Here is a 107,876-nt window from a genome sequence, read left to right as displayed (position 1 = left end):
GGGGGCATCCACAGGATCGCGGCGGCACCCGCCTCGGGCATCGGGCCGAAGGGACCGGGGAAGACAGCACTGCTCATCGACCGAGCGTACCGAGTGGGATCACCGCGGCGCGTGGGACTCCAGGAACTCGTACACGTCGGTGGTGTCCACGCCCGGGAAGGCTCCCGTGGGCAGAGTCGCCAGCAGCGTGCGCGGGGTCTTCACGTTGGGCCAGGAGTTCTCGCGCCACCGCTCCTCCAGCTCGGCGGGAGCCCGACGACAGCACACCTCGACCGAGTGCTTCGAGACGCCGCGGTGCGGGGTGTCCCTGCCGACGAACCACCTCGTGTCGTCGAACCGTACCCCCACGCTCACCGAGTGCAGGCCCTCGCTCGACGCCTCCACGCGGGCGGTGCACCAGTAGGTGCCGTTGCCGGTGTCGGTGTACTGGTAGTACGGGTTGAAGCGGTCATCCTCGTCGAAGACCACCCGCGAGGTCCACCGGCGACAGCACATCTGCCCCTCGATGGCGCCGAGGCGGTCGGTCGGGAAGTTCACGTCGTCGTTCTCGTACGCCTTGGTGATCGTGCCCGACTCGTGCACCTTGAGGAAGTGGACGGGGATGTCGAGGTGCCGTGTGGCGAGGTTCGTGAACCGGTGCGCCGCCGTCTCGTACGACACCGAGTACGCATCCCGGAGGTCTTCGATGGAGATCGCGCGCCGCTGCTTCGCGTCCTTCAGGGCGGGGACGACGTCGGCCTCCGGCATCAGCAGGGCGCCGGTGAGGTAGTTCGTCTCGACGCGCTGCCGGAGGAACTCGGCGTAGCTGCGCGGCTCGGCGTGCCCCAGGATGCGGCTCGACAGCGCCTGCAGCACCGCGGTGCGCGCATCGCCCTTCGCCGGCACGCTGCTCGACAGGTACAGCCGGCCGTTGGCGAGGTCGGCGACGCTGCGGGTGGTCTGCGGCAGATCGGGCGCGTAGTGGAGGGTGAAGCCGAGGTGCGCCGCGATCTCGGACGCGGTGCGCTGGGTCAGCGGTCCGCCGGGATGGCCGACGGCCGCGAGGATCTCGGCCGCCTTCGCCTCGAGGTCGGCGAAGTGGTTGTCCTGGCGGCGCATCAAATGTCGGAGCTCCACGTTGGCACGCCGGGCCTCCTCGGGCGTCGCGGCGCGCTCGTCCTTCAGCCGGTCGATCTCACCCTGCAGGGCGAGCAGCGCCTTCAGCGCCTCCGTCGGCACGCTCTTGGCGATGCGGAACGGCGCGATGCCCAGCGCCTGGAACGTCTGCCCCTTCATCGCGCGCTCCAGGGCGATCTCGATCGCGCTGCGCTCGTCGAGCGGCTCCCCGGAAAGCAGCGCGTCGATGGTCACCCCGAGCGCGCGGGCGATGGCCTGCAACTGCGTGAGCTTCGGCTCGCGCTTGCCCGTCTCGATCATCGACAGCTGGCTCGGCGCCCGATCGACCGCGGCGGCGAGCTCCTCGAGCGTCAGGCCCCGTGCTGTGCGCAGCTGGCGGATGCGTCGGCCGACGGTGAGGGCGTCGGTGTCTTCCGCGGTGTCGTCCATGTCGGCTCCTCTCAGCCCGCCGTCCGCGTCGGTGCGGGATCGGGAACGCTCCGCGCGAGGCCTTGCCGGGATCCTTTTTGATCTCGCCAGGCCGGGCGAGCGGGGCGTGAGCGCTGAGTCTGTCACGAAAACAGAAAATCGCGCAAACTTCTCCTGGATTCGGCGAGGGAGAGCGGGAAACTTCACACAGAGTGGAGGCACGCCATCGGCACCGACGCCGATTCCCATCCGAGGAGACACCATGACGAACACCGTAGCGACCCCCACCCCGCGCCCCGCCGGCCTGCGCGCCGGAGACCAGGTCCAGACGGCCGCGGAGCTTCAGGAGATCTGGGACACCGACCCGCGGTGGGACGGCGTCGAGCGCACCTACTCCGCGGAGGACGTCATCCGCATCCGCGGCTCGGTCCGCGAGGACGCCACCCTCGCCCACCGCGGGGCGGAGAACCTCTGGAACCTCCTGCACACGGAGGACTACATCCGGGCTCTCGGCGCCTACACCGGAGGCCAGGCCGTGCAGCAGGTGCGCGCCGGGCTGAAGGCCATCTACCTCTCCGGCTGGCAGGTCGCCGCGGACGGCAACCTCGCCGGACAGACCTACCCCGATCAGTCGCTCTACCCCGCGAACTCGGTCCCGGCGGTCGTGCGCCGCATCAACAACGCCCTGCTCCGGCAGGACCAGCTCGAGCACGCCGAGGGTGAGATCACGCAGGACTGGCTCGCGCCCATCGTCGCCGACGCCGAGGCCGGATTCGGCGGACCGCTGAACGCCTACGAGCTCGCGCAGTCCCTCATCCAGGCCGGCGCCGCGGCCATCCACTGGGAGGACCAGCTGGCGAGCGAGAAGAAGTGCGGCCACCTCGGCGGGAAGGTGCTCGTGCCCACGCAGCAGCACATCCGCACGCTGAACGCGGCCCGTCTCGCGGCGGACGTCGCCGGCGTGCCGACCGTCATCATCGCCCGCACCGACGCCCTCGCCGCCGATCTGCTCACGAGCGACGTCGACGAGCGCGACCGGGAGTTCACCACCGGCGAGCGCACGTCCGAGGGCTTCTACCGGATCCGCCCGGGCATCGAGTCGGTCATCAGCCGCGGCCTCGCGTTCGCCCCCTACGCCGACCTGCTCTGGGTCGAGACCGGGGAGCCCGACATCGCGCTGGCCCGGGAGTTCGCCGCGGCGATCCACGCACAGTTCCCCGGTAAGCTCCTGGCCTACAACTGCTCGCCGAGCTTCAACTGGAAGCGCCACCTGTCGGACGCCGAGATCGCGACGTTCCAGCAGGAGCTGGCAGACCTGGGCTACAAGTTCCAGTTCATCACCCTGGCCGGGTTCCATGCCCTGAACCACTCCATGTTCGACCTCGCCCGCGGTTACGCCGAGCGCGCCATGAGCGCTTACGTCGAGCTGCAGGAAGCCGAGTTCGCCGCCGAGGCCGGCGGCTACACCGCCACCAAGCACCAGCGCGAGGCGGGCACCGGTTACTTTGACGTCATCTCCACCGCGCTCAACCCCGACAGCGCGACCCTCGCCCTGGCCGGCTCCACCGAGACCGCCCAGTTCCACTGATTCTCCGCCGAGACCCCCAGTTCTCGTCGAGACCCCGCCCCGCACACGCCGGGAGCCCGGGGTCTCGACGACAACCCGGGGGCTCGGCACAAGGCAAAGGACACGATCATGACCACCGCACCGATGCAGACGACCCGACAGGGACCCGCGATCGAGATCGCCGGGCCCATGCGCGACCGTTACGACGAGATCCTCACCCCGGAGGCGCTCGCCTTCCTCACCGAGCTCCACCACCGATTCGCCTCCCGCCGCCATGACCGGCTGGCCGACCGGATGCGTCGCCGCTTCGAGATCGGCAACGGGCACGACCCCCAGTTCCGCGAGGACACCGCGCACATCCGTCAGGACTCCACGTGGCGGGTCGCCGGCGCCGGCCCCGGACTCGAAGACCGCCGCGTCGAGATCACCGGACCTACCGACCCGAAGATGACGATCAACGCCCTCAACTCCGGGGCTCGCGTCTGGCTCGCCGACCAGGAGGACGCCACGAGCCCCACCTGGAAGAACGTCATCGAGGGGCAGCTGTCTCTGCGCGACGCGATCCGCGGCGAGCTCGCCTTCACCTCCCCCGAGGGCAAGGAGTACCGCGTCACCGCCGAGCGCACCCCCACCATCGTGATGCGCCCGCGCGGGTGGCACCTGCCGGAGAAGCACCTCTCCTTCATCGACCGCGCCGGCCGCCGCACCTCGGCTTCCGGATCGCTGGTCGACTTCGGCCTCTACTTCCTGCACAACGCGCAGGCGCTGATCGAGGGCGGACGCGGACCGTACTTCTACATCGCGAAGCTCGAGTCCAGCGAAGAGGCGAAGCTGTGGGACGACGTGTTCTCCTTCAGCGAGGAGTACATCGGCATCCCGCACGGCACCATCCGCGCGACCGTGCTCATCGAGACCCTGCCCGCCGCGTTCGAGATGGACGAGATCCTGTACGAGCTGCGCGACCACTGCGCGGGCCTCAACGCCGGGCGCTGGGACTACATCTTCTCCATCATCAAGAACTACCGCGGCCGCGGCGCCCGCTTCGTGCTCCCCGACCGCAGCGAGGTCACGATGACGGTGCCGTTCATGCGGGCGTACACCGAGCTGCTCGTGCAGACGTGCCACAAGCGCGGCGCCTTCGCGATCGGCGGCATGAGCGCGTTCATCCCGAACCGCCGCGACCCCGAGGTGACGGCACGCGCGGTCGAGAAGGTGTCGGCCGACAAGAAGCGCGAGGCCGGCGACGGCTTCGACGGCACCTGGGTCGCCCATCCGGACCTGATCCCGACGGCGCAGGCCGAGTTCGACGCCGTGCTCGGAGACCGCCCGAACCAGATCGACCGTCAGCGTGACGACGTGCACGTGGAGGCGCGCGACCTGCTCGACCTGCACATCGGTCGGCCGATCACGGCGCAGGGCGTGCGGGACAACGTCTCGGTGGCCATCCGCTACCTGGAGGCCTGGCTGCGCGGGCTCGGCGCCGTGGCGATCGACAACCTCATGGAGGATGCCGCGACCGCGGAGATCAGCCGCTCGCAGGTGTGGCAGTGGATCCACCAGGACCGCACCACGCAGGACGGCACGCCCATCACGGTCGAGTACGTCGAGGGGCTGATCGGCGAGGTGCTGGACGAGGTCGAGCGACGCGAAGGCGACCGCTTCGACGACGCCGCCGAGATCTTCCGCGAGGTCGCCCTCCGCGAGGAGTTCCCGACGTTCCTCACCCTGGGCGCCTACAGCCGGTTCCTGGTCGACGAGGACTGACGATGCCGGGATGCCGCGGGCCGCGAGGTCCGCGGCATCCTCTCGTCCCACCCGGCCCGCACGCTCCCTGCCGGGCGTAGCCTGGAGCCATGAGCGCCGTATGGGACAGCATCGCCGAGGAGTTCCTGCACCTGTACCCGCGGGGGCGACGGCTGGTCGCGGTCGCCGGGGCCGACGCCGAGCGTTCGCGCGCGGCCGCGGATGGCCTGGCCGCCGCTCTCACCGCTGCCGGCCAGACCGTCGAGCGCGCACACACCGCCGACGGGGAGGAAGCCGCTCTCCGCACCGACGTGGTCGGGCCGTTCCGCGCCACCGACAGCGACGCCGTGCTCCTCGTGTCCGGACCGGGCGCGATCGTGTCGCCGAGCGCACGCGGGATGTGGAACTACGTCCTCTGGCAGCTCGCCGGAGACGAGCCCCCGCACACCGCGGCGAACGCCCTCGTCGACGTGACCGATCCGGCCCATCCCACCCGACGCTTCGCCGACTACTGCGCCGTCCCCTCCTCGTTCGAGACCTGAGTCGCCGCGCGCCGACTCAGTGGAACGATGCGGCGACCGAGTTGCGGTGGTAGTCGAACACGATGCTCGTGCGGGTCGATGCCACGCTGCTCTGCGCGGACAGGTGCTCGAGCACGAACTCGCGCATCTCCGATGAGTCGGCGACCGCGATGTGCAGGAGGAAGTCGTCGTCCCCGCCGAGGAAGAACACCTGGATCACCTGCGGCAGGGCACGCACGCGGTCCGCGAACTCCACGATGCTCTCCCGCCGGGCGGCCGGGCGCAGGCTGACGCCGATGATCGCCTGGAGTCCGGCGCCGAGCTCGCGTTCGTCGACGCTCGCGTGGAACCCGGTGATGACCCCGCGCTCGATCAGCCCGCGCAGGCGTGCGTGTGCCGTCGACGGGGCGACTCCCAGTCGTCCGGCCAGCTCGGCGTTCGTCATCCTGCCGTCGGCGGTGAGGAGCTGCACGATCCGCGCGTCGGTGGGGTCGAGCGCGGGAGCCCGAACGCTGTTCGGCTCGGATGACGCGGCGGCGGTGGTCATACGAAGCATTATTCAGGATTCGAGCCTTCACCGAAGAGTCTTCATCGAATCTGTCGATGTCTCGACGTTTCTGCGATCCTTGTCTGCACCCTGCGCCCCGACACCTGGAGGATCGATGAAGATCGGCGTCCCGACCGAAGTCAAGAACAACGAGAACCGCGTCGCCCTCACCCCGGCCGGCGCCGATCGGCTCGTGCGGGAAGGGCACCGCGTGCTCGTGCAGTCGGGAGCCGGCGTCGGGTCGAGCATCGATGACGACGCGTACCGCGCGGCCGGTGCCGAGATCGTCGCGACCGCCGCCGACGCGTGGGGCGAGGCCGACCTCCTCATCAAGGTCAAGGAGCCCGTGGCCGAGGAGTACGGCTTCCTCCGTCCCGACCTCACGCTCTTCACCTACCTCCACCTCGCGGCCGATCGCCCGCTGACCGAGGCGCTCGTCGCGGCCGGCACGACCGCCGTCGCCTACGAGACCGTGCAGCTGCCGGATCGCACCCTGCCGCTGCTCGTGCCGATGAGCGAGATCGCCGGCCGCCTCTCCGTCATCATGGGGTCCCACTCGCTGCTGCGCTCGCAGGGCGGCCGCGGCATGCTGCTGGGTGGCATCGCCGGCACCCCGCGGGCGAAGACCGTCGTGATCGGCGGCGGCGTCGCGGGCGAGCACGCCGCCGCGAACGCGCTCGGACTCGGCTCCAAGGTCACCGTCGTCGACGTGGCGCTCCCCCGCCTGCGCGAGCTCGAGCACCGCTACGGCGGTGCTCTGGAGACGCGCGCCTCCAGCCGGTACGACATCGCCGAGGAGCTGACGACGGCGGACCTCGTGATCGGCTCGGTCCTCATCCCCGGCGCCGCGGCCCCCAAGCTGGTGACCGACGACATGGTCGCGGCCATGAAGCCGGGGTCCGTGCTCGTCGACATCGCGATCGACCAGGGCGGCTGCTTCGAGGGCTCCCGTCCGACCACGCACGACGACCCGACCTTCGCGGTGCACGACTCGATCTACTACTGCGTCGCGAACATGCCGGGCGCCGTTCCGACGACCGCGACCCGGGCGCTGACGAACGCCACCCTCCCCTACGTCTCGGCGATCGCGGCCAAGGGCTGGGAGCGGGCGGCCTCCGACGACGCTGCCCTCGCGAAGGGGCTCAACGTGCAGGGGGGACGCATCACCCTGGACGCCGTCGCCCAGGCGCACGGCCTCACGACCGACTGACCTGCCGAACCCGAAAGAACCTCGGATCTTGGCGTCATCCCACACCTCCCCCGCCGTATCGACCCGAGTACGCTCGTAACCGTGACCGAACGCGCTCCTCTCTCCCGCAAGCTGTCCGCCATCGCCGAGTCCGCGACCCTCAAGGTCGACGCCAAGGCCAAGGCCCTCAAGGCCGAGGGCAAGCTCGTCATCTCGTATGCCGCGGGCGAGCCCGACTTCGCCACGCCGCAGTTCATCGTGGATGCGGCGGCCGAGGCACTGGCCGACCCCGCGAGCTACCGGTACACCCCCGCTCCCGGGCTGCCGGCGCTGCGCGAGGCGATCGCCGCCAAGACGCTCCGCGACTCCGGGCTCGAGGTCTCCCCCGGCCAGATCATCGTCACCAACGGCGGCAAGCAGTCGGTGTACCAGGCGTTCCAGGCCGTCGTGAACCCCGGCGACGAGGTGCTGCTGCCGGCCCCGTACTGGACGACCTACCCGGAGGCGATCCGTCTCGCCGACGGCACGCCCGTCGAGGTCTTCGCCGGCGCCGACCAGGAGTACAAGGTGACCGTCGAGCAGCTCGAGGCCGCCCGGACCGACCGCACGACGGTCCTCGTGTTCGTGTCGCCGTCGAACCCCACCGGCTCGGTGTACACGGCCGAGGAGACGAAGGCCATCGGCGAGTGGGCGGTGGAGCACGGCATCTGGATCATCAGCGACGAGATCTACCAGAACCTCACCTACGAGGGCGTCAAGGCGACCTCGATCGTGGAGGCCGTGCCGGAGGCCGCGAACCAGACGATCCTCGTCAACGGGGTCGCCAAGACCTACGCGATGACCGGCTGGCGCGTGGGCTGGATGGTGGGTCCGGCCGACGCCATCAAGATCGCCGGCAACCTGCAGTCGCACCTCACGAGCAACGTGAACAACGTCGCGCAGAAGGCGGCGATCGCGGCGCTCAACGGCCCGCAGGACGAGGCCGAGAAGATGCGCGAGGCCTTCGACCGCCGCCGCCAGCTCATCGTGTCGGAGCTGTCGAAGATCGACGGACTCGTGGTCCCGAACCCGCTCGGCGCGTTCTACGTCTACCCCGACGTGCAGGGCCTGCTCGGTCGCACCTGGGGTGGCGTGACCCCGACCACCTCGCTGGAGCTCGCCGACCTCATCCTCGACCAGGCCGAGGTCGCGGTCGTCCCCGGCGAGGCGTTCGGTCCGTCGGGCTACATCCGCATGTCGTACGCGCTCGGTGACGACCAGCTCCTCGAGGGCGTGCAGCGCCTCCAGCGTCTGTTCTCCTCCTGACCCGAGACCCCGCTTTACCGCCGAGACCCCCTCGTACCTGCGCAGGTTCGAGGGGGTCTCGGCGTGAACGCGGGGTTTCGGCGAGGGAGGCGGTCAGTCCTCGGGGTGGAAGCCGATCAGCCAGCGGATGCCGTAGCGGTCCACCAGCGTGCCGTCGAAATCTCCCCACGGGCGCTGTTGCAGCGGGTCGATGACGCGGCCGCCGGCGGAAAGCTCGTCGTACCAGCGGGTCAGCGTTCCGGGGGCGGCGGTGCCGAGGAGCGAGAGGAACATCCCGCTCATCTGGACCGCGTCGTCATCGGCTCCCGCGTCGGCCCCGGCGAGTTCGACCAGCCCGCTGAGCTGTCCGTGCGCGACGGCATCGCCCGGACCGTCGTGACGACCCGCGCTCGCGTAGTCCATCAGCTGGAGCTCGCCGCCGAAGACGTCGCGGTAGTGGCCGAGCGCTTCGGCGGCGTTGCCGGGGAACAGCAGGTACGGGATCAGTCCGCTCATCCCGCGAGCGTAGTCCGCGGCAGCCCCCGGCGGCCACCCGCCGGGGACGACGAACGGCCGCCACCCGGAGGCGACGGCCGTTCATAGGAGCGCGGTCAGGAGACCGGGATCACCGCGTACAGGATCCAGGTCAGCGCGAAGCCGGCCACGCCCAGCACCGTCGTGAGCGGCGTCCACGTGCGCAGACCGTCCTTGACCGAGAGGCCCAGGTATCGCGTGACCACCCAGAATCCGGAGTCGTTCACGTGGCTGAGACCGAGGCCGCCGTAGCCGATGGCGACCGCGAGCAGCGCGGTGTGCACGGTATCGAGCCCCATCGCGGAGACCGACGGCAGCAGGAGCCCCGCGGTGGTGGCGATCGCGACGGTGGCGGACCCCTGGGCGGCACGCATGATGAGGGAGATGAGGAAGGCCGCGAGGAGCAGGGGCATGCCGCTGGACGCGAGCACCTCGGCGACCGCTCCACCGATCCCGGTCTCCGTGAGGATGCGGCCGAAGGCACCACCGGCACCCGTGACGAGGATGATGACGGCGGCGGCCGGCAGCGCCGACTCCATGACCTCGCCGAGATGGGAGGCCGACCAGCCGCGGCGCACGCCGAGCAGGTACATCGCGGCGGCGATCGCGACCATGAGGGCGAAGATCGGCTGACCGACCATGCTGAGGAATCCGTTCCAAAACGTGCCCGCCTCGAACAGCGGCGCGACCGCGGTGCCGAGCATGATGAGCACGAGCGGCAGGAGGATGAGGCCGAGGACGGTGCCTGCGCCCGGCGCCTTCTCGCCCTCGCCGAGTCCGCCGGTGAGCGTCGACTTCTCCGTCCCGAAGTTGTCGTACATCTCCTTCGTGGCCGCGAGCATCGCGAACTCGCGGGTGTTGATCCACTTCGCCACCAGGTAGGACAGCACGCCGAGCGGCACGGAGATCGCGAGGGAGAAGATCGTGACCCAGCCGATGTCGGCACCGAGGATCGCCGAACCGCCGACGATGCCCGGGTGCGGAGGCACCGCGACGTGCACGGCGAGCATGATGCCCGCGACCGGCAGGCCGAACTTGATCGGGTTGAGACCGGCCACCTTCGAGAAGGCGAACACGATGGGGATGAGGATGATGAAGCCGGCGTCGAAGAACACCGGGATCGCCAGGATGCCGGCGGCGATGACGAGCGCGATGCCGACGCGCTTCGGGCCCAGCCAGCTGGTGAAGCGTCCGGCGAGCGACTCGGCGCCGCCGGACAGCTCGATGATCTTGCCGAGCATCGAGCCGAGGGCGACGAGCACGGCCACCGAGCCGAGGGTGCCGCCGACACCGGCGATGATCGCCTGGATGACGCCGAGCTGCTCGGGGGTGTCGCCGTCGGCGGGGATCGTGGTCAGCGGCAGGCCTGCCGCGATGCCGACGATGATCGACACGAGGATGAGGGCGTAGAACGCCTGCATCTTGAACCGGATGATGAGCAGGAGCAGCAGGCCGAGGCCTGCCAGGCCGATCAGGATGAGGATCGGAAGAGGAAGCATCTCTGGATCTCTTCTTTCAGTGAGGGCGCGACGTCGCGCTCAGGACAGTCGTTCGGGTGCGACGACGCGGATGACGGCGGAGTCGTCCAGGGCGCCGAGGCCCTGCGCTTCGCCGAGGAGGAACAGCTGCTCGGCCGCGGCGGCGACCGGCGTGGACAGGTGCGCCCGGCGGGCGGCGTCGCCGACGATGCCGAGGTCCTTGACGAAGATGTCGAGGCGGCTGAGCACCTCGGCGCCTTCCTCGTCGTAGGCCTGCAGGGCGCGCGGACCGCGGTTGCCGAGCATGAAGGAGTTCGCGGCACCGGCCGTCAGCGCGTCCAGCGTGCGGGCGCGGTCCAGTCCGAGGGCGTCGGCGAGCGCGAGCGCCTCCGCGGCCGCGGCGATGTGCACGCCGCAGAGGAGCTGGTTGACGGTCTTCAGCGCCTGGCCGTCCCCGGGCTTGTCGCCGACGATGGACAGCGTCGAGGCGAGCTGGTCGAGCACGGGCCGCGCGGTCTCCAGAGCGGTCGGGGTGGCGCCGACGACGATGAGGAGGTCGCCCTCCCCGGCACGGACCGGCCCTCCGGACAGCGGAGCGTCGACGAGCTGCGCACCGTGCGCGGCGAGCTGGGCGGCGATCGCATCGATGCCGTCCGTGCCCACCGTGCTGGTGAGGATCACGACCGCGCCGTCGGCGAGGTGCGGGGCGAGCCCGTCCTCACCGAAGAGCAGCGCCTCGAGCTGCGCGCCGGTGCGGACGGCGACGAGCACCGCGTCGGCACCGTCGACGGCGTCGGCCGCGGACGCCGCCGGCGTGACACCCGCCTCTGCGGCGAGGGCGATGCGCTCGGCGGCGATGTCGAAGCCGCGCACCGCGAAGCGCTCGGCGAGGCGGGTGGCCATCGGCAGCCCCATGGCGCCGAGTCCGATGACAGCGACGGTGGATGTCATGAGTGTTCTTCCGGGTTGTTTCCATCGTCGCCTGCGAGCGTGGCGACGACCGTGACGAGGGAGTCCGCGTCGCCGACGTTGCCGGCGAACACGACGTACGGGATGCCGACCGCGGGGCCGGTCTCCGGCTGCCACAGCGAGACGAGGCCGGGCAGCATCGGACCGAGCACGGTGGCCCGGCGGATTTCGAGGGCCTCACTCGCGACATCGCTCGACGTGATGCCGCCCTTCGCGATGACGAAGCGGGGCGGAGCGATGGCGAGCACCCGACGCACGAGCTCCACCACGCCGCCGGAGATGCGGCGGGCGATCGCCAGGCTCTCGTCGCCGTCGGCGCCCGTGATGAGTTCGCGGGTGGTGTGCACGATCACGGTCCCCGTGGCGAGCGCTTCGGCGACGGCGTGCGCCTGCGTCTCGAGATGGGACTCGCGGTCGGGGCCGACGAGGGCGCGCACGTCGAGTTCGACCGTGCGGGTGCGGGGCCGCGCCGCCGTGAGGGCTTCGAGCTGGGCGGTGGTGAGCGGCACGTGGCTTCCGACGACCACGAGACCGCCGCGATCGTGCGCGAAGGGGATGTCCTCCGCCCGCACCGGCTCGGCGATCTCCTGTCCGATGTGCGCGCGCACGTAGGGCGGACCGACTCGGAGGAGCACGTCGCGGTCCCGCAGGCGGTGCAGCGCGAGCGCGACGACGCGCATGTCCGATTCCTCGACCACGTCGACCACAACGACCGTGCCGTCGGCCAGCGCCTCGAGGAATCCGGCCACGGCGTCCACCCCGGCGCGGATGGTGCGGATGTCGAGACCCGCGACCGCAGACGCCGGGATGCGTCCGCCGGTCTTCTCGGCGACCCACTCGCGCAGGTCGGAAGAGGCGTAGCCGAAGGTCGCGTCCGCCGCGAACGGCGTCTCGCCGACCGGGGTGGCCTCGCCGTCGGTCACCCAGTAGTGCACAGAGTCGACCGTGATGCGCCCGGCGTCCGGGAATGCGGGGACGAGCAGGGTCAGCGCGGGGGCGTGGCCGGTGCGGGATCCGATCTCCGCGGAGAGGACATCGGTCTCGAGCGGGAAGTGGCCGCGCAACGTCGAGTCGCCCCGGGAGACGAACGTCACGCGCCGCCCCTGGGCCTCGGCGGCGGCGAGGGCCACGTCGACGATCTCGCGATTGCGGGCGGCCGCGGCCTCCTCGTCGAGGGACCGGGTGTTCGTGAGCACATAGACGGCGGCGGCGCCGGTCGCGAGCGCCTCGTCCAGGTCGGCGCGCTCCCATCGGGTGAGGACCGGGAGGTTCGCGACCGACTGCGTGCCGGTCGGGTCGTCGTCGAGGACGAGGAGCACGTCGGCGGGGTCGACCTCGGTGCGGACGTCGGCCGCGGTGACGGCGACGGGTGCAGGCAGGGGGGCCAGCAGGTCGTCGATGTGCACACGAACTCCTTCGTTCCGGAAGATGGCCCGTGGTGGGGGCCACGGGCCAGGGGAATCTGCATCGTTATCCGATATCAGATAACGATGAGCGTACCTCACGATCACCGTCCCTCCAAACCGACGGAGAGCGTACTGCTCAGCGCCCGTGGACGTAGTGCAGCAGGTCGTCGCGGGTCTGGCGCATGTGGCTGCGCATGGCCTGGCGGGCAGCCGCACCGGACCCGGTCCGCATCGCGTCCAGCACCGCCGCATGCTCCTCCAGCGCGTGCTCCCGGATGTCCGGGATGGCGCTCGTCTCGCTGCGGGTCGCCTGCAGCATCGTCGTCAGCGGGCGCATCAAGGCCACGAGGATGCGGTTCTCCGCCGCGCGGATGATCACGTCGTGGAAGGCGAGGTCAGCGGCCACGAAGGCGTCCACGTCGGCCCGCTCGTGCGCCGCCTGCATCTCCTCGAGGAGCGCGGCCATCTCGGCGAGGTGCTCCTCGGTGCGCCGACCCGCCGCGAACTCCGCCGCCCCGGTCTCGAACATCATGCGCATCTCGAGCATCTCCAGCGAGGAGCGCTCTCGGGCGCCTGCGCTCTGGGCGTGCCGGACGACCGCGTCGAGGCCCGTCCACTCGTCGGTCGGCGCGATGCGGTGTCGGGTGCCGGGCACCGCGACGATCACGCCCTGCGCCTGCAGGAGGCGGACGCCCTCGCGCATCGTGAGGCGGGAGACCCCGAACTGCTCCGCGAGCTCCCCCTCGGGCGGCAGCGGCTGTCCGGCCTCGAGCCGACCCGCGATGATGGCGTCGAGCAGTCCGTCCACGACGGCCTGCGTCCGCGACACCCGCTCGAGCTTCGTCACAGGTCGACGCCCACCAGAACGGGTTCCGGCTGCAGCACCAGACCGAACTCGGCGTGCACACGGTGCTGGATGAAACGGGCGAGCTCGGCGACCTCGGCCGCCGTGGCACCGCCCCGGTTGGTCAGGGCCAGCGCGTGCTTGGTCGAGACGGACGCCCGCGAGCGGGGCAGCTTGAACCCCTTGCGGATACCCGCCTGCTCGATCAGCCAGGCGGCGCTCACCTTCACGTCCGGGGCCTCGGTCTTCGTCGGCGGCACGTGTCCGTCGTAGGAGGCGAGGGGAATGACGGTCACGGCGTCGAGATCGGGGGCCACCGGCCAGCGCGGGCACTCCGGCGGGAGGGACCGGGCCTGCGCGGCCGTGACGATCGCGTTCTGGAAGAAGGAGCCGACCCCGTGCGTGTCCGGGTCGTCGGCGTCGAGCAGCATGCCCTTCGATGCGCGCGTGGCGAGGATGCGCTCTCGGACCCATGTCAGCGGCACCGGGGTGTCGTCGGTCAGACCGAGAGCGCGTCGCAGCTGCTCCCCGCGGACCACGCGTTCGCGGGCGACGAGGAGATCGACCGTGAGGGACAGGATCACGGCCCGGCGCTGCGGCTCGCTCCCGTGATGGTGCTTGAGCACCGAAGTGCGGAATCCGAGCCCGAGCTCGGTCGCCGGAACAGTGGAGATCTCGCCGGAGTCCTCGTCGATCAGCTCGACCTCGACCAGGGTCTCCTGGATCTCCTGCCCGTAGGCGCCGATGTTCTGCACAGGCGCGGCGCCGACCGTGCCGGGGATGCCGCTCATGGCTTCGAGCCCGGCGTAGCCCCGCTCGACCGCGTATGACACCAGGTCGTCCCAGCCGTGTCCGGCCTGCGCGCGCAGGCGGATGCGGCCGGCGTGCGGCGACGGGAGCTCTTCGATGCCGCTCGTGCGGATGCGGATGACGGTGCCCTCGAACGGCTCGTCGCCGACGAAGAGGTTCGAGCCCCCGCCGAGCACCAGCCAGGGGTCGCCCTCCGCCCAGGTCTCCCGGAGAACCTCGACGAGCTCCGCCGTCGTCGTCGCCTCGCGCATGCGCGCGGGAGCGGCGCCGGTGCGGAGCGTGGTGAGCTCGGCCAGCCGGATCGGCTCGACGTCGCTCATCGGACGGCGACGCGCAGCTGCGCCTTGACGAGCACGGTGGTCTCGCCCGTCGTGACCTTGAGGTCGATGCGCGCGGACTCGTCGTCCACCGCGCCGACCGTCGCGACGACGTGCACGTCGGCGCCGGTCTCGGGATCGACCACCACGGGCTTCGTGAAGCGCACGCCGTAGTCGAGGATCCGGGTCTGCGGGTCGAGCGCGGCGACGACCACGGACGAGGCGATCCCCATGGTCAGCATGCCGTGCGCGAGCACGCCGGGAAGGCCCACCGCGGCGGCAACGTCGTCACGGTAGTGGATCGGGTTGAAGTCCCCGGAGGCGCCGGCGTAGCGGACGAGAGACTCCCTCGTCAGGTGCACGGTGCGCTCGGCCAGCACGTCTCCCACGGTGAACGCGCTCATGCGGCCTCCTCCTCGGCGCCCACGAGCAGCACGCTCGTGGCGGTGACGACATGCGCGCCCCCGTCGTCGGTGATCTCGGCCTCGCTCGTGATCATGGCGTTGCCGCCCATCATGCGGATGCCGGTGACGCGCAGCTGCGCCGTCAGCTCGTCTCCCGCGACGATCGGCCTGGTGTAGCGGAACCGCTGCTCGGCGTGGATGGACCGCGCCAGGACGATGCCGGAATCCGGTTCGGCCAGCAGCTGCTGCAGCGTGAGGTCCTGCAGGACCATCGCGAAGGTCGGCGGCGCGACGACGTCGGCGAAGCCCGCCGCACGGGCCGCCTCGACGTCGGTGTGCTGGGGGGCGTCGGCGAAGACGGCGCGCGCGAACTCGCGCACCTTCTCCCGCCCGACGAGGTAGGGGGCGGTCGGCGGGAACTCCCGGCCGACGAGTTCTTGGTTCACTGCCACCCGTCGATCCTACCGAGGCACGCCGACAGTCCGGTCCGGGCGGGGCCGGCGGAAACCCGGACGATATGCGGCATCGCGAGACCCGGGCTGCCCTCATCCCTGGGAGCGAACCACCATGTTCAGCGTCATCCGACTCGGAACGACCTTCACCCGTGACGTGTGAACGACCTCACCAGCCCGGTCGAGTGCGCGCTTCCGGACGACGATGAGCGGATCGTGCTCCGGGCGGGCCAGCCACTCCGCGGTCTGCGCGGTCGTGAAGCCGACGTCGATCTCGCGGTACATCTCCGAGAACTCGACGCCGTACACGTCGCGGAGCACCTGATACGTGGAGGTGTCGTGGTCGATGTGCCGATCGAAATCCGGGAAGCGCGTCAGAGAATACCGGCTGTCGTCGATGGAGAGCGGGATGCCGTCGAGAGCGAAGACGCGTACCAGCCGGAACACCGGGTCGCCGACGGGGACGCCGAGGCGGCGCGCGCGCTTCTCGTCGGCGGGGGTCGTCTCAGCGCGCATGATCCGTCGGGACTTGACCCCGTCTGCCACCACGGTGTCCGCGAAGCCACCGAGGGTCATGGCGCCGATCACCTCGCGTCGCGGAGCGACGAAGGTCCCACGGCCCTGCTGTCGACGCACGATGCCGAGGCCCTCGAGGTCGGCCACCGCCCGCCGCACGGTGATCCGGCTGACACCGAAGCGCTCGCACAGCTCGGGTTCGGACGGAAGCCGCTCGCCTTCGGCATAGGTCCCGGCGTCGATCTCCCGCATCAGCAGGCTTCGCACCTGTTCGTGCAGCGGGGTCGAACCGACGGCTGACGACAGCTGAGTCACGTCGGAGTCCTCCTCTACGGCGCCGGGTATCGTCGCAGCATCTGCGCGCGTGCGTCGTCCCCCGCATGCACAGGGTATCCGAACGCCCCGCGCAACGTGCAGGCGAGCGCTCCGCTGACAGCGGCGATATCGAGGCTTTCGGCGAGATCGGCCCCGCCCGCCCGCGCCGCGAGGAACCCGGTGAGGAAGGCGTCCCCGGCGCCGAGCGCATCGACGGCGTCGACCTCGCGGATACCGGTACGCCGCACGGAAGTGGCGTCGAAGCCGACAGAGCCGCGGGCACCCCGCGTCACCACGGCCGACCCCATACCGCAGGCCACGGCGAAGCGGCCGAGGGCGTCGATCTCGGAATCACTGCGGTGGCCGCCGGAGAAGAACCCCACGTCGACGTGCGGAGCTGTCGCCCGGATCACATCCGGCGACGCGTCGTCGGAATAGTCGTACGACACGCGGCTCCCCCGTTCCGCGATGGCCGGAAGCTCCGGCTCCAACGACGAGTAGACCGAGGTGTGCACGCGGTCGAAGCCGGAGAGGTACTCGTGATCGGCCTCGCTCAGACGCAGCCGCAGCTCGGCCTGGACTCCCCCGCGGTTCGAGGCGACGAAGCGCCGGTCGCCGTCCTCGTCCAACGCGACGAAAGCCATGCCGTTCGCGCCGCGCACGCGTCTGATGCGGGCGCCGTCCACTCCGACCTCGTCGAGGACGCCCCGCACGTGGTCCGCGAAACGGTCGTCTCCCATGATCCCGACGAATCCGGCTGTGCCGCCGAAGAAGAGCCGGCTGTACGCGGCGACGTTCAGGGCGTTGCCCCCGGGGTAGGCCAGGTCCTCATGCAGATAGCAGTCGAGCACGTTGTCCCCGACGCCGACCAGCGAGGGCGGTGGGACCGCGGCGAGCGCATCCCGGAGCTGATCCGTATCCATCGTCATCCCTTCACACTCCCCGCCGCGACGCCGGCGACGAAGTACCGCTGCAGCGCGAGGAACACCACCACGATGGGCAGGGCCGCGATGGTCAATCCTGCCAGGAGCACACCCCACTCCGTGGAGAGGGAGTCGCGGAACGACATGAGTCCCGCGGGGATGGTGCGGAGCGCATCAGCGTCGATGTAGACGATCGCGAAGAGGAACTCATTCCAGGCGAAGTAACCGGTGAGGACGGCGGCGGTCGTCAGCACGGACGCGCTCAGCGGCAGGTAGACGTGCCGGAAGACGCCGAACGAGCGGCAGCCATCGATGGTCGCGGCGTCCTCGAGCTCGCGGGGGATGCCGAGGAAGACCGAACGGATGAGCAGGATCGCCATCGGCAGACGGAACGCCACATAAGGGAGGATCATCGCCCAGTACGTGTTCAGCAGTCCCATCGTGTCGAGAAGGCGGTAGAGCGGGATGAGGCTCACCTGCGGTGCCACCACCAGCCCGCCCATCGCCACGATCAACACGACGTTCGCCACGCGGCTCGACAGCCTCACCATGCCGTAGGCGCACAGTGCCGCGAATGCGACGGTCGCGGCGGTGGAGATGACCGTGACGATGACGGAGTTGAGGAAGTAGTCGGAGATCCCGCGATCCCAGGCGGCGGCATAGTTCTGGACGAGCCAGACCGACGGCAGCCCCCACGGATCGGCGAAGATCTCGGATGAGGACTTGAACGAAGAGATCACCATCCAGAGCAGGGGGTAGGCGATCACGACGGCGTAGACGGCCAGGATCACCTGGACCGGAGCACGGCGGATACGCTCCGCCGGACGAAGCCGGGTACTGCTCATGTCATTGCCTCCCGCTTCGGAACGAGACCATCTGCACGACGGACAGCACGAGCGTGATCACGAAGATCAGGCTCGCGATGGCCGAGGCGTAGCCCATCTCGTTCTGGAAGAAACCCTGGTTGTACATATAGGTCGCGAGGACCTGGGTGGTGTTTCCCGGACCGCCCTTGGTCAGGATGTAAGGCTCGTTGAACACCGTGAAAGCGCCGGAGACGGTGAGGATCATCGCGACGAAGATCATCTCCTTGGCCTGCGGGACGGTGATGCTGAAGAACTGGCGAACCCGTCCGGCGCCGTCCAGCGACGCGGCTTCGTAGTACTCCTCCGGGATCTGCTGCAGTGCGACGACGTAGAGCATGCAGACGTAGCCGATGCTCTGCCACTGGGAGACGCCGATGACCGCTACCATCGCCGTGTCGACATCGGCGAGCCACGCCGTCTGCAGGCTGCCGAGTCCGATCGCCTCCAGCAGAGCGTTGAGGAGTCCGCCGCGGGCGTTGTACACGAACGTGAACAGCAGCGCGATCACGGTCATCGAGATCACGGCGGGCAGGAAGTACACGCTGCGCAGGAATGCGCCCATGCGCGGACCGAGCAGCCGGGTCAGCCAGGCGGCGATCACGAGGGCACCACCCACCTGGCACACGATCGAGACGATCGCGTACAGGATGTTGTTGCCCAGGGCCGTCGCGATGATCGGATCACCGAAGAGCCGCGCGAAGTTGTCGAGGCCGACGAAGCGCATCTCGCCGCTGCCGGCGCTGAAGGAGAAGAAGCCGAAGGCCGCATTGGCGACCAGCGGGTAGTACACGAACACCCCGATCAGGATGATCGCGGGAAGCACGTAGAGCAGGTTCGACCAGGCTCGAGAGCGTGTTCTCATCACGGTGTCTCTTCCGAAAGGTGGGAGGGGCCGCCGGCCGAGGATGCCGGCGGCCCCGGTGCGGATCAGGAGGCGTCGCGCACGCGCTTCGCGGCTTCCTGCACGGCGGCCATGACTCCCTCGGGGGTCTGCTGGCCGCTGAGCATCAGCTGAGTCTCGGACAGGTACGCCTGCACGATCTGCGGATCGTAGGCGTTGTCGAGCCAGGTCGTCATCGCCGAGGCGTCGACGATCCCCTGGGCGAGCTCCCGTGAGATCTCGGGCACGTCCGCCTCCTCGACCGCACCCTTGACCGGGCTCAGCTCGCCCGCGCGCTCCGCATAGGCGATGCCGCTCTGCTTGCTGAGCAGGAACTCGAGGAACCGCTGCGCCTCCTCGGGGTGCTTCGTGGTCTTCGAGATCGCGAAGCCCTCCGGAGCTCCGGTCAGCTCCGCCGGATCGCCCTTGCCCCCCTCGACCGCAGGGAAGTTGAACGTGCCGTACTCGAACTGCGCGTCGCCGAAGTACCCCACCTCGGCGCTCTGCATGTACATGATCGGCGCCTCCCCCGCGATCCAGGCGTTACGCGCGATCTCATGCCCGACGGCCGTGAGGTCGTCGTTCATGTACTCGGCGAGTTCCTGGAAGCGCTCCAGCGCCCGGACATACCCCTCGTCCGTGAACGCGCCGGTCGCCGGATCCTGATCCGCTGCGAACACCTCCGGATCGACGACACGCTGATTCAGCGTGCCGACGTAGTGCGCGATCGTCCACTGCTCCTGCGCGCCGTACTCGATCGGGGTCATGCCGGCGTCCTGGATCGTCTCCAGGACGTCGATGAACTCGTCCCACGTCGCCGGCGGCTCGAGGCCCAGCTCCTCGAACACGTCTTTGTTGTAGAAGAACAGCTTCGACTGCATCCCCACCGGCAGACCGTAGGAGGTGCCGTCGACCTCGAAGGCTTCCAACTGGCTCGGGTAGAAGCTGTCCCGGAACTCCGTGTCCTCCTCGAGCCACGGCCCGAGATCGAGCAGGGCGTCGTTGGAGACGAGCTCGTCCACGAACGAGCCACTCCAGGTGAACAGGACGTCCGGAGCGTTGGCGGAGCCCGCGACGACCTTCACCTTGTCCTTGTAGGCGTCGTTGAGCACGCTCTCGACGGAGACATTGATGTCGGGGTTCTCCTTCTCGAACTCCGCCACCATGTCGGTGTAGTACGAGTTCTTCGGCTCGTTGGGCCAGCGGTGGAAGAAGCTGATCTCCACCTGGCCGTCCGAGGCCTCGCTCTCGCCGCCGGCGCACGAGGCCAGGGGCAGGACGAGGGCGGCGGCGGCCGCAGCCGCCACGCCGATCCGGGCTGATGTTCGCATCGTTGCGATCCTTTCGTTCCTAGTACTCCATGCGCCACATGTAGCGGCGCACGCTGAGGGGGTGTCCTCGGTGGTCGGCGAGTGCATCCGCGTACGCGCGGAGCACGACGTTGAAGAGGAGGTGGGCGACGATGCCGCGCACCTCCGGAGCGACGACATCGAGGCCGAACTCCTGGGCGTCGAGGACGAGCACCCGATCCGAGTGCTTCGTGACGAAGTCCACCGCGCGCTGCTCGACGGACCGAGTCTCATCGAGTCCGAGCAGCGCGATGAACGGCACATCCTCCTCGGTGATCTCGAAGGGGCCGTGGAAGTACTCGCCGGCGTGGATGGCGGCGGAGTGCACCCACTGCATCTCCTGCAGCAGGCAGATGGCGAACGAGTACGCGGAGCCGTAGTTGGAGCCTGCCGCCATCGTGTAGATGAGGGGCTCGCGACGGTGGCGGTATCCCCAGGCATCGGCGGCTGCGGAGTGCGCTTCGCGCGCTGCCGGCACGAGGGTCGGCAGCTGGGCGACGGCCTCGTCGACCGCACCGGCGATGCCGGCCTGTTCACGGTCGTCCAGGATGCCGGCCGCCAAGCGCAGCAGCAGCGCGGGGCCGACGTGGGCCTCGCTCTTCCCCTCGCCGTGCTGATACGCCACCACGTGCTCCGATGCCTCGGCGAGCGGCGACGTCGGGTCGAACGTGAAGGCGACCGTGAGCGCACCGCGCTCACGTGCGTGCTTCGCCGCGGCGACCGTCTCCGGCGTGGTGCCGGAGTGCGAGCAGAGCACGACGAGGGTGTCGGCGTCGACGCGCGACGAGGCGCGGCTGGTGAACTCGGCAGCATTGAGTGCGGTCGCCTCGAGCGACACCGCCTTGGTGCCGAACAGGTACTCGATGGGCTGCATGACGGCAAAGGAGCCGCCGCAGGCGGTGAGCACGACGCGCGAGATGGTGTCTCGGGTCGCGATCGCCTGGCGGGCCGCAGCGAGCTGGTTCTCGATAGCGGCGGAGTCGACGAACAGAGCGGTGGCAGACAAGATGGTCCCTTCTGATGACCTTCGATCAAACATCATGACTCGTTATATGACGTCATGTGATGACTCACGATAGCGAGCGCAGCACCGCCTGTAAAGGGGCGCGGCGAAAATCGTTCGCGGGAGTCAGGGAAAGGGACGGGTCCGGCGCGCTTCAGCGGTCGGCCCGCGCCGCAGGAACGGCGGCCGCGGCGTCAGCCGCGCCGGCGCCCGCGGACGGCCTTGAAGGCCATCTGCACCGCGATCACGACGAGATACGCGGCGAAGAGGAGGTTGCCGACGGTCGGGTCGACGATGGTCGCCAGCCAGGCGCCGAGGGCCGTCGTGGTGCACGCCGAGACGCCGATGAGCAGCGCGGCGAGGAGATCGACGTTGCGGTTGCGGAGGTTGCCGACCGTGCCGGAGAGCGCGGTCGGGATCATCATGAGCAGCGAGGTGCCCTTCGCGACGAGGTCGCTGGTGCCGAACGCGAGCATGAGCACCGGGACGACGATGACACCGCCGCCCACGCCGATGAGCCCGGCCAGGATGCCCGTTCCGATTCCCACGACCACCAGGGCGATCCCGGTGAGCCAGGTGAGCTCGAAGACGGCGTCGCGCGAGGGGATCACGAGGAAGAGGCTCACGATCACGACGACGAGGAAGCCGACGAAGCCCCAGCGGAGGGCGGTCTGCGAGATCCGCGGGAGCAGGCGGGTGCCGATCTGCGCTCCGACCACGGCCCCGGCCGCGAGGATCAGCGCCGGGATCCAGGCGACGGAGCCCGATGCGGCGTAGGAGATGACGCCGACGGTCGCCGTCGGGACGATCGCCGCCAGCGAGGTCCCGGCCGCGAGCCGCTGGTCGAACGCGAGCAGGAGCACCAGCAGCGGGACGATCACCGTGCCGCCGCCGACGCCGAAGAGACCGGAGAGGAGGCCGGCGAGGAGGCCGATGCCGATGAACGTGGCGTAGGCGCGGGGTCCGCGCTTCAGGACCGTCGCATCGCTCACCGGATCAGCCTACTCCCGGCCTCTCCCCTCCTCGAATCGTGCGGGCTCAGACCTCCGAGTCCGCTTTGACGGGCACCGCGATGGACTCCGTGAGCGCCTGCTCGTACCGGCGCTGCCGACGCCGCAGCCACAGACCGCCGGCGATGAGCAGCGCGAGGATGACGTAGGCGACCGCGGAGAACGGCTGCGCGATGAGCGTCGTCAGGTCGCCCTGGCTGAGCTGCAGCGCGCGCCGCAGCTGCTCCTCCCCCATCGGCCCGAGGATCATGCCCACCACCAGCGGCGCGACGGGGAAGCCGTACCGCCGCAGGAAGTAGCCGAGGACGCCGATGATGAGCAGGATCAGGATGTCGACGACCGCGAAGTTCAGCGCGTACGCCCCGAAGGCGGCGAACAGGAGGATGCCCGCGTATAGATACGGCCGCGGGATCTGCAGGAGCTTCGCCCACATGCCCACCAGCGGCAGGTTCAGCACGAGCAGGATCACGTTGCCGATGTAGAGGCTCGCCACCAGTGCCCACACGAGGTCTGCCTGTCCGGTGAACAGCTGCGGTCCGGGCTGCAGACCGTACGTCTGGAACGCCGTGAGGATGATCGCGGCGGTCGCCGTCGTCGGAAGGCCCAGCGTCAGCAGCGGCACGAGCACGCCCGCGGCCGCGGCGTTGTTCGCCGACTCCGGGCCCGCGACGCCTTCGATGGCCCCGCGGCCGAACTCGTCCTTGCGCCGCGAGAGCTTGCGCTCGGTGGCGTAGGACAGGAAGGTCGCCACGTCGGCGCCACCGGCCGGGATCGTGCCGATGGGGAAGCCGATGGCGGTGCCGCGGAGCCAGGGCTTCCACGAGCGGCGCCAGTCGTCCTTCGTCATCCAGCTGCGCCACCCGCGCGACACGGGGATCACGTCGATCGCGCCGTGCCGCAGCCGGGCCGCGACGTACAGAGTCTCGCCGACGGCGAAGAGCCCGACCGCCACGAGCACCACGTCGATGCCGTCCGCCAGCGGCAGCAGGCCGAGCGTGTACCGCTGCTGCCCCGAGAGCCAGTCGGTGCCGACCAGGCCGAGGAACAGGCCGACGCCGAGCGACAGCAGGCCGCGCGGCACGGAGGACCCCATGAGCGCGCCGACCGTGACGAAGGCCACGACGATGAGCGCGACGTAGTCGGCGGGCCCGAGGTTCACGGCGAACTGCGCGAGTACCGGGGCGAGCAGCGTCAGGCCCACAGTGGCGAGGGTTCCGGCAACGAACGACCCGAGCGCCGCGGTGGCCAGCGCCGCTGCACCCCGCCCGAGCTTGGCCATCTTGTTGCCCTCGATCGCCGTCACGATCGACGACGACTCCCCCGGGGTGTTCAGCAGGATGCTCGTGGTCGACCCGCCGTACATGCCGCCGTAGTAGATGCCCGCGAACGTGATGAGCGCCGCGGCCGGCTCGAGCGTGTAGGTGAGCGGAAGGAGCAGGGCGACGGTCATCGCCGGCCCGATTCCGGGCAGGACGCCCACGGCCGTGCCGATCAGCACGCCGAAGAAGGCGAACACGAGGTACTGGGGCTGCAGCGCGGTCGCGAACCCCTCGAGGAGCAGACTCCAGCTGTCCATCAGAACATCCTTCCCAGCCAGCCGAGCGCCGGTCCCCACGGGAGCGAGAGCCCGAGCAGACCGCCGAACACGACCTGCACGACCAGCGCGATGACCGCGCCGATGAGGAGCGCCATCCACCACCGCCGCGCGCCGAGCGCCCACGCGACGCCGCCGAACAGCAGCGCCGCTGCCGGGGCCCAGCCGAGCGGCTCGATGAGGAGCAGATGAGCGACCACGAGCGCCACGATCTTCACGAGGGTGAGCCAGTCGGTCGGCAGGCTCTGATCGACGTCCTCCCCCTCCTCCGGCACACCGCGGTGCCCGCGGAGGATGCTCACCACGACGGCGAGAGAGGAGCCGAGCAGCAGCACCGAGACGAACAGCGGGAAGACCGTCGGGCCGACCTGGCCACCCGCGGGCACATGGATGGTGAACACACCGGCGAACGCGAACACGCCGAGCGCCACCATGAGCAGGGCGAAGACGAGCTCCCCCCGCGGCAGGGACGCGACGAGGCGTGCGGACCGACGGGCGTCGGTCCGCACCTCCTCGCCGGGTCCGGAAGACCCGGTCGTCATGTCAGCCGACCAGCCCGATGTTCTGCAGCGTCGTGGTGACCTCGGTGATGTTGCCGTCGAGGAACTCGTCGAACTCGGCACCCGTGAGGAAGGCATCCGCCCAGCCCCGCGTCTCCAGCTCGTCCTTCCAGGCTTCGGACGCCTCCAACTCGGTGACGATGCGCTCGAGCTCCGAGCGCTCGGCGTCGCTGATGCCGCCCGGCGCGATCACGCCGCGCCAGTTGGTGAGCACGACGTCGTATCCGGAGTCGGTGATCGTATCGACGTCCGGCAGCTGCGTGACCGGCTCCTCCGACGAGACGGCGAGAGCCTTCATGGTGCCGGCTTCGATGTGCTGCAGGAACTCGCCGACGCCGGAGATGCCTGCCGACACCTTGCCGCCCAGGATCAGCGACGTGGCCTCGCCGCCGCCCGAGTTGGGCGTGTAGTTCAGCTTCTCGGCGATCTCCGCGCCGTCGAGCCCCGCCTCCTCGAGCAGCAGTCCGGCGAGGATGTGGTCGGCTCCCCCGGCGGAGCCGCCGGTGATCGTGACCTCCTGGCCCTTGTCCACGACGTCCTCGACGAGGTCCTCCAGGGTGTCGTACTCGGAGTCCGCGGGGACCACCACGACGAGGGGCTCGTCGGTGAGGCGGGCGATCGGGGTCATGTCCTCGATGCGCACGGCCGAGGCGTTGGTCTCCACCGCACCGACCATCACGAGGCCCATGACCATGAGGGTCGCCGGGTCCTTCTCATTGGCGAGCTGCGCGAGGCCGACCGTTCCCCCGGCCCCGCCGACGTTGGTGACCGGCGCCGAGCCGACGATGTCCTCCTGGGTGAGCAGCTGGGAGAGGGCACGACCGGTCTGGTCCCAGCCGCCGCCCGGGTCGGCGGGGACGACGATGTTCACGTCGGTGATGGCGACCGCCTCGTCTCCGCCGTCGGAGCCGGCGGTTCCGCCGTCCGCGGTCGAGCACGAGGTGAGGACCAGGGCGGTCGCGGCGACGGCCGCGGCGAGGGTCCCGATGCGGGCGTGATTCATGGCGCTCCTCCTTGAGCGTTCGGGTGCAATCCGTCCACTGTCGAGGCGCGGATGCGCCCGCTCAAGCTTCGGAAACCATTGGTCGCGTTCCGTAACTATTGGTCGTGAACACCTCCGCCGGCGGCTCGCGGCCCGTCCACCCACCCGGGAGAATGGACCCGTGGCCTCGAAGATGACGCTCCGTGTGCAGCTGCTCGCGCTGCAGGCGCTGATCGTGTTCCTGGTGACCCTCGCCACCGGCATCGCCGCCGGGGCGTTCCAGGAGAACGCGCTCCGCGAGGCCTACAAGGACCGCATGCAGGCGGTCGCCCAATCCGTCGCCGCTCTTCCCGTCGTCCTCGACGCGTTCGACGACGAGGACCCGGCCGCCGCCATCCAGCCGGTCGCCGAGGTCATCCGCGAGGCCTCCGATCTCGCCTACGTGGTGGTCGCCAACGACGAGGGCATCCGGTACTCGCATCCGAACACCGACCGCATCGGCGAGCGGGTGTCCACCGACCCGTCGATCCCGCTGGGCGGCGACATCTTCGTGGGCACCCAGACCGGGACGCTCGGGACCTCGTGGCGCGTGAAGGTGCCCATCCGCGACGAGGACGGCACGGTCATCGGCACCGCCTCCGTCGGCATCCTGGAGTCTGAGCTGAACGAGGAGTTCACCAGCAACCTCGTCGGACTCATCTCCGCCATGCTCGCCGCGGCGGTTCTGGGGGTCTTCGGCGCCGCGTGGGTGACGTCGTTCATCCGGCGCCGCATCTACCGGCTCGAGCCGCACCAGATCGCGGCGCTGGTCAAGAACCAGGAGACGACCCTGCACGGGTTGAGCGAGGGCGTGGTCACCGTGGACGGCGCCGGGCGGATCACCCTGGTCAACGACGCGGCGGCGCGGTTCCTCGGTCGCGATGCCGCCGATCTCGACGGCGCTCCCGCGGATGACGTCCTCGGCGACGAGCTCGCCATTGTGCTCCGTGAGGGCGAGGCTGCGGGACGCCCCGTCATCGTCGGCTCGCATGTGCTGGTCGCGCGGAGCACGGCCTCGGGGAGCGGGTCCGCCGATGTGGGGGCGACGCTGCTGCTGCGCGACCACACCGAGCTGCACGATGTCGTGCGTCGGGTCGAGGCCGCCGATGCGATCATCGCCTTCCGGGAGCGGTACGGGCTGCCGAAGGGGCTGAGCGCCGAGACGCTGGAGCGGGTCTACGCCGCCCTCGCCGCCCGACCGGACGCCTCCGCGACCGAGATCGGAGAGGATCTCGCCATCTCCCGCGTCAGTGCGCGCCGCTATCTCGAGCACCTCGCCGCCACGGGCCAGGCGGTGCGGTCTCTGGACTACTCCACCAAGGGGCGTCCCGGGGCACGCTACCGGATCACCGACCCCCGCTGAACGACGAAGCCCGCCACCCCGGAGGGGCGGCGGGCTTCGTAGAGAGAGATCCTTACTCGGACTTCTTCTCGACAGCGTCCTCGGCGGCGGCCTCAGCGGCCTCGCCCTCGGCCTGCGACTCGGCGCCGGCCTCGGCAGCCGTGTCCTCGGCAGGGGTCTCGTCCGCGGGGGCCTCGACGGTCTCCTCGGCGGGAGCCTCCTCGGCAGCCGGCTTCTCGTCCTTCGGGGCCGCAGCGGCCTTCTTGGTCGACTTCGCCTTCGGGGTGACGGGCTCGAGAACGAGCTCGATCACGGCCATGGGGGCGTTGTCGCCCTTGCGGTTGCCGACCTTGGTGATGCGCGTGTAGCCACCCTCGCGGTCCGCGACGAGCGGAGCGATCTCGTTGAACAGGACGTGCACGACTTCCTTGTCACCGATGACCGACAGCACGCGACGGCGGGCGTGGAGGTCTCCGCGCTTGGCGAAGGTGATGAGGCGCTCGGCGAGCGGACGCAGGCGCTTGGCCTTCGTCTCGGTCGTCTTGATCGACTTGTGGGTGTACAGCGCAGCGGCGAGGTTGGCAAGCAGCAGGCGCTCGTGGGCGGGGCCGCCTCCGAGGCGGGGACCCTTGGTGGGCTTGGGCATAATCGTCTAACTCCTGGTCAGAAAGGGTCGGGTATCAGAAGGACTCGTCTTCGCTGCCGCCGTAGAAGTGGGCGCCGTCGAAACCGGGCACCGAATCCTTGAGCGACAGACCGAGCGAGATGAGCTTGTCGCGCACCTCGCCGACCGACTTCTGGCCGAAATTGCGGATGTTCATGAGCTGCGTCTCCGACAGGGCGACGAGCTCAGAAACGGTGTTGATGCCCTCACGCTTCAGGCAGTTGTACGAGCGGACCGACAGGTCGAGGTCCTCGATCGGCATCGACAGCTCGCTGGAGTTCACAGCCTCCACCGGCGCCGGGCCGATCTCGATGCCCTCGGCCTCGACGTTCAGCTCGCGGGCGAGACCGAACAGCTCGGTGAGCGTCTTGGCAGCCGAGGCGACGGCGTCGCGGGGGCTGATCGCCGACTTGGTCTCGACGTCGAGGATGAGCTTGTCGAAGTCGGTGCGCTCACCGGCACGGGTGGCGTCGACGCGGTAGCTGACCTTCAGCACGGGCGAGTAGATCGAGTCGATCGGGATCTGACCGGCCTCGGCGTACTCGTTGCGGTTCTGCGTCGCGGAGACGTAGCCACGGCCGCGCTCGATGGTGAGCTCGAGCTCGAACTTGGCGGTGTCGTTGAGCGTCGCGATGACGAGCTCGGGGTTGTGCACCTCGACACCGGCCGGAGCCGAGATGTCGGCGGCGGTCACTTCACCGGCACCGGTCTTGCGGAGGTACGCGGTGATGGGCTCGTCGCGCTCGCTGGAGACGACCAGCTGCTTGATGTTGAGGATGATCTCGGTGACATCCTCCTTCACGCCGGGGATCGTGCTGAACTCGTGCAGCACACCGTCGATGCGGACGCTGGTGACAGCGGCGCCGGGGATCGACGACAGCAGGCTGCGACGCAGCGCGTTGCCGATCGTGTAGCCGAAGCCGGGCTCCAGAGGCTCGATGATGAACCGGCTCCGGTTCTCGACGATCTTTTCCTCGGTCAGTGTGGGACGCTGTGCAATAAGCACTCTGTGTTCCTTTCGATCACATGCCCGCTATATGACATGTGGTGGGGTGAGGTCTTGAGTTGTGGAAGTCGATGCCCCACGCGGGGCGCCGAGCCGCTCGCCCGAAGGACGAGCGGCTCGGCACACGCATCAGACGCGGCGACGCTTCGGCGGACGGCAGCCGTTGTGCGCCTGCGGGGTGACGTCCTGGATCGAACCCACCTCGAGGCCGGCGGCCTGCAGCGAGCGGATCGCGGTCTCGCGGCCGGAGCCCGGACCCTTCACGAAGACGTCGACCTTCTTCACGCCGTGCTCCTGCGCCTGGCGGGCGGCCGACTCGGCGGCCATGCCTGCGGCGTACGGGGTCGACTTGCGGGAGCCCTTGAAGCCCACGCCACCCGACGACGCCCAGCTGATGACAGCGCCGGACGGGTCGGTGATCGAAACGATGGTGTTGTTGAACGTCGACTTGATGTGGGCCTGGCCCAGCGCGATGTTCTTCTTCTCCTTGCGGCGCGGCTTGCGCGCGGCGGCCTTGGGTGCAGCCATGAAAGTGTTCTCCTAGTCCCTGGCCGCTGCTTAGCGGGCCTTCTTCTTGCCGGCGACGGTGCGCTTCGGGCCCTTGCGGGTACGGGCGTTGGTCTTGGTGCGCTGACCGCGGACCGGGAGGCCACGACGGTGGCGGAGGCCCTCGTAGGAGCCGATCTCGACCTTGCGGCGGATGTCTGCGGCCACCTCGCGGCGCAGGTCACCCTCCACCTTGTAGTTGCCTTCGATGTAGTCGCGGAGGGCGACGAGCTGGTCGTCGCTGAGGTCCTTCACGCGGATGCTCTCGTCGATGTCGGTCGCCTTGAGGATCTCGACCGAGCGGGTACGGCCGACGCCGTAGATGTAGGTAAGGGCGATCACCACGCGCTTGTCGCGCGGGATGTCAACGCCGGCAAGACGTGCCATGCGGTTCTCCTGGGTGTTGTGGAGGTGTGGAGCAGGATCGGTGCCCGGGCCTCCGCCCCGAGGTGTCCCCCGCTTCCGCGGGTTCTGATCCTGCCGTGTCGTATTGAGTTATGAGATTGCGAGAGCGGCGCCCACGCAGCGGGGCACTCAGCCCTGGCGCTGCTTGTGACGCGGGTTGCTCTTGCAGATCACCATCACGCGGCCGTGGCGGCGGATCACCTTGCAGTGATCGCAGATCGGCTTGACGCTGGGGTTGACCTTCATGATGTTTCCTGTTCGCTGTCTTCACCGGGCAGGCGTGGAGCCTGGGGTGTTACTTCTCGACCGATCAGCGGTAGCGGTAGACGATGCGGCCGCGGGTCAGGTCGTAGGGGCTGAGCTCCACGACCACGCGGTCCTCGGGGATGATGCGGATGTAGTTCTGCCGCATCTTTCCGGAGATCGTCGCCAGAACCTTGTGTCCATTGCTGAGCTCAACGCGGAACATCGCGTTGGGCAGAGCCTCCGACACGACGCCCTCGATCTCGATGACACCGTCTTTCTTAGCCATAGCCTCGCTGACGCTTCTGCAGACCGGTCGATCTGCGGTGGGTGGGTGATGTGCGGTACCGGGCCGGATCGGACACGCCGAACGCATGGCACAAGGCACCAAAGATCTATGTTATCCGACGACGCCCCATCCGGCAACTTGGCCGGACGGGGCGTCGAGGGGTCAGTGCGTGTCAGCCGAGCAGGTCGGTGAACCGCTTCATGTCGTCCTGGTTCTGGAGGTCGAGCCGCTCGCCGTCGATCTCGACGGTCGGGGTGCCCTGGATGTCGTTGGCCTTCGCCTGCGCGGCACCGAACTTGCGGTACGTCTCGTCCGTGATGCAGGACACCACATCGTCGCCCGCGCCGACCTGGGTGGCGAACTCGGCGAGCTGCTCGTTCGTGAGGCCGGGGCTGTTCTCCGCCGGCTGGTTCTCGAACAGGACCTTCGCGTAGTCGAAGTAGAGGTCGGAGTCGGACTCGGCGACGCAGAACGCGGCACCGGCCGAACGGGAGGAGAACTCGGTGCCCTGCGAGAAGCGGTCCAGGATCGCGATGGGGTGCTGCTCGAGGGTGATCTCGCCGCTCTGCGCCTTGGCCTCGAGGGCGGCGCCGAACTGGTCCTCGAAGGACTTGCAGACCGGGCACTGGAAGTCGAGGAAGACCGACACCGTGGTGTCGCCGTCACCCATGGAGATGGAGCCAGCGTCGGCGTCGAAGTTGTCGCTCGCGGTCGGGGTGGCGCCGGGAGAGGTCGCCTGGTTGTTGAGGAACACCACGAGTCCGCCGAGGGCCACCAGGACCACGACGACGGCGATGGAGACGCCGATCGCGAACCAGTTGGTGTTGCTCTTCGCCGCTGCCATTACTTTCCGATCTCTCGAGGCTCGACCCCGAACGGGGCGAGTCCGGCTCTTCCACCATCGGGCGCGGTGAGCACCCAGATGCCCCCATCATGCAGGGCGACGCTATGTTCCCAATGTGAGCCGTCAGTGCCGTCGACCGTCGTGACGGTCCAGTCGTCGTCCTCCACGAAGGTCGCCTCGCCGCCGGCGGTCACCATGGGCTCGATGGCGAGCACGAGCCCGGGCTTCACGTCCGCGCCGCGGTCGGGTGTCCGGTAGTTGAAGACGCTGGGCGCCTCGTGCATCTTCCGCCCGATGCCGTGGCCGACGTACTCGCGGAGGATCCCGTAGGGCTCGCCGCTCACGGCAGACGGCCCCTGCGCCTCGATGTAGTCCTGGATGGCGGCGCCGATCTCGTCGATCGAGGATGCCGTCGCCATCGCGGCGATGCCCGCCCACATCGACCCCTCGGTCACGCGGGAGAGCTCCTCGCGGCGGGCGACGAGCTCCGGGCGCTCGGGATCGGGGACGACGACCGTGATCGCGCTGTCACCGTTCCAGCCGTCGAACTGGGCGCCGCAGTCCACCGAGACGATGTCGCCCGGCTGGAGCACGCGCTCCCCCGGGATGCCGTGCACGACCTGCTCGTTGACCGAGACGCAGATCGTGTGGTGGTAGCCCTTGACGAGCTGGAAGTTCGACTCCGCTCCCCGCTGCACGATCGCGCGGTTGGCGGCGGCATCGAGCTCGATCGTCTTCACTCCGGGCTTGATGAGGGCGCGGACGGCGTCGAGGGCCTCGGCGGTGATGAGGCCGGGCTCGACCAGGGCTCGGAGCTGAGCCGGGGTCTTGTAGATCGAGCGGCGGAACATCTCAGGCGGCGGAGGCGGCGGAGCGCAGTCCGCGAGCGGCCAGGGCGGCGGCGATGCGCTCCGTGATCTCCTCGAGGGAGCCCACGCCGTCGATGCGGTCGACGATGCCGCGGCTGCTGTAAACCTCGATGATCGGCGCCGTCTCCTTCTCGTAGATGTCGAGTCGGTGCGCGATGGCCTCGTCGGTGTCGTCGGAACGGCCCTGCTCGGCGGCGCGAAGGGCGAGGCGGGCGATGCTCTCCTCACGGGGGACGTCGAGGAGGATCACGGCGTCCAGCGCCTCGCCGCGTCCTTCGAGGAACGCGTCAAGGTGCGACACCTGCGCGGTGTTGCGGGGGTAGCCGTCGAGGAGGAAGCCGTTCTGCGCGTCGTCCTGGCTCAGCCGGTCGCGCACGATCTCGCTCGTCAGCTCGTCCGGCACGAGGTCGCCCTTGTCGAGGATCGCGGTGACCTGCTGGCCGAGCGCCGTCCCCTCCTTGATGTTCGCGCGGAAGATGTCGCCGGTCGAGACGACGGGGATGCCGTAGGACTCGGCGATGCGCACACCCTGCGTGCCCTTGCCGGAACCCTGCGGACCGACGATGAGAAGACGTGCGGATGCTGTCATCGGAGAAGTCCTTCGTAGTGTCGCTGCTGCAGCTGGGCGTCGATCTGCTTGACCGTCTCGAGACCCACGCCGACGATGATGAGGATCGACGCGCCACCGAACGGGAAGTTCTGGTTGGCGCCGACCGTGGCGAGGGCGATCAACGGGATGAGGGCGATCAGGCCCAGGTAGAGGGAACCGGGGAGCGTGATGCGGGTGAGCACGTAGTCCAGGTACTCCGCGGTCGGACGGCCGGCCCGGATCCCGGGGATGAAGCCGCCGTACTTCTTCATGTTGTCGGCGACCTCGACGGGGTTGAACGTGATCGCGACGTAGAAGTAGGTGAACCCGATGATCAGCAGGAAGTACGCCGCCATGTAGATCGGGCTGTTGCCGGTGGTGAAGTTCGCGCTGATCCAGCTGACCCAGGCGGGCGGCGTCGAGCCGTCCTGCGGGGTGTTGAACTGGGCGATGAGCGCGGGGATGTACAGCAGCGACGAGGCGAAGATGACCGGGATCACACCCGCCATGTTGACCTTGATCGGGATGTACGTGTTGGTGCCGCCGTACGTCCGGCGTCCCACCATGCGCTTCGCGTACTGCACGGGGATGCGCCGCTGGGACTGCTCGACGAAGACGACGAGACCCATCACGATGATGCCGACGAGGAGCACGAGGAGGAACACCTCGAAGCCGCGGGTCTGCCAGATGATCGACATCGCACCGGGGAACGTCGCGGCGATGGAGGTGAAGATCAGCAGCGACATGCCGTTGCCGATGCCGCGCTCGGTGACGAGCTCGGCGAACCACATGATCAGACCGGTGCCAGCCGTCATCGCCATGATGATGAGCACCTGCGCCCACCAGACGTCGTTCGTGAGGAGCTGGGTGCACGCGCCGATGTCGGTCGTTCCGAAGAGCTGACCGGTGCGGGCGACGGTGACGAGGGTCGTCGACTGCAGGAGCGCGAGCGCGATCGTGAGGTACCGCGTGTACTGGGTGAGCTTGGCCTGTCCGGCCTGGCCCTCCTTGTGCAGCGCCTCGAAGTGCGGGATGACGACGCGCAGGAGCTGCGTGATGATCGTCGCCGTGATGTACGGCATGACACCGAGCGCGAAGATCGACAGCTGCAGCAGAGCGCCGCCGGAGAAGAGGTTGACGAGTCCGAGCAGACCCTCGGTGCCGGCATTGGCCGCGAGACACTGCTCCACGTTCGGGAAGTTGACGAACGGCGCGGGGACGTTCGAGCCGAGACGGTAGATCGCGATGATCGCGAGAGTGAAACCGATCTTCCGACGCAGGTCGGGCGTGCGGAAGATCCGCGCGATGGCGCTAAACAAGAACGTTCCTCCTGAAAAGGTGGCCGGACCCCCGAGGGGCGGCTGAAACACCAGGGTAACCCACTCCGAGGTCCGGGGAATGCGGGCGGTCGGCTTCTCCCCCACCGAACCAGAAGAGGGGCCGGAGAATCTCCGACCCCTCTTCCGCAGTGGTTACTTGACGGATCCGCCCGCAGCCACGATCTTCTGCTCGGCGGAACCCGAGACCTTGTCGACCGCGACGGTGAGCTTCACGGCGATGTCGCCGTTGCCGAGAACCTTGACCTTCTCGTTCTTGCGAACCGCACCCTTGGCGACCAGGTCGCTCACGGTGACGTCGCCACCCTGGGGGTAGAGCTCCGCGAGCTTCTCCAGGTTCACGACCTGGTACTCGACGCGGAACGGGTTCTTGAAGCCGCGCAGCTTCGGCGTGCGCATGTGCAGCGGCATCTGGCCACCCTCGAAGCCGACGCGCACGGTGTTGCGGGCCTTGGTGCCCTTCGTGCCGCGACCGGCCGTCTTGCCCTTCGAGCCCTCACCGCGACCGACACGGGTCTTCGCGGTGTTGGCACCCGGGACCGGACGCAGGTGGTGGACCTTCAGCACGCCGGGGCGGGACGCCGGGGCGTCCTTCTTCGGCGCAGCCTTGGCGGAGCCGTCGGCCTTCGCGTCGGCGGCAGCGGTCTTGGCCGGTGCCTTCTTCGCGGCGGGCTTCTTGGCGGCGTCGGCCTTGGGAGCCGCCGCCTTCTTCGTGGCCTTCTCGGCCTCGACGGCCTCGTTCTTCTCAGCCATTAGTCGATCTCCTCAACCTTGACGAGGTGGGCGACGGTCTTGACGTAGCCGCGCGTCTGCGCGTCGTCGGGGCGGACGGTGGTGTCACCGATCCGCTTGAGACCGAGGCTGCGCAGCGTGTCGCGCTGGTTCTGCTTCTCGCTCACCTTGGACTTGATCTGCGTGACCTTGAGTCGCGCGGCCATCAGGCACCTACCTTCTGTGCGGCGATGGCCTCGGCCTCGGCGCGGACGAGCCGGGCCGGGGCGACCTGGTCGAACTCGAGACCACGACGTGCGGCGACGGCGCGGGGCTCCTCGAGCTCCTTCAGGGCGGTGACCGTCGCGTGCACGATGTTGATCGTGTTCGACGAGCCGAGCGACTTGGACAGCACGTCGTGGATGCCGGCGCACTCGAGCACGGCGCGGACCGGACCACCGGCGATGACACCGGTACCGGCGGCGGCGGGGCGCAGGAGCACCACACCGGCGGCCGACTCACCCTGCACGGGGTGCGGGATGGTGCTGCCGACGCGCGGGACGCGGAAGAAGTTGCGCTTGGCCTCTTCGACACCCTTCGAGATCGCCAGGGGGACCTCACGGGCCTTGCCGTAGCCGACGCCCACCAGACCGTTGCCGTCGCCGACGACCACGAGAGCGGTGAAGCTGAAGCGACGACCACCCTTCACGACCTTCGAGACGCGGTTGATGGTGACGACGCGCTCCAGGAACTGGTTGTCGCCGCGGTCGCGCGAGTTGCGGTCGCGGCCGCCCTGGTTGCGGTCACGTCCGCCGCGGCGGCCGTCCCGCTGGTCGCGAGTGGGCTCAGCCTGCGTGGTGCCGGCGGCCGTCTCGGAAGTGGCAGCAGCCGCTTCGGTCACTTCGTTCTCCTTGTTGTCACTCACAGTGCCAGACCCCCTTCACGGGCGCCGTCGGCGATGGCGGCGACACGACCCGCGTAGCGGTTGCCGCCACGGTCGAACACTGCCTCGGAAACGCCTGCGGCCTTCGCACGCTCGGCGAGGAGCTCGCCGACCTTGCGAGCCTTGGCGGTCTTGTCGCCATCCAGCGAACGCAGGTCGGTCTCGAGCGTCGAGGCCGAGGCGACCGTGTGGCCCTTGCTGTCGTCGACGAGCTGCACGAAGACGTGACGCGCCGAACGGTTGACGACGAGGCGCGGACGCACCTCGGTGCCCACGATCTTCTTGCGAAGACGGGCGTGACGACGCGCGCGGGCGTCGGACTTCGACTTCACAGCCATGGTTACTTACCAGCCTTTCCGGCCTTGCGACGCACGACCTCGCCGGCGTAGCGCACACCCTTGCCCTTGTACGGCTCGGGCTTGCGGATCTTGCGGATGTTCGCAGCCGCCTCACCGACGGCCTGCTTGTCGATCCCGCTGACGGTGAGCTTGTTCGTGCCCTCGACCGTGAGCGTGATGCCGGCGGGCGGGTCGACCAGGACCGGGTGCGAGAAGCCGAGGGCGAACTCGACCGAGTTGCCCTTCTGCTGCACGCGGTAACCGGTGCCGACGACCTCGAGACCCTTGGTGTAGCCCTGGGTCACGCCGATGATGTTGTTGTTGATGAGCGTGCGGGTCAGGCCGTGAAGCGACCGGGACTCGCGCTCGTCGTCGGGGCGGGTGACGAGAACCTGGTTCTCCTCGACCGACACCTCGATGGGGCTGGCCACCGTGAGGGTGAGCTCACCCTTGGGGCCCTTCACCGCGACCTCACGGCCGTCGACCGAAACGGTCACGCCCGCGGGAACGTCGATGGGAAGTCGTCCAATACGCGACATTTCGGATTACCACACGTAGGCGAGAACTTCTCCGCCCACGCCCTTCTGCTCAGCCTGGCGGTCCGTGAGGAGACCGGAGGAGGTGGACAGGATGGCCACGCCGAGGCCGCCGAGGACCGTGGGGATCTCGGTCGACTTCGCGTACACGCGGAGGCCGGGCTTCGACACGCGCTTGATGCCCGCGATCGAGCGCTCGCGGTTCGGGCCGTACTTCAGCGTCAGCGTGAGGTTCTTGCCCACGCGCGCGTCGGAGGTCTCCCAACCGGCGATGTAGCCCTCCTGCTGGAGGATCTCTGCGATGTGCGTCTTGAGCTTGCTCGACGGCAGCGTCACGGTGTCGTGGTGCGCCGAGTTCGCGTTGCGCAGACGGGTCAGCATGTCTGCGACCGGGTCTGTCATTGTCATTGTTGTCTACTTTCGTTCATGAGGTTCCGGCTGCCGTTACACGACAGACGGCCTGCGATGAGCACGCAATCTTCAATTGTACGTGCACATCGACGGGCTCAGTGACACGAGACCACTGAGCCCGTCGAAGGGTCACGCCTGGGCGTCGTCCGCGCGGAACGGGAAGCCGAGGTGACGGAGCAGCGCCCGACCCTCGTCGTCCGTCTTCGCCGAGGTCACGACGGTGATGTCGAAACCACGGACGCGGTCGATCTTGTCCTGATCGATCTCGTGGAACACGCTCTGCTCCTGGAGACCGAAGGTGTAGTTGCCGTTGCCGTCGAACTGCTTGGCCGACAGACCGCGGAAGTCGCGGATGCGGGGCAGCGCGAGCGAGACCAGGCGGTCCACGAACTCCCACGCACGGTCGCCACGGAGGGTGACGTGCGCGCCGATGGCCTGGCCCTCACGCAGCTTGAACTGCGCGATGGACTTGCGGGCCTTGGTGACGATCGGCTTCTGGCCGGTGATCTTGGTGAGGTCGTCGACCGCACCATCGATCACCTTGCTGTCGCGAGCAGCCTCGCCGACACCGGTGTTCACGACGACCTTGACCAGGCCGGGGATCTGCATGACGTTCTCGTAGCCGAACTCGTCCTGCAGAGCCTTCTTGATCTCGGCGTTGTACTTCGCCTTCAGGCGGGGCTGGATCTTGCCAGCCACCGCAGCGTCGGTCGTTGCCATCAGAGGTCCTTACCGCTCTTCTTCGCGAAGCGCACGCGGACGGTGCGCTTCACGCCGTCCTTGGTCTGCTCCTCGACCCGGTGGCCGACCTTGGTCGGCTTCTTGGTCGAGGGGTCGACGAGTGCGACGTTCGAGATGTGGATGGGCGCCTCGACGGTCTCGAGGCCACCCGTCTTCGTGCCACGCTGCGTCTGACCGACGCGCGTGTGCTTAGTGACGTAGTTGACGCCTTCGACGACGACACGGTTCTGCTCGACGAGGACGTCGAGGACCTTGCCCTGCTTGCCGCGGTCGCCACCACGCTCGGGCTTGGCGCCCGAGATGACCTGAACCAGGTCGCCCTTCTTGATCTTCGCCATGATCAGATGACCTCCGGTGCCAGCGAGACGATCTTCATGAACTTCTTGTCGCGAAGCTCACGGCCGACCGGCCCGAAGATACGGGTGCCGCGGGGCTCCCCGTCGTTCTTCAGGATGACGGCGGCGTTCTCGTCGAACTTGATGTAGGAGCCGTCGGGACGACGGGTCTCCTTCTTGGTGCGGACGATGACCGCCTTGACGACGTCGCCCTTCTTGACGTTGCCACCGGGGATCGCGTCCTTGACGGTCGCGACGATGGTGTCGCCCAGACCGGCGTACCGGCGGCGCGAGCCACCGAGGACGCGGATCGTGAGCAGCTCCTTGGCGCCGGTGTTGTCGGCGACCTTGAGACGGGACTCCTGCTGAATCACTTGGCCTTCTCCAGAATCTCCACCAGACGCCAGCGCTTGGTGGCGCTCAGCGGGCGGGTCTCGTTGATCAGGACCAGGTCGCCGATGCCGGCGGAGTTCGCCTCATCGTGCGCCTTGACCTTCGACGTCCGGCGGATGACCTTGCCGTAAAGCGGGTGCTTCACGCGGTCCTCGACCTCGACGACGATCGTCTTGTCCATCTTGTCGCTGACGACATAGCCACGACGGGCCTTGCGGTACCCGCGGGCGTCGGCGTCGCGCACGTCGTGAGCGGCGTGCTCAGCCTCGACGGCGGCTTCCTTCTTGGTGGCCATCACTCAGCCTCTTCCTTCGGGGCGTCCTCGGCGGCGTCCGCCTTCTTCGCCTTCGACTTGGTCGCCTTCTTCGCGGGAGCCTCGACCGGAGCGGGCGTCGCACGGATGCCCAGCTCGCGCTCGCGGATCACCGTGTAGAGGCGCGCGATGTCGCGCTTGACGGCGCGGATGCGGCCGTGGCTCTCCAGCTGGCCGGTGGCCGACTGGAAACGGAGGTTGAACAGCTCCTCCTTGGCCTTGCGCAGCTCCTCAACGAGGCGCTGGTCTTCGAACGTGTCGAGCTCTGCCGGAGCGAGCTCCTTGGTGCCGATCGCCATTACGCGTCGCCCTCCTCGCGCTTGATGATGCGTGCCTTGAGCGGCAGCTTGTGGATTGCACGGGTCAGTGCCTCGCGAGCGAGCTGCTCGTCGACACCCGCGACCTCGAAGAGGACGCGGCCCGGCTTGACGTTGGCGACCCACCACTCGGGGGAACCCTTACCGGAACCCATGCGGGTCTCGGCCGGCTTCTTCGTGAGCGGACGGTCCGGGTAGATGTTGATCCACACCTTGCCGCCACGCTTGATGTGACGGGTCATCGCGATACGAGCGGACTCGATCTGACGGTTCGTCACGTACGCGGGGGTGAGGGCCTGGATGCCGAACTCGCCGAAGGAGACCTTCGTGCCGCCGGTGGCCTGACCCGAGCGCCCCGGGTGGTGCTGCTTGCGGTACTTGACCTTACGGGGGATGAGCATTATGCCGACGCTCCTTCTGCAACAGGTGCCTCGTTGCGCGGGGCACGGCGGCGGTCACCACGGTCGTCACGGCGCGACTTCGGCGCGTTGGCCTGCTCGCGCGCGAGCTCCTTGGCGGTGAGGTCGCCCTTGTAGATCCACACCTTCACGCCGATGCGGCCGAAGGTGGTCTTGGCCTCGTAGAAGCCATAGTCGATGTTCGCGCGCAGCGTGTGCAGCGGCACACGACCCTCGCGGTAGAACTCCGACCGGCTCATCTCGGCGCCGCCGAGACGGCCCGAGACCTGGATGCGGATGCCCTTGGCTCCGGCGCGCTGCGCGCCCTGCAGACCCTTGCGCATCGCGCGACGGAACGCCACGCGAGCCGAGAGCTGCTCGGCGATGCCCTGGGCGACCAGCTGAGCGTCGGCCTCGGGGTTCTTGACCTCGAGGATGTTCAGCTGGATCTGCTTGCCCGTGAGCTTCTCGAGGTCGCCGCGGATGCGCTCGGCCTCTGCACCACGACGACCGATCACGATGCCCGGGCGGGCGGTGTGGATGTCGACGCGGACGCGGTCACGGGTGCGCTCGATCTCGATGTTCGAGACGCCGGCACGGTCGAGCTGCGTCTGCAGCAGGCGACGGATCTTGATGTCCTCGGCCACGTAGTCGGCGTAACGCTGACCCGGCTTCGTCGAGTCGGAGAACCAGCGCGACACGTGGTCCGTGGTGATGCCGAGGCGGAAGCCGTACGGGTTGACCTTCTGTCCCATTACTTGCTCGCCTTCTTGTTGCTGTCACCGGCCGCGGCAGGGGCCGCCTCCGGCGTCGAGAGCACGACCGTGATGTGGCTCGTGCGCTTCTTGATCTGGAAAGCGCGACCCTGTGCACGGGGCTGGAAACGCTTGAGCGTCGTGCCCTCGTCCACGTACGCGTTCTTCACGTACAGGTCCTGCTCGTCGAGGTACTCGCCGTCACGATCCGCCTTGACCTGCGCGTTGGCCATGGCCGACGCGACAAGCTTGTAGATCGGCTCACTGGCGGACTGCTGAGCGAACTTCAGGATCGCCAGAGCCTCCTGGGCCTGCTTGCCCTTGATGAGCGCGACGACACGACGAGCCTTCTGAGGGGTCACGCGGATGTGTCGCACGCGTGCGATGGACTCCACCATTTCTCTCTCCTCTATCGCCGCCGCGTCAGCGGCGACGGCCCTTCTTGTCGTCCTTCTCGTGGCCGCGGAAGGTGCGGGTGGGCGCGAACTCGCCCAGCTTGTGACCGACCATGGTCTCGGAGACAAACACGGGGATGTGCTTGCGACCGTCGTGGACCGCGATCGTGTGACCCAGCATGGCCGGGATGATCATGGACCGGCGGGACCAGGTCTTGATGACGTTCTTCGTGCCGGCTTCGTTCTGCACGACCACCTTGCGAAGCAGGTGCTCGTCGACGAAGGGGCCCTTCTTGAGACTGCGAGGCATCTTCTCTTACTCCTACTTGCGCTTCTTGCCGGCGTTGCGACGACGCACGATGTACTTGTCGCTTTCCTTGTTGGCGTGGCGGGTGCGGCCCTCGGCCTGACCCCACGGGGAGACGGGGTGACGTCCACCGGACGTCTTGCCCTCACCACCACCGTGCGGGTGGTCGACCGGGTTCATCGCGACACCGCGGACGGTCGGGCGGACGCCCTTCCAGCGCATGCGGCCGGCCTTGCCCCAGTTGATGTTCGACTGCTCGGCGTTGCCGACCTCGCCGATGGTCGCGCGGCAGCGCGCATCGACGTTGCGGATCTCACCGGAGGGCAGACGCAGCTGGGCGTAAGGGCCGTCCTTGGCGACGAGGCGGACCGACGCACCGGCCGAGCGCGCCATCTTCGCGCCGCCGCCGGGGCGGAGCTCGATGGCGTGGATGACGGTACCCGTGGGGATGTTCTTCAGCGGGAGGTTGTTTCCCGGCTTGATGTCCGCCGCGGGGCCCGACTCGACGATGTCGCCCTGCTTCAACTTCGCCGGCGCGAGGATGTAGCGCTTCTCGCCGTCGAAGTAGTGCAGCAGCGCGATGCGCGCGGTGCGGTTGGGGTCGTACTCGATGTGCGCGACCTTGGCGTTCACGCCGTCCTTGTCATTGCGACGGAAGTCGATGACGCGGTACTGGCGCTTGTGGCCACCACCGATGTGACGGGTCGTGATGCGGCCCTGGTTGTTGCGACCACCGGTCTTCGAGATCGGGCGCAGCAGCGACTTCTCCGGCGTCGATCGGGTGATCTCGGCGAAGTCAGCCACCGACGAGCCGCGACGGCCCGGGGTCGTGGGCTTGTACTTGCGAATAGCCATGATTGTCCTTATCCCCCGGATCAGCCGATTGCCGTGAAGATGTCGATGGTGCCCGACTTCAGGCTCACGATGGCGCGCTTGGTGTCCTTGCGCTTACCGGTGCCGAAGCGGGTGCGACGGGCCTTGCCGACGCGGTTGATCGTGTTGACGGACGCGACCTTGACGCCGAAGATCTTCTCGATGGCGAGCTTGATCTCGGTCTTCGAAGCGCGCGGGTCGACGAGGAAGGTGTACTTGCCCTCGTCGATCAGGCCGTAGCTCTTCTCGGACACGACCGGCTTCAGGATGATGTCGCGCGGGTCCTTGTTCAGGGCCGTCTGGAGAACAGATGCCTGCTCGCTCATGCGGAGACCTCCTGGTTGGCGCCGGACTTGGAGGCGATGAAGCCCTCGAGCGCGGCCTGGGTGAAGACGATGTCGTCGGAGACGAGCACGTCGTAGGCGTTGAGCTGGTCGAACGTCAGCACGTGGACGTGGCCGAGGTTGCGGATGCTCTTGAGCGCGAGCTCGTCGCCGCGCTCGATGACCACGAGGACGTTCTTCGACGTGGCGACCTGGGCGAGGAAGCCCGCGGCGGCCTTGGTCGACGGCGCGCCGTCGGTGCCGAAGGTGTCGATCGCGTGCAGACGGTCACCGCGGAAGCGGTCGCTGAGCGCGCCCAGCAGGGCGGCCGCGATCATCTTCTTGGGGGTGCGCTGCGAGTAGTCGCGCGGCTTCGGGCCGTGCACGATGCCACCGCCGGTCATGTGCGGCGCGCGGATCGAGCCCTGGCGGGCGTTACCCGTGCCCTTCTGCTTGAAGGGCTTGCGGCCGGCACCCGAGACCTCGCCACGACGCTTGGTCGAGTGCGTGCCCTGGCGAGCCGCCGCGAGCTGCGCGACGACGACCTGGTGGATGAGCGGGATGTTCGTCTTGACGTCGAACAGCGCGGCGGGAAGCTCGACGGAGCCTGCCTTCTTGCCGTCTGCCTTGAGGACGTCGAGCGCGAGAGTGGAGTCAGCCATGATCAGGCACCCTTCACTGCGTTGCGGACGTAGACGATGCGGCCGCGAGCACCGGGGACGGCGCCCTTGACGAGCATGAGTCCCTTCTCGATGTCGATGGCGTGCACCGTGAGGTTGAGGACGGTCACGCGCTCGCCACCCATACGGCCGGCCATGCGCATGCCCTTGAAGACGCGGCTCGGGGTCGACGATGCGCCGATGGAGCCGGGCTTGCGGTGGTTGCGGTGCGCACCGTGCGATGCCGAGACGCCCTTGAAGTTGTGGCGCTTCATGACACCGGCGGTGCCCTTGCCCTTGCTCGTGCCGACGACGTCGACGAGCTGGCCGGCCTCGAACGTGCCGTCCACCGTGAGCTCCTGGCCCAGGGTGTAGTCGGCGGCGTCGGCCGTGCGGACCTCGGTCACGTGGCGACGCGGCGTGACGCCGGCAGCCTCGAAGTGAGCCGAGAGGGGCTTGTTCACCTTGCGCGGGTCGATCTGGCCGTACGCGATCTGCACGGCGTTGTAGCCGTCCTTCTCGGGGGTACGGATCTGGGTGACCACGTTCGGCGCGAGCTCGATGACGGTGACGGGAACGAGCTTGCCGTTCTCGTTCCAGACCTGGGTCATGCCGAGCTTGGTGCCGAGCATGCCCTTGGAAACCTTGGAGTTGATGTCAGCCATGTCGAACCTCAGAGCTTGATCTCGATGTTGACGTCGGCCGGCAGGTCGAGACGCATCAGCGAGTCGACGGCCTTGGGCGTCGGGTCGACGATGTCGATCAGGCGCTTGTGGGTGCGCATCTCGAAGTGCTCGCGGCTGTCCTTGTACTTGTGGGGCGACCGGATGACGCACACGACGTTCTTCTCGGTCGGAAGGGGCACGGGTCCGACGACGGTCGCGCCCGCACGGGTCACGGTGTCGACGATCTTGCGTGCGGACGTGTCGATGACCTCGTGGTCATACGACTTCAGGCGAATGCGGATCTTCTGTCCCGCCATTGTCTGCTCTCTCTCTTTAAGCGTCTTACCGTCCGGGACCGGGTGGCCCTGGGGCATTGGACGCACGTCGGCGCTGTTCGCGCCTCGGCACTCGTTCTTCTCGGGCCCTCGACCTCGCGGTCGGGAGCCTGTCGAAGAGGCTGCACCACTGTTCTGCTGTCAGCCGCACACCCGGAGGTGACGGATGCCCGACCCCCGCCGCGCACGGCAGTGCCCTCGATGATGAAGGTGTCGGGATTGTGTTCTGCTGCCCGCGGCCTAGAACCCTGCGGCCTCCCGGAGGAGGCGCCGTCTATGCACTGCCCTGGCAGTGATCCGGCGCACGCACAGCGGCGACGGAATATCGAACCTGTCTATTCTGCCACGGCGGATTTCACTTCTGCAAACCCGGGCGTGTCGCGCTCACCGGACTCTCAGGGACCCCCTCCTCCGCGAGCGTTCAGCCCGCGGAGGAGCGCGGGGCGAGGCATCCCCATGCCTCGCCCCGCTTGGGGAGGGCGTTCAGTGCGAGGGGGCACACCGAACGCGAGGAATCCAGCGTGAAGGGACGCCGGACGCCTCGACCGAGGGCACGGCGGAAGACCCGCCGCGCAGGCGGGGAGACGCTCAGGCGCACGGAGTGCGCGCGTCGCACGATGATCCCCAAAATCGTTTTCCCCAGATTTCCAACGCGGACGAACCGCGTGATTCGGGAGCCGAACCCCTTCGGCGTCCCCGACCGCAAGATCCCCAGGCGGTCGACATGATCCTACTCGATGTATCCGCGAATGCGCCACATCCGAGGGCGCTGTGCACCGGCATTCCCCCGGACGCGGAAGAGCGGCGGCCCCGGTCTCGGGGGCCGCCGCTCTTCCGCGGAGACGTCCGGCTCTACTCGTTGCCGATGCTCTTGTCCGCGCTGTCGCGGATCTCGTCGATCTTGTCCGCCGCGCCCGGTGCGATCTTCTTCGCGAAGTCGGCGACGCCGTCGAGCACCTTGTCGCTGATGTCTTCGGCCTGCTCGCTCTTGACGGCTTCGGCGAGCTTGTCCTTGTTCTGCTCGTACAGGTCCTTGCCCTTGTTGACGGCGTCCTCGATACCCATGTGAATCCCCTTCGGAGGTGTGTGCTTCCGACGATCGCGCCGGACACCTCATTGTGCCGGGCAGAACCGGGCGACGGAACCCTCGATCCGGAAAACGACAAAGGGGTCGAGCCCGAAGGCTCGACCCCTTTGCGAGGAAGCAGATGCTTACTTGATGATCTTCGTCACCGTACCGGCGCCGACCGTACGACCACCCTCACGGATGGCGAAGCCGAGGCCCTCCTCCATGGCGATCGGCTGGATCAGCTCGACCGTCATGTCGGTGGTGTCGCCGGGCATGACCATCTCGGTGCCCTCGGGCAGCGTGATGACGCCGGTGACGTCCGTGGTGCGGAAGTAGAACTGCGGACGGTAGTTCGTGTAGAAGGGGTTGTGGCGGCCACCCTCGTCCTTGGACAGGATGTAGGCCGTGCCCTCGAAGTCGGTGTGCGGCGTGACCGAACCCGGCTTCACGATGACCTGGCCGCGCTCCACGTCCTCGCGCTTGGTGCCGCGGAGGAGCAGACCACAGTTCTCGCCGGCCCAGGCCTCGTCGAGCTGCTTGTGGAACATCTCGATACCGGTGACGGTCGTCTTCTGCGTCGGGCGCAGACCCACGATCTCGACCTCGGAGTTGATGGCCAGGGTGCCACGCTCGGCGCGACCCGTGACGACGGTGCCACGACCGGTGATCGTGAAGACGTCCTCGACGGGCATGAGGAACGGCTTGTCACGGTCACGCTCCGGGTCCGGCACACTGTCGTCGACAGCCTGCATGAGCTCGAGGATCGCGTCGACCCACTTCTCGTCGCCCTCGAGAGCCTTGAGAGCGGAGACACGGACGACGGGAGCGTTGTCGCCGTCGAAGCCCTGGCTCGAGAGCAGCTCGCGGACCTCGAGCTCGACGAGCTCCAGGATCTCCTCGTCGTCGACCGCGTCGGACTTGTTCAGCGCGACGAGCAGGTAGGGGACGCCGACCTGCTTGGCGAGCAGCACGTGCTCGCGCGTCTGCGCCATCGGGCCGTCGGTGGCCGCGACGACGAGGATCGCGCCGTCCATCTGCGCCGCACCCGTGATCATGTTCTTGACGTAGTCGGCGTGGCCGGGGGCGTCAACGTGGGCGTAGTGGCGCTTCGGGGTCTCGTACTCGATGTGCGAGATGTTGATCGTGATACCGCGCTGGCGCTCTTCCGGCGCCGAGTCGATGGAAGCGAAGTCACGCTGCACGTTCGTGTCGGACGGGTACTTGTCAGCAAGCACCTTCGAGATCGCTGCGGAGAGCGTGGTCTTGCCGTGGTCGACGTGACCGATCGTTCCGATGTTGACGTGCGGCTTGGTCCGCTCGAACTTGGCCTTAGCCACTGGGTCCTCCTCAGGACGTCGTTGTAGAGGTGCCGGGCACTGGTTTGCGACCGGTTCTCTACGGGTTAGGTTCTCAGTTTAGTAGAGAGGGAATGTGAAGTTGTAGGTGACCTGGGAACCCCGGGTGCTTCGACAGGCTCAGCGACCCAGGGTTCCCAGAAGTGTTACTCGCCCTTGGCCTTCTGGACGATCTCGTCGGCCACCGCGCGCGGGACCTCGGCGTAGCTGTCGAACTCCATGGAGTAGACGGCACGGCCCGAGGTCTTCGAGCGCAGGTCGCCGATGTAGCCGAACATCTCGGACAGCGGCACCGCGGCGCGCACGACCTTGACGCCGGCGGCGTCCTCCATCGACTGGATCTGGCCACGACGCGAGTTCAGGTCGCCGATGACGTCGCCCATGTACTCCTCCGGAGTACGGACCTCGACGGCCATCAGCGGCTCGAGCAGCACGGGGTTGGCACGGCGAGCGGCCTCCTTGAAGCCCATGGAGCCCGCGATCTTGAACGCCATCTCCGAGGAGTCGACGTCGTGCGCCGCACCGTCGACGATGGTCGCCTTGACGCCCACCATCGGGTAGCCCGCGAGGACACCGACGTTCATGGCGTCCTGGAAACCGGCGTCGATCGAGCCGATGTACTCGCGCGGGATGCGGCCACCGGTGACCGCGTTCACGAACTCGTACGTCTTCTCGCCGTCGAGCTCGAGCGGCTCGATGTTGAACTGGATCTTGGCGAACTGGCCCGATCCACCGGTCTGCTTCTTGTGCGTGTAGTCGTGCTTCTCGACGGCCTTGCGGATCGTCTCGCGGTACGCGACCTGCGGCTTGCCGACGTTCGCCTCGACGCGGAACTCGCGCTTCATGCGGTCCACGAGGATGTCGAGGTGCAGCTCGCCCATGCCCTTGATGGTCGTCTGACCGGTCTCGGGGTTGAGCTCCGTGCGGAAGGTCGGGTCCTCCTCAGCGAGCTTCTGGATCGCGAGACCCAGCTTCTCCTGGTCGGCCTTGGTCTTCGGCTCGATGGCGACCTCGATCACCGGCTCCGGGAACGTCATCGACTCGAGGACGACCGGCTGCGCGATGTCGGCGAGGGTGTCACCGGTGGTGGTGTCCTTCAGGCCGATGACGGCGTAGATGTTGCCGGCGGTCAGCTTGTCGACCGGGTTCTCCTTGTTGGCGTGCATCTGGAAGATCTTCCCGATGCGCTCCTTCTTGCCCTTGGTCGAGTTGATGACCTGGGCGCCCGACTCGAGCTCGCCCGAGTAGACGCGCACGTACGTCAGACGGCCGAAGAACGGGTGCACGGCGACCTTGAAGGCCAGGGCCGCGAACGGGTCCTTCGCGTCGGGGTGACGCTCGATGATCTTCTCCTCGTCCTTCGGGTCGTGCGCCTCGATGGCGGGCACGTCCAGCGGGGAGGGGAGGTAGTCGACGACGGCGTCCAGCATCGGCTGCACACCGCGGTTCTTGAAGGCGGAGCCGCAGAGGACCGGGTAGATCTCGCTGGCGATGACCATCTTGCGGATGGCGCCCTTGATCTCCGCGACGGTGAGCTCCTCGCCGCCGAAGAACTTCTCGAGAAGCTCCTCGTCGGTCTCGGCGACCGTCTCCAGCAGCTGCTGGCGGTAGTCCTCGGCCTTGTCCTTGAGGTCGGCCGGGATCTCCTGCACCTCGTAGGAGGCACCCATGGTCACGTCACCCTTGGCGTCGCCGGGCCACACCAGGGCGCGCATCTCGATGAGGTCGATGACGCCGACGAAGTCGTTCTCGGCACCGATCGGGAGCTGCAGCACCAGCGGCTTGGCGCCGAGGCGGTTGATGATCGTGTCGACCGTGAAGTAGAAGTCCGCGCCGAGCTTGTCCATCTTGTTGACGAAGCAGATGCGGGGGACGTTGTACTTGTCGGCCTGACGCCACACGGTCTCGGACTGGGGCTCGACGCCCTCCTTGCCGTCGAACACGGCGACCGCGCCGTCGAGGACGCGGAGCGAGCGCTCCACCTCGACCGTGAAGTCCACGTGACCGGGGGTGTCGATGATGTTGATCTGGTTCTTGTTCCAGAAGCAGGTCACGGCGGCAGACGTGATCGTGATGCCGCGCTCCTTCTCCTGCTCCATCCAGTCGGTGGTCGAGGCACCGTCGTGCGTTTCGCCGAGCTTGTGGTTGACGCCCGTGTAGAACAGGATGCGCTCGGTCGTCGTGGTCTTGCCGGCATCGATGTGCGCCATGATGCCGATGTTGCGGACCTTGCTCAGGTCCGTGAGCACGTCTTGTGCCACAGGAGTGTCCTTATCTATTGGAGCAGCAGGTGTACTGCGAAGAGGGGGTGCGACGGGCCCAGGAACGCGGAAGGGTCCCTGAGCCCGTCGAAGGGGTTACCAGCGGTAGTGAGCGAACGCGCGGTTCGACTCGGCCATCTTGTGGGTGTCCTCGCGGCGCTTGACCGCGGCACCGAGGCCGTTCGACGCGTCCAGGATCTCGTTCTGGAGACGCTCGGTCATCGTCTTCTCACGACGACCCTTGGCGTAGCTCACGAGCCAGCGCAGCGCGAGGGTGTTCGCGCGGTGCGGCTTGACCTCGACCGGAACCTGGTAGGTCGAGCCACCGACGCGGCGGCTGCGGACCTCGAGCGTGGGGCGCACGTTGTCGAGCGCCTTCTTCAGGGTGGCGACGGCGTCCTGGCCGTTCTTCGCCTCGACGCCGCGGAGGGCGCCGTAGACGATCGACTCGGCCAGCGACTTCTTGCCGTCGACGAGGATCTTGTTCACCAGCGAGGTGACGATCGGAGCGCCGTAGACCGGGTCGTTGACGACGGGGCGCTTGGGGGCGGGACCCTTACGAGGCATCTAACTCAACCCTTCTTCGCGCCGTAGCGGGAACGAGCCTGCTTACGGTTCTTGACGGCCTGGGTGTCCAGAGCGCCACGGACGATCTTGTAACGCACACCGGGGAGGTCCTTCACACGACCGCCGCGGACGAGCACCAGGGAGTGCTCCTGCAGGTTGTGGCCCTCACCGGGGATGTACGCGGTGACCTCGGTCCCGTTGCGGAGCTTCACACGAGCGACCTTGCGCATCGCCGAGTTCGGCTTCTTCGGGGTGGTGGTGTAGACGCGGGTGCAGACCCCGGCCTGCTGCGGGTTCGACTTGAGCGCGGGCGCCTTGGTCTTCGAGACCTTGGGCGAGCGACCCTTGCGAACCAACTGCTGAATGGTTGGCACGTTCTCTCCTCATAGTGCTGCACGGTGACAGCGTGATGGGTTTCACATCATGACCCACCGGCACGCCGGAACCGGCGAGCTTTTGGTGTGGTGGGTATGCCGTGGGGGCGGACCGGCGAGGTGCCGACGCCCAGCGCGCACGTCAGGACGTGCACACACCTGATCAAGTGTAATGCCGCGTAACCTGACGGTCAAATGACGGCCGCCCTCGCCCGGCCCGCGCGGAGTCAGGGGATGTCGGGGTCGAACGGGGAGTCCAGCGACTCCGTCAGCTCGGCGAGGAGCGCCTCGATCTGCGGCTCGACGTGCCGGGACACCGCCGCCTGGATCGTGATGCGGTGCCGGAGCAGGATCCCGCAGATCTCCCGGCCGACGAGGTTCGCGTACTCGTCCGCGAGGGCGACCTCCTGTCGCAGTGCCGTCTTGGCCTCGTCGGAGAGCGGAGGCAGCGGTGGCAGCTCGGCCGCGGAGTCGTCGGCGAGGCCGGCGATCGTGAAGAGGAAGGGGGCACCGGGCACCGGCTCCGGGTCCAGCGGCATGCCCTCGAACTCGGGGTCGAGGTCTTCCGTCGGTCGATAGCTGCGTGCCCTGTTGCGCGCGGCCTGCTGGTCGAGTTCCCGCTGCAGCGTGGGGAGGTTCCGCGCGGTGTACTCGGCGACCGCGTGGTCGACGATCGTCTTGATGCGCGTCGACAGGCCGTGCTGGACGCCGTGCGGGGTGGTGCCGGCGATTCCCGCGGCGGCGAGGATGGGCGAGCCGAGACAGCGTCGGCAGGGCGCGGTCCGGCCGCGGTGCGTCGCCGGCTCCCAGCGCGGCACCCAGCGCAACCAGGCCTCGACGGCCTGGTCGACCTGCGTCTCCAATGAGCGCTCCACCCCACCAGGGTACGGCGCGTCGCCGCTCACGGCGCGGATTTCCGGGGTGTCATTCCCCCTCGTCGCGCTCCCACGGCCATCGCGGCTGCGCCGACTTCGTGCGGCGCAGGGCGATCCCGCCCCAGGCGGCCACCGCCGCCGCGGCGAGGAGCACGAGACTCGCGCCGCCGCGGACGAGATCTCCGGCGACGGCCGTGGCCACGACCACGTCGCTCGTCGCGACGAGCACGGCGAACCAGACGGTGGCCAGGTGCACGAGGGCCGTGAGCAGCGCGATCACGGGAGCGGAGCCGAAGGAGGCGTGTCCCCGCCGCACCGTCGCCCACAGGACCAGTGCGAACACCACGACCGCCGCGACCATGCCGGACACCCCGGGGATCTGCCCGAGGCCCGGTGCATCGATGATGTCCCGGTCGGTGGCGACGCTGAGCGCACCCAGGCCGAAGACGGCGAGGGCGAAGAAGGCGATGGTGGCCATCACTGCCGCGAGGACAGCCGAAACCCCCGCGGACTCGGGCCCGCGGGGGTTCGGCGTGGTGGTGTTCGTGATTACCTCGACAGGGTGGGACCGGCCTCGAGGGTGCGCTCGTACTCGCGCTGCGCCTCCTCGTTCAGCTCGGTCTTGCGGGCGCCGCTGCGGGCCACCCAGGCGCCGAACCAGATCGTGAGCTCGCGGGCGAACACGAAGGCCGCGATCGCCAGCGGTGCCAGCAGCTGCTCCCCCGCGAGTTCGAGGCCCTGCGACGCCGTGAGCTTCCAGAACGGCGCCTCGAAGAGCTGCCCCAGGATGTGTCCGGCGTAGGCGATGAGTCCGACCACGATGCCGAACACCACCCACAGGCCCCAGCGGCCACGGTTGATGATCGCTCCGAGGAGCCAGAAGCCGAGGAAGAACACGACCACCGGCGTCCAGAAGCCCCAGGTGAGCAGCGGGGCCACGAGCGCCTCGCCGATGTTCTCCCCGTTCACGTCGCCGGCGAGAGCGCCGAGGCCGAGGACGGTCGCGAGGTAGAGCAGCGCGAAGGCGACGGTGGCGAGCAGGCCGATGGCCCCGGCGGTGCCGCGGTTGCCGCGCTCGCGCGGCGGCTCCGGCGCCTGCACGAAGATCGGCTGCGGCTGCTGAGGCTGCGGCGCGGCGGCAGCGGCACCGTTCGTGAGCGGCTCGGAGGGCACGATCCGGGTGTCGGTGTCGTCGGCATGGGAGGCGTAGGCGGCGCCTGCCATGGCCGACTCCTCGTGCGCGCGGGGGGCCGAGGTGTCGTACAGCGAGGTCTCCGGCGTCGCGTACAGCGACGTCTCGGGGGTCGCGTCGCGTCGCTCGTCACCGAAGCGGTCGGCGCCGGGACGGTCGCCCTCCGTGCGGCTCGGTGCCGGTGCGGAGGAGGCGAAGGTGCCGGGGTGCTCCCGCTCGGCGGCCTCGAACGCGGCGAGATCGGGGTCGACCGCGGGCTCCTGCCGCGCTGCGGCCTGGTCGGCCGGCGTCTCCGCAGACGCCGGCGTCGCGCCTTCGGCACGCGAGCGGTCGACGTCGTCCGCGCCGCCGGGAACATCTCCGCGGGCTGCCGCTGCGGCGTCGAGACCGGCGTTCGCGCTGCCGACGACGTCGTCGACGTCGTTCGACTTCTCGGGCTGACGAGCCTCGGGATCACTCATGGGATGCGCCTCTCATCGGGGATGTGCAGTGCGAGATTACCGCCGCGCGTCCCGGCGCTTCCGGAGGCGTGCCGTCGTGTCGCCATACGCGTCGCCGCGCGGGTTCCGCGGCTCAGGGGAAAGTGCTGCGGAGCGCGTCGCCGGCGAACTGCGCGAGGATCGGGAGCATCGGCAGTGAGAGCCAGACCAGAGCGCCGACGATCCCGGCGCACACGATGCCGGCGAACCAGCTCATCCCGAGGTTCCGACCACCCACCCGTGCCATGGTCCCACCGTAGGCCCGCGCCCCCGCCCGGGCCGTGAGCAACGCCGCGACGCGGCGGCCTCGGTCAGCGGACGCCGCGGCCGCGCATCCGCCACAGCAGCCAGAGCCCGGAGGCCGGGACCAGCAGGAACCCCAGCAGCAGGAGCAGGTGCCACTCCCCGAAGGACGGGACGAGCGGGTTCACCACGTCCGACACCGCGTCGCCGTCGGTCGAGCTGCCGGAGGCCGACCCCGTCGAGAACCCCGTCATGGTCGAGGTGATCAGGAAGGACAGCCCCGTGGCCGCGAAGGGCACGAGGATCGCGAGCGCCTTCTCCCAGGTCCGCCACATCGCACTGAGGCTCACGAGCACCGCGCCCACGAACCAGCCGACGACCGGCACCACGATCCCGCCGAAGCTCAGGGTGAGCGCGGCCGCGATCGCGAAGCCCCGCGTCGCCGTCGTCGGCGTGCGAGGTGCCGACGGAGCGGGCGCGGGCGCAGGGAACACGACGGGCGGCACCGTCGGCACCTCGTCCCCCGCTTCACGGGCGATCCCTCGGGGATCCCCCAGCCTGTCGATCCGTTCCGCGGTCGCCTCCGCGTCGAGCCCGTCGAGCTCCTCCGCGATCCCGCCGCGGATGTCCGACGCGACACCGTGCGGGAGGCCGCGCATCGCCTCGTCCAGCCGGGCCAGGTAGTCGTCACGCAGCTCGGCTGCGGTCTTCTCGGTCATGGTCATCCTTCCCCCACCATGCCCGTGACGGCACGGGCGAACGGCGCCCACTGCGCCCGGAAGCGCGCGAGCTGATCGATACCGGCATCCGTGAGCCGGTAGTACTTGCGCGCCGGACCGCTCTCGGACGGCCGGTCGAACGTCGTCACCCAGCCGTTGTCCCGCAACCGCCCGAGCAGCGGGTAGAGGGTGCCGATGCTGGCGATCAGCCCGGCGCCGGTGAGTGCCTCCGACAGCTGCCAGCCGTACATGGGCTCGCGCGAGAGCAGGCCGAGCACGCAGTACTCCACCACTCCCTTGCGCATCTGCGCCCCGGCGTCCGCTGTCATGCCTCACAAGGTAGCATGTGACGCACGCTAGCGCTGCCCGATGCGTCGATCAGCCCTTGGTCGCCCCCGCGGTGAGACCGCCGACGATGTACTTCTGCAGGAAGAGGAAGAGCACCATCACCGGGATCGCCGCCATGACCGCGCCGGCGGAGAAGGCCGACCAGTCGGCGTAGCGAGGGTTCGCCACGAGCTTGGTCAGACCGACGACGAGGGTCTGCTGATCCACGTCGACGAGCATGACGCTGGCGATCACGTACTCGTTCACCGTGCCGATGAAGGAGAGCAGACCGACGACCGCGAGGATCGGGGCGACCAGGCGGAGGATGATCGTGAAGAAGATCCGCGCGTGCCCGGCGCCGTCGATGCGGGCGGCCTCGTCGATCTCCTTCGGGATCGTGTTGAAGAAGCCGTACATCAGGTAGGTGTTCACGCCAAGCGCGCCGCCGAGATAGACGAGGATCAGGCCGGTGTGCGTGTTGAGGCCGATCGCCGGGAACCAGTCCCCCAGCGTCGACATCAGCAGGAAGATCGCGACCACCGCGAGGAGCTGCGGGAACATCTGCACCACGACGATGGTGACGAGCCCCACGCGACGGCCCGCGAAGCGCATGCGGGAGAAGGCATATGCCGCACAGGCGCCGATGAAGACGGTGACCGCGCCCGTCACGACCGCGATGAGCAGCGTGTTCAGGAACCACGTCCCGTACGGGTTCTGCGGATCGCTGAGGATGCGCACGTAGCTGTCGATCCCGATCGCCGAGAAGAGCTGGTTCGACCCGGTGAGCGTGCCCTTCGGGTTGAGCGAGGCCGACACGACGTACAGGAGCGGGAAGAGGGCGAAGGCGCTCACCACGATGGCGACGAGGTGACGCCATCCGGTGTCGGCGAACCAGGCGCCGAACGAACGACGCGGCGGAGCGGTGCGCGGGGCGGTGGCGGTGCTGGGGACGGTGCTCATGTCAGTTCAGCTCCTCGAGGGCCTTGGTCTTGCGGAAGCTGATGATCGAGATCGTCGCGACCACGACGAAGATCAGGATCGTGAAGGCGGAGGCGAGACCGTAGTCGCGGGTCTGACCGGTGAAGGCCACCTTGTAGACCATCGAGATGAGGATGTCCGTGTGGCCGACGGGGATCGACACGTCGCTGAAGCGCGGGCCGCCCTTGGTCAGCATGTAGATCAGGTTGAAGTTGTTGAAGTTGAACGCGAACGACGAGATCAGCAGCGGCGCCACGGTCACCAGCAGCAGCGGCAGCTTGATGCGGCGGAAGATCTGCCACGCGTTCGCGCCGTCCATGACGGCGGCCTCGTTCACGTCGTCCGGGATGCCCTGCAGCGCGCCCATGCAGACGAGGAACATGTACGGGAAGCCGAGCCAGAGGTTCACCAGCAGCACGGACACCTTCGCCAGCACCGGATCGGTGAGCCACGGGATGGCCGCGCCACCGAACAGCACCTGGTTGATGAACCCGAAGCTCTCGTTCATCATCCCGGCCCAGACGAGCGCGGAGAGGAACGCGGGGAAGGCGTACGGGAGGATGAGGATGATCCGGTAGCCGTTGCGGAAGCGCATGCGCGTGTTGTTGAAGACGAGCGCGAGCAGCAGGCCGAGGAAGAAGGTCGTCGCGACGGAAACCAGCGCGAAGACGAAGGTCCAGACGGTGACCGAGATGAGCGGACCGCGGATGGACTCGTCGGTCACCGCGCGGACGAAGTTGTCGAAGCCGACCGTGGTCTGCCAGCCGGGCAGCAGCTGCTCGCCGTCCTCCGCGGTGAACGCACCGTCGCCGGTATCGCTGTAGACCGTGCCGGTCGCGGTGTCCGTGATCGTGTCGGCAGCGGCGTCGTAGGTCAGCGTCGAGACGTACAGGTAGCCGTTCTGCCCGTCGGGTGCACGGAGGCTGCCGTCGTTGGGGTCGTCGCTGAACGGGACGGAGAGCTGCTCCAGCTCCTCCGACAGGGTGAAGACGGTGGCCAGCGGAAGCGTGGTCCACCCGTCGACGGCGACGGCCTTGCCACCCTCGAACTCCGCGTCGACCTCGGCGAGAGGCTGCTCCGCCGTGCCGAGGAGCGCATCCCCGTCGTCGGGATCCGTGACGAGGAGGCCGTAGGTGCCGAACTGCTCGACCACCGTGACGGGATACGTCGGGGAGTCCTCGACGCGCTCCTGCGCGGAGGCGAGCAGCGACGAGATCGCCTGCTCTTTGCTCCCGTTGTGACCGGTGCCGTAGTTCGTGAAGCCGATGTAGCCCGTGTAGAGGAGCGTGAAGACCTGGAACAGGACCAGGAAGATGATGCCGGGGGTGAGGTACTTCGCCGCGATGCGCTTGCGGGAGAAGTAGATGTAGTTGACGACGACCGTCACCGCGACGACGAGGCCGAGCACCAGCCACTCGCGCTGCACGAGCAGCACGAACACGGCGTAGACGGCGATCGCGTCCACGATCGCCAGCAACAGGATCTTGAGCAGCATCCACCCGATCGGTCGGGAGGCCGCCTCGGCGATCTTCGCCGCCTGGCGCTGCCGAGGCGTGGGGGGCGCGGTGCGCTCTTCGGTGTCTGTCATGTCGTCCTCGTCATGGTCCTGCCGGGGCGGGCTGGGTGGCCCGCCCCGGCAGGGTCGTCATCTTGTCGGCCGTTACTCGATCGCGGCGGTCACGTCGTCGACGAGCTTCTGCCACGTCGCCTGCGGGTCCTCGCCGTTGATGATGGCGGCCTCGGCCACGCCCCAGAACTGCCAGACCGCGCCCATGGCAGGGATCGCCGGCATGGGGACCGCGTCGGCGCCGACGGACTGGAAGCCGGCGATGATCGGGTCGGACGCCGCGGTGTCGGCGGCAGCCGTGAGGGCCGGGAGGACGTTGCCGGCCTTGAACAGCTCCAGCTGCACGTCCTCCGTGCCGAGGTAGTTGACGAGGAAGTCGTTGGCCGCGACCTTGTTCTTCGACTCGGCGCTCACGAAGAAGCCCTTGACGCCGGCGAACGGCGAGGCCGTCTCCCCCGTCGGGCTCGGGATCGGGTCGATCTCGACGTTGATGCCCGCCTCGGTGGCCGCGCCCACGTTCCACGGGCCGGTCAGCCAGAAGGCGGCGGTGCCGTCGAGGAACTGCTGCTTGGCGATCTCACCGTCGATGTCGGTGTTCAGCGTGCCGGCCGCGCCCTGCGCGCCCAGCCAGTCGGCGAAGGCGAAGCCGCCCTCGCTGCCGAGCTGCAGGTCGGTCGGGTCGTAGCTGCCGCTGTCGTCGGTGCCGAAGACCGGAGCGCCGAACGCGGTCTGGAACGGGTACAGGTGGTACGGGTTGCCCTCGGCGCCCTGCTCCACCACGAAGGTGCCCTTCGAGACCATGTCGTCGAAGCTCGTCGCGGGCTCGGGGACGAGGTCGGCGTTGCGCAGGACCGCGATGTTCTCGACCGCGTACGGGAGCATGTAGACGGTGCCCTCATAGGTCGCCGCCTGGAGCGCGACGGGGAGGTAGTCCTCGGAGCTGTCGCCGAGCTCGATCGGCGCGACGACACCGTTGGTCGAGAGCTCGCCGAGCCAGTCGTGAGCGCCCATGACCACGTCGGGGCCCTTGCCGGTCGGGACCTGCTGGATGAAGTCGTCCTTCATGTCGTCGACGGACTTCCCCACCAGCTTGACCGTGACACCGGTCTTCTCCTGGTACGCGTCCGCCGCGCCCTGCAGCGCGTCGACCCGCTCGGCGTCGACCCAGACGGTCAGCGTGCCGCCGCTGTCCCCACCGGAGGAAGAGTCGTCGCCGCCGGATCCGGTCGAGCAGCCGGCGAGCGTCAGAGCCGAAACGATGGCGATGGCGCCCGCGGCGACCATGCCCCTCTTGTTCACCTTCATTGGTGTGTGCCTCTCTCAGTGCTGAGCGCCTGCAAGACTGCAAGCGCTTACAGTATGCATCGTTTCGAAAGGCGATCACAATCCGCAACCGCGTCGATATCAACCCGTGATCGGCCCGGCGCCCGGGGCGAGGCATGAAAACGCTTCCATATCAGCCGGAGTTCCAACCTTTCGCGGCTCCGCGGGGTTCCCCGTACGGCTCATCTACGAGAGCATCGCTGGATGGGGATCCACGTTCGGGCGGCTGCCGCCGTCGTCGCCCTGTCCACGGTCGCGCTCAGCGGATGCACCAGCGTGGGAGCCGCATACGCCGTGCTCGATCGGGAAGCCGGGGCGCGGGACGAGGTTCCGGCAGATCTGCCCGGCTACGCGTGGGACGACGTGGACCAGGCGACAGCCCGGTTCGTCGGCGAAGACGAAGGGACATCCCTGTGGCTCGCTCGCGCCCGCGACGACGCTTCCGCATGCCTCTTGGCGTACGCCGACGAGGAGAGCTGGGTGCTCGGGTGCGGCGGTGGCGGCGCGCTCTTCTCGGTCGGAGGCATGACGGGCACGTTCACCGTCGTCCCCGATGGTGCGCCCGCTCCGGAGGGGATGACTCGGATATCCGAGAACGTCTACACGGCGAGCGGCGGCAGTTCGCACTCGTAGGCGACTGTGACGTAGCCGACCTGGTCCCCGTTCGGAGAGGTCACCGCCATCGGGTCGCCACCGTACGCGCCGATCAGTCCTGTGATCCGGAGACGCGCTCCCGGGGTGCCGCGCCCACGGGACTTTCCGCACAGCCGCGGATACAGTTGAGGCATGGCTGACAGTTCCTTTGACATCGTCTCGAAAGTGGATCGCCAGGAGGCCGAGAACGCCCTGAACCAGGCGCGCAAAGAGGTGGAGCAGCGCTACGACTTCAAGGGGACCGGCGCTTCGATCGCCTGGAGTGGCGAGCAGATCCTCATCACCGCGAACACCGAGGAGCGCGCGAACGCCGTCCTCGACGTGTTCCAGTCCAAGCTCATCAAGCGCGGCATCTCCCTGAAGAGCCTCGACTCGGGCGAGCCTTTCGCCAGCGGCAAGGAGTTCCGCATCCTGTCGAGCCTGAAGGACGGCATCTCCTCCGAGAACGCGAAGAAGATCGGCAAGATCATCCGCGACGAGGGCCCCAAGGGCGTGAAGAGCCAGATCCAGGGTGACGAGCTGCGCGTGCAGTCCAAGAGCCGCGACGACCTCCAGGCCGTGATCGCGCTCCTCAAGGGCAGCGACCTCGACATCGATCTGCAGTTCATCAACTACCGCTGACGCCACTCGCGTCGGAGGCCAGGGCTCGGGAGTCATCCCGGGCCCTTTCTTTTCCCCGGTCAACGCATACCGAGATATCGGTGTTCTTCGTCGAGACTGGAGGCGGTCGTGACTCGTCACGACTCCGACGCCATCCCCGCCCGACACCCGATCGCCGCGGTGGATGCGCTTCGAGGATGCCACGCCGGCTCAGGGGAGGGAGCGGCGCGGGCCCCCGGAGCTCGCGTCGGCCTGGGGTCTGCCGACGTCGCACGCCGACCGGTCCCGGGTTCATGACAGGCCTCCCCGCCCGCTGCGCGCCCCCACGCGGATCGGCCCCCCGAGGAGGCATGACGGCAATCCTGCGGCCGTCGCTCCCCTCATCGCCCGGGAGCGGACGTCGGTCGCAGACCGAGAACCACCGGGGGCTGGGCCATGGCGCAGATCGAGTCGAAGAGCATCGGAGAGAACAAGCAGCTGCTGGCGGATGAGGTGTTCCACCACATCGGGCGGCTGATCACGGAGGGAGAGTTCGCCGAGGGCGACCGGATCCGGGACGTCGACGTGGCGGACGAGCTCCACGTCTCGCGGACGCCGGTGCGCGAAGCACTGCAGCGCTTGGAGCGACTGGGACTGGTGACGATGTACCCGAGCCGGTACACGGAGGTGACGATGGTCACGCCGCAGGTGGTGGCCGAATCGCTGGAGTTCGCCGGCTACCAGGGAGGCATCACGGCCCGGATGGCGGTGCCGCGGCTGAGCGCGGTCCAGCGCGAGCGGGTGCAGGAGCTCATCGCTCGAATGCAGGACGCGCTCACCGACGGCGCGTCCACGGCACGGGCGCGATGGGCGGTCTTCGCCTACCTCGCCGACCACAGCGGGAACCGTCAGCACCGGATGCTCATCGACGATGTCGCCGTCGCGGTGACCCGGAACCTGCGCGCCTGGGTGGTGCGCCCCGGCGATCGCGAGCGGATGCGGCAGGTGTACGCCGACTTCGCCGAAGCGGTGCGCGCCGGCGACGGCGACGAGGCGGAGCGCCTCGCACGCGCGATGTACTACGTCTGAGCGGCGCGCCAACCGACGACCCAGCGGTGCAGGCGACGATACGCGTCCTCGCGGGCTTCATGCCGGGACAGGAAGACGTCGTGCAGGGCGCCGTCGATCCGTTCGACGGTCACGGAGGAGCCGAGCCGCAGGGCCGCGCGGGCGATGTCGTCGACGACGAGGACGGAGTCGGCGGCGGTCAGCTCCTCCGACCACCGGGTCGGCGGCACGAACCGCTTCGACAGGAGGACGCAGACCGGCGCCGCGATGTCCAGACCCGCGGCGACGGCCTTGTGCCCGGTGAGGATCGCGTTGAGCCACCCGGCGTACACGGCCATCGTCTGCACGGGACGCCACGCGGTGTTGACCTCCATCGGATCGTCGGGGTCGGCCACCTCCTGCTGCGCCCGCGTGTAGTAGCCGAGATCGACCTGCGGCGCGACGTCGAGCGGCCGGATCCGCGCTTGGAACTCGACCATCGGGGCGATCGCGGCGCGCACGGGGGCGAACTGGAACTCGAGCCAGGGGCTGTTCAGGATGAGGGCGTCGGCCGCGCCGGGATGCCGGGCCGCCCACAGGCTCAGCGTCAGCCCTCCGGTCGAGTGTCCGAGCAGGATCAGGCGTCGCCCGCTCTCCTCGCCGCCCTCGCCGCGCCCCATCGCGTCCAGGGCCGCGGCGATGTCCTCGTCGTAGGTGGACAGGTCGGTGATGTAGCCCGGGGTCTGACCCTCGCGCAGACTGCGCCCGTACTTGCGCAGGTCGAGGGCGAAGAAGCGGGCACCACGAGCGGTCCAGAATCGGGCCAACCGCTTCTGGAAGAAGTAGTCCGACCACCCGTGGATGTAGAGCACGTCCACGCCCTCGAGCAGCGGGCGACGGCGCCGAGCGCGCTCCCACCACGGGACCGGAGCCGGCAGCGCGCGCACGAGGGTGGCCACCACCGGGCCCTGCTCGTCACTGCCGAGGTCGAGGGTGAGCTGGGCGAACTCGTCTCCGAGCACATCCGGGATCCACTCGGCCATGCGTCCTCCCCCTCGTGCCCAGGCTAGCCCACGGCCGTCATTCGCCGCCGGGGCGGGCCACGGAGAAATCGTCCGCGATGGCGGCGCCGATCGGGGCGAGGTCGTCGATCCCTGACCCTTCGAACGTGGTCAGACGCAGCCAGTCCTGCCCCACCCGGAGGTCGAGCACCGACCGGCCGAGCTCGTCGACGCCGGTCACGGCGGCGTCCGCCCCCTCGACGTCGACGGTGTCCTCGCCGTCCAGCCGGTCGAAGGCCCAGGCGCCGCCGGGAAGCGTGGTGAGGGTGAGGTAGCCCTGTGCCGCATACTCGTCCTCGGCCGAGGCGTAGTAGCAGATCCGCGAGCCGTTGCGCTCCTGGTACACCTCGGCCGGGATGGACCAGCCGCCGAAGGCGTCGACGACGTGCACCTCGGCGCCGACCCGCTCCGCGAGCTCGGTGGCGGTGAGGAAGCGCGTGCAGTCGACCCCGGCGACCGGGCTCTCCGGGACCTCCACGGGCTGCAGCGAGGCGACGGCGGTCGCGGCGAGCCCGCGCAGCACCTCCTCGAGCGACGCGGTGTCGTCCGGTCCGCGCTCCGGGTCGACGATCGTGGCCGAGACGAGCACGTCGCCGTCGACGATCTGGAAGAAGCAGTACCCGCCGCCTTCGCAGCGCGCCTCCTCACCGAAGTATCCGCCGCGGGACTCCGCCCCCGTCGTGACCTCGTCCGCGTCCGGGAGGATCGTGACCTCCCAGTTGCGCTCCGCCGTCCCCGCCGAACAGGCGATCCCGCCGGCCCGCTGGAACATGTGCTGCGCCGGTCCGGGGTACCAGCTCGGGGAGGACCAGACTCCGAGAACCTCGGCGACGTCGCCGCCGGCTTCGCCGAGCGCACTCGTCATGGCCGCGTCGACATCGGCGCAATCCACGTCGAAGGCGGGCGTCGGCACCTCGGCCCCCGGTGTCGGCGCGGTCGTGACCGCGGCCGACGGCGTCCTGGTCGGCTTCACCTCGGGTTCGGGCGCACAACCGGACAGCAGGAGCACGGCCACGGCGCCGAGGGCCAGGAGTGCACGAGGTCGCATGGCCTCAGCCTAGGGGCGCGGGGACCCGGCGCCGGGAGCACGCCCCGGCGCCGAGACGACTCACTCGCCGCGGGAGACGCGCACCATCTCCTCGCGCGGGACGACCTTCACGCGCGCCCGCTCCTGGGGCGCGCCGAGGCTGATCTCGTGCTCGTCGAGGCGGTGCCAGCCGTCCAGGTCGGTCCAGGCGACGCCGCGCTCGGCGAGCAGTGCCGGGATGGCCTCCTCGGACGGGTCTTCCGGGTGCCACCACGAGCCCTGGTCGTTGATCAGGTGACGGACGGTCTCCATGGCGTCGGACTTCGTGTGGCCGATGAGACCGACCGGGCCGCGCTTGATCCAGCCGGTCGCGTACACGCCGGGGACGCGGTCGTTGGAGTCCTTCGCGAGCACCTGGCCCTCGTGGTTCGGGATGACGCCGTGCTTCTTGTCGAAGGGGACGCCCGGCAGGGGCGAGCCGAAGTAGCCGATCGCGCGATACAGCGCCTGCACGGGTACCTCACGCAGCTCTCCGGTGCCGACCGCACCACCCTGACCGTCCGGCTGGGTGCGCTCGTACACGAGGGCCGCGACACGGCCGTTCTCGTCGGTGCGCACCTCGACCGGGCGCGCCCAGAAGTGCAGGTGCAGGCGGCGCGAGGCGGTGCCGCCGGCGTTGTTGACGGAGTCGCGCTTGCGCCAGGACTGCAGGATGCGGTCGATGACCATGACCTGCTTGTTGCTCGCGACCGCGTCCTTCGAGGCCTCGTCGTAGTCGAAGTCCTCGTCGTAGACGACCATGTCGACGTCGCGCAGCTCCCCCAGCTCGCGGAGCTCCAGCGGCGTGAACTTCACCTGGGCCGGCCCGCGGCGGCCGAACACGTGGACGTCCGTGACGGCGCTCGCCTTGAGCCCCTCGTACACGTTCTCGGGGACCTCGGTGACGAGGAGGTCCTCCGCGTGCTTCGCGAGCATGCGGGAGACGTCGAGGGCGACGTTGCCGTTGCCGAGGACCGCGACCGACGCGGCGTCCAGCGGCCACTCGCGCGGCACGTCGGGGTGTCCGTCGAACCAGCTCACGTAGTCGGCGGCGCCGTAGGAGCCCACCGCGTCGATGCCGGGGATGTCCAGCGACGTGTCACGGATCGCCCCGGTGGCGAAGATGACCGCGTTGTAGTGCTTCTTGAGGTCGTCGAGCGTGATGTCCTCGCCGAACCGAACGTTGCCGAAGAGGCGGATGTCGCCACGGTCGAGCACGTCGCGCAGGGCGGTGATGATGCCCTTGATGCGGGGGTGGTCGGGGGCGACGCCGTACCGGACGAGCCCGTAGGGGGCGGGGAGCTGCTCGAACAGGTCGATGGACACGTCGAACTTGCGCTCGGCCTTCAGCAGGATGTCCGCGGCGTAGATGCCCGCGGGGCCGGCGCCGACGATGGCCAGTCTCAGCTTGGTCATGGAGGTCCTTTCGTGTGCCGTCGCGGCGGACACCCGGGCCCGGGGCCCGTACGGTGTCAGCTGGAGCGCTCGGCGAGGGTCTCGGCGAATCGGGTGAGCGCTTCGCGCACGGTGCCGCGCGGAAGGGCGGTGAGGGCGTCGATCGCCTCCTGCGTCCACGCGTGGGCGAGCTCGAGGGTCTTCTGGGTGACGGCGTGGTCGCGGAGCTCGTCCAGCGGTCCGTCGAGGATCGCCGGGTCGGCGCCGTCGGCGATGAGGGCCACACCGTCGTCGATGCGGGCGGCGAGGTCGGCTGCGGCGTCATCGTCCTCCGCCTTGAGCAGGAGGTATGGCATGGTCGGGACGCCCGCGCGCAGGTCGGTGCCCGGGACCTTGCCCGTCTCCTCGGGCTTGGCCGACAGGTCGATCACGTCGTCGAGGAGCTGGAAGGCGACGCCGATCTTCTCGCCGTAGACGCGCAGCGGCTCCTCGTACTCCGCCGGGGCGTTCGAGAAAATCACGCCGCCCTGGGTGGCCGCCGCGATCAGCGAACCGGTCTTGTCCGCGAGCACCTGGATGTAGAACGCGATCGGGTCGTCGTCCGGCTGCGGACCGAGGGTCTCGTGCATCTGCCCGAGGACGAGGCGCTCGAACGTGTCGGCCTGGAGCCGGATGGCGCGCTCGCCGAGCCGCGACATGAGCTGGCTGGCGCGCGAGAAGAGGATGTCGCCGGTGAGGATGGCGATGTTGTTGCCCCACACCGTCTGCGCGGCGGGGACACCGCGGCGGCGGTCCGCGCCGTCCATGACGTCGTCGTGGTACAGCGAGCCGAGGTGCGTGATCTCCAGCGCCTTCGCGACGTCGATCACCTCTCGGGTGTTGCCGTCGCCGAGCTGGGCCGCGAGCAGCGTGAGGACGGGGCGGATGCGCTTGCCGCCGGCCTCGTACAGATAGCGGCTGGCGGCGTCGGCGAGGGGGTCGGCGACACGCACGTCGTCCGCGAGCCCGGTCTCGACCAGCTCCAGTCCGTCTTCGATGGTGCGGGCGATGCGACGCGCGGCGGGACCGACGAAGACGCGATCGCTGAAGCCGAGACGGCTCGCGAGTCGCGAACCCGGGGCGCTGGGGCTCGAAGTCACGCTCCCAGCCTACCTGCGTCGGGTGCCGCCGTTCGCGCCGTGCTCACGCGGGCTTGCGCGCCCGGTGCAGGGCCACGATGCCGAAGGTGAGGTTGCGGTAGGCGACATCCTGCCAGCCGGCCTCCCTGATCCATTCGGACAGCCGCTTCTGGTCGGGCCAGTCGCGGATCGACTCGTTCAGATAGTCGTAGGCGTCGCCGTTCGTTCCGGCGACCCGGGCCACGCGCGGGAGCACCTGCGCGTTGTAGAACCGGTAGGCCCCGCGGAACAGCTTCCCCGGAGGCGTGGAGAACTCGTTGATGACGAGGCGGCCGCCCGGCTTGGTCACCCGGTAGAGCTCGCGCAGCGCCTTCTTCGGGTCGTTCACGTTGCGCAGCGCGTACGACATCGTCACCGCGTCGAACTCGTCGTCCGCGAACGGCAGGGCGGTGGCATCCGCCTGCACGAAGGAGAGGTTGCGCATCGCCCCGTGGCGGCGCTGACCCTCGGCGAGCATGCCGGGCGAGAAGTCCGCCGCGACGACCTGCGCGCCGCTGCGGGCGAGAGAGGCGGAGGAGGATGCCGTGCCCGCTCCGAGATCGAGGATGCGCTCCCCCGGCTTCGGGGCGACGGCGCGGGTGGTCGCGGCCCGCCACAGCGCGTCGTTGCCGAACGTCATCGCGGTGTTCGTGCGGTCGTACCCGGCGGCGACCTGGTCGAACATGCCGCTGACGCGGGCGGGGTCCTTGCCGAGATCGGCGCGGTTCTTGTCGTTCGCGGTCACGCGTCCAGTCTAGGCGCGAGGTCCAGCGCTTCGAGTCGGTCCAGCCAGGGATCGGCCGTGGCGTCGTCGAACGGCGCCGTGCGTTCCCTGACCCTCGTCTCGAGGTCGAGCGCCAGCTCCTCCAGATGCCGCATGACGGGGGCCGGGTAGCCGTAACGGGCGCTGTGCTCCGCCCACTCGTCGCGGTCGTCGACCCAGGTGCCGCGCTCGCCCTCCACACGGACGACGTCGAGGTCCATGTCGATGCCCGTCGCGAGCAGCGGGTCGTCCGACCACCGCACGTCCCACCCGAGGTCGATGTAGACACGCATCCCCCGGGGGTGCCGGCGATTGACGGTGAGCGCGAAGTCGGCGCTCGGCGGGACGAGGGTGACGTTCGGCGTGGCCGCGTGGAACTCCGCCCCCGGGCGGGCGCTGTGCCAGCCGGTGGGCTGCCCCACCCAGTCGCCCCACCGGTCGGCACCGAGGTACACGCACTCGTGGCGCCAGTGCGGCGAACCGTCCCACTTGCGCCACTGGAAGATCATCTCGGCACCGGCTGCGGGACGCGCATCGCTCATCCGCCCACCCTACGTCCGCGGAATAGGCTGGAGTCGTGCAGCACACCCCCCTGGTCGTGGAGACCCGAGAGATCGATCCGGTCGAAGACCTCCTCTCCTTCGCGGACCCCGCCCGCCCGCTCGCCTGGTTCCGCCGCGGCGACGGGATCGTGGCGGTGGGTGAGCCGGTCGCCGAGCTCCGCCCGTCGGCCGAGGAGGGGCGCACCCGCGCCGAGACCCTCGCGGCGCTCTGGAAGGGGCTCGCGGCGGCGGCCGAGGTCTCCGACCCGCTGCGACTCCCCGGGACCGGACTCGTCGCGTTCGGGGCCTTCACCTTCGACGAGGACTCGCGCGCCGACAGCGTGCTCGTCATCCCGTCGCGGATCCTCGGCCGCCACGGCGACCGCTTCTGGGAGACCCGCATCCACCGCTCCGACGACGAGCGTGCGCCGGGTGCCGTCGAGGCCGCGGAGTACGGACCGCATTGGGCGGGCACCGTGGGCCCCGGAGCGCAGAGCCCCCAGGGCTACCAGGACGCCGTGCGGGGTGCGCTGGCGCGCATCGCGGACGGCGAGCTCAGCAAGGTCGTCCTCGCGCGCGACCTCCAGGGCACCATCCCCGCGGGCTCCGACCTGCGGCGACTCGTCCGCGCGCTCGCCACCGGATACCCGGACACCTGGGTCTTCGCGGTCGACGGACTCATCGGCGCGAGCCCGGAGACCCTCGTCACGGTGCAGGACCGGACGGTGACCGCTCGTGTGCTCGCCGGAACGATCGGGCGCGGGGCCGACGCCGACGCGGACACCGCCGCCTCCGCGCACCTCGCCTCCAGCACCAAGGACCTCGACGAGCACCAGTACGCCGTGCAGAGCGTGCTCGCGTCCCTCCGCCCGTACACCAGGGCCCTGGCGGCGAGCGAGCAGCCCTTCCTGCTCAAGCTGCCCAACCTCTTCCACCTCGCGACCGATGTGGAAGGCGAGCTGGAGAACGGCCGCTCGGCCCTCGACCTCGTGCGCGCACTCCACCCGACCGCGGCCGTCGCCGGCACCCCGACACCGACGGCCATCGCCGCCATCCGGGAGCTCGAACCGTTCGACCGCGAGCGCTACGCCGGACCGGTCGGCTGGGTCGACGCGGACGGCAACGGCGAGTGGGCCATCGCCCTGCGGTGCGCGCAGTTCACGACGACGGACGACGCGATCGCGGTCACCGCCTACGCCGGGGCCGGGATCGTCGCCGGATCCGATCCCGAGAGCGAGCTCCTCGAGACCCGGGTGAAGTTCCGCCCGCTCGTCGACGCGCTGGCCTGAGCCCCCCGGTCAGCTCGCGGCGAGGCGCTTCTTCTCGGCCTCGACGTCGAAGTCGGCGACCGGCCACTGCGGATCGATGTCCTCGAGGGCGGCCAGCAGCAGCTCCTGCACGGCCAGCCGCGCGTACCACTTCGCGTTCGCCGGCACGACGTACCAGGGCGCAGCCTCGGTCGACGTGCGATCGAAGACGGTCTGGTACGCCTCCATGTACTGCGGCCACAGCATCCGCTCGTCGACGTCGCCCGGGTTGTACTTCCAGTGCTTGTCCGGGCGCTCCAGGCGCTCCATCAGCCGCGCCTTCTGCTCCTCCGGGGAGATGTGCAGCATGACCTTGACGATGCGGACGCCGGACGCCGCGACGCGCTCCTCGAACGCGTTGATCGCGTCGTAGCGCCGCTCGATCTCGGGGGCGTCGGCGAGCTGCCGCACCCGTCCGATGAGCAGGTCCTCATAGTGCGAGCGGTCGAAGACCCCGATGAACCCGGGCTCCGGCAGCCTCTTCTCGACGCGCCACAGGAAGTCGTGCTGCCGCTCCTCCGCCGTCGGCGCCTTGAACGCGGCGAGCGCGACGCCCTGCGGATCGACGCCCCCGACCACGTGCCGGACGATGCCGCCCTTGCCTGCGGAGTCCATCGCCTGCAGGACGAGCAGCACCGCGTCCTGCGCCGTGCCCACCCGACTCTCGGCGAACAGCCGCTCCTGCAGGTCGTTCAGGCGTTCGAGACCGGCTTCGAGGTCGGCCGTGCCGCGGGACTTGCCGTGGTCGTAGCCGGGCTTGCTGTCGGGATCGACATCGGCGAGGCGGAAGCCGGGCCGCACCCGCAGGTTCTGCGTCCAGGTGTGCGCGTTCATACGCACATGATGCCAGTCACCGCGGCAGCGGCACCTCGATGATCTGGCGACCGCCACGCGGCGTCGTCAGCGCCTGGTCGAGAGCGGTCCGCGTGGTGACCCGCTGATACTCCCAGCCGTAGGCGAGCGCGAGGTGCTCCAGGCGCACCCCGTGCGGGGTGTAGAACACGCGATCGAGGTGCGCGGCCGGCGCGGTGCCCGCCACCTCCAGGCCGTCGAAGATCGTGCCGCCGCCGTCGTTGCCGACGATGACCTGGAGTCGCGGCTCCGTCTCGTCGCTCGGAAACAGCAGCGCACCGACGTCGTGGAGGAACGCGAGGTCGCCGAGCAGCACCCGGGTCACGCCCGGAGCCCCGGCGGCCTGGCTGGCGACGGCGATGCCCGTGGCGGTGGCGATCGTGCCGTCGATCCCGGCGAGACCGCGGTTGGCGTGCACGGGGACCTTCTTGCCGCCGAGCACCTCGTCGGCGACGCGGACCAGGCGGGACGACCCGAACACCAGACGGTCATGCGGCCAGGTGGCCCGCCACACCGCATCCACGAGGCGCTCGCGATCGAGCGGGCGTCGCACGGCGTCGAGCTCCGCGCGCACAGCGTCGCGGCGGGCGGCGAAGTCGGTGGAGGAGAGCCCCTCGGTGTCCGGGGCGTTCTCGCTGAGATCCACGGCCTCGTCGGCGGCGGCCCGCATCCACGCGCCGAGCCACTCCCGGTCGGTCTCCCCCTGGGCGACCGTGACGGCCGCGACGGCGCGCGTGCGGTGATTCAGATTCAGCTCCTCGCCGCCCCTGCGGACCGCGATCACCTCCACGTCCGCGCGGGACAGCAGCCGTGCGGCCTCGCGGCTGAGCGTCGGGTGTCCGAGCACGACCACCCGTTCGATGCGTCCGCCGAGGTCGTCGCGGGACAGCAGCCGGCGATACCCATGCACCACCTGGCGTCCGAAGCGTGCGCCGCTGACGATCTCCGCGATGAGCGGCCACCCGCCGGAATGGGCGATCTCCTCCGCCGCGGCACCCGCATCGGCGCCCGCGAGGACAACTGTTCGCGGCCCGCGCTCCAGCGCGAACGCCTCCGGCTCCGGCAGGCGCGGCGCCTCCCCCGGTGTCAGCGTCCGTGTCGGCATCGCGCCCGACAGCGGTTCCCGGGACGGCAGGTTCAGGTGCACCGGGCCGGCGACGCCGGGAAGCCCGGACTCGGGTTCCGCCCCCCCGAGCGCGAGGGCGACCACGCGCGCGGCGAGGCCGTCCCACTCGCCGTCTCCGGGAACGGGCGCGTCGATCTGCGCCCGGACCCAGGGGTGGAACAGACCCTCCTGGATGGTCGCCTGATTCGCACCGACTCCCCGCAGCTCGGGAGGCCGATCGGCGGTGAGCAGCAGCAGCGGCACCCCGGAGTGGAAGGCCTCCATCGTGGCCGGGAGGAGGTTCGCGACAGCCGTGCCGCTGGTGCACACGAGCGCGACGGGGACCCGGGTCTCCCGTGCGATGCCCAGGGCGGTGAACCCGGCGACCCGCTCGTCGATCCGCACGTGCACGCGCAGCGCGCCCTCGTCGGCGAAGGCCGCCGCGGCCAGCGCGAGAGCCTGTGACCGCGAGCCGGGAGAGAGCACGACATCACGGACGCCGTGGGACACGAGGTCGGCGAACAGGGAGGCCGCGGCCTCCATCGCCGGCGACGACGTCACGGGCGCGGATCCGCGGCGGGCGGCTCGTCGGTCTCCTCGTCGAGCCGCGCGAGCTCCTCCTCGAGACGACGGATGCGGGCGTCCTGCTCCGCCTTGCTGATGCTGCGGAGGAAAGCGGGGTCGTCGTCGGGAGCGACGGTGCGCGGCACGCCCTGGTCGTTCGCCCGGCGACGGCCGATGACGAACCAGAGGATCCCGCCGATGACGGGGATGAGGACGACGATGGCGACCCAGGCGGCCTTGGGCACGCCCCGGTGCCGCGTCGCCGGCTGCACGGCACAGTCGACGATGCTGTACACCCAGAACACGGCGGCGAGGAAGCCGCCGACGATCAGTAGTCTCGCCACCCCTCCAGTGTAGGCATGTCGGGGTCGGACGGGCCCGGGGCGGGCAAAGCGTCCGTTGCTAGACTGCGCGGGACATGCCGCCCCTCGCCCCCGTCCCGACGCCGCGAGCGCGCGCCGAGCGGGTCCTGCGGAGCCGGATCGTCATCGCCGTCGGCCTCGCGCTCCTGCTCGTCGTCGGCGCATGGTCGACCTCGCACGGGACGGCGGAGGCGCACGCGACCCTGTGCCTCGCCCCGGGCGTCTCGCAGGCCTCCGACACCGCAGGGACCGCAGGACCGGTCGCCGAGCCCGCTCCCGCGGATCCGGCCGCCGACGCGGCGGCGTGCGCGATGGCCGCCCTCTGCTGCGTCGCCCTCGTCCTCCTCTTCCGTCATCTGCGCACGCGCAGCGGGATCCGTCTCCGCGGCCTCCTCCCGCTGGCGACCGCTCCCCTCCGCGCCGGCCCCCGCCCGTTCCTGCCCGCGGTCTCGCTCATCCAGCTCTCCATCTCCCGCACCTGATCCGACGCCGGCTCCGGCCGCCTCCGCGGCACCCCTCGTCGTATCACCCGTGTTTGGAGACCCCATGAAGACCCCCGTCAAGGCGACCCTCATCGCCGTCGCCGTCGCCGTCGTGCTGCTCGTCGTCGGCATCGTCTATGCCCTCAGCCAGCAGCCCGCGCAGCCCGATCCCGAGGCCGGCGAGAAGCTGCCGACCGTCCGCACCGACTCCCACGTGCTCGACGAGGGCGGCCCCGACGCCGTCACGGTCGTCGAGTTCCTCGACTTCGAGTGCGAGGCCTGCGGCGCGTTCTACCCGATCGTGGAGGAGTTGCGCGCCACCTACGACGGCGACATCCGGTACGTCACCCGGTACTTCCCCCTGCCCGGGCACGTGAACTCGACCCAGGCCGCGCTGGCCGCCGAAGCCGCCGCGCAGCAGGGCCGCTACGAGGACATGTTCCACCGCCTGTTCGAGACCCAGGCGCAGTGGGGCGAGCAGTCGACGGAGACGCCGGAGGTGTTCCGCGCGTTCGCCGAGGAGCTCGGGCTCGACCTGGCCGCGTACGACGCCGCGGTCGCCGATCCGGCGACCCTCGCCCGTCTGCAGCAGGACAAGCGCGACGGCGAGCGGCTGGGCGTGAGCAGCACCCCGACCTTCTTCGTCGACGGCGAGAAGGTCGAGCTCGTCGAGTGGAACGACCTGGAGGAGGCGATCGCCGCGGCCGTCGCCGAGTGATCCGGTCGGTGGGGTCGCCCAGCGGCGGCCCCACCTCTACGCTGAGCGCATGACCTCGGAGCGCCCCTCGTCGGCCCGCCTCCTGTTCGGGGCCCTGCGGACCACGCCGGCGACGCTGACGATGATCGGTCTCGTGCTGCTCACAGGCGTGGTCTGGCAGGGGCTGTGGCGGCCGTTCGAGGACTCGGCCCTCTTCCCCGCCGTCGCCTACGGGCTGCCGAGCCTGGCTGAGGGCAAGTGGTGGACGCCGGTCACGGGGACGTTCTTCGTCAACCAGCCCTGGGTGTACCTCTTCACCATCGCCGGGTTCTGGGGTATGGGCTACCTGGAGCACCGCCGCGGCACCCGGGTCGCCCTCGCCTACTTCACGGTCGGACAGCTCTTCGCGATCTTCGCGACGGCTCTGTTCCTGCTGCTGGTGTCGCAGCTGCCGTGGGCGTGGGCGCAGACCCAGGCGCAGGCCCTCGACGTCGGCGCGTCCGGCGGCACCATGGCGTGCATCGCCGCCGCCGTCGGGCTCTTCCGTCCGCCGTGGCGGGTGCGCGCGTGGCTGGTGCTCCTCGGATTCGTGTTCGTCGCGATGATGTTCTGGGGAAAGCTGGCCGACCTGGAGCATCTGTTCGCGGTGCTGCTCATCCTCTTCGTCGACCGGAGCCTGCGCGTGCGGCGCACGACGGTCCGGGAGCAGCGGCTGATCGCCGTGATGGCCGTGCTCACGCTCGTGGCCATCGAGATCATCACGGTCCTCGTGCCGACCGATGGCCCGTTCGGCCCCACGGACCCGGCATCGGGCGGATTCATCGACACGGCGATCGACGTCGCGGTGATCCTGGTCATCGCGAACGGCCTGCGGCGCGGTCGCCGCTGGGCGTGGGTCGTCGCCGTCATCCTCGGACCTCTCAACGTGCTGGCCGCCACCCTCGTGCTGGTCCTCATCATCCTCACGAGCGAAGCACAGCTCGAGATGGTGATCGACGCGGAGACCGAGCTCACGCTTGCCACGGGCGTGCTCTGGGCTCTCGTGCTCGTGTATCTCGTCGCGGTGCGGCGGGCGTTCCGCGCACGGCGCACGACGGCTCTGGGCCGGCAGCCCGCCCCGACCGCAGACGAACTCCGGCGCGAACTGCGGGCGCACGGCGGGGGCACCCTGTCCTGGATGACGACCTGGGAGGGCAACGGCTACGCCCGCGTGGACGGCGGGATCGTGGCCTATCAGCGCCGCAACGGCGTCGCCCTGGCCCTCGCCGACCCGATCGGGCCGGCGGAGTCCCGTGCGGCGGCGGTGCGCGACTTCATCCGCACGGCCGAGGACGCCGGACTCGTGCCGTGCTTCTTCAGTGCGGACGAGGCGACGAGGTCGGCCGTCCCGGAGACCTGGCGCAGCCTGGTGGTGGCGGACGACACGATCGTCGACCTCCCGGGTCTCACCTTCACCGGCAAGCGCTGGCAACCGGTGCGCACCTCCCTCAACCGGGCGGGGCGGGAGCAGATGACCTTCCGGCTCACCCACCTCGCCGCGGAGACCTGGGGCCTGCGGCAGCAGCTCCGCGCGATCTCGGAGGCGTGGGTCGGCGATAAGGACCTTCCGGAGATGCGGTTCACGCTGGGGACCCTGGAGGAGGCGGAGGACCCCGAGGTCCGCCTCGCGCTCGCGATCGCTCCGAACGGCGACGTCGACGGCTTCCTCTCCTGGCTGCCCGTGTACGGGGAGGGCGGGGTGGTGCGCGGCTGGACCCTCGACCTCATGCGACGCCGCGAGGGCGGTTTCGGACCGGTGATGGAGTATCTGATCGGCGCCTCCGCCCAGCAGTTCTCGGAGGAGGGCGCCGAGATCATGTCGCTCTCCGGCGCTCCGCTCGCACACGACTACCCGCCGGACGCGGGCGTGATCGCCGCGTTGAGCGAACGTCTCGCCGACGCGCTCGAGCCCGTCTACGGCTTCCGCTCGCTGCACCGCTTCAAGGAGAAGTTCCACCCCCGCTACGAGACCCTCTACCTCCTCTTCCGCGACGAGAGCGACCTCACCCGTATCGGCGGAGCCCTCACCCGGGCCTTCCTCCCCGATGCCACGCTGCGGCAGTTCGCCGGGGCGGGGGTGGAGCTCGTCCGCGGGGAGCGCTGACCCCGCGGACCCTCGACGCTGCGCCGGGTCCTTCTGCTCAGAGCCGCGCCTCGGCCACCTCGACGGCCTCCTGCGCCTGCGGCTCACGCTTCGCCGTGTTCGCGATGTGCGCCCGCGCGACGACCAGTGCGGCGACGACCATGATCCCGACGCCCAGCCAGTACGGCGCGGCATGGCTGACCGCGGTGTAGAGGGCGGCCGCGATCAACGGGGCGATCGTGCCCATCGCGGCGTTGAGGGACTGCGTGGCCCCTCCGAGCCAGCCCTGCTCGTCGTCGCCGACGGCGTTGGACATCGCCCCGTCCATCGCAGCCTGCGCCGCGCCCTGACCGGCGGCGAGCAGGAGCGCCCCGACGATGAAGAGCCACGGCTGGGCGAGCAGCGAGGCCACGATCGCGAGGCCGGCGAGACCGACCGCCTGCGCGGTGATGGCGCTGACGATCACGCCGCGCTCCCCCATCCGCGGCAGCAGGATGCCGAGCAGCACGCCCTGGATGAGGATGTCGATGATGCCCACGCCTGCCGTGAGCAGGCCGATCTGCGTCGGCCCCCACTGGATGGCGTCGAGGGCCAGCACGCTGAAGTTGTTCACGAAGAATCCGAACGGCAGCGCGAGCAGTGCGAACGCGATCATCAGCCCGCGGAGCTCGGGCCGACCGAACGCGGTACGGAACACCCCGAACGGCTGGACGTCGCGGAGAGCGATCCGGGCAATGCGGTTCTCCGGCCGCAGGCTCTCGGGCAGCAGGAAGATGCTGAGGACCGCGATCGTGAGCCCGACCGCCGCGGTGAGGAACACGGGCAGGCGCAGGTCGATCGCGGCGAGCAGACCGCCGATGGCGGGGCCGATCATGGTGCCGATGCCGGTCAGCGCGCCGAGGAGGCCGAAGCGCTGCGCGCGCTTCTCGGGCGGCGTGATGTCGGCCAGGTAGGCGAACAGCGCGGGGAGGTCTCCGGCCGTCAGCCCCTGGATGACACGGGCGAGCACGAGCACCCAGATCGCCCCGCCCACGCCGAACAGCGCCATCGAGAAGGCCGCGCCGAACGCCGCGACGATGATGACGGGTCGTCGTCCGAACCGGTCGGAGAGCCGCCCCAGGAGCGGTGCGGCGAGGAAGGCGCACAGGCCGTTGACCGCTTCCAGCACGCCGACCCAGAGAGCGAGGTCGTGTTCGTGCGCGACGTACTGCAGCACGACGAACGGCAGGACAGGAAGGACGACGGTCATGCCGATGACCGTGAGCATCGTCAGGACGACGAGCATGACCCAGGCGCGGCCGGCGCCGCGAACGGGGAGATGAGGTGAAGTCATACCGAAAGTGTATCGATACCAGTTTTGGTGTCAATACAGTTTTGGTTCGGACGCGCGATAAGGTGGCCGCATGACGACGCCCCCGCCCCCGGGCCGCCGCGAGCGCAAGAAGGCCGCGACCCGCAAGAACATCTCCGACGTGGCCACCCGGATGTTCCTGGAGCGCGGGTTCGACAACGTGAGCATCCGCGAGGTCGCCGACGCCGCCGACGTTTCCCCCACCACCGTGTTCGCCCACTTCCCGCAGAAGGAGGCTCTCGTCTTCGACGAGGACGACGAGCAGCGCGATCGCCTCGTCTCGGCGGTGCGCGACCGGCCGACCGGCGTGACGATCAACCGGGCCATCCACGACTTCTACGCCGCCGAGGTCGGCGCCAACCTCGACGAGCACGGCGACGACGTGGCCCGCGTCTTCCTGCGCTTCCTCAACGAGACCCCGGCGCTCCGCGACTACGCGTCGAAGATGTGGCTGCGCCATGAGGATGCGCTCGCCGCGGCCATCGCCGACGAGCTCGGCATCCCGACCCCCACTCCCGAGGTCCGGGTGTACGCGCGGTTCGTCCTGCAGATGCAGATCCTCGTCACCGAGAGCGACGACCAGCAGGCGGTGCTCGACGCCGGCTCCGCGCTCCTCGAACACGGCTGGGCCCCGATCGAGGAGCAGCTCACCGGCTCGCGGAGCGCACAGACGGGTCCGGACGTCAGTCCTCGCGGGGGCGCCGCCGCAGGCTCTTGACGTCGGTGCGGCGGTGCTTCGCCGTCAGCCGCCGCTCCTTCGATCCCCGACTCGGCTTCGTCGCCCGTCGGGCCGGCGCCGGCGGACGTATCGCCTCCGCGACGAGCGCGGCGAGCCGTTCCCTGGCTGCTTCCCGATTGCGCAACTGTGCGCGGTGCTCGGACGCGGCGATCGTCAGCACGCCGTCGACCAGCCGTCCGCGGAGCCGCTCCAGGATCCGCTCGCGCTGCGTCGGCGACACGGCCCCCGAATGCGCCGCATCCCACACCAGCTCGACCCGGGAGTCCGTGGTGTTCACGCCCTGACCGCCAGGCCCCGACGATCGGGAGAACTGCCAGGACAGCTCGGCCTCCGGGATCGTCAGACCCGCGGAGACCCGGAGTCCGGGGCGAGGGGCGGAAGGCATGCCTCCATCATCCGGGATGAGCGGCCGAGCATGGGACCGAGTGGACGCGACGGCGGGAGTCGAACCCGCAACGCCTCCGGATATGAGCCGGGGCCCGGGACCGCCCGGATCGCCGCGATGGGGATGACGTTACCCGGCCGCGATCCTCCCCGCCAGGACCGTTGCCTGGGATAACACCATGAGTCGCCGGATGACGGAGACGGCTAGCGTCGCTGCCGCGTGTCGTCAACCGGTTCGACCGCACCGCGCCGCCGCCGTACCGTCGCTCGCACCGATGACGCCCGAGCAGGAGGCCGACATGTCCGAATCTCAGCACAACGACAAGACCCCGACGCCGATGGCGGAGGCCGGTGACCCGCAGGCGCGGCTGGAGGCCGAGGCCCGCCGCGCGATCGTGACCGGTGCCGACTCCGGGATCGGCCGCGCCACCGCCGTCGCCCTCGCCGCGGCGGGTATCGACGTCGGCATCACCTGGCACAGTGACGAGGCCGGCGCCCAGGAGACCGCGGACGAGGTGCGCAGCCACGGCGCCCGCGCGGTGGTGACGCAGCTCGACGTCTCCGACATCCCCGCCTGCGGCGACGTGATCGACGGGCTGATCGCAGAGCTCGGCGGCGTCGATGTGTTCGTCAACAACGCGGGTGCCGGACTCCAGACCCCGTTCCTCGACGTCACGCTCGAGGAGTGGAACCGCGAGCTCGACACCGACCTCACCGGCGCGTTCGTCTGCCTGCAGCGGGCGGCCCGGTCGATGGTCGCCGCGGGGCGCGGGGGGCGGCTCATCTCCGTGACCAGCGTGCACGAGCACCAGCCAATGGTGGGGGCGAGCGCGTACGACACCGCCAAGCACGGCCTCGGCGGCCTCATGAAGAACCTCGCGCTCGAGCTCGGCCGGTACGGGATCAGCGCGGTGAGCGTCGCCCCGGGCGAGATCGCGACCCCGATGACCGGGCAGACCGACACCGACCCGCACGCCGAGGACCGTCCCGGCATTCCGCTCGGACGCCCCGGCGACGCGCGCGAAGTGGCCGCCCTGATCGCGTTCCTCGCCTCGCCCGAGGCCGCGTACACCTCTGGCGCCTCGGTCGTGATCGACGGCGGGATGCTCCAGATGGGGCCCCAGGCGGGTGCGGCGATCGAGAGCCACGACTGGCGCACGGTCTGAGCACGACACAGGCGGCGTCGAGGAGGGCGGACGCTGAGGTGTGGCCCGCACCCGAACGAGCCACACCCCCAGTGCGTTGCACTGCCGGATGCGAGCATCCGGTGAACCGTCACCGTGAGGCGACGGCCACCTCGCGGCGGTACTGGCCCCCACCAGCGGACCGCGAGGCGTCGTCGAGCGCGACTCCATGAAGATCAGCACTCAACACGTAACACGATACAACTGTCTGTTCGATCGTGCGAATCGACCTAGGTCAATCCGTGAAAATTCGCATGCGGTCTCCGGATCGGTGACGATGGACGGATGCGGTGGCCGTGGAACACGATGTGGCGTCCGATGCGTCGGCGTCGCCGGCGCGGCGGCATCGAGCTGCGCTGGCTCACCGCCCGCTCCTGGACGCAGCGCTGGTACCCCCAGGGGATCGACGTCGGCGAGCGCCGCGGACGGCGCGCCCTCGCAGTGAGCTGGTTCCGCCAGGATGCTTCAGGGCGCCACCTCGCCTCGCGGGTCGTGCTCGTGGACCGCGAGCGCGCCCGCCGCATCGACATCGTGCTGGCGGTCGCCGACGACGACGGCGTCCTGCAGCCCGCGCCCATCCATGCGGGCGGTCTCGCCTGGTTCGGCGATCGTCTGTTCGCGGCGGCGACAGGTCAGGGCATCTGGGAGTTCGACCTGGGTGCGCTCCGGCGCGTGCACGGCACGGAGGCGCAGCGGATCCGCGGCGGCACGAGCCGCCGGGACCGGCGGACGACGGTCGTCGCGGTGCGGACCCGTCGCCACCCGGTGGCGCTGCGGTGCTCCTTCCTCGGTCGCGTGTTCGACGCGGACGGGACGCCGCTCCCCCGCGTGCTCATCGGCGAGTACCGGGGTCAGGAGACCGGGGCTATCGGCGAGTTCACGATCCCCGACGGCACCGACGACGGCTTCGTCGAACACGAGCGGTTCACTCCCGGCATCCGGCACATGCAGGGGGCCGTGCGGTGGGGCGACCGCTACTTCGTGTCGCAGTCCGACCACCTGCGCCCCGGGGTGCTGTGGTCGGGCCCTCGCCAGGCCCTCACCCGACACCCGGTGGCTCTGCCGGTCGGCTGCGAGGATCTGGCCCTCGACCCGGATGACGAGCTGCTGTGGACCCTGGGGGAACACCCGTGGCGGCGCGTGGTGCGGGGCATCCCGTTCGCGAGCCTCGGACTCCGGCGTCACAGCGGGAGCACGGAGCGGCGAACGTAGACTGAACGTGTGAAGAAGCCCGCCCCCCTCCTCGTCTACACCGTGCTGCGCCTGCTGGCGTTCCTCGTCCCGCTGGCCATCCTGTGGTTCTTCTTCCCGATCTTCCGCGAGTTCTGGTGGCTGGCGGCGATCTTCGCGGCCCTCATCGGCGCGAGCATCTCGATGCTGTTCCTCCGCACCCCGCTCTCCGACGCGTCCGCCCGCCTGCATGAGCGTCGGCAGGGCAAGGTCTCCGGCCGACAGGCCGACGCCGCGGCCGAAGACGAGCTCGTCGACGGCGCCCCCGACGACCGCCCCTGACGCAGGCCCGCCGTACACAGCTTCGGAGATTCGAGGCAGGTCTCATTGTTGGACCGGGTCTCAAAACTCTCGGCTAAACCATAGGTTCGACCGGCATCTCGATCTCTGTGCCCGGGTCGCCGGGCACGACTTCGGAGCGACCGCACGACACGCCGAGGACAGGCCCGAGACGACGGCATGTCGGTCGCGAGCTCCGAAGCTGTGCCCGGCGAGGCGCGGGAGACGGGGAGCAGCTCAGCCGACGAAGGCCCAGAACAGGGCGCCCGCGTAGAGCAGCGAGGTGAGCGACGTCAGGGCGAGGGCGACGACCAGCTCCCGCGGCTGCCGGTAGGTCCAGACGATCACGATCGCGGGGAGGCCGGCGAGGAGGGCGAGCAGCGCGATCCAGGCGATCGGGAACAGCAACGCGAGGAACACGGCGATGCCGAACGGCACGAGCACGAAGAGCGTGAAGAGGACCTGCGTGGCGCGGCGGCCGATGAGGACCGTCAACGTGCGCTTGCCGACCTCTCGGTCCTGATCGATGTCGCGGAGGTTGTTGGCCAGCAGCACGGCGCAGGCGAACAGTCCGGCGGCGATCGCTCCCAGCCAGGCCTGCTGCGGGAGCATGAAGACCTGCACCCAGGTGGTGCCGAGAGTGGCGACGAGCCCGAAGAACACGAAGACGAAGACCTCGCCGAGGCCGTAGTACCCGTAGGGCCTCTTGCCCCCGGTGTAGAACCAGGCGGCGACGATGCAGGCCGCACCCACGGCGAGCATCCACCACTGCCCGGTCCGCACGACGATCGCGATACCGACCACCGCGGCGAGCGCGAAGAACACGAGTCCGATGACGAGCACCGTGCGCGGCTTCACCCGCCCGGAGGCCGTGAGCCGCGCCGGGCCGACCCGGTGGGCGTCGGTGCCGCGGATCCCGTCGCTGTAGTCGTTGGTGAAGTTCACGCCGATCTGCAGCAGGACCGCGACGGCGAGGCATGCGAGCGCGATCACCCAGTGGAACTCCGGCCCGGTGCTGCGCGCGGCTCCCGTGCCGATGACGACGGGGGCGATCGCCAGGGGCAGCGTGCGCAGACGAGCCGCGCCGATCCAGTCGCCGATCGTCACGGGACCCGCCTCGACGACCGGCCGCTTGGCCGGGTTGCCGCTGGTGCGCGGCGGGGTGCGCCGACCGGACTTCTTCTTGCGCTGGGAGGATGCTGCCACCCACGGAATCCTAGTCGTCGCGGCGAGGCGGCGAACTCAGCGGTGCGGGTTGCTGTCCTTGCCGTCGAGCCAGAGCTCGTCGGTCTTGTCGGCGTGCGCCCCGGTCGTGCCGACGTGCTTGTCGCTGATCTTCGGCCCCTTGAGGATGACGTGGACCATCGCCTGCGCGTGGCCGTGGCCGAGGCCGTACTCCTGCTTGAGCCAGTTCAGGACGACGGTGGACTTCGTGCTCTCGTCGAACCCCTGCTCGTGCGCGAGGGCGATGAACTGCCGCGGCGTGAGGCCGGTCTGGGTCTCGACCTTGTCGAGGTACGCCTGGAAGGACATGGTGGTCTCCGCTCTCAGTCCTCGTCGAGGAACGTCTGGATGATCGTGTCGGACGCGTGGATGCACAGGATCCGGAGGAGTCCGGTCCCCGCGTTGGTGAAGCCGTGCGGCGTGAAGGCGGGCGCGGTGGCGGCGTCTCCGGCTCGCGCGACGAGGACGTCGTCGCCGATCCGGATCCGCACCGTGCCCTCGAGCACGATCCAGGTCTCAGAGTAGGGGTGCCAGTGCAGCCCCGGCCCCTCTCCTGGCTGGTTCTCGACGAAGAAGTAGGAGACGGCGGCTCCGTGGTCGGCGCCGACGAATCGGCGGCTGCGCCCTGTGCCGATGCGGATCGTACCGCTCGGGACGAGGAGAGGAACGTGGATCTCGGTCATGACCCCAGTGTCGACAGCAGGCGTCGCACCTCCTAGAGTTTCGACGTGGATCGAAACTCCGCGCCGGTCGAGGGCGTCGACGACCCGGATCACCGGGTCGAGTTCCACCTGAGTCCCGGCGACATCCAGGCGGTGCGGTTCGGTATCTCCCCCGGGCACGAACTGGCGCATGCGGTGCGCGTGCTCCTCCGGCCGGCGGCGCACCCCCTGCAGTGGGGGTGGCTCCGCACCGCGCGGGAGGGGCTGCCTCGCGACGCCTTCGCGCTCCTGGCGACGGTGATCGGCGACGACGGCTACCTCCCGGACTTCCTCACCAGCACGCCGCGCGGCGACCTGACCCCCGAGGCGGAGGTCGCCGCCCTGCGGGAGGCGGCGCTCGACCCGCTGCGCGTCGACCTCGGCAAGCGGATCCAGCGCTCGACGGGTGCACAGCGGCAGGCCCTGCGCGACCTGTCCGCCCGGCCGGCGCGCGCCCGTGCGATGATCGCCGACGCCTGGGAGGAGGTCTGGGAGGCCGCGTTGGCACCGACCTGGCCTCAGCTGGAGCGCCTCCTCCGGGCCGACATCGCCGTTCGTGCCCGGGCGATCGCGGCGACCGGCATCGCCGGGATGGCCGGCGCCCTCCATCCCCAGGTCTCGTGGGGCGCGGGTGCGGTGCGGGTCTCGCTCCGCCGGCACAGTGAGGAGGTGGACTGTCGCGGCAGCGGCCTCGTGCTGGTGCCCTCCGTCCTCTCGTCCTGGGGCTGCCTTGTGCTCACCGAGCCGCCGGCACAGCCGACGCTGTTCTATCCCGCCCGTGGTGTGACCGCGGGGTGGGCACGGGACGCCACCGAGACCGTGGCCGCCCTGGGCGCCCTGCTCGGCCCGGCGCGCGCCGGCATCCTCCTCACCGCGGGGACGCCCCGCACGACCTCGGAGGTGGCCGCCGATGCGGGGCTTGCGCTGTCGACCGCATCACACCATCTCACCGTGCTGCGGGACGCCGGGCTCGTGGTGAGCGAGCGGGACGGTTCCCGCATGCAGCACGTGCGCACCCCCTTGGGCGAGGCGCTCGTCGGCGCGCTGCTCTGACGCCGCCCTACTCGGCGGTCGAGACGGGGATGATGGGCCGGTGCTCGTAGTAGGTCTGCAGGACCACGGTCGTGCGGGTGCTCACGTTCGCCGCGAGCCGGACGTCGCGGACGAGCTGCTCCAGGTCGCGCGGCGTCGGCACGCGGACGAACAGCATGTAGCTCGCGTCGCCGGCGATGGAGTGGCAGGCCTCGATCGCGTCGAGGTGCTCCAGGAGCTCGGGGGCGTTGTCGGGCTGGGCCGGATCGAGCGGCGTGATCTCGATGAAGGCGGACAACGGAGTGCCCACCTGCTCGGGGTCGAGGATCGCGCGGTAGCCGGTGATGACGCCGCGGGTCTCGAGCCGCCGCAGCCGGGACTGCACGGCCGACACCGACAGCCCGACGGCGTCGGAGAGCTGCGACAGCGTCGCCCGCCCGTCGCGGGAGATGGTCGCCAGGATCGCACGGTCGACAGAATCATCCATGGCTGTAAGATTATCGTCAGGATTCCGTTATCACCGGAATCTTTCCGTTTTTCACTGCGATCGGAGGTTCCGATGTCCCTCGTTTCCGCCAACAGCTCCGCTGTTCAGGCCGTCGTCGGCGAACCCGAGGTCGTCGAGGATGCGTCGATCGCGGAGAACTCCGCCGCCTGGGCACAGCTCAAGCAGGCCGCGATCGCCATCCGTGAGTTGCAGATCAAGGACGGCTCGATCCCTGGCGCTTCGACGAGCTCAGCGACCCAGGACCAGGCGACCGCGCTCGTCGGGCAGATCACCGCTGCGATCCGGGCACTCGCCCCCGCCTTCCCGCACGACGCGGACTACCTCGCCGCCTCCGTCGCCGACTTCGAGCGCTGGGCCTCCGAGGGCTTCGGCGTGCCCGACTTCCTCGACTCGCTCGTGGCGTTCCAGCCGCAGCAACACCGCATCGACGGGATCCGCCACCTCGTGGTCTTCCCGATGTACACGCAGAACGGCTCCAGCGACCGCCTGGTCGAGGCGCTCATCGTCGAGACCATCTGGCCGGAGTTCATCGCCGCACTCGAGGCGGGCGACTACGGCAACAAGCTCTTCGTCTCGCTGCGCCTCGTGGACTTCACGCCCGGCTACGACACGAATTCCGCGGTGCTCTTCCCGGAGACCGTCGCTATGCGCGAGATCCCGACCTTCACCTGGGGCGCGATCTTCCAGGACCGTGAGGCCGCCCGTTACCGCCGCGTGGTCCGTGCGGCCTCGGAGATCACCAACCTCGACCTCCCCGAGCGTGCGGCGGCGATGCTGGAGGATCAGGAGGTCGCCGAGAAGACCTTCGTGATGTGGGACATCATCCACGACCGCACCCACATGCGCGGAGACCTGCCGTTCGACCCGTTCATGATCAAGCAGCGGATGCCGTTCTTCCTCTACTCGCTGGAGGAGATGCGCTGCGACATGACGGCGTTCCGCGAGTCGGTGAAGATCGAGCGAGCGCTGGATGCCCGGGTCGCCGCGGGCGAGGAGCTCACGGAGACCGAGCGGGAGATGCACGAGTACGCGCACCTCGTGCAGTACGCCGTGATCTTCGACCGCATCTTCCGCTTCGCCATCACCGGCACGCGCGTGCGCAACTACGACGCGGTCGGCGGTCAGCTCCTGTTCGCGTGGCTGCACCAGCGCGGCGTGCTGCACTGGACCGACACGGCGCTCGCCTTCGACTGGGAGAACGTGCCGGACGCCGTGGTGGCCCTCGGGGACGCGATCGACGACCTGTACTGGCACTCGATCGACCGCCCCAAGGTCGCGCACTGGCTCGCCGCGTACGAGCTGGTCCGCGGCACGCTGACCCCGCATCCTGCCTCACAGTGGGCGCGCGGCCTGTCGGACGAGATCCTCGCCGGGGCCCCGAAGTGCTACACCGACGCGGTCCTGGACGACGAGTTCCCGTTGTCGATGTTCTTCGAGACCCTCGACAAGAAGATGAAGCCGGTCATCGAGTCGACGGTCGGCATCCGCGGTACGGACGACTGATCCGCACCGCTCCGTTGTGACGCTGGGGCGCACCCCCTCTGCGGCCGGAGACCCGGATCCCGGGTCCGGCCGCAGAGGTATCTCCGACCGAGAGGACACCGCATGACGACGCCGACGAGCGAGGGAGCACGGGGCCGCGTGGTCGTGCTGGCGGGGGCCACGAGCGCGGCGGGACTCGCGGCGACGCGAGCACTGCGCGATGCCGGTGCCCGGGTGATCGCCACCGGCCGCACGGCCGAGCGGCTGCGTCCGCTGGCCGAGGCGGGGGCGGAGACCGCGGTCGCCGATGCGACATCCTTCGCCGAGATGACGACGCTCGCCGATCGGCTCGACACGGTCGATGCGGTCGTGCCCCTCGTGGGCGGCTGGCGGGGCGGCGGCGGACTCGCCGGGCAGACCGACGACGACTTCGCGGCGCTGCTGCCGGCGCTGGAGGCGGTGCGGGCGACGAGCCGCGCCTTCGACGGCCCCCTCCGCGCCTCCGCCGCCGGACGATTCGCGATCGTGTCGTCGACCGCCGTCGCACGCCCCCTCGCCGGCGGAGCGAACTATGCAGCGGTCAAGGCGGCGAGCGAAGCGTGGACCCGCGCCGTCGCTCAGGGGTACGCCAAGGCGGCGCGCGAGGCCGACGAACCGCTGCGGACCGCTGCCGTCGTGTTCCGCGCCAAGGCCCTCGATCCCGAGGCTCTCGCGGCGCGTCTCGTCGGGCTCTGGGACACCGACGCCGCAGATCTCAACGACCGGGTGCTCGATCTGGGCTGAGCCCCGCTCCTCGGACCGCCACCGGGGCTCGGATCGTCACCGGGACTCGGGCGGTATGCCGGGGACGATCGGCGGGGCGTCGCGGAACGTGTCCGGTTCGCCGGTCGCTTCGTGTGCACCGTCGGCGGCCTGCTCGGGAGCCTCGTCGGGAGCTGAATCCGGGGCGGTCGCGTACAGCTCGGTGAGCGTGCGATACGACCGGGTGAAGAAGGCCAGGGTCGCGGCGACCACCATGATCAGACCCGCGAAGAGGCAGATGAGCGCGATGCCGCGCGCCTCACCTTCGCCGAGGAGCCACCCCCACTGCCGCTGCCCCTGCGCGCTGTCCATGTACGGGATCACGAGGAACTCGGCGATCGGGGCGATGAGGAACGCGGTGATCGGGGCCGCCGCTGCCTCCATCGCCGCCGCGGTGCCGAACACCCGTCCCTGGCGCGCGAACGGGACGACCTTCTGGATCACGGTCTGCTCCGCGGCCTCGACGGGCGGCACGAGCGCCATGTACACCCACATGCCGAGGACGTACAGCGGCCACCATTCGCGCAGCATGAAGATCGCCCCGAGGAGTCCCATCGCGATCACGATGAGCAGCATCGTGCGCACGGGCTTCCTGCCGAGGCCGAACTTGGCCACCAGTCCCCCGCCGATCAGGAATCCGGTCGACGCGAAGGCCAGGGCGAACCCCCACATCTGCGCGTCGAAAAGCGTGAGCCCGTACGGATCCATGAGCGCCATGTAGACGCCGCCGATGAGGTTGTTGAAGGTCGAGAAGACGATGAGCGCGAACAGTCCGGGAGCTTGGCGGATCGCCTGGACGCTGCCGCGGAAGTCGACGGCGCTCTTCGCCTCCGGGTCGACCTCGGGCTCGGACTCCGGGATCCGGATGAACAGCAGGTGCGCGAAGGTGAGGGCCATCGCCACGACCGCGATCCCCAGAGTCCACCCCATGCCGAGGAAGCCGATGGAGAGGCCGGAGAAGACGCTCGTGACGAGGAAGGCGAGCCCCTGCACCGTGCCGACGAGACCGTTGGCGTTGGCGCGCTTCTCCTCCGGCACCAGCAGCGTCACCGTGGTGGACAGCGCGATGTTGCGGAGCTGCTCGATCACCCCGCCGAACAGGATGACGCCGGAGAACAGCCAGAACCACGGCCCGCCGAGGTCGAGCAGGGACGCCTCGGGCTGCCACAGGTAGAGGACGCCCGCGACGAGGAACGCCGCCGCCGAGATGACGCTCGACAGGAGCATGACGCGGTGCTTGCGATGACGGTCGACGATGGTGCCGAACACCATCGCGAAGAACGCGACGAACAGCATGTAGGCACCGCCGATGATGCCCGTGGCCAGCACCGACCGGGTCTCGATGTAGACCCAGAAGGTGAGGGCGAACCACAGGAAGCTCGTCGTGACGTTGGCGATCAACGTGTTGACGAGGACGTTCGCGAAAGCTGTCTTCGCCGCGCTGCGTTCCATGGGTTCGAGGGTAGAGCGGGCCTCGGACATCCGGTAGGGGAAGGCGATTAGGCTTGTCCGGTGAGCATCCCGCACGACCCCGCCATCCGGGGCTTCGCCAGTGACAACTACTCCGGCATCCACCCCGAGGTCCTGGCGGCCCTCGCGGCCGCGAACGGGGGCCATCAGGTGGCCTACGGCGAGGACGCCTACACCGCCCGCCTGCAGGAGGTGTTCCAGGCGCACTTCGGTGACACCGCCGCTGCGTACCCCGTGTTCAACGGCACCGGGGCGAACGTCACCGGTCTGCAGTCGATGCTGCCGCGCTGGGGTGCCGTGATCGCGGCCTCGACCGCGCACATCAACGTCGACGAGGGCGGAGCGCCGGAGAAGATCGGCGGCTTCAAGCTCCTCACCGTCCCCACCGACGACGGCAAGCTCACCCCCGAGCTCATCGACCGCGAGGCGTGGGGCTGGGGCGACGAGCACCGCGCGCAGCCGCTCGTGGTGTCGATCACGCAGTCCACCGAGCTCGGCACTCTGTACACCGCGGAGGAGATCCGCACGATCGCGGATCACGTCCACGCGCGCGGCATGAAGCTGCACGTCGACGGTGCGCGCCTGTCGAACGCGGCCGCCGCCCTCGATCTGCCGCTGCGGGCGTTCACGACCGACGCCGGGGTGGACGTGCTGACCTTCGGCGGCACGAAGAACGGCGCCATGCTCGGCGAGGCCATCGTCGTGCTGAACCCGGACGCCGCCGTGGGCCTCAACTACGCGCGCAAGTTCAACATGCAGCTCTCGTCGAAGATGCGCTTCGTCTCGGCGCAGCTCATCGCCCTGCTCGACGGCGACCTGTGGCTGCGGAACGCCCGGCACGCCAATGCCATGGCGGCCCGGCTCCGCGCGCGGATCGAGGACGGCCTCGCCGACGGATCGATCGTCGGGGTGGAGTTCACGCAGCCGACGCAGGCGAACGGCGTGTTCGCGACCCTGCCCGAGGGCGTCGCCGATCAGCTCCGCGACGTGTTCCGCTTCTACGACTGGGACGCCGCCCGCCGCGAGGTGCGCTGGATGTGCGGCTTCGACACCGAGGAGTCCGACGTCGACGCCTTCGTCGACGCCCTCGCCCGCCTCACCCGCCCCTGACCCCGCCCCGCCCCCTGATCGCCGAGACCCCGGGTTCGCGTCGAGACCCCGGGGTATCCGTGGGTCGACGCCGGGGTGTGGGCGGGAAGCCGGGGTCTCGGCAGAGGGACGGCTACCGCTTCGACTTGCGGTAACCGGCCTTGACGGCGGCGCTCTCCGTGGAGAAGCACACCTCGGGCTTGGTCTTCGCGTAGTACGCCCCGCTCCGCACGTGGTAGATCATCGACTGCGCGTTGCCCTTGATGGGAGCCCAGGCGGGGCAGTTCCACGTGGAGACCGGCGTGGTGCGGGCGGGATACGTCACGGCGGCGGTCTGCGCGGAGGTGCGCGCGGCCGTGACGTAGCCGCTCTTCGTCCCGGTGACCTTGACCGTGATCCTCGACTTCACCATGGCCGCCGTGACGACCAGCGTGGAGCCGGTCGCCCGCGCGATCGCGCGACCATTCAGGTACCACTGGTAGCTCAGGCGCGTGCCGCCGGTCCACGTCGACGCGACCGCCGTGAGACGGGAGCCCACGATCGCGGAGCCGGTGATCCGGGGCGTCGGCGCGGAGAGGATCCCCTTGACGGCGGCCGTCGGCTTCGAGCGCTTCGATGCTGCGGCGTACCCCGACTTGGTCCCTGACACGACGACCGTCACCGGCTTCAGCGCCGCGGAGGACGGGATCTTGAAGGAGGTCCCGGTCGCTCGGGCGACGGCCACGCCGTCGACGTACCACTGGTAGGTCAACCGCGTCCCCGCCGTCCACGTCCCGGTCTTGACCTTGAGCGTCTGTCCGACCGTGGCGGTGCCGGTGATCGTGGGCGTCGGCGCGGTCAGCACGCGCAGCACGGCCGACGTCGCCGCCGACGCGACGGTCGCCGACGCGAAGGCCGCCTTCTTCCCGGTCACGCGCACGGTGATGCGGGCTCCCGCGTGCGCGGTGGTGAGGGTGAGCGACGATGCCGTGGCCTTCGAGATCGCGACGCCGTTCGCGTACCACTGGTATCCGAGCGCGGCGCCCGACGTCCACGCCCCCGGCGCCGCACGGAGCGTCTGCCCGACCGTCGCCGTCCCGTTGATCGTGGGAACGGACGTCTCCATCCGGTGCAGCGGCTCGAGCGCGGCGACGACTCCGGACTGCGTGGCCCCGGCGGCGAGCGTGATGGTCCGCGCCTTCTCGAAACGAGGAGCATCGTCCCACCACTCCGAGACCGCTCCCGCAGCTCCCGAGACGAAGGCCACGCGATATGCGCCCGCGGGCAGTCCGCCGACGGCGAAGGTGCCGGCGTCGGTCACGGGGACGGCGGCACCCACCACGGTCCCCGCCCCCGAGACCGGGTAGACGGCGACGACGACGCGCTGCCCGGTGATATCGGTCCCCTTCGGCGCGGTCACGCTTCCGGAGATCAGGGCCGAGCGCTCGAGCTGCACGTCGCGGACGACGCCCTCGGTCCCGACCGCCAGGACCTCGCCGCTCTGCGGACCGCCCTGGTCGAAGACGGCGCGCCCCTCGGACACCACACCGAGGACGACGTCGCCCTGCGGCACGCGCAGGGAGTACGAGCCGTCGGTGACGGCAGCGGCCGCGACGGGGACGCCGGCGCCGGGAGCGTAGGCCGCGACGAAGGTGCGGCCCCGCGAGACGTCGACGCCGGTCGGGAACGTGACGCGACCGGAGACGGTGGCGGTGCTCTCGGGGTCGGCCTGGCCGGGAGACGCGGCGACGTCCGCAGCCGCGGCGACCGCGGTGGGGAGCGCTTCCGCGACGCCGGGGAAGGCCGGGTCGAGCGCGGTCGTGGCCGCGGTCGCGGGTGTCGCGACGAAGACCAGACCGGAGGCGAGGAGGGCGGCGGCGACCGTGACGGCCAGCGCACGGAGACGGCGGAGCGGAGCGGCGAACGCCATGGGCATCCTTCGGGACGGACGCGGTCATCGACCGCGCGGATCAGGGCGTTCTGAGCAGATCACCTCCGTCATGAATACCGGTTCCCCCGCTCCGAAGACAAGCTTTCATCTTCCGCCGAGGCCCCCGGTTCTCGCCGAGACCCCGCCTTCAGCGCGCGGCGTAGCCGGGGTCTCGACGCGAACCCGGGGCCTCGGGGAGAAGAACGCGCGTCAGCGGAGGAGGCCGAGGCTGGCGAGCGCGTGGCGGATGAGGGTGCCGCGGCCGCCCTCCATCTCGGCGGCGACGGCGTCGGAGGCGGCGGCCTCCGGGGAGAACCACGTCACCTCGAGGGCGTCCTGGCGCGGCTCGCACGTCCCGGTCACGGGCACCACGAAGGCGAGGGAGACGGCGTGCTGACGGTCGTCGTGATACGCGCTCACCCCCGGGATCGGGAAGTACTCGGCCACCGTGAACGGCAGCGGCTGCGGCGGCAGGAGCGGGAAGGCCATCGGACCGAGGTCGTTCTCGACGTGGCGGAACAACGCGTCGCGGATCGTCTCGCCGAAGCGCACCCGGCCCGACACGATCGTGCGTGTGATCTCGCCGAGCGGGGTGGACCGCAGCAGCACGCCGATCTCGGTGACCTGACCGGAGCCGTCCGTGCGCACGGGGATCGCCTCGACGTAGAGCATCGGAAGGTGGCGCCGGGCCTCTTCCAGCTCGACGTCGCTCAGCCAGCCGGGGTTCGCATCCGGCACCGGCGGGTTCGCATCGCGGAACGAACCGAGGCCCTCGTCTTCGGGCTCCGGCTCCGGATCGGGTGTGCGCACCGCCATGCCTCCTTTCTACCAGCCGTCCTCGTCGATGGCAGCACCGGCGCGAGCCCTGGCAGGATGACGGTGTGACCGAGAACCTGACGATCGACGATGCGGCGACGCGCTGGTCGCACACCGACCGCGCCGGGCTCCCGCTGCTCGTGCTGCTGCACGGGTACGGCGCCGACGAGCACGACCTCTTCGGCATCGTCCCGTATCTCCCCGCCGGCGTCGCCGTGGCCTCGGTCGCCGCACCACTGACCCCGCCGTGGCCGACCCCCGGTCGCTCCTGGTACCCGATCGAGGGGCTCGACGGACGCAGCTCCGCCGCCGTCACCCTCGCGGCGGAGGCGTTCCTGCGCTGGCTCGACGACGCCGCGGCGGACGCGCCGTCGGTGGCGCTGCTCGGGTTCTCCCAGGGCGCCGCGGTGTCACTCCAGGCCCTGCGGCTGGCCCCCGAACGGTTCGGCGCGGTCGTCGCGCTGAGCGGCTACGCCGCCCCGGACGCCCTCCCCGGCGATGCGTGCCTCGCGGAGGTCAGCCCCCCGGTGTTCTGGGGCCGCGGTTCCCACGACGACGTCATCCCCGCGCCGCTGATCGCCCACACGGCGCAATGGCTCCCCACGCACACGTCCCTGTCCGGTCGCGTCTACAGCGGACTGACCCACAGCATCTCCGAGGAGGAGCTCGGCGACGTGCACCGGTTCCTCACGACCTGGGTCGAGGGGATCGGCGCGGATCAGGCGGACGGGTCCCGGCCGTCCTGAGCGCCGTCAGCGGAGTCCGGGTCTTCGACATCGCCCTCCGCCGCGTCTCCCCTGCCGCCCGCGGAACCGCGGAACGCCACGGACAGGGCGACGCCGATCGCGAGACCGATCCCGATGCCGAGGATCCAGTTGCCCAGCGCCATCCCCATCGAGACACCGATGGCCATGCCCACCGCGAGACCGATGCCGAGGCCCGTCCGTGCGCGCATTTCGTCGGGACTGGGGTTCCGATCATCTGCCATGCCTCCACGGTACGAGCCGTCGCGCGGCCCCGCATCCCCCGCGCGACGGAGCGGCGACACGCCCGGGAGTTGCGCGGCGCGACACGCCCGGGTATCGTCGTGGCGTCCTGTCCGCCGTGTCTGGAAGTCCTTTGATCTGAATCGTCGCCTCCGCGCCCCTCTTCTCGCGCGCTGACCCGACGATCGCCGACTCCCCGGCAGATGCCCTCCTCCGCTTCCGTGACTCCACGGTCCGAAGGGCTCGGTGTCAGTGCACCCTCGCACTCGACAGGAGACACCCCATGTCACAGCCCTCTTCCCCGCACGCCGCCGTCGTCCTCGACCGCCTCTCCCTCACCTGGCCCGACGGCACGGTCGCCCTCGACGGCGTGTCCGGAGCCTTCGGCGCCGGGCGCACGGGACTGGTCGGCCGCAACGGCGCCGGCAAGTCCACGCTGCTCCGGCTGATCGCCGGGGAGCTCGCCCCCCCTCCGGAACGCTCACCACCTCGGGCGAGGTCGCCTTCCTCCCCCAGCAGCTCACCCTCGACGTGGACCGTCGGGTGTCCGACCTCCTCGGGGTGACGGCCGCCCTCGATGCCGTGCGGGCCATCACCGCCGGTGACGTCGACCCCGCGCACTTCGACGCGGTCGGCGACGACTGGGACATCGAGGCGCGGGCGGAGGCCTCCCTCGCGGAGGCCGGGCTCGCCCCCGCCTTCCTCGACCGCACGGTCGGTGAGCTGTCCGGAGGGGAGGCCGTGCTCGTCGCGATCGCCGGCATCCGGCTGCGCCGGGCTCCCATCACCCTCCTCGACGAGCCGACGAACAACCTCGACCGCGACGCCAGGGCGGCCCTCGCCGCGATGGTGCAGTCCTGGAAGGGCACGCTCATCGTCGTGAGCCACGACCTCGCTCTGCTCGAGCTCATGGACGACACCGCCGAGCTGTACGGACGGAACCTCTCCGTGTTCGGCGGCCCCTACTCCGAGTGGCGCGCGTGGCTCGACGCGGAGCAGGACGCGGCGAAGCAGGCCGAGGTCGCCGCCGCCCAGGTGCTCCGCAAGGAGAAGCGGCAGCGGATCGAGGCCGAGGTCAAGCTCGCCCATCGGGCCCGGACCGCCAAGAAGGCCGAGGTCGAGAAGCGCGTCCCGAAGATCGTCGCGCACGGTCGGAAGATGGCCGCCGAGGTGTCCGCGGGGAGGCTGCGCACCGAGGTCGGCGCGAAGGAGGACGCGGCCCGCGCGGCACACGATGCCGCGGGGCGACGGGTCCGCTCCGACGCCTCGATGAAGATCGAGCTGCCGGACCCCGACGTGTCGCGGAGCCGGCGGATCGCCGAGCTCGGCGGACCGGAGCGGTCGTGGGTGATCCAGGGTCCGGAGCGCGTGGCCCTCATCGGCCGCAACGGCGCCGGCAAGACGACGCTGCTGGAGCGGTTGGTCTCCGGCGCCGCGCCCGACTCCGGAGACGAGGCGCGGGAGCGGCCGGAGCTCCGGGCGGAGGCGCTCACCGACCGGATCGGCTACCTGCCGCAGCGGGTGGACGGTCTCGACGAGGGCCTGTCCGTGTTCGCGAACGTGGCCGCCGCGGCACCCCAGGTCCCGGAGAAGGAGCTCCGCAACCGGCTCGCCCGGTTCCTCATCCGGGGCGGGACGACCGACCGCCCGGTGTCGGCGCTCTCCGGCGGGGAGAGGTTCCGGGTCGCCTTGGCCCGGCTACTCCTCACGGATCCGGCTCCGCACCTCGTTGTCCTCGACGAGCCGACGAACAACCTCGACCTCGACACGGTCGACCAGCTCGTCGAGGCGCTGCGGGCGTACCGCGGGGCGGTGCTCGTCGTGAGTCACGACGACGCCTTCCTCGCCCGGCTCGACCTCGACCTCACCCTGGAGATCGATGCCGACGGCGGGTTGCGGGAGGTCGGGTGACGTCATCCGTCGTTCCGTCTGCACGACCCGGGTCCGCCCGCACGACCGGAACCGTGGTTCCGTCGTGCGGGCGGAACCAGGTCGTGCGGGTGGCGCAGCCGGGTGTCAAGGTCCGGGCCGGATGTCGGTGGGGTCGGGAATGATGGAGGCATGAGCGACGTGCTCGACCGCTTCACCCCGGCCACACAGGACTGGTTCCGGGGTGCCTTCACCGCACCCACGCCGGCACAGGCGGGGGCGTGGGAGGCGATCTCCGCCGGCAAGCACGCCCTCGTCGTCGCTCCGACGGGCTCCGGCAAGACCCTGTCGGCGTTCCTCTGGGCGATCGACAGCGTGTTCCGCGAGCGCGCCGACCTCCCGGAGGAGCCGAAGAAGGACGGGTCCCGCACGCGGATCCTGTACATCTCCCCGCTCAAGGCCCTCGGCGTCGACGTGGAGCGCAACCTGCGCTCGCCCCTCATCGGCATCGGGCAGTCCGCGCGGCGACTCGGTCTCACCGCCCCCGGCATCACGGTGGGCGTCCGCTCCGGTGACACCACGTCGAGCGATCGCCGCAAGCTCGTGTCCGATCCACCCGACATCCTCATCACGACGCCCGAGTCGCTGTACCTCATGCTCACGAGCCGGGCCGGCGACACCCTGCGCGACGTGCACACGGTCATCATCGACGAGGTGCACGCGGTCGCCGCCACCAAGCGCGGCGCGCACCTCGCGGTGAGCCTGGAGCGCCTCGACGCCCTCCGCCGCTCCCACGGCGCGGAGACCGCGGCGCAGCGCATCGGCCTCTCGGCCACCGTCCGCCCGATCGACGAGGTCGCGCGCTTCCTCGGCGGCGCCGACCCGGTCGAGATCGTCGCTCCCCCGGCATCGAAGACCTTCGAGCTCGGCGTCGTCGTGCCGATGGACGACATGACCAACCCGCCACCCCCGCCCGGGGCGCCGCCGGAGGCCCCGGGGATCGATGCGGAGTACACCGAGGTCACCGGCTCGGTGTGGCCGCACGTCGAGGAGGCGATCGTCGACCGCATCCTCCAGAACAACTCGACCATCGTCTTCGCGAACTCCCGCCGCCTCGCCGAACGGCTGACCGGACGGTTGAACGAGATCTATGCGGAGCGGATCGGGGTCGCTCTTCCGGAGCCGACCGTGCCCGCCGCGATGATGGCACAGGCGGGGTCGACCGCCGGCGCCGATCCCGTACTCGCCAAGGCTCACCACGGCTCGGTGTCGAAGGAGCAGCGCGCGCAGGTCGAGGAGGAGCTGAAGTCGGGGGTGCTCCGCTGCGTGGTCGCCACGAGCAGCCTGGAGCTCGGCATCGACATGGGCGCCGTCGACCTCGTGATCCAGGTCGAGGCGCCGCCGTCCGCGGCCTCCGGGCTCCAGCGCGTGGGACGGGCCGGACACCAGGTCGGCGAGATCAGCCGCGCGGCCCTGTTCCCCAAGCACCGCGGGGACGTGCTGCACACCGCGATCGTGACGGAGCGGATGCTCGCGGGGAAGATCGAGGCCATCCAGGTGCCGCGGAACCCGCTCGACATCCTCGCCCAGCAGACCGTCGCGGCCAGCGCCCTCGGAGCGATCAGCGTCGAGGAGTGGTTCGAGACCGTCCGCCGTTCCGCCCCGTTCCAGTCGCTCCCCCGCTCCGCGTACGAGGCCACGCTCGACCTGCTGGCCGGCCGCTTCCCCTCCGACGAGTTCGCCGAGCTGCGCCCGCGCCTGGTCTGGGATCGCGACGCCGGCACGCTCACGGGCCGCCCGGGGGCACAGCGGATCGCGGTCACCAGCGGCGGCACCATCCCCGACCGGGGGCTGTTCGGCGTCTTCGTGGCCGGCGAGTCCACGGGCGCCCGAGTGGGCGAGCTCGACGAGGAGATGGTCTACGAGTCCCGCGTCGGCGACGTCTTCACCCTGGGCACCACGAGCTGGCGCATCGCCGAGATCACCCACGACCGCGTCAACGTCATCCCCGCCTACGGCCAGCCCGGCAAGGTGCCGTTCTGGCACGGCGACGGCATCGGCCGCCCGTTCGAGCTGGGCGAGGCGCTCGGGGCGTTCTCCCGCGAGGTGTCCGCCGCGAAGCCGGAGAAGGCGGAGCAGCGGCTCATCGCGGCCGGACTCGACGAGCAGGCGCGCGCCAACCTCCTCGCGCATCTCTCCGAGCAGCGGGAGGCCACGGGCACCCTGCCGACGGACCGTACGCTCACCGTGGAGCGCGGACACGACGAGGTCGGCGACTGGCGCGTCATCCTGCATTCCCCGTACGGCATGAAGGTGCATGCGCCCTGGGCGCTCGCCATCAATGCGCGCGTGCGGGAGCGTCTCGGCGTCGAGGGCTCCGCGGTGGCGAGCGACGACGGCATCATCGTGCGCATCCCCGACGCCGAGTCCGAGCCGCCCGGTGCGGAGCTCTTCGTGTTCGATCCGGACGAGCTCGAGCAGCTCGTCACGCAGGAGGTCGGCGGCTCGGCGCTGTTCGCCTCGCGGTTCCGCGAGTGCGCCGCGCGGGCGCTGCTCATGCCCCGCACGAACCCCAACCGCCGCACGCCGCTGTGGCAGCAGCGCCAGCGCTCGGCCCAGCTCCTCGAGGTCGCCCGCCGGCATCCCACCTTCCCCGTGATCCTGGAGACCCTGCGCGAGGTGCTGCAGGACGTCTACGACCTGCCGTCGCTGCGGAAGCTCGCGACGAGCATCGCCGACCGCCGCATCCGCCTCGTCGAGACCCAGCCGGGACAGCCGTCGCCGTTCGCGCGCGACCTCCTCTTCGGCTACGTCGGCGCATTCATGTACGAGGGCGACTCGCCGCTGGCCGAGCGCCGAGCGGCCGCGCTGTCCGTCGATCCCGCGCTGCTGGGCGAGCTGCTGGGCACGGTCGAACTGCGCGAGCTCCTCGACCCTGACGTCATCGCGCAGTTCGAGCGCGAGGCCCAGCGCCTCGACCCGGAGCGTCGGGCGCGCGGCCTGGAGGGTGTCGCCGACCTGCTCCGGCTGCTCGGCCCGCTCGATGCCGCCGAGGTCGCCGCGCGCCTCGACCCGGACTCCACCGGCGGAGCAACCGCGGCAGGACTGCTCGACGACCTCGTGACCGCGCGGCGGGCCATCCCCGTCACGATCGCCGGGGTGGCGAGGGTCGCCGCGATCGAGGACGCCGGGCGTCTGCGCGACGCGCTCGGAGCAGCCCTTCCGACCGGCATCCCCGTGGCCTTCCTCGAGCCCCTGGCGGATCCCCTCGGCGACCTCGTGGCCCGTCACGCCCGCACCCACGGCCCGTTCACCACCGCAGCCGTGGCCGAGCGCTTCGGCCTCGGCACCGCGGTCGCCCGGCACACCCTGCAACGCCTGGAGACGAACGGCCGCCTCACGAGCGGGTACTTCCTCCCCACCGCGGCCGGCAGCGGCGACGACATCGAGTGGTGCGACACCGAGGTGCTGCGGCGGCTGCGCATGCGGTCGCTCGCGGCGATCCGCGGGTCCGTCGAGCCGGTCTCCCCGGAGGCCTATGCGCGGTTCCTGCCGGACTGGCAGCATCTCGGTCGACCCCTGGAGGGCATCGACGGCGTGCTCACGGTGATCGAGCAGTTCGCCGGCGTCCCGATCCCCGCCAGCGCCTGGGAGTCGCTCGTCCTGCCGTCGCGGGTGCGCGACTACACCCCGGCGATGCTCGACGAGCTCACGGCCGCGGGCGAGGTGATCTGGTCGGGACACGGCACGCTTCCCGGGCGCGACGGGTGGGTCTCGCTGCACCCGGCCGATCTCGCCCCGTTCACCCTCCCCGATCCGGACGCGGAGATCGCCGCGGAGTCGCTGGAGGCGCGCCTCCTCGCGGCCCTCGCGGCGGGCGGCGCCTACTTCGCCGCGCAGCTCAAGGAGATGACCGGCGCCGAGAACGAGCAGTCGGTGCTGGAGGCCCTGTGGTCGCTGACGTGGTCCGGGCACGTCACCAACGACACGTTCGCGCCGATCCGCTCGCTGCTGACCGGGGGCTCCCAGGCCCACAAGGTCAAGCGCCGCGCCCCGCGTGCGCGCACCTATCGCGGCATGTCGCTCACGCGCACCGCTCCGCGCCGGACCTCCATCGGCGGTCGCTGGTCGCTGCTCCCCGAGGTCGAGACCGATCCGGCGCGGCGCGCGACCGTCACCGCAGGACTGCTCCTCGACCGCTACGGGGTGGTCACCCGCGGGGCCGTGCAGTCGGAGGGCGTCCCCGGCGGTTTCGCCCAGGCGTACCGCGTGCTGGCCGGGTTCGAGGAGGCGGGGCACTGCCGCCGCGGCTACGTGATCGAGAAGCTCGGCGCCGCGCAGTTCGCCGCCTCCGCCACGGTCGACCGTCTCCGCACGTACGCCGGTCTCGCCGATCCGCCGCCACGGAAGGCCGTCACCCTGGCGGCCACCGACCCGGCGAACCCGTACGGCGCGGCGCTCGGGTGGCCGAAGCTCGAGGGCGTGTCGCATCGCCCGGGGCGCAAGGCCGGTGGGCTCGTGGTGCTCGTCGACGGCGCCCTCGTCCTGTCGCTCGAGCGCGGCGGACGGACAGTGCTGTGCTTCACGGACGACGAGGAGGTCCTGCAGGCCGCCGCCGCCGACCTCGCGACGACGGCCAGGGACCGCCGCCTCGACACCCTCACCGTCGAGAAGGTGAACGGCGAGGGGGTCTACGGCACGATCCTCGGGCGGGCTCTGCAGGAGGCGGGCTTCGTGCAGACCCCGCGCGGCTTCACGCTCCGCAAGGCCGTCTGACCCGGCCTCACCACGACCACCACCGACCCACCCCTACCCTGGAGCCATGATCCGAGAGTTCGCCGCCGGCGTCCGCACCCTGTTCCGCGGCTTCGGCGTGTGGCGCACCCGCCCGGGGCTGATGGCGCTCGGGCTCGTCCCCGCGATCATCGCGCTCGTGCTCCTCGCCGCCGTCCTCGTGCCGCTGATCCTGTCGATGCCCTCGCTGTCGGCCTGGCTCACCCCCTTCGCCGACGGATGGGTCGAGCCCTGGCGCGGGTTCCTGCGGACCGCGGTCAGCCTCGTGGTGGTCGCCGCCGCGCTCGCGCTGGCCAGTTCGGTGTTCAGCGCCCTCACCCTCACGATCGGCGACCCGTTCTACCAGCGGATCTGGCACGCCGTGGAGAAGGACCTCGGCGACCCGCCTCCCGCCGACGGCGGCAGTTTCTGGACCACCGTCGGTGAAGGTCTCCGACTGGTCGTGCTCGGCATCCTCATCGCGCTCCTCGTGCTCCTCATCGGCCTCGTGCCCGGTGTCGGCGGCGTCCTCGGCGCGGTGTCCGGCGTGGTCCTCACGGGCCGCCTGCTCGCGCGGGAGCTGACCGGTCGAGCCTTCGATGCGCGCGATCTCAGCCCCGCCGCCCGCGCCGCGCTGTTCTCCGGCAGTCGCGCCCGCGTGCTCGGCTTCGGGGTCGCCACCCAGCTCTGCTTCCTCATCCCGGGCGGCGCCGTCGCCGTGATGCCGGCCGCGGTCGCGGGAAGCACGATGCTGGCGCGCGACATGCAGGCCCGCACCCCGCTCGCGGTCGCCACCCCCGCACCGGCGCCGGGACGGCACGACCGCACGACCGGGATCGCCTGATGCCTGAGGGCGATACCGTCTTCCGCACGGCCCGCCGCCTGGACGAGGCCCTCGCGGGCGGCGAGGTCACGCGCTTCGACCTCCGCGTGCCGCGCTTCGCGACCCTCGATCTGACCGGACAGCGGGTGCACGGCGCCGTCCCCCGTGGCAAGCACCTGCTGCTGCGGATCGGCGAGAGTACGCTGCATTCGCATCTGCGCATGGACGGCGCCTGGTTCGTGTACCGGCCCGGTGAGAAGTGGCGGCATCCGGCGTTCAAGGTGCGGGCGATCGTGGGCACGGCGGAGCGCGAGGCGGTCGGCGTGGACATCGCCGAAGTCGAGGTCGTCCCCACCCGCGATGAAGACGACCTCGTCGGCTACCTCGGCCCCGACCCCCTCGCCGCCGACTGGGACCCGATCGAGGCCGCGCGACGACTCAGCGCCGACACCCGGGCCATCCACGTCGCCCTGCTCGATCAGCGCAACGTCGCGGGCTTCGGCAACGAGTACGCGGCAGAACTCCTGTTCCTCCGCGGAATCCTGCCGACCACCCCGGCCCCGGAGGTCGACGTCGCCGCCCTCCTCGACCTGGGCGTGCGGACCATCCGCGCGAATCGCGACCGCCGCAATCGCACCTTCACCGGCATCGATCGTCCGGGCCAGGCGACGTGGGTCTACGGACGCGCCGGCCGCCCCTGCCGGCGCTGCGGAACGCTCATCCGCCGCGGGGAGCTGGGGGCCGATCCCACCCGCGAGCGGATCACGTTCTGGTGCCCGCAGTGTCAGCGTTGAGCCGTATCCATCCGCGGGAATGAATCTCCCCCTCCCGTGGTTGTTGATATATCCGGAGAACTCCGGAGCACGGGAGGAATCGTGGGCAAGAACTACGTCGACATCGAGAACGACCACGGAGCGACGCTGCGGTACCGCAAGCACGCCAACGGTCGCGGTCTCGTCGCGCATGGCGCCAAGGTGCATCCGAAGGCGCACATCGAGGCGGGAGCCTACATCGAACCGGGAGCACGCGTCGGAGCGGGGGCCATCGTCGCCCGCGGTGCGTGGGTGGACGAGGACGCCGTGATCGGCGAGGGCGCGTACATCGACGCCCACGCGCACGTCGGCCAGGGCGCGGCGGTCGGCGATCACGCGCACGTCGGCGTCCGCACCGACATCGGCGCCGGGGCGCGCATCGTGCGAGGCGCCCGCATCGGCGACGACGAGACGGTCGCGGCGGGACTCACCGTCGCCACCGATCAGAAGGGTCTCTGGCTGGCGGCCTGACCGTTCTCAGAGCAGGCGCCGCTCCGACGCCCACGCGGTGAGCTCGTGGCGGGAGGAGAGCTGCAGCTTGCGCAGCACCGAAGACACGTGCGTCTCGACGGTCTTGATCGAGATGAACAGCGCGGCGGCGACTTCCTTGTAGGCGTAGCCGCGGGCGATCAGTCGCATCACCTCCTGCTCGCGCGAGGAGAGGCGGTCGAGCTCGTCCGTCGCGGTGGCGGTCTCGCCGGCCACGGCGCCGAACGCGTCGAGAACGAATCCAGCGAGCCGCGGCGAGAACACCGCGTCCCCCTCGGCGACGGCGCGCACGGCCTCGCTCACCTCGCGGCCCGATGACCCCTTGGTGATGTAGCCGCGCGCCCCGGCCCGGATGACCCGGACGACGTCTGCCGCCGCATCGGAGACGCTCAGGGCGAGGAACCGCGTCGTGGTCGGTCGCGTCCCTCGGATCACGGCCTCCCCACCCGTCGCATCGTCGCCCTCACCGCCGGGGAGGTGCACATCGAGGAGCACCACGTCCGGGGCCGTCTCCACGATCACGGCGATCGCCGAGGGCACGTCCGCCGCCTCGCCCACGACCTCGACGCTCGCGTCGAGATCGGCCCGCAGGCCCGAGCGGAAGATGGAGTGGTCGTCGACGATCACGACGCGAAGCGGGTCAGCCACGGGGCTCCTGTCGGATCGGTCCCCGCTCCGGGGACGAGACGGTGGGCAGGCGCAGATGCACCTCGGTACCGGCGTCGTCGCTGCGCACCGACCCCGTGCCGCCCGCGCGACGCAGCCGCCCGATGATCGACTCCCGCACGCCGAGCCGATCGCCGGGCACCTCGTCGAGCCGGAATCCGGGGCCGCGGTCGCGCACGAACACGTCGACCCCGTCGACACGACCCTCGATGTAGACGGAGATCTCGCCGCCCGCGTGCCGGGCGGCGTTCAGCATCGCCTCCCGGGCCGCGGCCGCCAGTTCCCCGCTCGCCCGCTCCGCCGACAGCCCGGCCGAGACCACCTCGATCCGGACCGGGTGGTCGATCTCGAGCGCTCCGGCGTAGTCGCGCAGGTCGGTCGGCAGGTCGCTGTCCGCCGGAGCATCGCCGTCGTATAGCCAGGCACGCAGCTCCCGCTCCTGCGCGCGGGCCAGCCGTGCAGCCTCGCTCGATGCCCCGGCCCGGTTCTGGATGAGGGCGAGCGTCTGCAGCACCGAGTCGTGCAGGTGGGCGGCCATGACGCTGCGCTGCTCCTCCCGGATGCGGCGCACGCGCTCCCCCGCCAGCTCCCGCCAGCGCGGGATGAGGGCCGAGGCCACCACCGCTACCAGCCCGGCCAGCGGGAGCAGCACGAGCACGACACCCGAGCGCGCGATCGGCCACGAGAGGAGCAGGAGGACCACGAGGCCGAGGAGGAGCACCGCGAGGATGCGGACGGTGGTGGTGTGCCGAGGGCCGCGGGCCGTGTCGGTGCGATCGATGAGCGTGGCCCACAGCCCGGAGGCGGTCGCGCACAGCGTGGTGCCGCCGACGACCACGGCCGCCGTTCCCGGAGGGATCGAGCCGTTCAGCCAGTCGCTGCCCCCGCGCCACACCACGACGACGAGGGCACCGACGGCCGCGGGGACCAGCAGGAGCCAGGCGACCGGGAGGCGACGCGTCGGTGCCGTCGTCCCCTCCGTCCACGGCATGAAGGTCCAGCACCAGGCGTACAGGAGCACACCCGCGCCGCCGCAGAGCGTCAGGGCGACGAACAGCGCCCGCGCCAGCCCGACGCGCACACCGAGGTGGCGTGCGATCCCGGCGCTCACCCCGGTCACGAGGGCGTCGCGGTCGCGGGTCAGCGCCGGACGCACGGCCGCCGGCGCGGAGCCGGGGAGCGTGGAGACGGCGGAGGGCATACGGTCATCCAATCATCCGCCTCCGCTCTCCGGGACCTCCCTGTCGCGGAATCAGGGTGCACTCAGGGGATCCCCCCATGGCCCCGCGGCGCTGCCGACCGCGAGGATCGACTCATGACGATTCCGACCGCTCCGCCACCGCCCGCCGACCACGAGGCACCGGCACCGGAAGCCCCCCGCCGACCGCGCGGTGCCGACAGGTTCCTGCTGTGGGTCGCCGGCCTCGGCGTGGTGCGCACGGACGGCTGGCTGGGTGGCGTGGCCGCCGGCCTCGCGATCCGCCTCCGCATCGATCCGCTGATCGTGCGCGGGGTCCTCGTCGTCGCGGCCCTCTTCGGCCTTCCGGCCCTGTTCCTGTACGCCTTCGCCTGGGCGGTGCTGCCGGACGTCGACGGCCGCGTGCATCTGCGTGATCTGCTGCATCGCCGGTACGACCCCGTGCAGCTCGGCATCCTCGCCCTCGCCGTGATCGGCCTCTTCCCGACGGCGCCGCTCGCCGGGCGCCTGTTCGGCCTCGGCTACGACGGCTGGTCGGCACTGTCGACGGTCACCTGGGTGGTCGGGCTCGTGCTCGCCGCCGCCTTGCTCTTCCTCATCGTGCGTGCCGCGCGCCGCACTCCGGGCGCTTCCGCGCCGGATCCGGCGGGGGCTTCCGCAGATCCGGCGGCCCCGGCCGCGTCCGCCCCCGACGCGGGTTCGGGTCCCGCCACGGGGGCGGACGCCATTCCCTCCACGGCGACGGACGCTCCGGTCTCGGTACCGCTCGCCGACGCCGTCGGGCACGACGTCCTCGCCATCCCCACACCTCCGGCACCCCTGCCTCCGGGCACCCAGGACCCCGCCGCGCTGGAAGCCTGGCGCGCCCAGCACGCCGCCTGGAAGGAGCAGGATCAGGCCTGGCGGCGCCAGCAGCAGGATGCGGAGCGCGCCGCACGCGACCAGCTCCGCCGGGAGCGGCAGGCCGAGGCTGCCGTGTTCGCCGCCGCAGCCGCGGAGCGCCGACGTATCCGCCGCGCGTCGAATCCGCGAGCCGGCTTCCCGTTCGTCATGACCGCCCTCGGACTCGCGATCGTCGTCGGCGCCGGCGTGGGACTCGCCGTCGGCGAAGCCCTCGGCGGCGCGCTGGGGCTGCTGTCCGGCGCGCTGGTCCTGGCCCTGGCGATGATCACGGCCGGAGCCCTCCGTCGCCGCAGCGGCGCCCTGGCCTTCCTCACCGTGCTGACGCTGGCCGCGGGTCTCCTCACGGGCTTCCTGTCCACGATGCCCGGTCTCACCCTCGGGTACGCCTCTCTCACGAACAACCAGGAGGCGCACGTCCGACAGCCGTTCGGCGACCTGTACCTGCAGCTCCACCGGCACGACGGCGGCCCCCGCCCCGTCGAGATCGAGAAGGGGTCGGGGCGGACCGAGATCTTCGTCGACGCCGGCGTACAGCTGCAGCTCCGCGGCACCGTCGGCGACGGAGTGGAGGTGAGCTGGCTCCGCGTCGATCCGGACGATCCGATGGTCATGGACACCGGCGTCATCGCCGCCACGCCGCGGGGTGACGAGAACGTCATCTCCGCGAACATCTCCGCCGAGGAGGGCAGTCCCTCGACGATCCAGCCCGTGACCATCGACCAGGCGAGCGGCGTGATCGTCGTGACCCTGCAGGAGCCCGAGGAGGGCCAGGAATGAGCACCGAGACCATCACCGCACCCCGGGTGCGCTGGGCAGCCGTCATCTGGGGGACGACCTTCGCCGCGATCGCCGCGGGGGCGCTGTGGTTCCTCACCGATGCGGAGCGCCGCGCCGCGCTGGCCGATGGCGTGGGGACGATGACTCCCGCCACCCTGCTCACGATCGTGCTCCTCACGGCGGGGGCCCTGTTCCTCGTCGGCGGTGTCGCCGGACTGGTCCGGCGGACCCAGCGGAACTCCCCCGCCGGGGACTCGGAGGACGCCGAGTAGCCTGGATCCCATGGCGCACCAGGGACGACGACCCGCGAAGGGCTCCGGCAAGGGCTCACCCGCCCACCGGGGCCGTGCCGCGGGCGGCGGCTCACGCCAGGGGAAGCCGGCCCCGCGCCGCGCACCCCGCACCGAGAAGGTCGTGTTCGACGCTCCGGCCGCCGCACCCGAGGAGCCGCGGACGTTCCGCCTCGGTGCCGTGCCCGGAGCGACGCCGGGCAAGTGGATCGACACGTGGAAGCGGCGCCTGCCCCACGTGGCCCTCGAACTCGTCCCGATCGAGGTCTCCGGGCAGCGAGAGGCGCTCGACGATCTCGACGCCGCCCTCGTGCGCCTTCCGCTGGACGACGACGCCCTGCACGTCATCCCGCTGTACGACGAGGTCCCGGTCGTCGTGGCCTCGACCGATTCGCACCTGCTCGCGGCGGACGAGCTGACGACCGCCGACCTCGACGGCGAGGTGCGGCACTCCCTGTCCGACGACGTGCTCGGGCCGGTGGAGGTGCCGGGCACCAACCCCGCACGCGGCGGCCCCCTGTCGACCGCCGACGCGATCGCCACGGCGGCGACGGGTGTCGGCATCGTCCTCGTGCCGATGTCGCTGGCCCGACTGCACCACCGGAAGGACGCCGACTACCGGGTCCTCGCCGACGGCCCGGTCTCGACGGTCGCCCTCGCCTGGCCGCGCGACCGGACCACGCCCGACGTCGAGACGTTCGTCGGGATCGTGCGAGGACGCACCGCGAACTCGTCCCGCTGAGCCGTCGGGACCGGACTCTCCCCCTCGTTAGAATCGCCTGATGGCCTCGCTTCTCTACGTCTGCGTGCGACCCGAGACCGGGGCGGCGGATGCCGAGCACGCCTCGTTCCGGCGGGCCCTCGGGGTCGACGTGGTCGATCGTCTCGATCTGCTGCACGAGCCGCTGGCCGAAGCCCACCTCGACCGCTACCGCGGCGTCGTCATCGGCGGCTCTCCCTTCAACGTCACCGACGTCGAGAAGACCCCGGTGCAGCGGCGGGTGGAGGCCGACCTGGAGACGCTCGCCCATGCGGCACGGGAACAGCGGATCGCCGCGTTCTTCACCTGCTTCAGCATCGGGGTGCTCACCCGGCTCCTCGGTGGCGAGGTCGTGACGACCATGCCGGAGGCGGCGAGCGCGACGGTCATCGAGACGACACCGGAGGGCGCCGTCGATCACGTGTTCGGCCCGTCCGGCCCCGCGCTCACCGTGTTCACCGCGCACAAGGAGAGCGCCGCGACGACTCCGCCGGGGGCCGTTCTGCTCGCCACCAACGCGGCCTGCCCCGTGCAGGCCTACCGGGTGGGGACGCACCTGTACGCCGCGCAGTTCCATCCCGAGCCGACGCCGCGCGACTTCGCCGATCGGATGACGTTCTACCGCACGACGGGGTACTTCGATCCGGCGCAGTTCGACGCGGTGCAGCAGGAGGTCCTCGCGGCCTCGGTCACCGAGGGCGCCGCCCTGCTCCGCCGCTTCGCCGAGCTGTTCGGCTGAGCGATACCCGGCGCGTAGAGGTGGCGTCGACGGCAGAATGCAGGGATGAAGTCTGTATGGATCGTGTTCGACGACGAGGATGACGCTGGCATCTACGGCGTCTTCGACAACCGCGAGGACGCGGATACCTATGCCGATGAGGTCAGTCACATGTCCTCGAATGGCATGAAGATTGTGGATTTTCCGGTGCCATGGCGCCTGACGGACAGGGCCACGCGCATAGAGATCTGACACCTTGCGGTGGGTCGGAGCGCATGTGCTCGCTCTTACAGACGAGGCGACGGTCGACGCCGAGACGTTCGGCTGAGATCAGGACGGCGCGTCGCCGCGGAGCAGCGGGATGCGCTCGCGCAGGTAGGCATCCAGCGGCATGAAACCGCCCGCCTGACTCCAGCGCACCGACGGCACGCCGTCAAGGAGCGCGAGCGGACCGGAGGAGCCTCCGGCGTCCACCGCGTCGACGTCGATCACGCTCCAGCCGACGTGCACGACATCCCCCTCGTGGAAGCCGCCGCGCAGGGCGAGGGCCCGGCGCTCGGCCCGTGCGCGCGCCGACTCGGCGGTGTATCCCCGACGCCCCGGGTCCGCCGCGCGGAGCACCTCCGCCGTCGCCAGGGCATGCGTGTCGGTGAGCAGGATGACGCCGAGGTGCCAGGCCTCGCCGACACGGACGATCCGACGCCCGCGCCAGCGCGAGTCCTTCTCCTCGCCCAGCCCCTCCTTGGGGGCACCGGCGAGATCCTGCACGGCCTGGGTCAGCAGGGCGGAGGCGGTGGTCACAGCTCCCCCAGCGTGGTCTGGTCGGCAAGGCGCGGGCCCGCGACCTGCGCACGATCGCCCCGCAGCGTCATCCCGATCAGCGGGTACAGGAGCACCGACAGCATGCCCGCTCCGACCAGCGCGGCCGCGGTCCCGGAGTCGAGCATGTCCTGATCCACGCCGATCGCTGTGACCGCGACGATGATCGGCAGCCCGGTGGCTGCGAGCAGGCCGAGCGCGGCGCGGTCGCGTCCGCTCGCGCCCGCCGGGGCGGACAGCTGGGCGGCCGATCCGCGGATCACCAGGAGCGCCAGCAGGAACACCGGCACCAGGGACATCGCCGAGGGAGACGTCACCAGCGCCTGCAGGTCGAAGGTCACCCCCGTGTAGAGGAAGAACACCGGGACGAGGAAGCCGAACGCCAGACCCTCGATCTTGCTCTCGACCTCCGCCGCATCCTTCTCGGGCGCCCGCGCCATGATGATGCGCCAGATGGCCCCCGCGACGAAGGCGCCGAGGAGCATGTCCAGGTCGAGCATCACGCTGAGGCCGACGAGGGCCGCGATGAGGAGGATCACGAAGCGCACCCCGAACTGGTCGGAGGTGTGGAGGGTCGCGCGCACGATGCCGTGCAGGCGCCCGTGCGGCACCCGGTGCGCGACGAGGACGGCGAGTCCCGCCAGCACGACGAAGGTCAGCAGCACCGCCGTGGCCAGGGGCGTCGTCCGGGTGCTGAGGAAGATCGAGATCGCGATCAGCGGCAGGAACTCCCCCACGGCGCCGATCGTGCTGATGGCACGGCCGAACGGGGTGTCCAGCTCCTTCGCATCGCGCAGGATCGGCATCAGCGTGCCGAGAGCGGTCGAGCTCAACGCGATCCCGATGACGACCATGCCCTCGCCCGGGGCGAAGAAGAACCCGAGCCCGATGCCCAGCAGCACGCTGAGCAGCCAGCCCAGCGACGCCCGGGCGAGGGGCTTCCCGGCCACCTGGCGGAAGTCGATCTCCGAGCCGGCGACGAAGAACAGCACCGCCAGGCCGAAGTCGCTGAGCTTCTCCAGAAGGGGGCCCGGTTCGACCCAGCCGAGCACGGCGGGGCCGACGAGGATCCCGAGGACGAGCTCGAACACGACGATCGGCACCCGGACGAGCGGGCGGACGCCGCGAGCCAGAAGCGGTGCGGCCACCGCCAGCAGCGGGATCAGCACCAGTCCGACGTCGCTCGCATCCACGGTCTCAGGGTAGCGACGCTGTGGGCGATTCGCTCCCCACCCGCGCGGCACGGCAGAATCGATGCACACCCCGAGGAGCAGCCATGACCCAGCCCGATACCGCCCGCCTGCTGATCGCCTGCGACGACCAGCCCGGCATCGTCGCCGCGGTCGCCGGCGTGCTCGCCCAGCACGGGGCCAACATCATCTCGCTCGACCAGCACTCGACCGACTCCGAGGGCGGGCGGTTCTTCCAGCGCACCGTCATCCACCTCGACGGGCTGGCCGCCGCGCGCCCCGCGCTGGAGGCCGACATCGCGACGGTCGCCGATCGCTTCGGCATGGAGTGGTCGCTGCACGACGTCGCCCGCCGCAAGCGCGTGGCGATCTTCGTGTCGAAGTACGACCACTGCCTGATGGAGCTGCTGTGGCGCACGCAGCGCGGGCAGCTCGACATCGACATCACCATGGTCGTCTCGAACCACCCCGACCTCGCCGAGGCCGTCCGCTCCTTCGGCGTGCCGTTCGTGCACATCCCCTCGACGGACAAGCAGGCGATGGAGGAGCGTCAGCTCGACCTGCTCCGCGGCAACGTCGACCTCGTCGTGCTCGCCCGGTACATGCAGATCCTCAGCGACGACTTCATCACGCGCCTCGAAGCCCCGGTCATCAACATCCACCACTCGTTCCTGCCCGCGTTCATCGGCGCGAACCCCTACGCCAGGGCGAAGGAGCGCGGCGTGAAGCTGATCGGGGCCACGGCGCACTACGCCACGGCCGACCTCGACGAGGGGCCGATCATCGAGCAGGACGTCACGCGGGTCACGCACTCCGAGTCCGCGGCCGAGCTGCAGAGCCGGGGCGCCGACGTCGAGCGTCTGGTGCTGGCCCGGGCCGTGCAGTGGCACGCCGAGGACCGGGTGATCGTGCACGGCCGCTCGACCGTCATCCTGTAGCGCTCCGCGCTCAGCGGTCGAGGATGTCCACGGCAAGCCCGTGCGACGCGGCGGCGAGGCGCTTGTCGTTCGTCCACAGCTCCGTGCACCCCGACAGCTGGGCGGCGGCGAGGTGCAGCGCGTCCGGGGTCTTCAGGCCGAAGTCGGCCCGGAGCTCGGCCGATCGGACGAACGCGGCCGTATCGAGCGCGACGATCTCCATCCGCTCGAAGAGAGCCAGGTACCGGTCACGGAGCTCCGGATTGCGCTCGCGGGCGGGGAGCACGAGGCATTCGTGGAGCGCCAGCGGACTCGACGCCACCTCGTCATCGACGTCGCGGAGCGCCTGACGCACGGCATCGCCCCTCCGACCGCGGTCCTCGATGGCGTAGATGAGGATGCACGAGTCGAGATAGATCATTCCCAGGCGTCCCGGTTCTCGGCGACCTGCGCGTCCAGTTCCTCGGCGGTCCGAGCGAGCCGGGGCGGAAGCGGATGCTGTTCGATCCACTCGACGAGGAGGCGGCCGCTCCGCACCACGTCGACCGGACCGATGGGGACCAGACGGGCGACCGGAGTGCCCCGCTTCGTGATGACCACGTCCTCACCCGCCTGGGACTCGGCGATCAGGCGCGAGAGGTTGTTGCGCGCTTCCAAGACGTTCTGCGTGGACATGACGCCATTCTAGCCAGGAACCTGGCGTTCCTCACCGGCCGGAGACTCCGGCTGCCAGCTCCGCGAAGACCTCGGCAGCGGTGGTCCCGCGCGCGAGAGGGGCGGTCTGCCCCATCCACAGCGACTGCAGCTCGCCGAGATTCTGCTCCCCTGCCGCCGTGCGGAAGCGTCCGGTGAGCCAGTTCTGCATCGGGAACGGGGCGATCGTGCCGCTCGCCTCGATCGCCCGCACCGCGCGGTTGCGGGCTCCGCGGGCGAGGCGTCCGCTCATCGCCCTGGTCAGCACGGTCTCGTCGGCGGCGGTGGACCGGATGGCGTCGCGGTGCGCGGCCGTCGCGGCGGACTCGGCGGTCGCGAGGAACGCCGTCCCCACCTGCACGCCGGAGGCGCCGAGGGCGAAGGCCGCAGCGACCCCGCGGC

123 protein-coding genes, 1 tRNA gene and 1 pseudogene (1 of these 125 running past the window's edge) are annotated in these 107,876 nt (G+C 70.1%); 33 read left to right on the top strand and 92 right to left on the bottom strand.

The features are described 5' to 3' along the window. Together D8M34_RS04905 and D8M34_RS04900 are read right to left on the bottom strand one after the other, a co-directional pair. A protein-coding gene (locus D8M34_RS04905; RefSeq protein WP_126893307.1) for a DUF6226 family protein crosses the window boundary here: on the bottom strand, positions 1–77 show its start. 1,048 nt of this gene lie to the left of the window's left edge; the window shows 77 of its 1,125 coding nt (coding positions 1–77); it begins with the start codon at positions 75–77; its stop codon lies beyond the left edge, outside the window. Positions 78–99: 22 nt separating this feature from the next. After that, the gene (locus tag D8M34_RS04900) at positions 100–1,545 is read right to left on the bottom strand and encodes a helix-turn-helix transcriptional regulator (protein ID WP_062765133.1); all 1,446 of its coding nucleotides are present in this window, start codon (positions 1,543–1,545) and stop codon (positions 100–102) included. A 241-nt stretch (positions 1,546–1,786) separates the two neighbouring features. On the opposite strand from D8M34_RS04900, the gene aceA reads away from it, so the two are divergent. The 3 genes from aceA to D8M34_RS04885 all read left to right on the top strand — a co-directional run bounded on the left by aceA (position 1,787) and on the right by D8M34_RS04885 (position 5,376). After that, positions 1,787–3,112 (top strand): isocitrate lyase, encoded by a 1,326-nt coding sequence (gene aceA, locus D8M34_RS04895; RefSeq protein ID WP_126893306.1) that lies wholly within the window; start codon positions 1,787–1,789, stop codon positions 3,110–3,112. 108 nt (positions 3,113–3,220) lie between these two features. Then, complete coding sequence (gene aceB, locus D8M34_RS04890; RefSeq protein WP_062765140.1) at positions 3,221–4,855, top strand: malate synthase A; 1,635 nt, start codon at positions 3,221–3,223, stop codon at positions 4,853–4,855. 89 nt (positions 4,856–4,944) lie between these two features. Further along, positions 4,945–5,376 (top strand): hypothetical protein, encoded by a 432-nt coding sequence (locus tag D8M34_RS04885; protein ID WP_085606349.1) that lies wholly within the window; start codon positions 4,945–4,947, stop codon positions 5,374–5,376. 16 nt (positions 5,377–5,392) lie between these two features. Here the strand turns inward: D8M34_RS04885 and D8M34_RS04880 are convergent, their stop codons facing one another. Then, positions 5,393–5,911: an Lrp/AsnC family transcriptional regulator gene (locus D8M34_RS04880; protein ID WP_029989076.1), complete on the bottom strand. Its 519-nt coding sequence runs from the start codon at positions 5,909–5,911 to the stop codon at positions 5,393–5,395. A 106-nt stretch (positions 5,912–6,017) separates the two neighbouring features. Here D8M34_RS04880 and ald point away from each other — a divergent pair, with 106 nt between their 5' ends. Both ald and D8M34_RS04870 read left to right on the top strand, forming a co-directional pair. After that, positions 6,018–7,112 carry an alanine dehydrogenase gene (ald, locus tag D8M34_RS04875; RefSeq protein ID WP_102208876.1) on the top strand — a complete coding sequence of 365 codons (1,095 nt, stop codon included), beginning with the start codon at positions 6,018–6,020 and terminating at the stop codon, positions 7,110–7,112. Between the two features lie 81 nt (positions 7,113–7,193). Next, the gene (locus D8M34_RS04870) at positions 7,194–8,396 is read left to right on the top strand and encodes a pyridoxal phosphate-dependent aminotransferase (RefSeq protein WP_126893305.1); all 1,203 of its coding nucleotides are present in this window, start codon (positions 7,194–7,196) and stop codon (positions 8,394–8,396) included. 93 nt (positions 8,397–8,489) lie between these two features. Here the strand turns inward: D8M34_RS04870 and D8M34_RS04865 are convergent, their stop codons facing one another. From D8M34_RS04865 to D8M34_RS04780, 18 genes are all read right to left on the bottom strand, one after another. Beyond that, positions 8,490–8,891 (bottom strand): VOC family protein, encoded by a 402-nt coding sequence (locus D8M34_RS04865; RefSeq protein WP_062765154.1) that lies wholly within the window; start codon positions 8,889–8,891, stop codon positions 8,490–8,492. A 95-nt stretch (positions 8,892–8,986) separates the two neighbouring features. Then, positions 8,987–10,408, bottom strand: coding sequence for a GntP family transporter (locus tag D8M34_RS04860; protein ID WP_062765157.1), 1,422 nt, complete (start codon positions 10,406–10,408; stop codon positions 8,987–8,989). Between the two features lie 39 nt (positions 10,409–10,447). After that, a complete protein-coding gene (locus tag D8M34_RS04855; protein WP_062765161.1) occupies positions 10,448–11,338 on the bottom strand; it encodes an NAD(P)-dependent oxidoreductase in 891 nt (296 codons plus the stop codon). Continuing rightward, positions 11,335–12,762 (bottom strand): four-carbon acid sugar kinase family protein, encoded by a 1,428-nt coding sequence (locus D8M34_RS04850; protein WP_126893304.1) that lies wholly within the window; start codon positions 12,760–12,762, stop codon positions 11,335–11,337. The genes D8M34_RS04855 and D8M34_RS04850 overlap by 4 nt, the downstream gene beginning before the upstream one ends. Positions 12,763–12,898: 136 nt before the next feature. Next, positions 12,899–13,609, bottom strand: coding sequence for a FadR/GntR family transcriptional regulator (locus D8M34_RS04845; protein ID WP_062765167.1), 711 nt, complete (start codon positions 13,607–13,609; stop codon positions 12,899–12,901). Further along, positions 13,606–14,736 (bottom strand): UDP-N-acetylmuramate dehydrogenase, encoded by a 1,131-nt coding sequence (locus D8M34_RS04840; protein ID WP_062765170.1) that lies wholly within the window; start codon positions 14,734–14,736, stop codon positions 13,606–13,608. Before D8M34_RS04840 ends, D8M34_RS04845 begins: the two co-directional genes overlap by 4 nt. Beyond that, positions 14,733–15,137, bottom strand: a complete 405-nt coding sequence (locus D8M34_RS04835) for a MaoC/PaaZ C-terminal domain-containing protein (RefSeq protein WP_062765173.1) — start codon at positions 15,135–15,137, stop codon at positions 14,733–14,735. Before D8M34_RS04835 ends, D8M34_RS04840 begins: the two co-directional genes overlap by 4 nt. Then, entirely contained in the window at positions 15,134–15,589 is a 456-nt protein-coding gene (locus D8M34_RS04830) for an FAS1-like dehydratase domain-containing protein (RefSeq protein WP_062765177.1), read from the bottom strand. The genes D8M34_RS04835 and D8M34_RS04830 overlap by 4 nt, the downstream gene beginning before the upstream one ends. A 93-nt stretch (positions 15,590–15,682) precedes the next feature. Beyond that, on the bottom strand, positions 15,683–16,420 hold the full coding sequence (locus D8M34_RS04825; RefSeq protein WP_025102374.1) for a GntR family transcriptional regulator: 738 nt from the start codon (positions 16,418–16,420) through the stop codon (positions 15,683–15,685). A gap of 14 nt (positions 16,421–16,434) precedes the next feature. Then, positions 16,435–17,349, bottom strand: a complete 915-nt coding sequence (locus D8M34_RS04820; protein WP_082758402.1) for a PfkB family carbohydrate kinase — start codon at positions 17,347–17,349, stop codon at positions 16,435–16,437. Continuing rightward, positions 17,346–18,188 (bottom strand): carbohydrate ABC transporter permease, encoded by an 843-nt coding sequence (locus D8M34_RS04815; RefSeq protein ID WP_126893303.1) that lies wholly within the window; start codon positions 18,186–18,188, stop codon positions 17,346–17,348. The genes D8M34_RS04820 and D8M34_RS04815 overlap by 4 nt, the downstream gene beginning before the upstream one ends. Before the next feature lies 1 nt (position 18,189). Then, positions 18,190–19,071: a carbohydrate ABC transporter permease gene (locus D8M34_RS04810; protein ID WP_085606364.1), complete on the bottom strand. Its 882-nt coding sequence runs from the start codon at positions 19,069–19,071 to the stop codon at positions 18,190–18,192. 65 nt (positions 19,072–19,136) lie between these two features. After that, the gene (locus D8M34_RS04805; protein ID WP_161973035.1) at positions 19,137–20,420 is read right to left on the bottom strand and encodes an ABC transporter substrate-binding protein; all 1,284 of its coding nucleotides are present in this window, start codon (positions 20,418–20,420) and stop codon (positions 19,137–19,139) included. Between the two features lie 19 nt (positions 20,421–20,439). Then, entirely contained in the window at positions 20,440–21,444 is a 1,005-nt protein-coding gene (locus D8M34_RS04800; RefSeq protein WP_062765192.1) for an SIS domain-containing protein, read from the bottom strand. A gap of 191 nt (positions 21,445–21,635) precedes the next feature. After that, positions 21,636–22,433, bottom strand: coding sequence for a sulfite exporter TauE/SafE family protein (locus tag D8M34_RS04795; RefSeq protein ID WP_126893301.1), 798 nt, complete (start codon positions 22,431–22,433; stop codon positions 21,636–21,638). A gap of 46 nt (positions 22,434–22,479) precedes the next feature. After that, positions 22,480–24,027, bottom strand: coding sequence for a tripartite tricarboxylate transporter permease (locus tag D8M34_RS04790; protein ID WP_126893300.1), 1,548 nt, complete (start codon positions 24,025–24,027; stop codon positions 22,480–22,482). Further along, entirely contained in the window at positions 24,027–24,587 is a 561-nt protein-coding gene (locus tag D8M34_RS04785) for a tripartite tricarboxylate transporter TctB family protein (protein WP_126893299.1), read from the bottom strand. The genes D8M34_RS04790 and D8M34_RS04785 overlap by 1 nt, the downstream gene beginning before the upstream one ends. A 1-nt stretch (position 24,588) precedes the next feature. After that, positions 24,589–25,608, bottom strand: a complete 1,020-nt coding sequence (locus D8M34_RS04780; protein ID WP_062765201.1) for a Bug family tripartite tricarboxylate transporter substrate binding protein — start codon at positions 25,606–25,608, stop codon at positions 24,589–24,591. A gap of 160 nt (positions 25,609–25,768) precedes the next feature. Between D8M34_RS04780 and D8M34_RS04775 the strand changes: the two genes are divergently transcribed. Then, positions 25,769–26,989, top strand: a complete 1,221-nt coding sequence (locus D8M34_RS04775) for a PAS domain-containing protein (protein WP_126893298.1) — start codon at positions 25,769–25,771, stop codon at positions 26,987–26,989. Between the two features lie 52 nt (positions 26,990–27,041). Here D8M34_RS04775 and rplQ read toward each other — a convergent pair whose 3' ends face one another. From rplQ to D8M34_RS04560, 44 genes are all read right to left on the bottom strand, one after another. Beyond that, positions 27,042–27,614 (bottom strand): 50S ribosomal protein L17, encoded by a 573-nt coding sequence (gene rplQ, locus D8M34_RS04770; RefSeq protein ID WP_062632861.1) that lies wholly within the window; start codon positions 27,612–27,614, stop codon positions 27,042–27,044. 34 nt (positions 27,615–27,648) lie between these two features. Beyond that, positions 27,649–28,638, bottom strand: coding sequence for a DNA-directed RNA polymerase subunit alpha (locus D8M34_RS04765; protein ID WP_126893297.1), 990 nt, complete (start codon positions 28,636–28,638; stop codon positions 27,649–27,651). Between the two features lie 129 nt (positions 28,639–28,767). After that, positions 28,768–29,166 carry a 30S ribosomal protein S11 gene (rpsK, locus tag D8M34_RS04760; protein WP_045249905.1) on the bottom strand — a complete coding sequence of 133 codons (399 nt, stop codon included), beginning with the start codon at positions 29,164–29,166 and terminating at the stop codon, positions 28,768–28,770. 30 nt (positions 29,167–29,196) lie between these two features. Then, positions 29,197–29,571, bottom strand: a complete 375-nt coding sequence (gene rpsM, locus D8M34_RS04755) for a 30S ribosomal protein S13 (RefSeq protein WP_062632862.1) — start codon at positions 29,569–29,571, stop codon at positions 29,197–29,199. Positions 29,572–29,718: 147 nt separating this feature from the next. After that, on the bottom strand, positions 29,719–29,835 hold the full coding sequence (rpmJ, locus tag D8M34_RS04750) for a 50S ribosomal protein L36 (protein ID WP_005050492.1): 117 nt from the start codon (positions 29,833–29,835) through the stop codon (positions 29,719–29,721). A 64-nt stretch (positions 29,836–29,899) separates the two neighbouring features. Next, positions 29,900–30,121: a translation initiation factor IF-1 gene (infA, locus tag D8M34_RS04745; RefSeq protein WP_018171468.1), complete on the bottom strand. Its 222-nt coding sequence runs from the start codon at positions 30,119–30,121 to the stop codon at positions 29,900–29,902. Positions 30,122–30,293: 172 nt separating this feature from the next. Then, positions 30,294–30,965 carry a DsbA family protein gene (locus tag D8M34_RS04740; RefSeq protein ID WP_126893296.1) on the bottom strand — a complete coding sequence of 224 codons (672 nt, stop codon included), beginning with the start codon at positions 30,963–30,965 and terminating at the stop codon, positions 30,294–30,296. After that, the gene (gene map, locus D8M34_RS04735; RefSeq protein ID WP_085606378.1) at positions 30,965–31,816 is read right to left on the bottom strand and encodes a type I methionyl aminopeptidase; all 852 of its coding nucleotides are present in this window, start codon (positions 31,814–31,816) and stop codon (positions 30,965–30,967) included. The genes D8M34_RS04740 and map overlap by 1 nt, the downstream gene beginning before the upstream one ends. Before the next feature lies 1 nt (position 31,817). After that, positions 31,818–32,423 carry an adenylate kinase gene (locus D8M34_RS04730; protein WP_062765215.1) on the bottom strand — a complete coding sequence of 202 codons (606 nt, stop codon included), beginning with the start codon at positions 32,421–32,423 and terminating at the stop codon, positions 31,818–31,820. Next, positions 32,420–33,742, bottom strand: a complete 1,323-nt coding sequence (secY, locus tag D8M34_RS04725) for a preprotein translocase subunit SecY (RefSeq protein ID WP_025102391.1) — start codon at positions 33,740–33,742, stop codon at positions 32,420–32,422. The genes D8M34_RS04730 and secY overlap by 4 nt, the downstream gene beginning before the upstream one ends. Before the next feature lie 153 nt (positions 33,743–33,895). Beyond that, a complete protein-coding gene (gene rplO / locus D8M34_RS04720; protein WP_082758410.1) occupies positions 33,896–34,513 on the bottom strand; it encodes a 50S ribosomal protein L15 in 618 nt (205 codons plus the stop codon). Then, positions 34,513–34,698: a 50S ribosomal protein L30 gene (gene rpmD, locus D8M34_RS04715; protein ID WP_017201575.1), complete on the bottom strand. Its 186-nt coding sequence runs from the start codon at positions 34,696–34,698 to the stop codon at positions 34,513–34,515. Before rpmD ends, rplO begins: the two co-directional genes overlap by 1 nt. Beyond that, complete coding sequence (gene rpsE, locus D8M34_RS04710; protein WP_200838869.1) at positions 34,698–35,372, bottom strand: 30S ribosomal protein S5; 675 nt, start codon at positions 35,370–35,372, stop codon at positions 34,698–34,700. The genes rpmD and rpsE overlap by 1 nt, the downstream gene beginning before the upstream one ends. 20 nt (positions 35,373–35,392) lie before the next feature. Further along, positions 35,393–35,752, bottom strand: coding sequence for a 50S ribosomal protein L18 (rplR, locus tag D8M34_RS04705; protein ID WP_025102394.1), 360 nt, complete (start codon positions 35,750–35,752; stop codon positions 35,393–35,395). Positions 35,753–35,754: 2 nt separating this feature from the next. Continuing rightward, entirely contained in the window at positions 35,755–36,291 is a 537-nt protein-coding gene (gene rplF / locus D8M34_RS04700; RefSeq protein ID WP_025102395.1) for a 50S ribosomal protein L6, read from the bottom strand. A 6-nt stretch (positions 36,292–36,297) separates the two neighbouring features. Next, complete coding sequence (gene rpsH / locus D8M34_RS04695) at positions 36,298–36,696, bottom strand: 30S ribosomal protein S8 (RefSeq protein ID WP_025102396.1); 399 nt, start codon at positions 36,694–36,696, stop codon at positions 36,298–36,300. A 132-nt stretch (positions 36,697–36,828) separates the two neighbouring features. After that, positions 36,829–37,419 carry a 50S ribosomal protein L5 gene (rplE, locus tag D8M34_RS04690; protein ID WP_025102397.1) on the bottom strand — a complete coding sequence of 197 codons (591 nt, stop codon included), beginning with the start codon at positions 37,417–37,419 and terminating at the stop codon, positions 36,829–36,831. Beyond that, complete coding sequence (rplX, locus tag D8M34_RS04685) at positions 37,419–37,778, bottom strand: 50S ribosomal protein L24 (protein WP_025102398.1); 360 nt, start codon at positions 37,776–37,778, stop codon at positions 37,419–37,421. Before rplX ends, rplE begins: the two co-directional genes overlap by 1 nt. A gap of 2 nt (positions 37,779–37,780) precedes the next feature. Beyond that, the gene (gene rplN, locus D8M34_RS04680; RefSeq protein ID WP_025102399.1) at positions 37,781–38,149 is read right to left on the bottom strand and encodes a 50S ribosomal protein L14; all 369 of its coding nucleotides are present in this window, start codon (positions 38,147–38,149) and stop codon (positions 37,781–37,783) included. Continuing rightward, positions 38,146–38,463, bottom strand: coding sequence for a 30S ribosomal protein S17 (gene rpsQ / locus D8M34_RS04675; RefSeq protein WP_025102400.1), 318 nt, complete (start codon positions 38,461–38,463; stop codon positions 38,146–38,148). Before rpsQ ends, rplN begins: the two co-directional genes overlap by 4 nt. After that, a complete protein-coding gene (rpmC, locus tag D8M34_RS19730; protein ID WP_025102401.1) occupies positions 38,463–38,780 on the bottom strand; it encodes a 50S ribosomal protein L29 in 318 nt (105 codons plus the stop codon). The genes rpsQ and rpmC overlap by 1 nt, the downstream gene beginning before the upstream one ends. Beyond that, entirely contained in the window at positions 38,780–39,199 is a 420-nt protein-coding gene (gene rplP / locus D8M34_RS04665; RefSeq protein WP_025102402.1) for a 50S ribosomal protein L16, read from the bottom strand. Before rplP ends, rpmC begins: the two co-directional genes overlap by 1 nt. After that, the gene (rpsC, locus tag D8M34_RS04660) at positions 39,199–39,951 is read right to left on the bottom strand and encodes a 30S ribosomal protein S3 (RefSeq protein ID WP_025102403.1); all 753 of its coding nucleotides are present in this window, start codon (positions 39,949–39,951) and stop codon (positions 39,199–39,201) included. The genes rplP and rpsC overlap by 1 nt, the downstream gene beginning before the upstream one ends. Then, the gene (gene rplV, locus D8M34_RS04655; RefSeq protein WP_025102404.1) at positions 39,951–40,349 is read right to left on the bottom strand and encodes a 50S ribosomal protein L22; all 399 of its coding nucleotides are present in this window, start codon (positions 40,347–40,349) and stop codon (positions 39,951–39,953) included. Before rplV ends, rpsC begins: the two co-directional genes overlap by 1 nt. 25 nt (positions 40,350–40,374) lie before the next feature. After that, positions 40,375–40,656: a 30S ribosomal protein S19 gene (gene rpsS, locus D8M34_RS04650; RefSeq protein WP_017201589.1), complete on the bottom strand. Its 282-nt coding sequence runs from the start codon at positions 40,654–40,656 to the stop codon at positions 40,375–40,377. Positions 40,657–40,668: 12 nt separating this feature from the next. Beyond that, a complete protein-coding gene (gene rplB, locus D8M34_RS04645) occupies positions 40,669–41,508 on the bottom strand; it encodes a 50S ribosomal protein L2 (RefSeq protein ID WP_025102405.1) in 840 nt (279 codons plus the stop codon). 20 nt (positions 41,509–41,528) lie between these two features. Further along, positions 41,529–41,852, bottom strand: coding sequence for a 50S ribosomal protein L23 (gene rplW / locus D8M34_RS04640; protein WP_025102406.1), 324 nt, complete (start codon positions 41,850–41,852; stop codon positions 41,529–41,531). Then, positions 41,849–42,511, bottom strand: coding sequence for a 50S ribosomal protein L4 (rplD, locus tag D8M34_RS04635; protein ID WP_025102407.1), 663 nt, complete (start codon positions 42,509–42,511; stop codon positions 41,849–41,851). The genes rplW and rplD overlap by 4 nt, the downstream gene beginning before the upstream one ends. A 2-nt stretch (positions 42,512–42,513) precedes the next feature. Next, positions 42,514–43,173 (bottom strand): 50S ribosomal protein L3, encoded by a 660-nt coding sequence (rplC, locus tag D8M34_RS04630; protein WP_062632874.1) that lies wholly within the window; start codon positions 43,171–43,173, stop codon positions 42,514–42,516. Positions 43,174–43,181: 8 nt separating this feature from the next. Next, on the bottom strand, positions 43,182–43,490 hold the full coding sequence (gene rpsJ / locus D8M34_RS04625; protein ID WP_017201594.1) for a 30S ribosomal protein S10: 309 nt from the start codon (positions 43,488–43,490) through the stop codon (positions 43,182–43,184). Between the two features lie 870 nt (positions 43,491–44,360). Then, the gene (locus tag D8M34_RS04620) at positions 44,361–44,573 is read right to left on the bottom strand and encodes a hypothetical protein (RefSeq protein WP_062765219.1); all 213 of its coding nucleotides are present in this window, start codon (positions 44,571–44,573) and stop codon (positions 44,361–44,363) included. A gap of 147 nt (positions 44,574–44,720) precedes the next feature. Continuing rightward, positions 44,721–45,914, bottom strand: coding sequence for an elongation factor Tu (tuf, locus tag D8M34_RS04615; protein ID WP_062632876.1), 1,194 nt, complete (start codon positions 45,912–45,914; stop codon positions 44,721–44,723). 164 nt (positions 45,915–46,078) lie between these two features. Continuing rightward, on the bottom strand, positions 46,079–48,193 hold the full coding sequence (gene fusA / locus D8M34_RS04610; RefSeq protein WP_062632877.1) for an elongation factor G: 2,115 nt from the start codon (positions 48,191–48,193) through the stop codon (positions 46,079–46,081). 96 nt (positions 48,194–48,289) lie between these two features. After that, on the bottom strand, positions 48,290–48,760 hold the full coding sequence (gene rpsG, locus D8M34_RS04605; RefSeq protein ID WP_017201608.1) for a 30S ribosomal protein S7: 471 nt from the start codon (positions 48,758–48,760) through the stop codon (positions 48,290–48,292). Between the two features lie 5 nt (positions 48,761–48,765). After that, positions 48,766–49,134, bottom strand: coding sequence for a 30S ribosomal protein S12 (gene rpsL, locus D8M34_RS04600; protein ID WP_013584051.1), 369 nt, complete (start codon positions 49,132–49,134; stop codon positions 48,766–48,768). Positions 49,135–49,361: 227 nt separating this feature from the next. After that, entirely contained in the window at positions 49,362–50,009 is a 648-nt protein-coding gene (locus D8M34_RS04595) for a hypothetical protein (RefSeq protein ID WP_062765222.1), read from the bottom strand. A 49-nt stretch (positions 50,010–50,058) separates the two neighbouring features. Next, complete coding sequence (locus tag D8M34_RS04590) at positions 50,059–50,487, bottom strand: hypothetical protein (RefSeq protein WP_238695598.1); 429 nt, start codon at positions 50,485–50,487, stop codon at positions 50,059–50,061. Positions 50,488–50,558: 71 nt separating this feature from the next. Next, a complete protein-coding gene (locus D8M34_RS04585; RefSeq protein WP_126893295.1) occupies positions 50,559–51,662 on the bottom strand; it encodes an ABC transporter in 1,104 nt (367 codons plus the stop codon). A 112-nt stretch (positions 51,663–51,774) separates the two neighbouring features. Continuing rightward, entirely contained in the window at positions 51,775–51,927 is a 153-nt protein-coding gene (locus D8M34_RS19245) for a hypothetical protein (RefSeq protein ID WP_164498161.1), read from the bottom strand. Between the two features lie 64 nt (positions 51,928–51,991). Further along, the gene (locus tag D8M34_RS04580) at positions 51,992–52,642 is read right to left on the bottom strand and encodes an HAAS signaling domain-containing protein (RefSeq protein ID WP_085606386.1); all 651 of its coding nucleotides are present in this window, start codon (positions 52,640–52,642) and stop codon (positions 51,992–51,994) included. A 2-nt stretch (positions 52,643–52,644) separates the two neighbouring features. After that, on the bottom strand, positions 52,645–52,971 hold the full coding sequence (locus D8M34_RS04575) for a PadR family transcriptional regulator (protein ID WP_062765234.1): 327 nt from the start codon (positions 52,969–52,971) through the stop codon (positions 52,645–52,647). 49 nt (positions 52,972–53,020) lie between these two features. Beyond that, complete coding sequence (locus D8M34_RS04570) at positions 53,021–53,929, bottom strand: sugar ABC transporter permease (protein ID WP_062765238.1); 909 nt, start codon at positions 53,927–53,929, stop codon at positions 53,021–53,023. Between the two features lies 1 nt (position 53,930). Then, a complete protein-coding gene (gene malF / locus D8M34_RS04565) occupies positions 53,931–55,535 on the bottom strand; it encodes a maltose ABC transporter permease MalF (protein ID WP_062765241.1) in 1,605 nt (534 codons plus the stop codon). A 72-nt stretch (positions 55,536–55,607) separates the two neighbouring features. Continuing rightward, positions 55,608–56,819 carry a sugar ABC transporter substrate-binding protein gene (locus tag D8M34_RS04560; RefSeq protein ID WP_062765244.1) on the bottom strand — a complete coding sequence of 404 codons (1,212 nt, stop codon included), beginning with the start codon at positions 56,817–56,819 and terminating at the stop codon, positions 55,608–55,610. Between the two features lie 222 nt (positions 56,820–57,041). Here D8M34_RS04560 and D8M34_RS04555 point away from each other — a divergent pair, with 222 nt between their 5' ends. The 3 genes from D8M34_RS04555 to D8M34_RS04540 all read left to right on the top strand — a co-directional run bounded on the left by D8M34_RS04555 (position 57,042) and on the right by D8M34_RS04540 (position 59,159). Next, positions 57,042–57,470, top strand: a complete 429-nt coding sequence (locus D8M34_RS04555; protein WP_126893294.1) for a hypothetical protein — start codon at positions 57,042–57,044, stop codon at positions 57,468–57,470. 153 nt (positions 57,471–57,623) lie between these two features. Next, on the top strand, positions 57,624–58,112 hold the full coding sequence (locus D8M34_RS04545) for a YajQ family cyclic di-GMP-binding protein (RefSeq protein WP_025102421.1): 489 nt from the start codon (positions 57,624–57,626) through the stop codon (positions 58,110–58,112). A gap of 414 nt (positions 58,113–58,526) precedes the next feature. Further along, on the top strand, positions 58,527–59,159 hold the full coding sequence (locus tag D8M34_RS04540) for a GntR family transcriptional regulator (RefSeq protein WP_126893293.1): 633 nt from the start codon (positions 58,527–58,529) through the stop codon (positions 59,157–59,159). Here the strand turns inward: D8M34_RS04540 and D8M34_RS04535 are convergent. The 6 genes from D8M34_RS04535 to D8M34_RS04510 are packed head-to-tail and all read right to left on the bottom strand — an operon-like array spanning position 59,150 to position 65,101. Beyond that, positions 59,150–60,160, bottom strand: a complete 1,011-nt coding sequence (locus D8M34_RS04535; RefSeq protein ID WP_126893292.1) for an alpha/beta hydrolase — start codon at positions 60,158–60,160, stop codon at positions 59,150–59,152. The two genes, D8M34_RS04540 and D8M34_RS04535, sit on opposite strands and share 10 nt — an antisense overlap. 37 nt (positions 60,161–60,197) lie before the next feature. Then, complete coding sequence (locus tag D8M34_RS04530) at positions 60,198–61,226, bottom strand: hypothetical protein (RefSeq protein ID WP_126893291.1); 1,029 nt, start codon at positions 61,224–61,226, stop codon at positions 60,198–60,200. 60 nt (positions 61,227–61,286) lie between these two features. Further along, positions 61,287–62,660: an FAD-dependent oxidoreductase gene (locus D8M34_RS04525; protein ID WP_062632898.1), complete on the bottom strand. Its 1,374-nt coding sequence runs from the start codon at positions 62,658–62,660 to the stop codon at positions 61,287–61,289. Between the two features lie 56 nt (positions 62,661–62,716). After that, positions 62,717–63,778, bottom strand: coding sequence for a polyprenyl synthetase family protein (locus tag D8M34_RS04520; RefSeq protein WP_060921235.1), 1,062 nt, complete (start codon positions 63,776–63,778; stop codon positions 62,717–62,719). 43 nt (positions 63,779–63,821) lie between these two features. Beyond that, positions 63,822–64,541 carry a class I SAM-dependent methyltransferase gene (locus tag D8M34_RS04515; RefSeq protein ID WP_101848414.1) on the bottom strand — a complete coding sequence of 240 codons (720 nt, stop codon included), beginning with the start codon at positions 64,539–64,541 and terminating at the stop codon, positions 63,822–63,824. Then, positions 64,538–65,101 (bottom strand): DUF402 domain-containing protein, encoded by a 564-nt coding sequence (locus D8M34_RS04510; protein ID WP_126893290.1) that lies wholly within the window; start codon positions 65,099–65,101, stop codon positions 64,538–64,540. Before D8M34_RS04510 ends, D8M34_RS04515 begins: the two co-directional genes overlap by 4 nt. Before the next feature lie 35 nt (positions 65,102–65,136). Between D8M34_RS04510 and D8M34_RS04505 the strand changes: the two genes are divergently transcribed. Further along, positions 65,137–66,390 carry an isochorismate synthase gene (locus D8M34_RS04505; RefSeq protein ID WP_126893289.1) on the top strand — a complete coding sequence of 418 codons (1,254 nt, stop codon included), beginning with the start codon at positions 65,137–65,139 and terminating at the stop codon, positions 66,388–66,390. Between the two features lie 9 nt (positions 66,391–66,399). Here the strand turns inward: D8M34_RS04505 and D8M34_RS04500 are convergent, their stop codons facing one another. From D8M34_RS04500 to D8M34_RS04490, 3 genes are read right to left on the bottom strand one after another with little or no spacing between them, the layout of a single operon-like run. Next, on the bottom strand, positions 66,400–67,242 hold the full coding sequence (locus tag D8M34_RS04500; protein ID WP_126893288.1) for a polyphosphate kinase 2 family protein: 843 nt from the start codon (positions 67,240–67,242) through the stop codon (positions 66,400–66,402). A gap of 16 nt (positions 67,243–67,258) precedes the next feature. Continuing rightward, positions 67,259–68,908, bottom strand: a complete 1,650-nt coding sequence (menD, locus tag D8M34_RS04495; protein WP_126893330.1) for a 2-succinyl-5-enolpyruvyl-6-hydroxy-3-cyclohexene-1-carboxylic-acid synthase — start codon at positions 68,906–68,908, stop codon at positions 67,259–67,261. Between the two features lie 14 nt (positions 68,909–68,922). Then, the gene (locus tag D8M34_RS04490; RefSeq protein WP_025102432.1) at positions 68,923–69,273 is read right to left on the bottom strand and encodes a PLD nuclease N-terminal domain-containing protein; all 351 of its coding nucleotides are present in this window, start codon (positions 69,271–69,273) and stop codon (positions 68,923–68,925) included. A gap of 74 nt (positions 69,274–69,347) precedes the next feature. On the opposite strand from D8M34_RS04490, the gene D8M34_RS04485 reads away from it, so the two are divergent. The 3 genes from D8M34_RS04485 to D8M34_RS04475 all read left to right on the top strand — a co-directional run bounded on the left by D8M34_RS04485 (position 69,348) and on the right by D8M34_RS04475 (position 72,613). Next, positions 69,348–69,773: a hypothetical protein gene (locus D8M34_RS04485; RefSeq protein WP_062765283.1), complete on the top strand. Its 426-nt coding sequence runs from the start codon at positions 69,348–69,350 to the stop codon at positions 69,771–69,773. Between the two features lie 64 nt (positions 69,774–69,837). Then, a complete protein-coding gene (locus D8M34_RS04480) occupies positions 69,838–70,491 on the top strand; it encodes a DsbA family protein (RefSeq protein WP_126893287.1) in 654 nt (217 codons plus the stop codon). A gap of 49 nt (positions 70,492–70,540) precedes the next feature. Then, positions 70,541–72,613, top strand: coding sequence for a bifunctional lysylphosphatidylglycerol flippase/synthetase MprF (locus D8M34_RS04475; RefSeq protein ID WP_126893286.1), 2,073 nt, complete (start codon positions 70,541–70,543; stop codon positions 72,611–72,613). Between the two features lie 37 nt (positions 72,614–72,650). Here D8M34_RS04475 and D8M34_RS04470 read toward each other — a convergent pair whose 3' ends face one another. Then, the gene (locus D8M34_RS04470; RefSeq protein ID WP_238695597.1) at positions 72,651–73,925 is read right to left on the bottom strand and encodes an MFS transporter; all 1,275 of its coding nucleotides are present in this window, start codon (positions 73,923–73,925) and stop codon (positions 72,651–72,653) included. 70 nt (positions 73,926–73,995) lie between these two features. Between D8M34_RS04470 and D8M34_RS04465 the strand changes: the two genes are divergently transcribed. Beyond that, entirely contained in the window at positions 73,996–74,661 is a 666-nt protein-coding gene (locus D8M34_RS04465; RefSeq protein WP_062765296.1) for a TetR/AcrR family transcriptional regulator, read from the top strand. Here the strand turns inward: D8M34_RS04465 and arfB are convergent. Further along, a complete protein-coding gene (gene arfB, locus D8M34_RS04460) occupies positions 74,627–75,067 on the bottom strand; it encodes an alternative ribosome rescue aminoacyl-tRNA hydrolase ArfB (RefSeq protein ID WP_126893285.1) in 441 nt (146 codons plus the stop codon). The two genes, D8M34_RS04465 and arfB, sit on opposite strands and share 35 nt — an antisense overlap. A gap of 41 nt (positions 75,068–75,108) precedes the next feature. After that, positions 75,109–75,184: transfer RNA gene (locus tag D8M34_RS18755), tRNA-Met, on the bottom strand. Between the two features lie 220 nt (positions 75,185–75,404). On the opposite strand from D8M34_RS18755, the gene D8M34_RS04455 reads away from it, so the two are divergent. From D8M34_RS04455 to D8M34_RS04445, 3 genes are all read left to right on the top strand, one after another. Next, positions 75,405–76,232: an SDR family oxidoreductase gene (locus tag D8M34_RS04455; protein ID WP_126893328.1), complete on the top strand. Its 828-nt coding sequence runs from the start codon at positions 75,405–75,407 to the stop codon at positions 76,230–76,232. Positions 76,233–76,535: 303 nt separating this feature from the next. After that, positions 76,536–77,462: a hypothetical protein gene (locus D8M34_RS04450; protein ID WP_126893284.1), complete on the top strand. Its 927-nt coding sequence runs from the start codon at positions 76,536–76,538 to the stop codon at positions 77,460–77,462. Between the two features lie 9 nt (positions 77,463–77,471). Next, a complete protein-coding gene (locus tag D8M34_RS04445) occupies positions 77,472–77,762 on the top strand; it encodes a DUF4229 domain-containing protein (RefSeq protein ID WP_126893283.1) in 291 nt (96 codons plus the stop codon). A gap of 234 nt (positions 77,763–77,996) precedes the next feature. Here D8M34_RS04445 and D8M34_RS04440 read toward each other — a convergent pair whose 3' ends face one another. Genes D8M34_RS04440 through D8M34_RS04430 form a run of 3 tightly spaced genes read right to left on the bottom strand, consistent with a single transcriptional unit; the run spans position 77,997 to position 79,666 of the window. Beyond that, positions 77,997–78,965 carry a 1,4-dihydroxy-2-naphthoate polyprenyltransferase gene (locus D8M34_RS04440; protein WP_126893282.1) on the bottom strand — a complete coding sequence of 323 codons (969 nt, stop codon included), beginning with the start codon at positions 78,963–78,965 and terminating at the stop codon, positions 77,997–77,999. 36 nt (positions 78,966–79,001) lie between these two features. Continuing rightward, positions 79,002–79,292 (bottom strand): DUF4287 domain-containing protein, encoded by a 291-nt coding sequence (locus D8M34_RS04435; protein WP_060922391.1) that lies wholly within the window; start codon positions 79,290–79,292, stop codon positions 79,002–79,004. A 14-nt stretch (positions 79,293–79,306) separates the two neighbouring features. Then, a complete protein-coding gene (locus D8M34_RS04430) occupies positions 79,307–79,666 on the bottom strand; it encodes a cupin domain-containing protein (protein ID WP_126893281.1) in 360 nt (119 codons plus the stop codon). 45 nt (positions 79,667–79,711) lie between these two features. On the opposite strand from D8M34_RS04430, the gene D8M34_RS04425 reads away from it, so the two are divergent. Continuing rightward, positions 79,712–80,737: an ArsR/SmtB family transcription factor gene (locus tag D8M34_RS04425; protein ID WP_126893280.1), complete on the top strand. Its 1,026-nt coding sequence runs from the start codon at positions 79,712–79,714 to the stop codon at positions 80,735–80,737. A gap of 7 nt (positions 80,738–80,744) precedes the next feature. On the opposite strand, the gene D8M34_RS04420 is transcribed toward D8M34_RS04425, so the two are convergent. Then, on the bottom strand, positions 80,745–81,203 hold the full coding sequence (locus D8M34_RS04420; protein WP_126893279.1) for an Lrp/AsnC family transcriptional regulator: 459 nt from the start codon (positions 81,201–81,203) through the stop codon (positions 80,745–80,747). A gap of 72 nt (positions 81,204–81,275) precedes the next feature. Here D8M34_RS04420 and D8M34_RS04415 point away from each other — a divergent pair, with 72 nt between their 5' ends. Continuing rightward, a complete protein-coding gene (locus tag D8M34_RS04415; RefSeq protein ID WP_126893278.1) occupies positions 81,276–82,727 on the top strand; it encodes a DUF6421 family protein in 1,452 nt (483 codons plus the stop codon). A gap of 102 nt (positions 82,728–82,829) precedes the next feature. Then, positions 82,830–83,489, top strand: a complete 660-nt coding sequence (locus D8M34_RS04410) for an SDR family NAD(P)-dependent oxidoreductase (RefSeq protein WP_126893277.1) — start codon at positions 82,830–82,832, stop codon at positions 83,487–83,489. Positions 83,490–83,525: 36 nt separating this feature from the next. Here the strand turns inward: D8M34_RS04410 and D8M34_RS04405 are convergent, their stop codons facing one another. Continuing rightward, the gene (locus tag D8M34_RS04405; RefSeq protein ID WP_062765337.1) at positions 83,526–84,959 is read right to left on the bottom strand and encodes an MFS transporter; all 1,434 of its coding nucleotides are present in this window, start codon (positions 84,957–84,959) and stop codon (positions 83,526–83,528) included. A gap of 60 nt (positions 84,960–85,019) precedes the next feature. Between D8M34_RS04405 and D8M34_RS04400 the strand changes: the two genes are divergently transcribed. Continuing rightward, positions 85,020–86,087, top strand: coding sequence for a threonine aldolase family protein (locus tag D8M34_RS04400; RefSeq protein ID WP_025102460.1), 1,068 nt, complete (start codon positions 85,020–85,022; stop codon positions 86,085–86,087). 112 nt (positions 86,088–86,199) lie between these two features. Here the strand turns inward: D8M34_RS04400 and D8M34_RS18750 are convergent, their stop codons facing one another. Together D8M34_RS18750 and D8M34_RS04385 are read right to left on the bottom strand one after the other, a co-directional pair. Next, entirely contained in the window at positions 86,200–87,975 is a 1,776-nt protein-coding gene (locus D8M34_RS18750; protein WP_062765343.1) for a sunset domain-containing protein, read from the bottom strand. Between the two features lie 210 nt (positions 87,976–88,185). After that, positions 88,186–88,791, bottom strand: a complete 606-nt coding sequence (locus D8M34_RS04385) for a DUF4916 domain-containing protein (RefSeq protein ID WP_025102462.1) — start codon at positions 88,789–88,791, stop codon at positions 88,186–88,188. Between the two features lie 65 nt (positions 88,792–88,856). Between D8M34_RS04385 and D8M34_RS04380 the strand changes: the two genes are divergently transcribed. Continuing rightward, complete coding sequence (locus D8M34_RS04380) at positions 88,857–89,537, top strand: alpha/beta hydrolase (RefSeq protein WP_062765346.1); 681 nt, start codon at positions 88,857–88,859, stop codon at positions 89,535–89,537. Here the strand turns inward: D8M34_RS04380 and D8M34_RS19185 are convergent. Beyond that, complete coding sequence (locus D8M34_RS19185) at positions 89,510–89,779, bottom strand: hypothetical protein (RefSeq protein ID WP_126893276.1); 270 nt, start codon at positions 89,777–89,779, stop codon at positions 89,510–89,512. The two genes, D8M34_RS04380 and D8M34_RS19185, sit on opposite strands and share 28 nt — an antisense overlap. A 281-nt stretch (positions 89,780–90,060) precedes the next feature. Here D8M34_RS19185 and D8M34_RS04370 point away from each other — a divergent pair. The 5 genes and pseudogenes from D8M34_RS04370 (at position 90,061) to D8M34_RS04350 (ending at position 98,525) form a co-directional block, all read left to right on the top strand. Continuing rightward, positions 90,061–91,688 (top strand): annotated as a pseudogene (locus D8M34_RS04370) (ABC-F family ATP-binding cassette domain-containing protein). A 150-nt stretch (positions 91,689–91,838) separates the two neighbouring features. Next, positions 91,839–96,422: an ATP-dependent helicase gene (locus D8M34_RS04365; protein WP_126893275.1), complete on the top strand. Its 4,584-nt coding sequence runs from the start codon at positions 91,839–91,841 to the stop codon at positions 96,420–96,422. A gap of 46 nt (positions 96,423–96,468) precedes the next feature. Continuing rightward, positions 96,469–97,263 carry an EI24 domain-containing protein gene (locus D8M34_RS04360; RefSeq protein WP_126893274.1) on the top strand — a complete coding sequence of 265 codons (795 nt, stop codon included), beginning with the start codon at positions 96,469–96,471 and terminating at the stop codon, positions 97,261–97,263. Then, complete coding sequence (locus D8M34_RS04355) at positions 97,263–98,036, top strand: DNA-formamidopyrimidine glycosylase family protein (RefSeq protein WP_126893273.1); 774 nt, start codon at positions 97,263–97,265, stop codon at positions 98,034–98,036. The genes D8M34_RS04360 and D8M34_RS04355 overlap by 1 nt, the downstream gene beginning before the upstream one ends. A gap of 81 nt (positions 98,037–98,117) precedes the next feature. After that, positions 98,118–98,525, top strand: coding sequence for a DapH/DapD/GlmU-related protein (locus tag D8M34_RS04350; RefSeq protein ID WP_025102471.1), 408 nt, complete (start codon positions 98,118–98,120; stop codon positions 98,523–98,525). A gap of 6 nt (positions 98,526–98,531) precedes the next feature. Here D8M34_RS04350 and D8M34_RS04345 read toward each other — a convergent pair whose 3' ends face one another. Together D8M34_RS04345 and D8M34_RS04340 are read right to left on the bottom strand one after the other, a co-directional pair. Then, positions 98,532–99,191 carry a LuxR C-terminal-related transcriptional regulator gene (locus D8M34_RS04345; RefSeq protein WP_126893272.1) on the bottom strand — a complete coding sequence of 220 codons (660 nt, stop codon included), beginning with the start codon at positions 99,189–99,191 and terminating at the stop codon, positions 98,532–98,534. After that, positions 99,184–100,410 (bottom strand): ATP-binding protein, encoded by a 1,227-nt coding sequence (locus tag D8M34_RS04340; protein ID WP_126893271.1) that lies wholly within the window; start codon positions 100,408–100,410, stop codon positions 99,184–99,186. The genes D8M34_RS04345 and D8M34_RS04340 overlap by 8 nt, the downstream gene beginning before the upstream one ends. 114 nt (positions 100,411–100,524) lie before the next feature. Here D8M34_RS04340 and D8M34_RS04335 point away from each other — a divergent pair, with 114 nt between their 5' ends. From D8M34_RS04335 to D8M34_RS04315, 5 genes are read left to right on the top strand one after another with little or no spacing between them, the layout of a single operon-like run. Then, positions 100,525–102,087: a PspC domain-containing protein gene (locus D8M34_RS04335; protein WP_126893270.1), complete on the top strand. Its 1,563-nt coding sequence runs from the start codon at positions 100,525–100,527 to the stop codon at positions 102,085–102,087. Then, positions 102,084–102,359: a hypothetical protein gene (locus D8M34_RS04330; RefSeq protein ID WP_126893269.1), complete on the top strand. Its 276-nt coding sequence runs from the start codon at positions 102,084–102,086 to the stop codon at positions 102,357–102,359. Before D8M34_RS04335 ends, D8M34_RS04330 begins: the two co-directional genes overlap by 4 nt. A gap of 10 nt (positions 102,360–102,369) precedes the next feature. After that, a complete protein-coding gene (locus D8M34_RS04325; protein ID WP_126893268.1) occupies positions 102,370–103,119 on the top strand; it encodes a LysR substrate-binding domain-containing protein in 750 nt (249 codons plus the stop codon). 40 nt (positions 103,120–103,159) lie between these two features. After that, positions 103,160–103,876, top strand: a complete 717-nt coding sequence (locus tag D8M34_RS04320) for a glutamine amidotransferase-related protein (RefSeq protein ID WP_126893267.1) — start codon at positions 103,160–103,162, stop codon at positions 103,874–103,876. Between the two features lie 45 nt (positions 103,877–103,921). Next, positions 103,922–104,107 carry a hypothetical protein gene (locus D8M34_RS04315; protein ID WP_126893266.1) on the top strand — a complete coding sequence of 62 codons (186 nt, stop codon included), beginning with the start codon at positions 103,922–103,924 and terminating at the stop codon, positions 104,105–104,107. A 78-nt stretch (positions 104,108–104,185) separates the two neighbouring features. On the opposite strand, the gene D8M34_RS04310 is transcribed toward D8M34_RS04315, so the two are convergent. Together D8M34_RS04310 and D8M34_RS04305 are read right to left on the bottom strand one after the other, a co-directional pair. Next, positions 104,186–104,656, bottom strand: coding sequence for a hypothetical protein (locus D8M34_RS04310; protein WP_062765395.1), 471 nt, complete (start codon positions 104,654–104,656; stop codon positions 104,186–104,188). Further along, on the bottom strand, positions 104,653–105,867 hold the full coding sequence (locus D8M34_RS04305; protein ID WP_085606462.1) for a cation:proton antiporter: 1,215 nt from the start codon (positions 105,865–105,867) through the stop codon (positions 104,653–104,655). Before D8M34_RS04305 ends, D8M34_RS04310 begins: the two co-directional genes overlap by 4 nt. Positions 105,868–105,950: 83 nt before the next feature. Here D8M34_RS04305 and purU point away from each other — a divergent pair, with 83 nt between their 5' ends. Beyond that, complete coding sequence (gene purU, locus D8M34_RS04300; RefSeq protein ID WP_126893265.1) at positions 105,951–106,802, top strand: formyltetrahydrofolate deformylase; 852 nt, start codon at positions 105,951–105,953, stop codon at positions 106,800–106,802. Positions 106,803–106,812: 10 nt separating this feature from the next. Here the strand turns inward: purU and D8M34_RS04295 are convergent, their stop codons facing one another. From D8M34_RS04295 to D8M34_RS04285, 3 genes are all read right to left on the bottom strand, one after another. Next, a complete protein-coding gene (locus D8M34_RS04295; protein WP_126893264.1) occupies positions 106,813–107,202 on the bottom strand; it encodes a type II toxin-antitoxin system VapC family toxin in 390 nt (129 codons plus the stop codon). Further along, positions 107,199–107,456, bottom strand: coding sequence for a type II toxin-antitoxin system Phd/YefM family antitoxin (locus tag D8M34_RS04290; protein ID WP_025102482.1), 258 nt, complete (start codon positions 107,454–107,456; stop codon positions 107,199–107,201). Before D8M34_RS04290 ends, D8M34_RS04295 begins: the two co-directional genes overlap by 4 nt. Before the next feature lie 31 nt (positions 107,457–107,487). Then, the coding region (locus D8M34_RS04285) for a nitronate monooxygenase (protein WP_174235371.1) at positions 107,488–107,876 on the bottom strand (389 nt) is incomplete at its 5' end.

It is taken from the genome of Microbacterium sp. HSID17254, assembly GCF_003989315.1.
Lineage (GTDB): Bacteria > Actinomycetota > Actinomycetes > Actinomycetales > Microbacteriaceae > Microbacterium.
This window is presented reverse-complemented; position numbering and strand designations above follow the sequence as displayed.

Excerpts from the sequence above, each read along its gene's own strand:
- rpsS (WP_017201589.1), bottom strand. The coding sequence starts at position 40,656 with ATGCCTCGCAGTCTCAAGAAGGGCCCCTTCGTCGACGAGCACCTGCTT.
- rplD (WP_025102407.1), bottom strand. The coding sequence starts at position 42,511 with ATGGCTGACTCCACTCTCGCGCTCGACGTCCTCAAGGCAGACGGCAAG.
- D8M34_RS04355 (WP_126893273.1), top strand. The coding sequence starts at position 97,263 with ATGCCTGAGGGCGATACCGTCTTCCGCACGGCCCGCCGCCTGGACGAG.
- D8M34_RS04525 (WP_062632898.1), bottom strand. The coding sequence starts at position 62,660 with ATGACCAAGCTGAGACTGGCCATCGTCGGCGCCGGCCCCGCGGGCATC.
- D8M34_RS04545 (WP_025102421.1), top strand. The coding sequence starts at position 57,624 with ATGGCTGACAGTTCCTTTGACATCGTCTCGAAAGTGGATCGCCAGGAG.
- D8M34_RS04865 (WP_062765154.1), bottom strand. The coding sequence starts at position 8,891 with ATGAGCGGACTGATCCCGTACCTGCTGTTCCCCGGCAACGCCGCCGAA.
- D8M34_RS04780 (WP_062765201.1), bottom strand. The coding sequence starts at position 25,608 with ATGAATCACGCCCGCATCGGGACCCTCGCCGCGGCCGTCGCCGCGACC.
- D8M34_RS04900 (WP_062765133.1), bottom strand. The coding sequence starts at position 1,545 with ATGGACGACACCGCGGAAGACACCGACGCCCTCACCGTCGGCCGACGC.
- rpmJ (WP_005050492.1), bottom strand. The coding sequence starts at position 29,835 with ATGAAGGTCAACCCCAGCGTCAAGCCGATCTGCGATCACTGCAAGGTG.
- D8M34_RS04330 (WP_126893269.1), top strand. The coding sequence starts at position 102,084 with ATGAGCACCGAGACCATCACCGCACCCCGGGTGCGCTGGGCAGCCGTC.
- rplB (WP_025102405.1), bottom strand. The coding sequence starts at position 41,508 with ATGGCTATTCGCAAGTACAAGCCCACGACCCCGGGCCGTCGCGGCTCG.
- D8M34_RS04295 (WP_126893264.1), bottom strand. The coding sequence starts at position 107,202 with ATGATCTATCTCGACTCGTGCATCCTCATCTACGCCATCGAGGACCGC.
- infA (WP_018171468.1), bottom strand. The coding sequence starts at position 30,121 with ATGGCTAAGAAAGACGGTGTCATCGAGATCGAGGGCGTCGTGTCGGAG.
- rpmD (WP_017201575.1), bottom strand. The coding sequence starts at position 34,698 with ATGGCCGCGCGACTCAAGGTCACGCAGATCAAGTCCAAGGTGAGCGAG.
- D8M34_RS04335 (WP_126893270.1), top strand. The coding sequence starts at position 100,525 with ATGACGATTCCGACCGCTCCGCCACCGCCCGCCGACCACGAGGCACCG.
- D8M34_RS04535 (WP_126893292.1), bottom strand. The coding sequence starts at position 60,160 with ATGGCCGAGTGGATCCCGGATGTGCTCGGAGACGAGTTCGCCCAGCTC.
- D8M34_RS04320 (WP_126893267.1), top strand. The coding sequence starts at position 103,160 with ATGGCCTCGCTTCTCTACGTCTGCGTGCGACCCGAGACCGGGGCGGCG.
- D8M34_RS04885 (WP_085606349.1), top strand. The coding sequence starts at position 4,945 with ATGAGCGCCGTATGGGACAGCATCGCCGAGGAGTTCCTGCACCTGTAC.
- D8M34_RS04410 (WP_126893277.1), top strand. The coding sequence starts at position 82,830 with ATGACGACGCCGACGAGCGAGGGAGCACGGGGCCGCGTGGTCGTGCTG.
- rpsH (WP_025102396.1), bottom strand. The coding sequence starts at position 36,696 with ATGACAATGACAGACCCGGTCGCAGACATGCTGACCCGTCTGCGCAAC.
- malF (WP_062765241.1), bottom strand. The coding sequence starts at position 55,535 with ATGACAGACACCGAAGAGCGCACCGCGCCCCCCACGCCTCGGCAGCGC.
- D8M34_RS04450 (WP_126893284.1), top strand. The coding sequence starts at position 76,536 with ATGCGGTGGCCGTGGAACACGATGTGGCGTCCGATGCGTCGGCGTCGC.
- D8M34_RS04510 (WP_126893290.1), bottom strand. The coding sequence starts at position 65,101 with ATGAGCGATGCGCGTCCCGCAGCCGGTGCCGAGATGATCTTCCAGTGG.
- D8M34_RS04540 (WP_126893293.1), top strand. The coding sequence starts at position 58,527 with ATGGCGCAGATCGAGTCGAAGAGCATCGGAGAGAACAAGCAGCTGCTG.
- rplF (WP_025102395.1), bottom strand. The coding sequence starts at position 36,291 with ATGTCGCGTATTGGACGACTTCCCATCGACGTTCCCGCGGGCGTGACC.
- menD (WP_126893330.1), bottom strand. The coding sequence starts at position 68,908 with ATGGAGGCCGCGGCCTCCCTGTTCGCCGACCTCGTGTCCCACGGCGTC.
- D8M34_RS04860 (WP_062765157.1), bottom strand. The coding sequence starts at position 10,408 with ATGCTTCCTCTTCCGATCCTCATCCTGATCGGCCTGGCAGGCCTCGGC.
- rplE (WP_025102397.1), bottom strand. The coding sequence starts at position 37,419 with ATGGCAACGACCGACGCTGCGGTGGCTGGCAAGATCCAGCCCCGCCTG.
- D8M34_RS04560 (WP_062765244.1), bottom strand. The coding sequence starts at position 56,819 with ATGAAGGTGAACAAGAGGGGCATGGTCGCCGCGGGCGCCATCGCCATC.
- D8M34_RS04405 (WP_062765337.1), bottom strand. The coding sequence starts at position 84,959 with ATGGAACGCAGCGCGGCGAAGACAGCTTTCGCGAACGTCCTCGTCAAC.
- rpsQ (WP_025102400.1), bottom strand. The coding sequence starts at position 38,463 with ATGGCCACCAAGAAGGAAGCCGCCGTCGAGGCTGAGCACGCCGCTCAC.
- D8M34_RS04880 (WP_029989076.1), bottom strand. The coding sequence starts at position 5,911 with ATGCTTCGTATGACCACCGCCGCCGCGTCATCCGAGCCGAACAGCGTT.
- D8M34_RS19245 (WP_164498161.1), bottom strand. The coding sequence starts at position 51,927 with ATGGCACGGGTGGGTGGTCGGAACCTCGGGATGAGCTGGTTCGCCGGC.
- D8M34_RS04485 (WP_062765283.1), top strand. The coding sequence starts at position 69,348 with ATGCCGCCCCTCGCCCCCGTCCCGACGCCGCGAGCGCGCGCCGAGCGG.
- rpsG (WP_017201608.1), bottom strand. The coding sequence starts at position 48,760 with ATGCCTCGTAAGGGTCCCGCCCCCAAGCGCCCCGTCGTCAACGACCCG.
- D8M34_RS04730 (WP_062765215.1), bottom strand. The coding sequence starts at position 32,423 with ATGACAGCATCCGCACGTCTTCTCATCGTCGGTCCGCAGGGTTCCGGC.
- D8M34_RS04415 (WP_126893278.1), top strand. The coding sequence starts at position 81,276 with ATGTCCCTCGTTTCCGCCAACAGCTCCGCTGTTCAGGCCGTCGTCGGC.
- rpsJ (WP_017201594.1), bottom strand. The coding sequence starts at position 43,490 with ATGGCGGGACAGAAGATCCGCATTCGCCTGAAGTCGTATGACCACGAG.
- D8M34_RS04325 (WP_126893268.1), top strand. The coding sequence starts at position 102,370 with ATGGCGCACCAGGGACGACGACCCGCGAAGGGCTCCGGCAAGGGCTCA.
- D8M34_RS04810 (WP_085606364.1), bottom strand. The coding sequence starts at position 19,071 with ATGAGAACACGCTCTCGAGCCTGGTCGAACCTGCTCTACGTGCTTCCC.
- D8M34_RS04590 (WP_238695598.1), bottom strand. The coding sequence starts at position 50,487 with ATGGCCACCATCGCCTTCTTCGCCCTCGCCGTCTTCGGCCTGGGTGCG.
- D8M34_RS04530 (WP_126893291.1), bottom strand. The coding sequence starts at position 61,226 with ATGCGACCTCGTGCACTCCTGGCCCTCGGCGCCGTGGCCGTGCTCCTG.
- D8M34_RS04435 (WP_060922391.1), bottom strand. The coding sequence starts at position 79,292 with ATGTCCTTCCAGGCGTACCTCGACAAGGTCGAGACCCAGACCGGCCTC.
- D8M34_RS04470 (WP_238695597.1), bottom strand. The coding sequence starts at position 73,925 with ATGACTTCACCTCATCTCCCCGTTCGCGGCGCCGGCCGCGCCTGGGTC.
- D8M34_RS04835 (WP_062765173.1), bottom strand. The coding sequence starts at position 15,137 with ATGAGCGCGTTCACCGTGGGAGACGTGCTGGCCGAGCGCACCGTGCAC.
- arfB (WP_126893285.1), bottom strand. The coding sequence starts at position 75,067 with ATGCCTTCCGCCCCTCGCCCCGGACTCCGGGTCTCCGCGGGTCTGACG.
- D8M34_RS04580 (WP_085606386.1), bottom strand. The coding sequence starts at position 52,642 with ATGACCGAGAAGACCGCAGCCGAGCTGCGTGACGACTACCTGGCCCGG.
- rplW (WP_025102406.1), bottom strand. The coding sequence starts at position 41,852 with ATGAGCGAGCAGGCATCTGTTCTCCAGACGGCCCTGAACAAGGACCCG.
- D8M34_RS04455 (WP_126893328.1), top strand. The coding sequence starts at position 75,405 with ATGGCGGAGGCCGGTGACCCGCAGGCGCGGCTGGAGGCCGAGGCCCGC.
- D8M34_RS04315 (WP_126893266.1), top strand. The coding sequence starts at position 103,922 with ATGAAGTCTGTATGGATCGTGTTCGACGACGAGGATGACGCTGGCATC.
- D8M34_RS04430 (WP_126893281.1), bottom strand. The coding sequence starts at position 79,666 with ATGACCGAGATCCACGTTCCTCTCCTCGTCCCGAGCGGTACGATCCGC.
- aceA (WP_126893306.1), top strand. The coding sequence starts at position 1,787 with ATGACGAACACCGTAGCGACCCCCACCCCGCGCCCCGCCGGCCTGCGC.
- rplO (WP_082758410.1), bottom strand. The coding sequence starts at position 34,513 with ATGGCTGAGAAGAACGAGGCCGTCGAGGCCGAGAAGGCCACGAAGAAG.
- D8M34_RS04480 (WP_126893287.1), top strand. The coding sequence starts at position 69,838 with ATGAAGACCCCCGTCAAGGCGACCCTCATCGCCGTCGCCGTCGCCGTC.
- map (WP_085606378.1), bottom strand. The coding sequence starts at position 31,816 with ATGTTCCGCCGCTCGATCTACAAGACCCCGGCTCAGCTCCGAGCCCTG.
- rpsK (WP_045249905.1), bottom strand. The coding sequence starts at position 29,166 with ATGGCTGCACCCAAGGCCGCCGCGCGCAAGCCGCGCCGCAAGGAGAAG.
- rpmC (WP_025102401.1), bottom strand. The coding sequence starts at position 38,780 with ATGGCGATCGGCACCAAGGAGCTCGCTCCGGCAGAGCTCGACACGTTC.
- rpsC (WP_025102403.1), bottom strand. The coding sequence starts at position 39,951 with ATGGGACAGAAGGTCAACCCGTACGGCTTCCGCCTCGGCATCACCACG.
- D8M34_RS04740 (WP_126893296.1), bottom strand. The coding sequence starts at position 30,965 with ATGGCAGCGGCGAAGAGCAACACCAACTGGTTCGCGATCGGCGTCTCC.
- purU (WP_126893265.1), top strand. The coding sequence starts at position 105,951 with ATGACCCAGCCCGATACCGCCCGCCTGCTGATCGCCTGCGACGACCAG.
- D8M34_RS04620 (WP_062765219.1), bottom strand. The coding sequence starts at position 44,573 with ATGGGTATCGAGGACGCCGTCAACAAGGGCAAGGACCTGTACGAGCAG.
- rplC (WP_062632874.1), bottom strand. The coding sequence starts at position 43,173 with ATGGCTGACATCAACTCCAAGGTTTCCAAGGGCATGCTCGGCACCAAG.
- D8M34_RS04385 (WP_025102462.1), bottom strand. The coding sequence starts at position 88,791 with ATGGCGGTGCGCACACCCGATCCGGAGCCGGAGCCCGAAGACGAGGGC.
- D8M34_RS04840 (WP_062765170.1), bottom strand. The coding sequence starts at position 14,736 with ATGAGCGACGTCGAGCCGATCCGGCTGGCCGAGCTCACCACGCTCCGC.
- D8M34_RS04340 (WP_126893271.1), bottom strand. The coding sequence starts at position 100,410 with ATGCCCTCCGCCGTCTCCACGCTCCCCGGCTCCGCGCCGGCGGCCGTG.
- rpsM (WP_062632862.1), bottom strand. The coding sequence starts at position 29,571 with ATGGCACGTCTTGCCGGCGTTGACATCCCGCGCGACAAGCGCGTGGTG.
- D8M34_RS04570 (WP_062765238.1), bottom strand. The coding sequence starts at position 53,929 with ATGAGCACCGTCCCCAGCACCGCCACCGCCCCGCGCACCGCTCCGCCG.
- D8M34_RS04365 (WP_126893275.1), top strand. The coding sequence starts at position 91,839 with ATGAGCGACGTGCTCGACCGCTTCACCCCGGCCACACAGGACTGGTTC.
- rplR (WP_025102394.1), bottom strand. The coding sequence starts at position 35,752 with ATGGCTGTGAAGTCGAAGTCCGACGCCCGCGCGCGTCGTCACGCCCGT.
- D8M34_RS04855 (WP_062765161.1), bottom strand. The coding sequence starts at position 11,338 with ATGACATCCACCGTCGCTGTCATCGGACTCGGCGCCATGGGGCTGCCG.
- D8M34_RS04785 (WP_126893299.1), bottom strand. The coding sequence starts at position 24,587 with ATGACGACCGGGTCTTCCGGACCCGGCGAGGAGGTGCGGACCGACGCC.
- D8M34_RS19185 (WP_126893276.1), bottom strand. The coding sequence starts at position 89,779 with ATGGCAGATGATCGGAACCCCAGTCCCGACGAAATGCGCGCACGGACG.
- D8M34_RS04820 (WP_082758402.1), bottom strand. The coding sequence starts at position 17,349 with ATGACGATGGATACGGATCAGCTCCGGGATGCGCTCGCCGCGGTCCCA.
- D8M34_RS04465 (WP_062765296.1), top strand. The coding sequence starts at position 73,996 with ATGACGACGCCCCCGCCCCCGGGCCGCCGCGAGCGCAAGAAGGCCGCG.
- rplX (WP_025102398.1), bottom strand. The coding sequence starts at position 37,778 with ATGGCGAAGATCAAGAAGGGCGACCTGGTTCAGGTCATCTCGGGCGCC.
- D8M34_RS04360 (WP_126893274.1), top strand. The coding sequence starts at position 96,469 with ATGATCCGAGAGTTCGCCGCCGGCGTCCGCACCCTGTTCCGCGGCTTC.
- D8M34_RS04475 (WP_126893286.1), top strand. The coding sequence starts at position 70,541 with ATGACCTCGGAGCGCCCCTCGTCGGCCCGCCTCCTGTTCGGGGCCCTG.
- D8M34_RS04500 (WP_126893288.1), bottom strand. The coding sequence starts at position 67,242 with ATGAACGCGCACACCTGGACGCAGAACCTGCGGGTGCGGCCCGGCTTC.
- D8M34_RS04815 (WP_126893303.1), bottom strand. The coding sequence starts at position 18,188 with ATGAGCAGTACCCGGCTTCGTCCGGCGGAGCGTATCCGCCGTGCTCCG.
- D8M34_RS04585 (WP_126893295.1), bottom strand. The coding sequence starts at position 51,662 with ATGAGTGATCCCGAGGCTCGTCAGCCCGAGAAGTCGAACGACGTCGAC.
- D8M34_RS04575 (WP_062765234.1), bottom strand. The coding sequence starts at position 52,971 with ATGACAGCGGACGCCGGGGCGCAGATGCGCAAGGGAGTGGTGGAGTAC.
- rplP (WP_025102402.1), bottom strand. The coding sequence starts at position 39,199 with ATGCTCATCCCCCGTAAGGTCAAGTACCGCAAGCAGCACCACCCGGGG.
- rplQ (WP_062632861.1), bottom strand. The coding sequence starts at position 27,614 with ATGCCCAAGCCCACCAAGGGTCCCCGCCTCGGAGGCGGCCCCGCCCAC.
- D8M34_RS04290 (WP_025102482.1), bottom strand. The coding sequence starts at position 107,456 with ATGTCCACGCAGAACGTCTTGGAAGCGCGCAACAACCTCTCGCGCCTG.
- D8M34_RS04790 (WP_126893300.1), bottom strand. The coding sequence starts at position 24,027 with ATGGACAGCTGGAGTCTGCTCCTCGAGGGGTTCGCGACCGCGCTGCAG.
- D8M34_RS04420 (WP_126893279.1), bottom strand. The coding sequence starts at position 81,203 with ATGGATGATTCTGTCGACCGTGCGATCCTGGCGACCATCTCCCGCGAC.
- D8M34_RS04555 (WP_126893294.1), top strand. The coding sequence starts at position 57,042 with ATGGGGATCCACGTTCGGGCGGCTGCCGCCGTCGTCGCCCTGTCCACG.
- ald (WP_102208876.1), top strand. The coding sequence starts at position 6,018 with ATGAAGATCGGCGTCCCGACCGAAGTCAAGAACAACGAGAACCGCGTC.
- aceB (WP_062765140.1), top strand. The coding sequence starts at position 3,221 with ATGACCACCGCACCGATGCAGACGACCCGACAGGGACCCGCGATCGAG.
- rplV (WP_025102404.1), bottom strand. The coding sequence starts at position 40,349 with ATGGTGGAGTCCATCGCACGCGTGCGACACATCCGCGTGACCCCTCAG.
- D8M34_RS04805 (WP_161973035.1), bottom strand. The coding sequence starts at position 20,420 with ATGCGAACATCAGCCCGGATCGGCGTGGCGGCTGCGGCCGCCGCCGCC.
- D8M34_RS18750 (WP_062765343.1), bottom strand. The coding sequence starts at position 87,975 with ATGGCGTTCGCCGCTCCGCTCCGCCGTCTCCGTGCGCTGGCCGTCACG.